Origin of the sequence: Haloarcula halophila (assembly GCF_029278565.1) — an archaeon.
Classification (GTDB): Archaea; Halobacteriota; Halobacteria; order Halobacteriales; family Haloarculaceae; genus Haloarcula; species Haloarcula halophila.
In genome coordinates this window covers 2,899,879-3,008,419 of the sequence record NZ_CP119559.1, presented here as the reverse complement: position 1 = coordinate 3,008,419, position 108,541 = coordinate 2,899,879, and the positions used below count along the sequence as shown (strand labels likewise).

General features: G+C 66.4%; 124 protein-coding genes, 1 tRNA gene and 3 pseudogenes (2 of these 128 running past the window's edge). 50 read left to right on the top strand and 78 right to left on the bottom strand.

The window, feature by feature from the left end; translation table 11 throughout:
- Positions 1-198: the beginning of a phosphoadenosine phosphosulfate reductase family protein gene (locus P0204_RS15880; RefSeq protein ID WP_276220748.1), read on the bottom strand. It extends 780 nt beyond the left edge of the window; 198 of the gene's 978 nt are visible here — the first part of the coding sequence; its start codon is at positions 196-198; the stop codon falls past the left edge of the window.
- A 131-nt stretch (positions 199-329) separates the two neighbouring features.
- Between P0204_RS15880 and P0204_RS15875 the strand changes: the two genes are divergently transcribed.
- Positions 330-947 (top strand): stage II sporulation protein M, encoded by a 618-nt coding sequence (locus P0204_RS15875; protein ID WP_276220747.1) that lies wholly within the window; start codon positions 330-332, stop codon positions 945-947.
- A gap of 93 nt (positions 948-1,040) precedes the next feature.
- Here the strand turns inward: P0204_RS15875 and P0204_RS15870 are convergent, their stop codons facing one another.
- From P0204_RS15870 to glmS, 9 genes and pseudogenes are all read right to left on the bottom strand, one after another.
- Positions 1,041-1,643 (bottom strand): DUF7110 family protein, encoded by a 603-nt coding sequence (locus tag P0204_RS15870; RefSeq protein ID WP_276220744.1) that lies wholly within the window; start codon positions 1,641-1,643, stop codon positions 1,041-1,043.
- 198 nt (positions 1,644-1,841) lie between these two features.
- A complete protein-coding gene (locus P0204_RS15865; protein ID WP_276220743.1) occupies positions 1,842-2,174 on the bottom strand; it encodes a 2Fe-2S iron-sulfur cluster-binding protein in 333 nt (110 codons plus the stop codon).
- 209 nt (positions 2,175-2,383) lie between these two features.
- On the bottom strand, positions 2,384-3,169 hold the full coding sequence (locus tag P0204_RS15860; RefSeq protein ID WP_276220740.1) for an ABC transporter permease: 786 nt from the start codon (positions 3,167-3,169) through the stop codon (positions 2,384-2,386).
- Positions 3,162-4,148: an ABC transporter ATP-binding protein gene (locus P0204_RS15855; RefSeq protein WP_276220739.1), complete on the bottom strand. Its 987-nt coding sequence runs from the start codon at positions 4,146-4,148 to the stop codon at positions 3,162-3,164. The genes P0204_RS15860 and P0204_RS15855 overlap by 8 nt, the downstream gene beginning before the upstream one ends.
- Positions 4,149-4,189: 41 nt before the next feature.
- Positions 4,190-5,235: pseudogene (gene citE / locus P0204_RS15850) on the bottom strand (L-malyl-CoA/beta-methylmalyl-CoA lyase).
- Complete coding sequence (mch, locus tag P0204_RS15845) at positions 5,232-6,332, bottom strand: 2-methylfumaryl-CoA hydratase (protein ID WP_276220737.1); 1,101 nt, start codon at positions 6,330-6,332, stop codon at positions 5,232-5,234. Before mch ends, citE begins: the two are co-directional and overlap by 4 nt.
- Positions 6,329-7,651, bottom strand: a complete 1,323-nt coding sequence (locus tag P0204_RS15840) for a methylaspartate ammonia-lyase (RefSeq protein WP_276220736.1) — start codon at positions 7,649-7,651, stop codon at positions 6,329-6,331. The genes mch and P0204_RS15840 overlap by 4 nt, the downstream gene beginning before the upstream one ends.
- Positions 7,641-9,086, bottom strand: a complete 1,446-nt coding sequence (locus tag P0204_RS15835) for a methylaspartate mutase subunit E (RefSeq protein ID WP_276220733.1) — start codon at positions 9,084-9,086, stop codon at positions 7,641-7,643. The genes P0204_RS15840 and P0204_RS15835 overlap by 11 nt, the downstream gene beginning before the upstream one ends.
- Before the next feature lie 3 nt (positions 9,087-9,089).
- Positions 9,090-9,530, bottom strand: coding sequence for a methylaspartate mutase subunit S (gene glmS / locus P0204_RS15830; protein WP_276220731.1), 441 nt, complete (start codon positions 9,528-9,530; stop codon positions 9,090-9,092).
- Between the two features lie 120 nt (positions 9,531-9,650).
- Between glmS and mct the strand changes: the two are divergent.
- The 4 genes and pseudogenes from mct (at position 9,651) to P0204_RS15805 (ending at position 14,715) form a co-directional block, all read left to right on the top strand.
- Positions 9,651-10,840 (top strand): annotated as a pseudogene (gene mct / locus P0204_RS15820) (succinyl-CoA:mesaconate CoA-transferase).
- Positions 10,841-10,889: 49 nt separating this feature from the next.
- The gene (locus P0204_RS15815; RefSeq protein WP_276220729.1) at positions 10,890-13,325 is read left to right on the top strand and encodes an ATP-dependent DNA helicase; all 2,436 of its coding nucleotides are present in this window, start codon (positions 10,890-10,892) and stop codon (positions 13,323-13,325) included.
- Between the two features lie 86 nt (positions 13,326-13,411).
- The gene (locus P0204_RS15810) at positions 13,412-13,573 is read left to right on the top strand and encodes a DUF7563 family protein (protein WP_276220728.1); all 162 of its coding nucleotides are present in this window, start codon (positions 13,412-13,414) and stop codon (positions 13,571-13,573) included.
- A gap of 50 nt (positions 13,574-13,623) precedes the next feature.
- A complete protein-coding gene (locus tag P0204_RS15805) occupies positions 13,624-14,715 on the top strand; it encodes an ArsA family ATPase (protein ID WP_276220726.1) in 1,092 nt (363 codons plus the stop codon).
- Here the strand turns inward: P0204_RS15805 and P0204_RS15800 are convergent.
- From P0204_RS15800 to P0204_RS15790, 3 genes are read right to left on the bottom strand one after another with little or no spacing between them, the layout of a single operon-like run.
- Positions 14,712-15,527 (bottom strand): SDR family NAD(P)-dependent oxidoreductase, encoded by an 816-nt coding sequence (locus P0204_RS15800; RefSeq protein WP_276220725.1) that lies wholly within the window; start codon positions 15,525-15,527, stop codon positions 14,712-14,714. The genes P0204_RS15805 and P0204_RS15800 overlap by 4 nt on opposite strands.
- 54 nt (positions 15,528-15,581) lie before the next feature.
- Positions 15,582-16,367: an endonuclease V gene (locus P0204_RS15795; protein ID WP_276223294.1), complete on the bottom strand. Its 786-nt coding sequence runs from the start codon at positions 16,365-16,367 to the stop codon at positions 15,582-15,584.
- Positions 16,368-16,369: 2 nt separating this feature from the next.
- Positions 16,370-17,338, bottom strand: coding sequence for a rhomboid family intramembrane serine protease (locus tag P0204_RS15790; RefSeq protein ID WP_276220723.1), 969 nt, complete (start codon positions 17,336-17,338; stop codon positions 16,370-16,372).
- 107 nt (positions 17,339-17,445) lie between these two features.
- Between P0204_RS15790 and P0204_RS15785 the strand changes: the two genes are divergently transcribed.
- Positions 17,446-18,486: a zinc-dependent alcohol dehydrogenase family protein gene (locus P0204_RS15785; protein WP_276220722.1), complete on the top strand. Its 1,041-nt coding sequence runs from the start codon at positions 17,446-17,448 to the stop codon at positions 18,484-18,486.
- A 2-nt stretch (positions 18,487-18,488) separates the two neighbouring features.
- Here the strand turns inward: P0204_RS15785 and P0204_RS15780 are convergent, their stop codons facing one another.
- Positions 18,489-19,397 (bottom strand): response regulator, encoded by a 909-nt coding sequence (locus tag P0204_RS15780; RefSeq protein WP_276220720.1) that lies wholly within the window; start codon positions 19,395-19,397, stop codon positions 18,489-18,491.
- A 391-nt stretch (positions 19,398-19,788) separates the two neighbouring features.
- Between P0204_RS15780 and P0204_RS15775 the strand changes: the two genes are divergently transcribed.
- On the top strand, positions 19,789-19,923 hold the full coding sequence (locus tag P0204_RS15775) for a DUF7503 family protein (protein WP_276220718.1): 135 nt from the start codon (positions 19,789-19,791) through the stop codon (positions 19,921-19,923).
- Positions 19,924-19,992: 69 nt separating this feature from the next.
- Here the strand turns inward: P0204_RS15775 and P0204_RS15770 are convergent, their stop codons facing one another.
- A complete protein-coding gene (locus P0204_RS15770; protein WP_276220716.1) occupies positions 19,993-22,065 on the bottom strand; it encodes a hypothetical protein in 2,073 nt (690 codons plus the stop codon).
- Between the two features lie 108 nt (positions 22,066-22,173).
- Here P0204_RS15770 and P0204_RS15765 point away from each other — a divergent pair, with 108 nt between their 5' ends.
- The 3 genes from P0204_RS15765 to P0204_RS15755 are packed head-to-tail and all read left to right on the top strand — an operon-like array spanning position 22,174 to position 24,818.
- Positions 22,174-22,626, top strand: coding sequence for a DUF5788 family protein (locus P0204_RS15765; protein WP_276220715.1), 453 nt, complete (start codon positions 22,174-22,176; stop codon positions 22,624-22,626).
- A 1-nt stretch (position 22,627) separates the two neighbouring features.
- Positions 22,628-24,364 (top strand): DNA polymerase/3'-5' exonuclease PolX, encoded by a 1,737-nt coding sequence (polX, locus tag P0204_RS15760; protein ID WP_276220713.1) that lies wholly within the window; start codon positions 22,628-22,630, stop codon positions 24,362-24,364.
- Positions 24,357-24,818, top strand: a complete 462-nt coding sequence (locus P0204_RS15755) for a Mut7-C RNAse domain-containing protein (RefSeq protein ID WP_276220711.1) — start codon at positions 24,357-24,359, stop codon at positions 24,816-24,818. Before polX ends, P0204_RS15755 begins: the two co-directional genes overlap by 8 nt.
- Here the strand turns inward: P0204_RS15755 and P0204_RS15750 are convergent.
- From P0204_RS15750 to P0204_RS15740, 3 genes are all read right to left on the bottom strand, one after another.
- On the bottom strand, positions 24,813-25,673 hold the full coding sequence (locus P0204_RS15750; RefSeq protein WP_276220709.1) for a hypothetical protein: 861 nt from the start codon (positions 25,671-25,673) through the stop codon (positions 24,813-24,815). The two genes, P0204_RS15755 and P0204_RS15750, sit on opposite strands and share 6 nt — an antisense overlap.
- Positions 25,674-25,722: 49 nt before the next feature.
- On the bottom strand, positions 25,723-26,559 hold the full coding sequence (locus P0204_RS15745; protein ID WP_276220708.1) for a hypothetical protein: 837 nt from the start codon (positions 26,557-26,559) through the stop codon (positions 25,723-25,725).
- An 84-nt stretch (positions 26,560-26,643) separates the two neighbouring features.
- A complete protein-coding gene (locus P0204_RS15740; RefSeq protein ID WP_276220706.1) occupies positions 26,644-26,814 on the bottom strand; it encodes a hypothetical protein in 171 nt (56 codons plus the stop codon).
- Positions 26,815-26,892: 78 nt separating this feature from the next.
- On the opposite strand from P0204_RS15740, the gene P0204_RS15735 reads away from it, so the two are divergent.
- Positions 26,893-27,372 carry a DUF5797 family protein gene (locus P0204_RS15735; RefSeq protein WP_276220704.1) on the top strand — a complete coding sequence of 160 codons (480 nt, stop codon included), beginning with the start codon at positions 26,893-26,895 and terminating at the stop codon, positions 27,370-27,372.
- 6 nt (positions 27,373-27,378) lie between these two features.
- Here P0204_RS15735 and P0204_RS15730 read toward each other — a convergent pair whose 3' ends face one another.
- Positions 27,379-28,419 (bottom strand): DUF5787 family protein, encoded by a 1,041-nt coding sequence (locus P0204_RS15730; protein ID WP_276220702.1) that lies wholly within the window; start codon positions 28,417-28,419, stop codon positions 27,379-27,381.
- A gap of 153 nt (positions 28,420-28,572) precedes the next feature.
- Between P0204_RS15730 and P0204_RS15725 the strand changes: the two genes are divergently transcribed.
- Positions 28,573-28,923: a hypothetical protein gene (locus P0204_RS15725; protein WP_276220701.1), complete on the top strand. Its 351-nt coding sequence runs from the start codon at positions 28,573-28,575 to the stop codon at positions 28,921-28,923.
- Between the two features lie 80 nt (positions 28,924-29,003).
- Here P0204_RS15725 and P0204_RS15720 read toward each other — a convergent pair whose 3' ends face one another.
- The gene (locus tag P0204_RS15720; protein ID WP_276220699.1) at positions 29,004-29,429 is read right to left on the bottom strand and encodes a bis(5'-nucleosyl)-tetraphosphatase; all 426 of its coding nucleotides are present in this window, start codon (positions 29,427-29,429) and stop codon (positions 29,004-29,006) included.
- 165 nt (positions 29,430-29,594) lie between these two features.
- Here P0204_RS15720 and P0204_RS15715 point away from each other — a divergent pair, with 165 nt between their 5' ends.
- Positions 29,595-29,927, top strand: a complete 333-nt coding sequence (locus tag P0204_RS15715) for an uS10/mL48 family ribosomal protein (RefSeq protein ID WP_276220697.1) — start codon at positions 29,595-29,597, stop codon at positions 29,925-29,927.
- 25 nt (positions 29,928-29,952) lie between these two features.
- Positions 29,953-31,233 carry an amidohydrolase gene (locus tag P0204_RS15710; RefSeq protein WP_276220695.1) on the top strand — a complete coding sequence of 427 codons (1,281 nt, stop codon included), beginning with the start codon at positions 29,953-29,955 and terminating at the stop codon, positions 31,231-31,233.
- A gap of 9 nt (positions 31,234-31,242) precedes the next feature.
- Here P0204_RS15710 and P0204_RS15705 read toward each other — a convergent pair whose 3' ends face one another.
- The 3 genes from P0204_RS15705 to P0204_RS15695 are packed head-to-tail and all read right to left on the bottom strand — an operon-like array spanning position 31,243 to position 34,019.
- The gene (locus P0204_RS15705; protein ID WP_276220693.1) at positions 31,243-32,658 is read right to left on the bottom strand and encodes a geranylgeranyl reductase family protein; all 1,416 of its coding nucleotides are present in this window, start codon (positions 32,656-32,658) and stop codon (positions 31,243-31,245) included.
- Between the two features lie 59 nt (positions 32,659-32,717).
- Complete coding sequence (locus P0204_RS15700) at positions 32,718-33,836, bottom strand: pyridoxal phosphate-dependent aminotransferase (RefSeq protein ID WP_276220692.1); 1,119 nt, start codon at positions 33,834-33,836, stop codon at positions 32,718-32,720.
- Positions 33,837-33,875: 39 nt separating this feature from the next.
- Entirely contained in the window at positions 33,876-34,019 is a 144-nt protein-coding gene (locus tag P0204_RS15695; RefSeq protein WP_276220691.1) for a hypothetical protein, read from the bottom strand.
- 76 nt (positions 34,020-34,095) lie between these two features.
- Between P0204_RS15695 and P0204_RS15690 the strand changes: the two genes are divergently transcribed.
- Both P0204_RS15690 and P0204_RS15685 read left to right on the top strand, forming a co-directional pair.
- Positions 34,096-34,605 (top strand): CinA family protein, encoded by a 510-nt coding sequence (locus tag P0204_RS15690; RefSeq protein ID WP_276220689.1) that lies wholly within the window; start codon positions 34,096-34,098, stop codon positions 34,603-34,605.
- A 35-nt stretch (positions 34,606-34,640) separates the two neighbouring features.
- Complete coding sequence (locus P0204_RS15685) at positions 34,641-35,147, top strand: metal-dependent hydrolase (RefSeq protein ID WP_276220687.1); 507 nt, start codon at positions 34,641-34,643, stop codon at positions 35,145-35,147.
- 6 nt (positions 35,148-35,153) lie between these two features.
- On the opposite strand, the gene P0204_RS15680 is transcribed toward P0204_RS15685, so the two are convergent.
- Positions 35,154-35,915 (bottom strand): PHP-associated domain-containing protein, encoded by a 762-nt coding sequence (locus P0204_RS15680; RefSeq protein WP_276220685.1) that lies wholly within the window; start codon positions 35,913-35,915, stop codon positions 35,154-35,156.
- A gap of 117 nt (positions 35,916-36,032) precedes the next feature.
- Here P0204_RS15680 and P0204_RS15675 point away from each other — a divergent pair, with 117 nt between their 5' ends.
- A complete protein-coding gene (locus P0204_RS15675; protein WP_276220684.1) occupies positions 36,033-36,338 on the top strand; it encodes a DUF7565 family protein in 306 nt (101 codons plus the stop codon).
- Positions 36,339-36,341: 3 nt separating this feature from the next.
- On the opposite strand, the gene P0204_RS15670 is transcribed toward P0204_RS15675, so the two are convergent.
- From P0204_RS15670 to P0204_RS15645, 6 genes are all read right to left on the bottom strand, one after another.
- Positions 36,342-37,010: a DUF4166 domain-containing protein gene (locus P0204_RS15670; protein WP_276220682.1), complete on the bottom strand. Its 669-nt coding sequence runs from the start codon at positions 37,008-37,010 to the stop codon at positions 36,342-36,344.
- A gap of 296 nt (positions 37,011-37,306) precedes the next feature.
- On the bottom strand, positions 37,307-37,744 hold the full coding sequence (locus P0204_RS15665) for a transcription elongation factor Spt5 (RefSeq protein ID WP_276220680.1): 438 nt from the start codon (positions 37,742-37,744) through the stop codon (positions 37,307-37,309).
- A gap of 3 nt (positions 37,745-37,747) precedes the next feature.
- Complete coding sequence (locus P0204_RS15660) at positions 37,748-37,927, bottom strand: protein translocase SEC61 complex subunit gamma (RefSeq protein WP_276220679.1); 180 nt, start codon at positions 37,925-37,927, stop codon at positions 37,748-37,750.
- A 131-nt stretch (positions 37,928-38,058) separates the two neighbouring features.
- Positions 38,059-39,216: a cell division protein FtsZ gene (gene ftsZ, locus P0204_RS15655; protein ID WP_276220677.1), complete on the bottom strand. Its 1,158-nt coding sequence runs from the start codon at positions 39,214-39,216 to the stop codon at positions 38,059-38,061.
- A 92-nt stretch (positions 39,217-39,308) separates the two neighbouring features.
- Positions 39,309-40,661, bottom strand: a complete 1,353-nt coding sequence (locus P0204_RS15650) for a D-aminoacyl-tRNA deacylase (RefSeq protein ID WP_276220675.1) — start codon at positions 40,659-40,661, stop codon at positions 39,309-39,311.
- Positions 40,661-42,046, bottom strand: coding sequence for a sodium:calcium antiporter (locus P0204_RS15645; RefSeq protein WP_276220674.1), 1,386 nt, complete (start codon positions 42,044-42,046; stop codon positions 40,661-40,663). Before P0204_RS15645 ends, P0204_RS15650 begins: the two co-directional genes overlap by 1 nt.
- A gap of 89 nt (positions 42,047-42,135) precedes the next feature.
- Between P0204_RS15645 and aroE the strand changes: the two genes are divergently transcribed.
- From aroE to P0204_RS15615, 6 genes are all read left to right on the top strand, one after another.
- Positions 42,136-42,957, top strand: coding sequence for a shikimate dehydrogenase (gene aroE, locus P0204_RS15640; protein ID WP_276220673.1), 822 nt, complete (start codon positions 42,136-42,138; stop codon positions 42,955-42,957).
- A 24-nt stretch (positions 42,958-42,981) separates the two neighbouring features.
- The gene (locus tag P0204_RS15635; RefSeq protein WP_276220671.1) at positions 42,982-43,419 is read left to right on the top strand and encodes a helix-hairpin-helix domain-containing protein; all 438 of its coding nucleotides are present in this window, start codon (positions 42,982-42,984) and stop codon (positions 43,417-43,419) included.
- 48 nt (positions 43,420-43,467) lie between these two features.
- Positions 43,468-44,940, top strand: coding sequence for an aminodeoxychorismate synthase, component I (gene pabB, locus P0204_RS15630; protein ID WP_276220669.1), 1,473 nt, complete (start codon positions 43,468-43,470; stop codon positions 44,938-44,940).
- Positions 44,937-45,554 carry an anthranilate synthase component II gene (locus P0204_RS15625; RefSeq protein WP_276220667.1) on the top strand — a complete coding sequence of 206 codons (618 nt, stop codon included), beginning with the start codon at positions 44,937-44,939 and terminating at the stop codon, positions 45,552-45,554. Before pabB ends, P0204_RS15625 begins: the two co-directional genes overlap by 4 nt.
- Positions 45,539-46,411 (top strand): aminotransferase class IV, encoded by an 873-nt coding sequence (locus P0204_RS15620; protein WP_276220666.1) that lies wholly within the window; start codon positions 45,539-45,541, stop codon positions 46,409-46,411. The genes P0204_RS15625 and P0204_RS15620 overlap by 16 nt, the downstream gene beginning before the upstream one ends.
- A 72-nt stretch (positions 46,412-46,483) precedes the next feature.
- Entirely contained in the window at positions 46,484-46,900 is a 417-nt protein-coding gene (locus tag P0204_RS15615; protein ID WP_276220664.1) for a Rieske (2Fe-2S) protein, read from the top strand.
- A gap of 21 nt (positions 46,901-46,921) precedes the next feature.
- Here the strand turns inward: P0204_RS15615 and P0204_RS15610 are convergent, their stop codons facing one another.
- Both P0204_RS15610 and P0204_RS15605 read right to left on the bottom strand, forming a co-directional pair.
- A complete protein-coding gene (locus tag P0204_RS15610) occupies positions 46,922-47,212 on the bottom strand; it encodes a transcriptional regulator (RefSeq protein WP_276220663.1) in 291 nt (96 codons plus the stop codon).
- Positions 47,213-47,300: 88 nt separating this feature from the next.
- Complete coding sequence (locus tag P0204_RS15605; protein WP_276220661.1) at positions 47,301-47,930, bottom strand: FAD-dependent oxidoreductase; 630 nt, start codon at positions 47,928-47,930, stop codon at positions 47,301-47,303.
- Positions 47,931-48,074: 144 nt separating this feature from the next.
- On the opposite strand from P0204_RS15605, the gene P0204_RS15600 reads away from it, so the two are divergent.
- The 4 genes from P0204_RS15600 (at position 48,075) to P0204_RS15585 (ending at position 52,410) form a co-directional block, all read left to right on the top strand.
- Positions 48,075-49,850, top strand: a complete 1,776-nt coding sequence (locus P0204_RS15600) for a 2-oxoacid:acceptor oxidoreductase subunit alpha (protein ID WP_276220659.1) — start codon at positions 48,075-48,077, stop codon at positions 49,848-49,850.
- Positions 49,847-50,710, top strand: a complete 864-nt coding sequence (locus tag P0204_RS15595; RefSeq protein WP_276220658.1) for a 2-oxoacid:ferredoxin oxidoreductase subunit beta — start codon at positions 49,847-49,849, stop codon at positions 50,708-50,710. The genes P0204_RS15600 and P0204_RS15595 overlap by 4 nt, the downstream gene beginning before the upstream one ends.
- Before the next feature lie 38 nt (positions 50,711-50,748).
- The gene (locus tag P0204_RS15590; RefSeq protein ID WP_276220657.1) at positions 50,749-50,937 is read left to right on the top strand and encodes a hypothetical protein; all 189 of its coding nucleotides are present in this window, start codon (positions 50,749-50,751) and stop codon (positions 50,935-50,937) included.
- Between the two features lie 102 nt (positions 50,938-51,039).
- Entirely contained in the window at positions 51,040-52,410 is a 1,371-nt protein-coding gene (locus tag P0204_RS15585; RefSeq protein WP_276220656.1) for a cryptochrome/photolyase family protein, read from the top strand.
- Between the two features lie 28 nt (positions 52,411-52,438).
- Here the strand turns inward: P0204_RS15585 and P0204_RS15580 are convergent, their stop codons facing one another.
- Positions 52,439-53,605, bottom strand: coding sequence for a hypothetical protein (locus P0204_RS15580; RefSeq protein WP_276220655.1), 1,167 nt, complete (start codon positions 53,603-53,605; stop codon positions 52,439-52,441).
- 125 nt (positions 53,606-53,730) lie between these two features.
- Between P0204_RS15580 and P0204_RS15575 the strand changes: the two genes are divergently transcribed.
- Genes P0204_RS15575 through P0204_RS15565 form a run of 3 tightly spaced genes read left to right on the top strand, consistent with a single transcriptional unit; the run spans position 53,731 to position 56,253 of the window.
- Positions 53,731-54,966: a digeranylgeranylglycerophospholipid reductase gene (locus P0204_RS15575; protein ID WP_276220653.1), complete on the top strand. Its 1,236-nt coding sequence runs from the start codon at positions 53,731-53,733 to the stop codon at positions 54,964-54,966.
- A gap of 48 nt (positions 54,967-55,014) precedes the next feature.
- Positions 55,015-55,731, top strand: a complete 717-nt coding sequence (locus P0204_RS15570; RefSeq protein WP_276220652.1) for an NAD(+)/NADH kinase — start codon at positions 55,015-55,017, stop codon at positions 55,729-55,731.
- Between the two features lie 60 nt (positions 55,732-55,791).
- Positions 55,792-56,253 carry a DUF7313 family protein gene (locus tag P0204_RS15565; protein WP_276220651.1) on the top strand — a complete coding sequence of 154 codons (462 nt, stop codon included), beginning with the start codon at positions 55,792-55,794 and terminating at the stop codon, positions 56,251-56,253.
- A gap of 236 nt (positions 56,254-56,489) precedes the next feature.
- Here P0204_RS15565 and P0204_RS15560 read toward each other — a convergent pair whose 3' ends face one another.
- The 8 genes from P0204_RS15560 to P0204_RS15525 all read right to left on the bottom strand — a co-directional run bounded on the left by P0204_RS15560 (position 56,490) and on the right by P0204_RS15525 (position 61,609).
- The gene (locus P0204_RS15560; RefSeq protein ID WP_276220649.1) at positions 56,490-56,759 is read right to left on the bottom strand and encodes a DUF7314 family protein; all 270 of its coding nucleotides are present in this window, start codon (positions 56,757-56,759) and stop codon (positions 56,490-56,492) included.
- Entirely contained in the window at positions 56,752-57,057 is a 306-nt protein-coding gene (locus tag P0204_RS15555; RefSeq protein ID WP_276220647.1) for a DUF7315 family membrane protein, read from the bottom strand. The genes P0204_RS15560 and P0204_RS15555 overlap by 8 nt, the downstream gene beginning before the upstream one ends.
- Positions 57,058-57,142: 85 nt before the next feature.
- Positions 57,143-57,919 carry a cytochrome b family protein gene (locus P0204_RS15550; protein ID WP_276220645.1) on the bottom strand — a complete coding sequence of 259 codons (777 nt, stop codon included), beginning with the start codon at positions 57,917-57,919 and terminating at the stop codon, positions 57,143-57,145.
- Positions 57,920-57,923: 4 nt separating this feature from the next.
- A complete protein-coding gene (locus P0204_RS15545; protein WP_276220644.1) occupies positions 57,924-58,727 on the bottom strand; it encodes a cytochrome b in 804 nt (267 codons plus the stop codon).
- A 2-nt stretch (positions 58,728-58,729) separates the two neighbouring features.
- Positions 58,730-59,593, bottom strand: a complete 864-nt coding sequence (locus P0204_RS15540) for a ubiquinol-cytochrome c reductase iron-sulfur subunit (protein ID WP_276220643.1) — start codon at positions 59,591-59,593, stop codon at positions 58,730-58,732.
- Between the two features lies 1 nt (position 59,594).
- Positions 59,595-60,014 (bottom strand): DUF7318 family protein, encoded by a 420-nt coding sequence (locus P0204_RS15535; RefSeq protein ID WP_276220642.1) that lies wholly within the window; start codon positions 60,012-60,014, stop codon positions 59,595-59,597.
- Positions 60,014-60,673 carry a halocyanin domain-containing protein gene (locus P0204_RS15530; RefSeq protein ID WP_276220641.1) on the bottom strand — a complete coding sequence of 220 codons (660 nt, stop codon included), beginning with the start codon at positions 60,671-60,673 and terminating at the stop codon, positions 60,014-60,016. The genes P0204_RS15535 and P0204_RS15530 overlap by 1 nt, the downstream gene beginning before the upstream one ends.
- A gap of 60 nt (positions 60,674-60,733) precedes the next feature.
- On the bottom strand, positions 60,734-61,609 hold the full coding sequence (locus P0204_RS15525; RefSeq protein WP_379801856.1) for a DUF7319 domain-containing protein: 876 nt from the start codon (positions 61,607-61,609) through the stop codon (positions 60,734-60,736).
- Positions 61,610-61,696: 87 nt separating this feature from the next.
- Here P0204_RS15525 and P0204_RS15520 point away from each other — a divergent pair, with 87 nt between their 5' ends.
- Positions 61,697-62,179, top strand: coding sequence for a DUF7321 family protein (locus P0204_RS15520; RefSeq protein ID WP_276220640.1), 483 nt, complete (start codon positions 61,697-61,699; stop codon positions 62,177-62,179).
- Positions 62,180-62,227: 48 nt separating this feature from the next.
- Here P0204_RS15520 and nth read toward each other — a convergent pair whose 3' ends face one another.
- The 4 genes from nth to P0204_RS15500 all read right to left on the bottom strand — a co-directional run bounded on the left by nth (position 62,228) and on the right by P0204_RS15500 (position 64,575).
- Positions 62,228-62,911: an endonuclease III gene (gene nth / locus P0204_RS15515; protein ID WP_276220639.1), complete on the bottom strand. Its 684-nt coding sequence runs from the start codon at positions 62,909-62,911 to the stop codon at positions 62,228-62,230.
- 229 nt (positions 62,912-63,140) lie between these two features.
- Complete coding sequence (locus P0204_RS15510; RefSeq protein ID WP_276220638.1) at positions 63,141-63,596, bottom strand: peroxiredoxin family protein; 456 nt, start codon at positions 63,594-63,596, stop codon at positions 63,141-63,143.
- Positions 63,597-63,706: 110 nt separating this feature from the next.
- Positions 63,707-63,991, bottom strand: coding sequence for a hypothetical protein (locus P0204_RS15505; protein WP_276220637.1), 285 nt, complete (start codon positions 63,989-63,991; stop codon positions 63,707-63,709).
- Between the two features lie 59 nt (positions 63,992-64,050).
- Positions 64,051-64,575, bottom strand: coding sequence for a DoxX family protein (locus P0204_RS15500; RefSeq protein WP_276220636.1), 525 nt, complete (start codon positions 64,573-64,575; stop codon positions 64,051-64,053).
- Between the two features lie 219 nt (positions 64,576-64,794).
- Here P0204_RS15500 and P0204_RS15495 point away from each other — a divergent pair, with 219 nt between their 5' ends.
- A complete protein-coding gene (locus P0204_RS15495) occupies positions 64,795-66,255 on the top strand; it encodes an RtcB family protein (protein WP_276220635.1) in 1,461 nt (486 codons plus the stop codon).
- A 46-nt stretch (positions 66,256-66,301) separates the two neighbouring features.
- The gene (locus tag P0204_RS15490) at positions 66,302-67,114 is read left to right on the top strand and encodes an RIO1 family regulatory kinase/ATPase domain-containing protein (RefSeq protein ID WP_276220634.1); all 813 of its coding nucleotides are present in this window, start codon (positions 66,302-66,304) and stop codon (positions 67,112-67,114) included.
- Positions 67,115-67,118: 4 nt separating this feature from the next.
- On the opposite strand, the gene P0204_RS15485 is transcribed toward P0204_RS15490, so the two are convergent.
- The 5 genes from P0204_RS15485 to P0204_RS15465 form a co-directional block, all read right to left on the bottom strand.
- On the bottom strand, positions 67,119-68,006 hold the full coding sequence (locus tag P0204_RS15485) for a DMT family transporter (RefSeq protein WP_276220633.1): 888 nt from the start codon (positions 68,004-68,006) through the stop codon (positions 67,119-67,121).
- An 84-nt stretch (positions 68,007-68,090) separates the two neighbouring features.
- The gene (locus tag P0204_RS15480; RefSeq protein ID WP_276220632.1) at positions 68,091-68,642 is read right to left on the bottom strand and encodes an NAD(P)/FAD-dependent oxidoreductase; all 552 of its coding nucleotides are present in this window, start codon (positions 68,640-68,642) and stop codon (positions 68,091-68,093) included.
- 98 nt (positions 68,643-68,740) lie between these two features.
- The gene (locus P0204_RS15475) at positions 68,741-69,226 is read right to left on the bottom strand and encodes an SRPBCC family protein (RefSeq protein ID WP_276220631.1); all 486 of its coding nucleotides are present in this window, start codon (positions 69,224-69,226) and stop codon (positions 68,741-68,743) included.
- Between the two features lie 37 nt (positions 69,227-69,263).
- A complete protein-coding gene (locus tag P0204_RS15470; protein ID WP_276220630.1) occupies positions 69,264-70,520 on the bottom strand; it encodes a Glu/Leu/Phe/Val family dehydrogenase in 1,257 nt (418 codons plus the stop codon).
- A 176-nt stretch (positions 70,521-70,696) separates the two neighbouring features.
- Positions 70,697-71,092 (bottom strand): hypothetical protein, encoded by a 396-nt coding sequence (locus P0204_RS15465; RefSeq protein WP_276220629.1) that lies wholly within the window; start codon positions 71,090-71,092, stop codon positions 70,697-70,699.
- 158 nt (positions 71,093-71,250) lie between these two features.
- Here P0204_RS15465 and P0204_RS15460 point away from each other — a divergent pair, with 158 nt between their 5' ends.
- On the top strand, positions 71,251-73,899 hold the full coding sequence (locus tag P0204_RS15460) for a COG1361 family protein (RefSeq protein WP_276220628.1): 2,649 nt from the start codon (positions 71,251-71,253) through the stop codon (positions 73,897-73,899).
- Positions 73,900-74,073: 174 nt separating this feature from the next.
- Here the strand turns inward: P0204_RS15460 and P0204_RS15455 are convergent, their stop codons facing one another.
- Both P0204_RS15455 and P0204_RS15450 read right to left on the bottom strand, forming a co-directional pair.
- Complete coding sequence (locus P0204_RS15455) at positions 74,074-74,946, bottom strand: class 1 fructose-bisphosphatase (RefSeq protein ID WP_276220627.1); 873 nt, start codon at positions 74,944-74,946, stop codon at positions 74,074-74,076.
- A 233-nt stretch (positions 74,947-75,179) separates the two neighbouring features.
- Positions 75,180-75,467, bottom strand: coding sequence for a PadR family transcriptional regulator (locus P0204_RS15450; protein ID WP_276220626.1), 288 nt, complete (start codon positions 75,465-75,467; stop codon positions 75,180-75,182).
- Positions 75,468-75,589: 122 nt separating this feature from the next.
- Between P0204_RS15450 and P0204_RS15445 the strand changes: the two genes are divergently transcribed.
- Genes P0204_RS15445 through P0204_RS15430 form a run of 4 tightly spaced genes read left to right on the top strand, consistent with a single transcriptional unit; the run spans position 75,590 to position 78,346 of the window.
- Positions 75,590-75,865, top strand: a complete 276-nt coding sequence (locus P0204_RS15445) for a DUF7111 family protein (protein ID WP_276220624.1) — start codon at positions 75,590-75,592, stop codon at positions 75,863-75,865.
- Between the two features lie 50 nt (positions 75,866-75,915).
- Positions 75,916-76,338, top strand: a complete 423-nt coding sequence (locus tag P0204_RS15440; RefSeq protein WP_276220622.1) for a cobalamin B12-binding domain-containing protein — start codon at positions 75,916-75,918, stop codon at positions 76,336-76,338.
- Positions 76,335-77,381, top strand: a complete 1,047-nt coding sequence (gene meaB / locus P0204_RS15435; RefSeq protein WP_276220620.1) for a methylmalonyl Co-A mutase-associated GTPase MeaB — start codon at positions 76,335-76,337, stop codon at positions 77,379-77,381. The genes P0204_RS15440 and meaB overlap by 4 nt, the downstream gene beginning before the upstream one ends.
- 26 nt (positions 77,382-77,407) lie before the next feature.
- Positions 77,408-78,346: an alpha/beta fold hydrolase gene (locus tag P0204_RS15430; RefSeq protein ID WP_276220619.1), complete on the top strand. Its 939-nt coding sequence runs from the start codon at positions 77,408-77,410 to the stop codon at positions 78,344-78,346.
- Positions 78,347-78,352: 6 nt separating this feature from the next.
- Here the strand turns inward: P0204_RS15430 and P0204_RS15425 are convergent, their stop codons facing one another.
- From P0204_RS15425 to P0204_RS15415, 3 genes are all read right to left on the bottom strand, one after another.
- Positions 78,353-78,739 carry a Zn-ribbon domain-containing OB-fold protein gene (locus tag P0204_RS15425; RefSeq protein WP_276180850.1) on the bottom strand — a complete coding sequence of 129 codons (387 nt, stop codon included), beginning with the start codon at positions 78,737-78,739 and terminating at the stop codon, positions 78,353-78,355.
- Positions 78,736-79,902: a thiolase domain-containing protein gene (locus P0204_RS15420; RefSeq protein ID WP_276180848.1), complete on the bottom strand. Its 1,167-nt coding sequence runs from the start codon at positions 79,900-79,902 to the stop codon at positions 78,736-78,738. Before P0204_RS15420 ends, P0204_RS15425 begins: the two co-directional genes overlap by 4 nt.
- Before the next feature lie 228 nt (positions 79,903-80,130).
- Positions 80,131-80,328, bottom strand: a complete 198-nt coding sequence (locus P0204_RS15415; protein ID WP_276180846.1) for a DUF5800 family protein — start codon at positions 80,326-80,328, stop codon at positions 80,131-80,133.
- Between the two features lie 82 nt (positions 80,329-80,410).
- On the opposite strand from P0204_RS15415, the gene P0204_RS15410 reads away from it, so the two are divergent.
- The 4 genes from P0204_RS15410 (at position 80,411) to P0204_RS15395 (ending at position 83,554) form a co-directional block, all read left to right on the top strand.
- Positions 80,411-80,728: a hypothetical protein gene (locus P0204_RS15410; RefSeq protein WP_276180844.1), complete on the top strand. Its 318-nt coding sequence runs from the start codon at positions 80,411-80,413 to the stop codon at positions 80,726-80,728.
- A gap of 78 nt (positions 80,729-80,806) precedes the next feature.
- Positions 80,807-81,871, top strand: coding sequence for a polymer-forming cytoskeletal protein (locus P0204_RS15405; RefSeq protein ID WP_276180842.1), 1,065 nt, complete (start codon positions 80,807-80,809; stop codon positions 81,869-81,871).
- Between the two features lie 39 nt (positions 81,872-81,910).
- A complete protein-coding gene (locus P0204_RS15400; RefSeq protein ID WP_276180840.1) occupies positions 81,911-82,312 on the top strand; it encodes a TFIIB-type zinc ribbon-containing protein in 402 nt (133 codons plus the stop codon).
- Between the two features lie 60 nt (positions 82,313-82,372).
- Positions 82,373-83,554: a redox-regulated ATPase YchF gene (locus P0204_RS15395; RefSeq protein ID WP_276180838.1), complete on the top strand. Its 1,182-nt coding sequence runs from the start codon at positions 82,373-82,375 to the stop codon at positions 83,552-83,554.
- An 80-nt stretch (positions 83,555-83,634) separates the two neighbouring features.
- Here the strand turns inward: P0204_RS15395 and P0204_RS15390 are convergent, their stop codons facing one another.
- The 5 genes and pseudogenes from P0204_RS15390 to P0204_RS15370 form a co-directional block, all read right to left on the bottom strand.
- Entirely contained in the window at positions 83,635-84,489 is an 855-nt protein-coding gene (locus P0204_RS15390; RefSeq protein ID WP_276180836.1) for a UbiA family prenyltransferase, read from the bottom strand.
- A gap of 45 nt (positions 84,490-84,534) precedes the next feature.
- The gene (locus P0204_RS15385) at positions 84,535-84,906 is read right to left on the bottom strand and encodes a hypothetical protein (RefSeq protein ID WP_276180834.1); all 372 of its coding nucleotides are present in this window, start codon (positions 84,904-84,906) and stop codon (positions 84,535-84,537) included.
- Between the two features lie 50 nt (positions 84,907-84,956).
- Positions 84,957-85,433: pseudogene (locus tag P0204_RS21130) on the bottom strand (DUF8036 family membrane protein); the annotation flags it as partial.
- Positions 85,327-85,605, bottom strand: coding sequence for an ArsR/SmtB family transcription factor (locus P0204_RS15375; protein ID WP_276180830.1), 279 nt, complete (start codon positions 85,603-85,605; stop codon positions 85,327-85,329). The pseudogene P0204_RS21130 and the gene P0204_RS15375, both read right to left, overlap by 107 nt.
- Before the next feature lie 183 nt (positions 85,606-85,788).
- Positions 85,789-86,910 carry a pyridoxal phosphate-dependent aminotransferase gene (locus P0204_RS15370; RefSeq protein ID WP_276180828.1) on the bottom strand — a complete coding sequence of 374 codons (1,122 nt, stop codon included), beginning with the start codon at positions 86,908-86,910 and terminating at the stop codon, positions 85,789-85,791.
- 143 nt (positions 86,911-87,053) lie between these two features.
- On the opposite strand from P0204_RS15370, the gene P0204_RS15365 reads away from it, so the two are divergent.
- A complete protein-coding gene (locus P0204_RS15365; protein WP_276180826.1) occupies positions 87,054-87,629 on the top strand; it encodes a hypothetical protein in 576 nt (191 codons plus the stop codon).
- 60 nt (positions 87,630-87,689) lie between these two features.
- Here P0204_RS15365 and P0204_RS15360 read toward each other — a convergent pair whose 3' ends face one another.
- Together P0204_RS15360 and P0204_RS15355 are read right to left on the bottom strand one after the other, a co-directional pair.
- Positions 87,690-88,802 (bottom strand): tyrosine-type recombinase/integrase, encoded by a 1,113-nt coding sequence (locus P0204_RS15360; RefSeq protein ID WP_276180824.1) that lies wholly within the window; start codon positions 88,800-88,802, stop codon positions 87,690-87,692.
- Between the two features lie 127 nt (positions 88,803-88,929).
- On the bottom strand, positions 88,930-89,091 hold the full coding sequence (locus P0204_RS15355; RefSeq protein WP_276180822.1) for a hypothetical protein: 162 nt from the start codon (positions 89,089-89,091) through the stop codon (positions 88,930-88,932).
- A gap of 122 nt (positions 89,092-89,213) precedes the next feature.
- On the opposite strand from P0204_RS15355, the gene P0204_RS15350 reads away from it, so the two are divergent.
- Complete coding sequence (locus P0204_RS15350; protein WP_276180820.1) at positions 89,214-89,906, top strand: metallophosphoesterase; 693 nt, start codon at positions 89,214-89,216, stop codon at positions 89,904-89,906.
- A 37-nt stretch (positions 89,907-89,943) separates the two neighbouring features.
- Positions 89,944-90,099 (top strand): hypothetical protein, encoded by a 156-nt coding sequence (locus P0204_RS15345; protein ID WP_276180818.1) that lies wholly within the window; start codon positions 89,944-89,946, stop codon positions 90,097-90,099.
- A 92-nt stretch (positions 90,100-90,191) separates the two neighbouring features.
- Here P0204_RS15345 and P0204_RS15340 read toward each other — a convergent pair whose 3' ends face one another.
- Positions 90,192-91,448 carry an NAD(P)/FAD-dependent oxidoreductase gene (locus P0204_RS15340; RefSeq protein ID WP_276180816.1) on the bottom strand — a complete coding sequence of 419 codons (1,257 nt, stop codon included), beginning with the start codon at positions 91,446-91,448 and terminating at the stop codon, positions 90,192-90,194.
- A gap of 82 nt (positions 91,449-91,530) precedes the next feature.
- Here P0204_RS15340 and P0204_RS15335 point away from each other — a divergent pair, with 82 nt between their 5' ends.
- Positions 91,531-92,685 (top strand): pyridoxal-phosphate dependent enzyme, encoded by a 1,155-nt coding sequence (locus P0204_RS15335; protein ID WP_276180814.1) that lies wholly within the window; start codon positions 91,531-91,533, stop codon positions 92,683-92,685.
- An 11-nt stretch (positions 92,686-92,696) separates the two neighbouring features.
- Here P0204_RS15335 and P0204_RS15330 read toward each other — a convergent pair whose 3' ends face one another.
- The 6 genes from P0204_RS15330 to P0204_RS15305 are packed head-to-tail and all read right to left on the bottom strand — an operon-like array spanning position 92,697 to position 95,554.
- Entirely contained in the window at positions 92,697-93,299 is a 603-nt protein-coding gene (locus P0204_RS15330; protein ID WP_276180812.1) for a J domain-containing protein, read from the bottom strand.
- Between the two features lie 49 nt (positions 93,300-93,348).
- A complete protein-coding gene (locus tag P0204_RS15325) occupies positions 93,349-94,107 on the bottom strand; it encodes a proteasome assembly chaperone family protein (RefSeq protein WP_276180810.1) in 759 nt (252 codons plus the stop codon).
- Between the two features lie 5 nt (positions 94,108-94,112).
- A complete protein-coding gene (locus P0204_RS15320) occupies positions 94,113-94,295 on the bottom strand; it encodes an RNA-protein complex protein Nop10 (RefSeq protein WP_276180808.1) in 183 nt (60 codons plus the stop codon).
- A 2-nt stretch (positions 94,296-94,297) separates the two neighbouring features.
- Entirely contained in the window at positions 94,298-95,098 is an 801-nt protein-coding gene (locus tag P0204_RS15315; RefSeq protein ID WP_276180806.1) for a translation initiation factor IF-2 subunit alpha, read from the bottom strand.
- A gap of 1 nt (position 95,099) precedes the next feature.
- On the bottom strand, positions 95,100-95,273 hold the full coding sequence (locus tag P0204_RS15310) for a 30S ribosomal protein S27e (protein WP_276180804.1): 174 nt from the start codon (positions 95,271-95,273) through the stop codon (positions 95,100-95,102).
- A gap of 2 nt (positions 95,274-95,275) precedes the next feature.
- Positions 95,276-95,554 (bottom strand): 50S ribosomal protein L44e, encoded by a 279-nt coding sequence (locus tag P0204_RS15305; protein ID WP_276180802.1) that lies wholly within the window; start codon positions 95,552-95,554, stop codon positions 95,276-95,278.
- A gap of 330 nt (positions 95,555-95,884) precedes the next feature.
- Between P0204_RS15305 and P0204_RS15300 the strand changes: the two genes are divergently transcribed.
- Positions 95,885-96,157: an HAH_0734 family protein gene (locus P0204_RS15300; RefSeq protein WP_276180800.1), complete on the top strand. Its 273-nt coding sequence runs from the start codon at positions 95,885-95,887 to the stop codon at positions 96,155-96,157.
- On the opposite strand, the gene P0204_RS15295 is transcribed toward P0204_RS15300, so the two are convergent.
- Complete coding sequence (locus P0204_RS15295; protein ID WP_276180798.1) at positions 96,154-98,475, bottom strand: DUF2298 domain-containing protein; 2,322 nt, start codon at positions 98,473-98,475, stop codon at positions 96,154-96,156. The two genes, P0204_RS15300 and P0204_RS15295, sit on opposite strands and share 4 nt — an antisense overlap.
- Positions 98,476-98,569: 94 nt before the next feature.
- Between P0204_RS15295 and P0204_RS15290 the strand changes: the two genes are divergently transcribed.
- The 3 genes from P0204_RS15290 (at position 98,570) to P0204_RS15280 (ending at position 99,956) form a co-directional block, all read left to right on the top strand.
- On the top strand, positions 98,570-99,337 hold the full coding sequence (locus tag P0204_RS15290; RefSeq protein ID WP_276180796.1) for a glycosyltransferase: 768 nt from the start codon (positions 98,570-98,572) through the stop codon (positions 99,335-99,337).
- On the top strand, positions 99,334-99,813 hold the full coding sequence (locus P0204_RS15285) for a GtrA family protein (protein ID WP_276180794.1): 480 nt from the start codon (positions 99,334-99,336) through the stop codon (positions 99,811-99,813). Before P0204_RS15290 ends, P0204_RS15285 begins: the two co-directional genes overlap by 4 nt.
- A gap of 68 nt (positions 99,814-99,881) precedes the next feature.
- A tRNA-Met gene (locus P0204_RS15280) sits at positions 99,882-99,956 on the top strand.
- A 163-nt stretch (positions 99,957-100,119) separates the two neighbouring features.
- On the opposite strand, the gene hpt is transcribed toward P0204_RS15280, so the two are convergent.
- The 8 genes from hpt to P0204_RS15240 all read right to left on the bottom strand — a co-directional run.
- Complete coding sequence (gene hpt / locus P0204_RS15275) at positions 100,120-100,689, bottom strand: hypoxanthine/guanine phosphoribosyltransferase (RefSeq protein ID WP_276180792.1); 570 nt, start codon at positions 100,687-100,689, stop codon at positions 100,120-100,122.
- 44 nt (positions 100,690-100,733) lie between these two features.
- A complete protein-coding gene (locus P0204_RS15270) occupies positions 100,734-102,611 on the bottom strand; it encodes a hypothetical protein (RefSeq protein ID WP_276180790.1) in 1,878 nt (625 codons plus the stop codon).
- Positions 102,608-103,090 carry a hypothetical protein gene (locus tag P0204_RS15265; protein WP_276180788.1) on the bottom strand — a complete coding sequence of 161 codons (483 nt, stop codon included), beginning with the start codon at positions 103,088-103,090 and terminating at the stop codon, positions 102,608-102,610. Before P0204_RS15265 ends, P0204_RS15270 begins: the two co-directional genes overlap by 4 nt.
- 90 nt (positions 103,091-103,180) lie before the next feature.
- On the bottom strand, positions 103,181-103,696 hold the full coding sequence (locus P0204_RS15260; protein WP_276180785.1) for a type IV pilin N-terminal domain-containing protein: 516 nt from the start codon (positions 103,694-103,696) through the stop codon (positions 103,181-103,183).
- Positions 103,697-103,871: 175 nt separating this feature from the next.
- Entirely contained in the window at positions 103,872-104,438 is a 567-nt protein-coding gene (locus P0204_RS15255; protein WP_276180783.1) for a DUF7344 domain-containing protein, read from the bottom strand.
- Between the two features lie 118 nt (positions 104,439-104,556).
- A complete protein-coding gene (locus P0204_RS15250; protein ID WP_276180781.1) occupies positions 104,557-104,991 on the bottom strand; it encodes a type IV pilin N-terminal domain-containing protein in 435 nt (144 codons plus the stop codon).
- Positions 104,992-105,121: 130 nt separating this feature from the next.
- Complete coding sequence (locus tag P0204_RS15245; protein WP_276180779.1) at positions 105,122-106,921, bottom strand: Na(+)/H(+) antiporter subunit D; 1,800 nt, start codon at positions 106,919-106,921, stop codon at positions 105,122-105,124.
- Positions 106,921-108,541, bottom strand: partial view of a cation:proton antiporter gene (locus P0204_RS15240; protein WP_276180777.1) — the 3' portion only. It continues 47 nt past the right edge of the window; only the last 1,621 of its 1,668 coding nucleotides appear in the window; the start codon falls outside the window, past its right edge — the gene reads right to left on this strand; it ends in the stop codon at positions 106,921-106,923. Before P0204_RS15240 ends, P0204_RS15245 begins: the two co-directional genes overlap by 1 nt.

Here is a 108,541-nt window from a genome sequence, read left to right as displayed (position 1 = left end):
GAAGTACAGCGTGAGCGTCGAGTCCTTCCCGCCGGTCCACATCACGACGGGGTTCTCGTACTGTTCGAGGCCCTTTTTGGTGACCTCGATGGCCTTCTCGATCTTGTGGTTGACTGTCGGGTAGTCCGCTGGCGACTCGCCCTCGCCGTCGCTGTAGTCGACGTCGAGATAGTCCGGGAACTCAGTTGTCTTGGACATCGTGTAATGAGATATAATTAGACGTAGTAAGTATTTTTTGTTCCGTCGACAGATGTGTGAGCGGGAGGCACGCGTCGTTGGGCGGTAGACCCCGAAACCTATAGCTGTCTACGACGTATTCCGAGAGCGTAATGTACGGGCCGCAGTCCTCTCCCGGCGAGATCGCTCGGCGGTGGCTGGCGCTGTACGTCCCCGCTGCGGCGTTGATCCTCGGTGGAAGTACGCTGTTGGGGTTAGTGCTTGGTAACGCGATCCCGCTGGATGCGCTCCCTGCCGGGGGCGGGGCCGGGTCGACCCCCTTTCTCCCGTCGGAGATCACCACCGTCTCGATCGCCGTGAACAATCTGACGGCGGTGTTCGTCATGTTGCTCGGGGCCGTCTCGATCGGTATCGTCACGATCCTCGGCCTGGTACTGAACGGGCTTCTCATCGGTGTCGTCGTCGGACTCGCCGGTCAGGAACTGTCGCCGATCGTGATCCTCGCGCTGCTTTTGCCACACGGTATCATCGAGATCCCGGCGTTGCTCGTCGTCGCCGCGATCGGACTCCGCTTCGGTCGCCTGACGGTCCGCTACATTCGCGGGACCGAAGCCGAGTTACTGACCGAACGAGACCTCAGAGAGGCGGGATGGCTCGTCGCCGTTTCCTGTCTGCTCATCGTCGTCGCCGCCTACATCGAGGCGAACGTCACGTTCGCGATCGCCGAGCGTGTCGCCGACGGGTCGCTCTCGGGACTCCCATCGTCGTGATAGCCACGAGTGGACGGGTCTCGATACTGAACGAGAACGTCGCGGAGACCGTCACCGAGCGACAGAGCGAAAAGCCGACCAGAGGAGGGCGTCTCAGTTGATGAACTCGTTGTCGCGCCAGTTGACGCCGTCTTTATCCTCGTCGTCTCGTGGCTCTTCGGCGACGTTGATGACAGCAGGGCGCTCTTCCCCGTCGACGATCCGTACCGCTTCCAGTTCCTCGTCGACGGCGGCGATCGCTGTCAACGTCCCTTTCTCGGCGATCTTGGCGACCTCACAGAGGACCTCGAACATCTCGTACTGGAGCGCGGTGTTCTGGAGCACCGTCTCGCGATCCCCCTTGAAGCAGGCGTACTCGACGAGTTCCGATTCGATCTCTTCCTCTTCCTCTTCGAGAGCTCCCCACTGTGGCCCACCGCCGGTACTTCCGGTGCTTGCCGCGCCGGGCGGCCCCATCTCGTCGGGGTCTTCCTCGTAGACACGGTTTTCGGTGACGCTGGCTTTGAGCTGTGCAGTCGGCGTGTACTTGCTCATGCTGTCGTCGTCCGCGACGGCACTGACGATGAGAGTGTTGTTCCGTCGGGTGATGTCGACGTCAGCGACGCCAGGTGGCAGGTCTGGATCCTCAAAGAAATCGTAGGCGTCTTCGAGTGGCAGTTCGAGTGTCGAATGAAGTCTGTATACGCGGCTGGTCATAGTTGGGAACGTGTGTGGGTGGTCGACGGCCGTCCGCTGACGCTACAGTCAGCATGATATACGAGACACTCGCTTATATCATCTGTCCTTCGCAACTCGACCGACACGAACAGGCAAGAACCGAACGGACACGTCGATCGACCGCCGAAGAGTTGCTACGTACGTGACTTGAAGGGGAGAAACGCGACGTTCAGTCAGTTAATCGTCGGCGGCCACAGTATCGGTATCATCCGCCACACCGGCCTGATCGATGCTCGGCGGATACTCGCCACGATCCAGCACGAGATCGGAAGCCGGGCGGGCCATACACGTGAGCGCGTACGACTCCCGTTCCTGCTCTGTCAGTCCGCGTGCGGCCGGCTGGACGACCTCACCTTCGAGAATCTCGGCTGAACAGGCCAGGCACATTCCGACCCGACAGGAGTACTCCTGTGCGATACCCTCTTCGAGACAGCGCGAGAGGATCGTCTCCTTGTCTGAGACGGTGAGCTCCTCGCCTGTCCCCACGAACTCGACGGTGTAGTCGGTCATAGATGGCCGTTCGGAACCCCGGGACAAAACTCTTTATCGGTCAGTGTCCGTGGAGCGCGACGGACCGCCGTCGTCCCGCTTCGAGCGGCCGACGCGTCGACGACGGGGTCTGGATCGCCCCGAGGAGTTCCCACCCTCTGCACCGCGATCGGGGCGACGCCACTCGACAGCGAGATGCAGCAGTCGAGAGCAGTCCAGGCTCCCGGCGATCAGACCGCCTCGACGCGGCGGAACAGCGCCGCCCCCAGGGCGACCATCATCACGCTGGCGACGAGCATCGCCGCGAAGTCCAGCGACAGGGATCGCTGTGAGACACCGACCAGCGCCCCCCGAAGCCCGTCGACACCGTAGGTCAGCGGGTTGAGGTAGCCGACGACACGCAACGGTGCCGGGAGGTTCCCGAGCGGGTAGAACGCCCCCGAGAGGAATGCAAGCGGGAACAGCGCGAAGTTGACGATGAGATTGTATCCCTGGGTGTCTTTGAACTGTGAAGCGATCGCAAGCCCCAGACCGATGAACGTCGCGGCGATCAACACGAGGAACCCGACGGCGACGGCGACGCCGACTGCCGAGACCGGCCGAAACCCCAGGGGAATCGCCAACACGAGGATGAGCAGCGACTGCAACAGTGTCGTCGTCGCGCCCCCGGCGATACGCCCGACGACGATCCCGGTCCGACTGACGGGCGCGACCAGGATCTCCTTGAGGAAGCCGACCTCCCGGTCCGAGAGGACGGCCAGGCCGGTGAAAGAGGCCGAGAACAGCATCGTGAACCCGAGAATACCCGGGACGAGGTAGTCGAGGTAACTCACGCCGGCCGGGACGGAGCCGAACTGTACGTCACGGAAACCGAAGCCGAAGAACACGAGGATGAAAAACGGGCCGAGCAACAGGCCGACGACGCGGCTCTTCGCTCGCCAGAAGCGAACGAGATCCCGCCGCCAGAGGCCGTAGACGGCGACAGCCTCACGGCGGAGCCAGCTGTCTTCAGTCACTGTCGTCGCCCCCGGATTCCGTCGCCGCTTGCTGCCCGTCCGCCGCCTCTGCCTCCGTGACCGTCCGCCCGGTCAGCGACAGAAAGACCCGTTCCAGCGTCGGTCGATCCACCGAGACCGTCGTCACGTCGGTGACCCCGCTGGCAGCGGTGACCAGTGCCGCGACGCGGCTCGGCCCGTCGTCGACACCGACGTCGAGGCCGTCGTCGCGGCCGGTCAGCGACCGGACCCACGGCGTTCCCCGGACCGCTTCGGCGACCGCGTCGGGCCGGTCAGTTCCCAGTCTGACCACGTCGCCACCGAGGTCGGCTTTGAGCGACGCGGGCGTGTCCAGTGCGACGATACGCCCGTCGTCGACGATCGCAACTCGATCACAGAGGGCGTCCGCCTCCTCCATGTAGTGTGTCGTCAGAACCACGGTAACGCCGGCCTCGCGGTTGAGCCGAGCGACGTACTCACGGACGGTCTTTCGGGTGCCGGCGTCCAGGCCCACCGTGGGTTCGTCCAGAAAGAGGACGGCAGGTTCGTGGAGGAGTCCACGGGCGAGTTCCAGTCGGCGAGCCATCCCCCCGGAGTACTCGCCGACGCGCTTGTCGGCGTCGTCCGCGAGATCGACGAGGCCAAGGACCGTCCGGACACGCTGGCGGCGGTGCTCGCCGCTGACGCCGTACAGCCGAGCGTGAAAACGCAGGTTCTCGACGCCGGTCAGCTCCTCGTCCAGGGCCGGTTCCTGGAAGACGACGCCGATGTTCGAGCGGACGGCGTCGGGGTCGGCCACCACGTCGTAGCCGGCCACGCGGGCGCTGCCCTCGCTGGGCCGGAGGAGCGTACAGAGCGTGTTGACGAGCGTCGACTTCCCGGCTCCGTTGGGTCCGAGCAACCCGAGAATTTCGCCCCCGGAGACGGTCAGGGAGACCTCGTCGACGGCGACGAGGTCCCCGTAGCGTCTGGTCAGCCCGTCGACCTCGATAGCGTTCATACCACCCTCTCGGACCCGGACGGGCTTGAGAGTGGTCCCGGTCAGTTGAACCGGAGTTCGACCGACAGCGCCCGGTCGAGCAGGCGTTCCTCGTAGTACTCGGCAGTCTGTTCGGGATGGGTCTCGTCGACCGCCCGAACCGTCTGGACGGTGTTGGCGAAGTTCCTGTAGGTCGCCTCGTCGACCATCTGTCCGTCGACGACGACGGCTCCGGTCCCCTCGCGTTTCGCCTCGTTGAACGCCTCGACCTTCCGTAGCGCCTCCGTCAGTTCGTCGCTCCGTGGCATGTGGATGCGGTTGGCCTGGGCGGTCTGTTTCGGATGCAGCGACCACGAGCCGTCGATGCCGATCGTCGCCTCGTGTTCGACCTGGTCGGCGTACCCCTCGGCGTTGTAGTAGGTGACGCCGGCCCGCTCGTGGAACAACTGGTCGAACGGGCCGCCGATGGCAGCGACGCCGGCGGCGCTGGTCTCGTTCGAGAGCACCTCCAACAGGCCGTCCCAGCGCGGGCGGTCGCCGTCCAGCGCCCGCCCGCCCAGTTCGGCGGTGTAGTCGACCGGCCCGAATATCAGGGCCTCCAGCCGCGAGTCGGCCGCGAACTGGCAGATCTCTCGAAGGTCAGAACGGGCCGTCGCGGTCTCGAAGATGATCGCCATATCGAGCGCGCCGTCGTCCAGGCCTGCGTCGCGTTCGGCCGCTGCCAGGACGCCGGCAGCGTCGCGCACGTCGTCGATCCGTCCCACTTTCGGGACGACGAACCCGTCGAGGTGGTCGCCGACTTCGGCGGCCAGTCGGCGGACCTGCTCCCGGCCCCGGTCGCGGAACCGCTGGTCGTCGTAGGCCCACTCGACGCGGGGAGGACGTGCCCGGCGAAGTCGGGGGCGTACTCGGGGAGCTGTTCGACCACGTTGTCGACGGCCTCGGCCTTCATCGACGGGGCGGTCCCGTCCTCGATGTCGGGGACGAGCCAGTCCGGCGTCTGGAACCCGTCGCTGGTGAGGCCGGAAGTGAGGAACTTCGCGCTGTCGTCGCGGGGGACGGCAGCGGGTGCGGTCTGGAACGTTCGGCAGAGTCGTGTGGCTGTCATCGGTGGGATCGCTGAAGCAGTGCGGTTCGCCGGCCGGAGTAGACCGGGGTGCGGTGCTGGTTGTACGCGACGTGTTCGAAGGTGACAGCGCCGGCCCGCTCGGGGCCGGCGTCGGCGTCACAGTCGAGGACCCGAGTGAACCCGTAGATCGTATCACCCAGCGTGACGAAGTCGTGGAACCGCTCGGCGTCGTAGCGCCACTCGCGGTAGGTCGCTTCGTCCGACCGGGCGTGTGCCAGCGCGATGGATCGGGTAACGTCGCCGTAGGCGACGATGTCCCCCGACGGCGAGTCGGTCATCACGTCGCGGTTGTGGTGCTGGCGGGCAGTGTTGAGCGTCGAGAGCGGGAGCCCAGAGACCAGCCCATCGTCCATCGTTCGACCGCGTTCGTGGGCGTACGCGACGGCGGCGTCGGTCTCGTCGGCCCGGTTGAGCGCGGCCCGGAACTCCTCGAAGTGACCCCCCTCGGGGGTGACAAGCGTGTCTGGAACGGCTGGACCCGCGGTGCTCTCGTCCTCGCCGTCACCGGAGTCCGTGACGGTCCCGCTCCCGTCGGTGGCGGTCGGTTCGCGCCGCGGGATCATGTTGGTTCGTTCGTAACTGACCAATCGGTCGCCGGTCTCGCGGTTCCGTCCCACCGTCTCCCAGGTGACGATCCCGTACTCGGGCCGCGACGACGACGGGGTCGTCTCGACCACCGTGGAGGAAACTGCCAGTTCTGTCCCGGGTGTCGGGCTCCGGTGGATCGTCACGTCGTCGCGGCCCAGGAAGTAGCCGCCCTTCTCCGAGAGGTCCTCGACGGTCGCTCCCATCACGCAGGCCAGGAGATAGTCCGGGTGGACCGGGACCGCCTCGAACCCCCGGTCGCGGGCGCGGTCGGGCCGCCAGTAGGCCGGGTCGTGGTTGAGCGTCTGTCCCATCCAGTCCTCGCTGCCCGCCTTCGAGAGGACGAGCCCGGGGTCGTGGGTCAGTTCGTCGCCGGGCTCGAAGAACTCGAAGTAGTGGCCCTTCTCGCGTGTCTCGGCGCGGTCCAAGAGCGTCTCGAACGTCTCCTCGTCCGAGAGATCGACAGCGTCGGGGTCAGTCCAGTCGGTCATCGGCGGGTCCCCCCGTCAGAGGCCGTCGGGCGGGTCCCGTCGTATGGTCCGTCAGCGTGTTCGCTGTCTGTGGTCTCTCCGCCTGTCCGGGCCAGCGTCCGGCGCATCTCGTTCGTCACGATCATGAACCCCTCGTCGAACCCCATACCGGGCTTCGCGAGCACTTGGGCCGCATCGGTCGCCAGCGCGACGTTCGCACAGGCACGTGCGGAGGTGGCCGTCTCGTTGCAAGTCCCGCCCAGATACGCCCGAGTGTCGGTCCCGTCACAGTACAGCACGGCCTCGGCCGAGCGGTGGATGCCGCCCAGGTCCGGCGTCTTGATCTGGACCACGTCGGCCGCGCCCGCGTCGACGAACGCCCGCACGTCGTCGAAGGTGTTGCACCACTCGTCGGCGACGATGTCGACGTCGACGCCCGCGTCGGCCAGCCCGTCCCGGAGTTGGGCCATCCGACGGATCTGGTCGGCGCGGTCGCCGGCGTCCATCGGTCCCTCGACCTGGAGCGGGTACGGCCCCGCCGCCTCGGCCAGCGACCGGAAGTAGTCGACGACCTCGTCCCGGTCGTACGGCGGTTCGAACACCTCACCGAGGATGCCGTAGACGTCGAGGTGAAAGCGTGGCGAGTACGTCGCCGGCCCCAGTTCGTCGGTCCGCTCGCGGAGCCAGGCGACGTACTCCCTGAGCCCCTCCCCGTCGGCCCCGACCTTCTCGACGCTGTTGAACAGGCCGTGCGGGAGAACGGGGACACCCTTTATTAGCATCTTCTCTGCGTTGATCCGCCGTTCGTCGCCGGACTGTCCGAACACCGGGACGGGCGATCCGGCCATTTCGGACCGGTAAGCGGCCGAGACCACGCCGGCGGGCGTCTGTCCGGTCGCCCGTGCCGCCGCGTTCAGGAGCGCCTGGGAGACGCCGTACCGGACCGCGGTGTGGAGGCGGTCGCCGTCCGAGCGAGCGGGATCGAGATCCTCGACGACGGTCGCGTTCTGGCGGAACATCGTCGCGTCCCGCCCTCGCAGTTCGTCGGCGACTTTCTCCTCGACCACGGGACGGTACTCGCTGGCCCGGAAGAGCGGGTCGCGTCCACCGGCCCCGGAGTACTGTACCGCGGCGCAGTCGCCGGTGACGACCGTGCCGTCGGCCAGTTCGAGTTCGACGATGAGCGACTCGCCGGCCTCCCGGATGCGGTCGAAGCCCGCCGTCGCGGGCTGGCCGTCGTAGTCGAACCCCTCCCGGGTCGCACCTTGCTTGATCGCGCGCTGGTCGTCGAAGAAGAACCCGGAGAGCCCGGGGACCGCGCGGACGGTATCAATCCGCATCGCCGGCACCCCCCTGGGGCCGCCCGATCAGCCGGCCGTCGCTGATGGCGTCGACGTCGTCGGCGACCATCCGGAACGACTGGTCTCTCCCCTCCGTCTCGGCGCGTTCGCCCAGCCGAGCGGCGTGTAGCTCCCTGATCTCGGCCGACAGCGCCAGGTCGCCGAACTCGAAGATCCGGACCCGGCCGTCGTCGTCACGCGCCGGCAGGACCGCGCCCGCCGCCGCGTCACTCGGGGCGAAGGGCACGTCCAGCGCACCCGAGTCGAAGGCTCTGACGACGCCCTGTGCCACGTCGCCGTCGCCGGCGTCGATGACGGCGTCCATCAGGTCGCGGGTCGCCCGCTCGATGAGCCGCTGTTCGTCGTCGATACCACCCAGGTCGATGTCCTGTTCGATGAGCATGTCGATGAGTTGTCGTGTCGTGCGGAGGCCGGCCGCGTTGGCCTCCTTCGTCGGCACTCCCTGGAACTCCTGAGGAGACTTCGTGATGACCTTGTCCGGTTGTGCGACGGCGGCCGTCGCGCCGCCGAGGCCGATGACGCCGCTGGCGCGGGCCTCGTCGGGCGGGAACCCGCCCATCCACTCGTGGAAGACAGTCGTGACCGTCACGGCGTCGGGGAGATACTCCTCGCCCAGCGAGCGCAACGCTCGCAGCGCGGCCACGTCCTGGACGAGGTTCCCGACCTGGCCGTAGCCCAGCGTCAGCGAGCGAACACCCTGCGTGGCCGCGAGTTTCCCCTCTATCAGCATGACCGCGATAGCGATACAGGGCGGGACCAGGGTCCCGGTCAGCGGGCCGAACGGCTCGCGGTTGATCGTGACGCCGCGCTCGGTGTAGGCCCCACAGAGTCGGTCGACGAACTGCCAGTGTTCGATCGTCGTCGCCAGGTCGTGGCGCTTCGTGTAGGGAATGTTGTAGGAGATCGGGCCACCCTCGAAGCTCTGGAACCCGCCGGCGAGCGTGACCATCGCCAGCAGGCGGGCGTCGGGCGTCCCGTGGCGCACCTCGATGGGGGCGTCAAGGGCCCGGACGAGCCGCCGGCAGTCCTCGACCCCGTGGTTCACTGCCGGGAAGCCGTTTAGTTCGTCGGCCTCGCCGTTTCGGGAGGCCGCGAGTCCCTCTTCCGCTTTCTCGTACTCGTTGTCCCGCGTGTACGAGTCGATCGTCGTCGGCAGGAGGTCCGCGCCGCCATCCTCCTGGAGGTACTCCAGGAGCGAGATCTGATCTTCGAGGCAGGGGACGCCGGCGCGTGGCTGGAGCAGCGGCCGATCCGCGGATTCGAGAACGGGGGCGAACTGCTTGCCGGCGGGTAGCGACTCGTGGAAGGCGACGGCCTCCTCGAAGTCGACTTCCCGGCCGGTGTGCCAGTTGTCCCGCAACTCCGATGCGATGCGCTGTAGCTCGTCGGCGGCGAGCCGGCTGTCTGTGGGCATCGCTCAGCCCTCGACGCTGACACGGTCTGTCTCTGCCGTCGTCAGCTCCAGGTCTTGGCGGAGCGCCGCGATGGCCTCCTCCGGGTCGGTCTCGGCGTCGAAGACCCGGTCGAAACCCATCCCGCGGAACGTTCGGCGGGTCTCCTCGAACTCGTCCTGACCGACCGCGAGGTTGCCGCCGACGTACGTCCAGACGTCGAGTCCGGCCGCTTCGAGGCGGTCGTGGAACCCCTCGCAGTCCTGCCGGGCGTGCCCGTACAGTGAGGAGACCAGTACAGCCTCGGCGTCGTGGGATTTGGCGGCGGCGACGAAGTCGGCCTGTGCGGTCTGGACGCCGAGGTTGACGACCTCGAAGCCAGCGGCCGAGAGCGCCTGCTCAAGAATCGTGATACCGACGACGTGTGCGTCGGAGCCGATCACGCCGAGGATGACGGTCCGGGGCATGTACCCTGTGGTGGTGGAGGGGGAGAGATAAAGTTAATGGTTTATAATGATAAAACCACCTTATACAATCTATAATGATTTATCACCAAGATTTATCAGGAGTACTCTCCTCGCTCCGCTATGGGTGCGCTTGCCGACCTTCGGGTGCTCGACCTGACCCAGGTCCTGGCCGGACCGTACTGTACGATGTTGCTCGCGGATATGGGCGCAGACGTGGTAAAAATCGAGCGCCCCGGGGGGGACCTCATCCGGTCGAACCCGCCCTACGCCGAAGATCCAGAGTCGGAAGCCTACGGCGGCTACTTCCAGAGTGTCAACCGCGGCAAGCGCTCGCTGGAGTTGGATCTGCGGACCGACGAGGACCGCGACGCGTTCCGCTCGCTGGTCGAACGGGCCGACGTGGTCGTCGAGAACTTCAAAATGGGGACGATGGAGCAGTTCGACTGTGGCTACGAGACGCTGCGGGAGCACAACCCACAGTTGATCTACTCCTCGATCCGGGGTTCGGTGATCCGCGCACGGGCGAGACCGAACGACAGGGGCAGCCCTCCTTCGACCTCATCGCCCAGGCGCTCGGCGGCGTCATGGAGATCACCGGCCAAGAGGACGGCCCGCCGACGAAGGTCGGGCCGGGCGTGGGCGACCTCTTCACCGCCGCGCTCAACGCCGTGGGCATCCTCGCGGCTGTCCACCACCGCGAGCGGACCGGCGAGGGCCAGTACGTCGACACCGCGATGTACGACGCGATGATCTCGCTCTGTGAGCGGACGGTGTATCAGTACTCCTGTGACGGGGACTCCCCCACACGGCGGGGCAACTCCCACCCGACACTGTTCCCCTACGACGCCTTCGAGACCGCGGACGGGTACGCCGTCGTCGCGGCGTTCTCCGACGGTCACTGGCAGACCCTCTGTGAGGCGATGGAGCGGCCGGAGTTGGCTGCCGACTACCCCGACGCGGCGTCGCGGCTCGCGAACCGTGACCACCTGCGGGGAGAAATCGCCGACTGGACCCGCCAGCACGAGACCGACGCCGTCGTCGACCTGCTCGACGGTCGTGTCCCGGCTGCACCGATCCAGACGACCGCGGATATCTTCGAAGACCCCCACGTCCACGCCCGCGACATGCTCGCAGACGTCTCCCAGCCCGGTGTCGACGCGGAGATGACTGTCGCGGGCAGCCCGATCAAGATGACCGAGACGATGCCCGAACCGCGTGGTCGCGCTCCCAGGCTGGACGAACACCGGGCGGAACTGCTGGAGGACCAGCAGTCGGGAGGCGACCCGCGCCCGGCCGAGAGCGACGACTGACGGGACCGAACCCGGCGGTTCAAATACCGGGACGCCCAACCCCGTTCCGATGCGAGAGACGGCCTCGACCGGCGACCAGTCCTGGCGCGAGTACTTCGGCTTCGCGGAGCCGTACGAAAACCAGGCAGACGCCGTCGAACGCGCTATCGAGGCCGGGAAGTCCCGGGGCTTTCTCGCCATGGAGGGTCCCTGTGGCACCGGAAAGACGATGGCGGCCCTGACCGCCGGCGCCCACCTCGTCCGCGAGACGGAGCTGTACGACCGGATACTGGTTGTGACACCCGTCAAGCAACAGCTCCAGCAGTTCGTCGACGACCTGCGGACGCTCAACGCCGGTATCGAGGACCCCCTGGACGGCATCGCGCTGGTCGGCAAGCGCGACCTCTGTCCGTACGGCCGCGAGGGGAAGTTCCCCGATGACGCGGGCACACACGAGCGCTGTGAGGACCTGCGGGAAGCGACCGCTCGCCTCGTCGAGGACGACGGCCGCAGCGACGGGACCGCCGTCGCCGAGACCGCGATCGACGCCGAGATCGACGACGAGGACCAGTGGTGGGACCCCAGGAAAGGACAGGACCTCGCCGCTGCGGCCCGCCCGGACGCCGCCACGCAGACGCGCCTCGGGGAGGACACGCTGGCGACTGCGGGGGCCGCTTCCCCGTACCGGCCAAGCCAGCCCAGCGCCCCCGAATCGATGGCCGAAGGCGACGATCCGCCGCTGTACTGTCCGTTCGAGGCCGACTGGTACGCCCGGAACAAAGGGTCGCCCGTCGACTTCTCGGCCGGGCCGGAGAACGTCGTCACTATCGAGGACTACCTGCCGGCGGCCGTCGAGCGGGGCACCTGCCCCCACCGGGTGATGAGTGTGATGCTGGATCAGGCCGACGTGGTCGTCGGGAACTACAACCACCTGTTCGATCCCGGTTCCCGGCCCCTGCTGTCTGGCGTGCTCGACGACTCGACGTTCGTCGTCGTCGACGAAGCCCACCGCCTCGAAGAACGGGTTCGGGACCTGCTGTCGGACCGGCTGGGCAAGCAGACGATCAAACAGGCCCGCAACGACTGCGATCTACTGGTCCAGCGCGCCCAGCAGAGCGCCGACCACAAACGGCAGGTCAGGGACGTTCTCTCGGCACGGGAGGTCCCTCTGGACGCGGTCGACCAGGCCCGGAAATTCTACGACGACCTCCTGCGGTGGCTCGACGACCGGATCGAGTCGTTCCTCGACGCCGAACACGAGGGGTGGCGGGCCGACCCGGCGACGCTCCCCGACCGGGACCGGGAGATTCCCCTCCGGGACCCCGAGGCCGTCGAACGGGACGAACTGACCGAGTGGGCCGAACGGAAGGGCTACGACGGCGGCGTCTGGCGGACGCTTGCCCAGGTCGGCGCGGCCGTCGAGGACGTCATCGACCAGTTGGGACTGACGCGCCAGCCGGTCTGTGCCGCCGTCGGTGCGCTGGCCGGCCAGTGGTGGGAACGGGACCACTCGACGTTCCTCCGGGAGATCGAACTCGAACACTCCCCCGCCGACACCCGACAGACGGACGCCGACTACGAGGCCGTCTACACGCCGGGACTGCTCTGTTACAACTGCATGCCGGCGACGGCGCTGCGGGACGTCTTCGACGATCTAGGCGGCGGTGTCCTGATGAGCGCGACGTTGGAACCGCTTGACGTGTTCACGCGGGTCTCGGGACTGGACGCGCTGGCAGCGGCCGACGGCGATGACGAGGACGCGCGCCCGGTCCGGTCGACGACCTACGACCTGCCGTTCCCGCGGGAGAACCGGGCGTCGTATCTCGTCGACGCGCGGCCCTTCACGGCTCGCAACCGCGGGGACCCCGAAGCGATGGAACCGCTCGGCGAGGAGTGGAACCGGACCCGCGACGAGTACGCCCAGGCTCTGCGGGCACTGGCGCGCTCGCCGGGCAACGTCATGATCGCGATGCCGAACTACCGAGAAGCGGCGTGGGCCGGGGCCTACCTTCGGGAGACCGTCGACAAGGCCGTCCTGGTCGACGAAGCCTCCAGCAACGAAGCAACGGAAGACCGAAAACAACGGTTCTTCCGCGGTGCGGGGAAGGTCCTGGTTACCTCCACTCGCGGGACGCTGACCGAGGGGGTCGACTACGACGGCGAGAAACTGTCGACCTGTGCGGTCGTCGGCGTCCCGCTCGTGAATATCGGCTCTCCCCGCGTCCGGGCGGTCCAGCGGGCCTACGGCGACGCTTTCGGCGAGGACAACGCCTTCGAGTACGCGCTGACCGTCCCCGCGGTTCGTCGCGCTCGACAGGCCATCGGGCGGGTGATCCGGGGGACCGAAGAGGTGGGCGTCCGGGCGTTCGTCGGCCGACGCTACACCCCCGACGCACGACACTCCGTGTTTCCGTATCTGCCCGCCGGCGAGCGCGAGGAGTTCACGCGGATGACCCCGGAGTTCCTCGCGGACCAACTCGACACGTTCTGGCGTGACCGGACGTGAGCCGCTGGATTCGACAGTTGTCGCTGAATCGGAGTATGTCGCGGGCAACAGAAAACATATATTCTTTGAGGAAAGCCTTTCATGAGATGCCCGAGTGTCAGAATTGCGGTGAATTCGTGACGGAGCAGTACGTACGGGTGTTCACACCCGAGGCAACCGAGGCTCACGGGCCACGCGTCTGCCCCAACTGCGAGGACAAACTCCGGGACGGTGCCGAAGTCCGCGAAGCCCGCTCCTCCAGGCAATAACGCGGTCTGTTTTCGGGACATACTCAAGGCCAGCAGTGCCTACCTCGCGCATGGACCACGAACTCGATGTCGAAGCTGTCGATCGTATCGACGCGCCGACCGGCGTCGACGCCGCCGAGTACGTCCTCTACGGCGGCAAGGGCGGCGTCGGGAAGACGACCTGTGCGGCGGCCACGGCACTGGCGTCTGCCCGGGACGACACCGCGACACTCGTCGTCTCGACGGACCCCGCACACTCCCTCTCTGATACGTTAGAGACAGATATCCCGGCGACGCCGACCCGCATCCGCGAGGAGATCCCGCTGTACGCCGCCGAGATCGACCCCGAAGCGGCCGTCGGCGAGGGGCCACTCGGGATGGACGACGACGCGCTGGGTGGCCTCGGCCAGATGCTTGGCGGCGACGGGCCGATGGGTGGTGCCGGCCAGATGGGCGGTGAGGCCGGAGCGGGCGAAGACGTGCTCGGCGACGAGGGCGGCCTACTCGGCGGATCGATGCCCGGAGCCGACGAGGCTGCGGCGATGCGACTGCTGCTCGATTACGTCGACGACGACCGCTTCGATCGGGTGGTCATCGACACCGCACCGACCGGCCACACGCTCCGACTGCTCGAACTCCCCGAGACGATGGACTCGATGGTCGGGAAGATCCTCCAGATGCGCGAGCGGTTCTCGGGCATGCTCGGGAACCTCACCGGGATGTTCGGCGACGACGAGGAGGTCGACGCCGAGCAGGGGATCGAGGACCTCCGGGAACTGAGCGACCGGATCGAACACTTGCGGAGCATCCTCCGTGACCCGACACGGACGGACTTCCGCATCGTGATGGTTCCCGAAGAACTCTCGGTCGTCGAGTCCGAACGGTTGCTCGGTCGGCTCGGTGAGTACGGCGTCCCCGTCAGCACTGTCGTGGTCAACCGCGTGATGCAGGACCCAAGCGAGGTGCTCGGCGAAGCGGTCGACATCCCCGGGCCGAACCACGCGGAGTGTTCGTTCTGTGCGCGCCGCTGGGAGGTCCAACAGCGCGCCCTCGCCCGGTCACAGGAACTGTTCCAGGGCCACGACGTCCGTCGGATCCCGCTGTTCGCCGAGGAGGTCCGCGGCGAACGCCTGTTGAACGTCGTCGGGGCCTGTCTGGACTAACCCATCAACTGCCGGAGCAGACCGAAAGCGGTGTCGCGCCACCGCTCGGGGACGTACTCGGCGAACAAAAGGAGTTTCGCACCCTCGCCGACGGGGTAGCGCGGTTCCGGGTCGCTGTTGTTGGCCGCGTCCCGGACGGCGAGCGCGACGGTTCCGGGAGTGACGCCCAACGCGTCCTGGACGCCGGTCAGTCGGGAGTCCTCGCGTGCCCGGTAGAGCCAGTCGTAGGCGCCGCTCGCGCTCTCGGGTTCCGCTTCGGCCGGTTCCTCGCCGTCCCGGATCGGCCCGGGTTCGACCACGACGACGTCGACGCCGAACGAGTCCGCCTCGACGCGCAGTGCGTCGCTCACCCCTTCGAGCGCGGACTTCGCCGCGGCGTCGGCACCGCGACCGGGCGTCGAGAGCCGGCCCGTGATGCTGGAGACGTTGACGACGGTCCCGTTCTCGCGAGCCCGCATGTGGGGCAACGCTTCCCGAATCAGTCTGTGTGGTCCGTAGACGGCGACGTCGAACTGCTCGTGGAGTTGTTCGGTCGAGATATCCTCGACAGCGCCGAACCGGGAGATCGAAGCCGCGTTGACCAGACAGTCCAGTCGGCCGGTCTCCTCGATCAGGTCCTCGACGACCCGTTCGCACTCGCGGGCGTTCGTCACGTCTAGTTCCGCCGTGGTACAGCCCTGTTCGGCCAGGTCGGCGATCGCCTCCTCGTCGGGGGCAGTCGCCCACACTGTCCAGTCGTCGGCCAGGAACGCCTCGGCTGTCGCCGACCCCACTGCCGCGGACGCACCCGTGATCAGCACCGTCTTCGCCATTGTCTGTCCGAGGGGACACGCCGCGGGCAGTTAAGCACACCCGGTCGCCGTCGGTCACGGGACCTCGGTTTTCGCCTCGTCGGCCGCCCGGTCGGCCAGCCGAGTCGGCTCCGGGAGTTTGTACCCCGCTGCCGTCGCGAGCACCAGATCCGTCGCCGTCTCGGCGCTCACGCGGTGGCCGGGACTGACGATCAGCGGGTTGACGTGGCGGTTCGGCGAGTCGTACTGTCGCGTCTGGACGGCGTCGCCGACGTGGGTCCCTGCTGTCGCCGTTTCGATCGCGTCGTCGGCGTGGATCGGGACGCGGGTTCCCTCGGGAAAGCCGCCGTCGAGCGGTCGCTCGGGCGCGCCACAGAGGAGGTTCTTGGCGACGCCGACCGTCGGCACGTCGACGGTGACGCCGACGTGTGTCGCCAGCCCCGCCTCCCGGAAGTGGATCCGACCGCTGCCGTCGACCAGCAGGACGTCGGGGTCGTGTTCGAGTCGTTCCAGTGCTGCGAGGATCGCACCGCCCTCCCGGAACGAGAGCAAGCCAGGAATGTAGGGGATCTCGGTTCGCTCGACGGCGTGAGCCCGTTCGACGACCGCACCGCCCTGCGTGACGACCACCGCCGAGACAGCCCGGTCGTCGACGAACGCCTGATCGACGCCGGCCACCAGCGGTGCGCTCGCCGCCTCACCCGAGAGTGTCGTCTGCTCGCTGTCGCTGGACGCGGTCTCGGGATCGACCGACAGATCGTCCTCGAAGACGGCCGTCTCGGCTATCTCGCGCTGGAGCGTCTCCATCGCTTCGCGGGACAGCGACGGGTCCGGAACGAACCCGGGACGGACGACCCGCATCGTCACGGCCGCCGGCGTCCAGGCCCGCCGGGACCACCTGGACCGCCCGGGCCGCCGCCACGGCCCACCTGGAGTTGCTGTGGGACGCTCGTCTGGCCCTTGATCCGGTTCCCGTACCAGAGCCCGATCCCGAGGCCGATGAGGTGAGCGGCGTGTGCGATGTTCCCGCCGAGTAACCCGCCGGTCCCCGGTGCGAACGTTCCCAGGACACTGAGCAACAGATAGAAGCCCGTAATCGCCCAGATCGGGACCGGGATCAGGAAATACAGCAGGACACGTAGGTCGGGGTTCAAGACGGTGAGGAAGGCGAGAATCGCCAGTGCAGCGCCGCTTGCCCCGAGGACGCCGTAGCCCCCACCGGACTGGATATACTGGAGCCCGACCTGTCCCAGTCCCGCGAGCGCGCCGGAAGCGAGGAAGAAGACCGTGAACCGTTTCGACCCGAGCTGTCGCTCGACGATGCGGCCGAAGAAGTAGATGATGATACCGTTCCCGAGGATGTGGAAGAAGCCCGAGGGGTCGTGCGAGAAGATCGACGTTACCCACGTCCAGACGTATGCAGGGTTGTCCGGGTGGAGGACGAAGATCGACTGCCACAGCTCCGACCGGGAGTAGAAGAGGGGGTTCGAGATGCCCAGGACGAGCCGCCCGACGATGTGTTCGAGGACGAACGTGATCGCCATCGCCGCGAGGAACACGTAGGTCATGTTCCCGCGGAAGTAGCCGAACACGCCGCCGGGGCCGGTATCGATCCCGAGCCTGTCGGCGAGACCGGCCGATTGCTGGCGGCCGGGGTTGTTCACGCTGTCGTCGAACCCGCTCTCGAAGACCGCCTGCGGATCGTTCCAGTTCTCCAGGCCGGGGCAGTCGTGGGCCTCGGGGAGCCGGTGCTCCGAACAGTAGGTCCCGCCACAGTGCCCACACTGATAGGGCATACTCTCTGACTTGCCACAGGCGTCGCACTCCGACATTACCGGGGGTACGTGCGGACGGGGCAAATGAATTGTGACTGTGCGTCTCCGGACCCTGACCGGCAGGTCGCCGTCGGGCTTTTGTGGGGCGGTTCCCAACGACTGGCATGCGCGCTGCCCGCTATCACGGCCCGGGAGAGATCAGCATCGACGAGGTGCCGGACCCGACCATCGAATCGCCGACCGACGCCGTCGTCCGGGTGACACACACGGCAGTGTGTGGCTCGGACCTGTGGTTCTACCGCGGCGAAAGCGACCGCGAGGAGGGCTCTCGCGTGGGTCACGAGCCCATGGGAATCGTCGAAGAAGTCGGCGAGGAGGTCCGCCACGTCCAGCCCGGCGACCGAGTGTTCGCCCCCTTCTCGATCAGCTGTGGCTCCTGTGAGTACTGCCGGAAGGGGCTACACACCTCCTGTAAGAACGGCGGGTTCTGGGGGAGTACGACCGACGGCGCACAGGGCGAACAGATCCGTGTTCCACAGGCCAACGGGACGCTCGTCCGGGTCCCCGACCGGTACGCCGACGACCAGGACGTGCTGAAGTCGGTCCTCCCGCTGACGGACGTGATGTGTACCGGCCACCACGCGGCGGTCAGCGCCGGCGTCGAGGCCGGCAGCACGTGTGCGGTCGTCGGCGACGGCGCGGTCGGGCTCTGTGCCGTGCTGGCAGCCAGACGACTGGGAGCGAACCGCATCGTCGCGCTGGGCCACCACGAGGACCGCCTGGAGATCGCGGAATCCTTCGGCGCGACGGACACCATCTCCGCTCGGGGCGAGGCTGCCGTCGAGGAACTACGGGCGCTCACCGCCGGCGGCGTCGACCACGCCATAGAGTGTGTCGGCATGGGCGCGGCCATGGAGACCGCGATCGACATCGCCCGGCCGGGCGGGACCGTCGGCTACGTCGGCGTCCCCAACGGGGTCGAGGACGGCGACCTCGTCGATTCGCTGTTCGGAAAGAACGTCACGCTCGCCGGCGGTATCGCCCCGGTTCGCGCCTACGTCGACGACCTGCTGGAGGACGTCCTCCAGGGGACGCTCGATCCCTCACCGGTGTTTACGAAGACCGTCGATCTCGAAGGTGTTCCCGAGGGATACCGCGCGATGGACGAGCGGGAGGCGATCAAGGTGTTCGTCGATCTGACCTGAGGTCAGTCTTCGACGGCCCGGAGGACGCCGATCCAGGCCGGTTCGCCGTCGTACTCGATCGAGCCGCCTGAGACCTCGGCGGTCACTGTCTCCCCGCCCTCGCGGACACCCGTGAACTCGGTGTCGAACGACTGCGGATCGTCGTCCTCGGCGCCACGAACGGCATCAAGGAAGCGTTCGCGGTCCTCCGCGGTCGTCAGCCGCTCGGGACTGGCGCCGATGAGTTCGTCCTGCGTGTAGCCGAACGTCTCCGCGAGTTTCTCGTTGACGTAGACGAACTCCCGGTTCTGTATGATACAGACCCCGGCAAGCTCCTGCTCGACGAGTCGCTGGTACCAGGACAGCGCGTTCCAGAACTGCTGTTCGGTTCGGTACTGCTCAACCGCGTTCTCGACCCGGTTTGCAAGCACCTCGTACTGGTCGGTGCCCATCTCCTTTTGCATGTAGTCGGTGACACCAGCAACGATCGCCTCGCTTGCGATCTCCTCACTTCCTTTCCCGGTAAAGAGGATAAAGGGGAGTTCGGGGTACTGCTCGCGGACGATTTCGAGGAACTCAAGCCCGTCGGTGGTGGGCATCTGGTAGTCGCTGACGATACAGTCGAACTGCTCGTCGCTGAGCCTGTTCAGCGCGGCGACGACGCTGGTCTCGGTCACGACGGTGAAGTCATCGTTGATGCGTTCGAGAAACGTCTCGACGAGGTTCCCGATCTGTGGATCGTCGTCCACGTGAAGGATGCGGGTGGCCTCTCTGTCGTCGATCTTCGCCAGCGGAATCGGGACCTCGGTCCGTGTCGGATCGGGCGAGTCGGACGATTCGGTACGGATCAGCGGGACGGAGCGGTCGCCGGTGGCGGAGCTTCCCCGGAGGACGGACCGGGAGAGGTCGACAGTCGTCTGTCGGTCCGGCATTATCGACCCATCCCCAGCAGCTGATTCAGGGCGTCTCGCCGTCGGAGCTGGCCCCGAACTCCTGTCGGGACCACACCGCGCTCGGAGGTGTGCCGTCTGTTCATCGATGCGTGACTCTACTACCGTACAGAGTTGCTAGTTACAAAACGATACTGGTGGTCGCTATTATATATCGCTCCGCTATCATTCCCGGCAACCCAGCGAGGGGCGGTGACAGTCCGGGCAACAACACGCGTCGGTGACCGCCCTGAAACGCACTCTCAGCGCCGGAGCCGCCCCGTTGATAAATAAGCACGTATCTCAGAGTTGATTAATCGTTAATCTTATCTATAATATGTACGTTCTATTCAAATATTTTTACATATCCTCCCCCTGACAGAGTTCCTGTATCATGTCCGATACCACCATGAAGGAGTACCTGGCTGACCACCCACGAATGATCGGCGCACTGTTCACCATCCTGCTGTTGCTGTCACAGGCTGGGAACGTGGCCGCGAACAACGGTGCGACCATCAGCGGCCCGTAGTAGCATTCATAAAGACGGCGTGAGACGATGCTCCGGTTCGCGGTTCTCGCTCGTCCACCGGATGAAACGCTACAACAACTCCCGCAGTTCTGCTGACGTGCTCCAATATAGTTTATCGGCTATCCGCACAGGTACCTCTTCTAGATTCAGAAAGCGTAGGAGCTCGTCGTGCGATACGTGGAACGTGTCTATCGATCCAGAGCTTAGGAAGTATTTCTGATTGTCGTCAACGAACGGCATGAACACGCTCCCTAGTCCCCTGTCGTCAGTAGCATAGGTAACTATCTCGGCCTCGTAACCAGCGTCGCATTCAGTGATATCGAGTAGGTTCGGTGTCCCGCTCGGAGCCTGTGTCACCGTGATTCCGCCGTCACCGACGACGATGTACTGCCCACCCATCGGACTGACCTCACGGGAGACGGTGAGGGCGGTCCGGAGCGGGAACCCGCTGTTGAGCAGCCGGGCGGTCGAACTCCCGATCTCGATGGCGGCGTCGTTGAGGATCTCGTTGAGGGTGACGATCCCCCCGATCGCGCCGTTCTCTATGAGCGTGAGCCCCTGGTGATAGGAGTTACACGCGTTCAACAGGAACGTATCGACGCCGACGGTGTCGACGGTCGCGGCGTCGAGTTTCCCGTCCTCGCAGGTGAACCCCTCGTGGTCGGTGTGGCCGATGTAGTGGAAGAAGTCCGTCTCGGTGGCCATCACGTCGGCCAGTTCGTCGGTCGTCAAGTTCTCGCGGACGGTCACGTCGAACGGAAGGTCGGCGCGGTTGCCGTACACCTCGTCGGCGACGCGGCGCTCCTGGTCCATCCGGGCGTCGTTCTGGACGACCGTGATCGAGATATCGCCGGCCGTCTCGTCGCGATCGAGGCGGTTGCGGAACGCGTCTGCGGTCAGTTTGCTCGCGCCGATAGGGATGCTATCGCCGATCCAGGCCTGTTCGAGCGTGTCCGCCGACCCCGGTTCGACGTACTCGGCCTCCGTGTCGGTTCCGGTGCTGGTGGATCGGGTGATAACGTCGTCCCGGGTGAACTCCCCGTCGAGTTCCGCGGGCACACTGGGTTCGCTGGGGCCGGTCCCCTGGCGCGTCCGGACGATCGCGAGGTCGTCGACGACGAACGGAAGCTGCTCGGCGTTCGCCGCGACCGGGTCGATATGGGTCGTCAACCGCCACTCGGGAACGTGGTCCGCGACCAGTTCGTAGGGAACGTCGAGATACGCCGCCACCTGTTCGGTGAGCGGACGGTCGTACAGCGTGGCGAAGTCGATATCGACGAGGGGTTCGATCTCCCGGCGCTCGTGTAGATCGAGTTCGTAGTACCCTTCGGTTCTGGTGACACAGTCGAAGAAGAACAGTTGTTTGAGCGTCTGCTCGACCGTGCGTTCGTATCCGTCTGGTCCGGAGAGGGAATACTCGAACCCGTCGTCGGTCGTCAACCGCGGCGTCGGCGCCGGCTCCAAAGAGGCGCCGAGGTAGTACGCGAGCGGTGCGGCGACGAAGGCGGCCGAGAGCGTCGGCGGGAGTTCGAGGGTGATCCCCGTCTCCGGGCGCGTGATCGTCTCGGGGATATCGAGTGAGTCCCCGAGTTCGAGCGCCGGCGGGTGTCCCCGAAGCGTCGGGTACGACCGCTCCGGATCGGTCGTCTTGAGCGCCGAACCGAACGTCTCGATGGCGGCCAGCATATCCATCGGGTCAGTCGTCGTCGTCACCGTGGCGGCCGGCCGCTCGTGGCGCGAACGTGCGCCGACCGCCACGGTCGTCGGCGCGTCGAACTCGATGCGGGTCTGGTCCATGTCGACGCTGACCTCGACGGCCGCTTCGACCCGGACGTAGGTCTTGATCTGCGTACAGAGGTCGATGCTGTAATCACCCGCGGGCACCGACGCCTGTTCGAACTGCTTGACCTCGGCGACCGTCTCGCCGTCGGCGTCGCGGACGTACACGGGAACGACGGTCGGGAGGACCAGTGAATCGGTCTCGAAGGTGACGGCGCGACTGACCGGGAACCGGAACGAGTCGGCGTCGGCCGGCTGTGGTGAGACCGATTCCGCTGTTCGGAGTTGGTAGCGCTGGCGCTCGACGCAGTCGATGACATCGATCCCTGGCCGCTCGGCAAGCGGTTCGAACGTGACGTTCATCTGTCTCCGGAGCGCGTCGCTGCTCGTCTGTACATACCGTGCAAGAAGCGGAAAAAGATATCGTCGCGAGCGAAACGGAGAAAGGTCCCGGTCCCGAACGGTCTGTCAGTGAAGGAGTTCGAGCGCAAACAACTGTTAGAGCGCATCGAACGGGAGGGTGCGACGGTCGGCGCCGACATCCCCGACGAGATCACCGTCCAGGGCGAGGAGATCGAACTGCAGTCGTTCGTCTTCGAGATCAAGCGCCGGGAGACGATCCCGCGGGGCGAGCGCGAGCGGGTCGACCGCGCGAAGAAGAACCTCCGCCGGGAGCGTCTGCAGCGCAAGCAGCGCATCGAAGACGGCGATGTCAGCTACGACCGGGGCGAGGAGCTGGCAAACGCCATCATCGGGATCGATCGAGCGCTGAACGCACTCGAACAGCTCGGTCCGGCCAACATCGAACAGGAACAGCGGGCACAGGAGGCCGCCGACAAGAAGCGATGGATGAAGTTCCTACAGAAGGCACTGGGCCACGAGGACGCCGACTCGGGCACCGGGCGTGCCGGCCGAGGGAGATAACATGAGCCGAAACGACGAGGTCGCGACAGAACTCGAAGCGTTCGCCGACCTGCTGGAGGCCAAGGGTGTCGAGTACAAGCCCCGCGCCTACCGGCGGGCGGCCGAGAACATCCGCGAGTACCCAGGTGCGATCGAGGGGCTGGCCGCCGACGGCGAGGACGCTGTCGGCGAGATCGACGGCGTCGGCGACGCGATCTCCTCGAAGATCGTCGAGTACGTCGAGACCGGCGAGATCGGCGAACTGGCCGAACTGCGCGAGGAGTTACCCGTCGACATGGCGGCGCTGACGGCCGTCGAGGGCGTCGGTCCCAAGACCGTCGGGGACCTCTACGAGGCGCTGGGGATCACGACGCTGGACGAACTCGAATCGGCCGCCGAGGCCGGCGAGATCCAGGAGGTGAGAGGCTTCGGCGCGAAGACCGAGCAGAACATCCTCGACAACATCGATTTCGCACGGGAAGCCCACGAGCGGTCGCTGCTGGGCGAGGCCCGGCCCTACGGCGAGGAGATCCGGGACTACCTGGCGGGCGTCGACGCCGTCGAGCGCTGTGCGCTGGGTGGGTCGATCCGGCGCTGGAAACCGACGATCGGCGACGTCGACGTTCTGGTCGGCAGCGACGACGACGAGGCGGTCGTCGAGGCGTTCACCGACTGGGACGGAACCGACAGCGTCATCGAGGCCGGGGAGACGAAAGCCAGCGTTCGCGCGGGTGGTGTCCGGGTCGACCTGCGCGTGGTCGTCCCCGAGGAGTTCGGTGCCGCGATGCAGTATTTCACCGGAAGCAAGGCGCACAACGTTTCGGTCCGCAACCGGGCGATCGAGCGAGACCTGAAAGTCAACGAGTACGGGGTTTTCGACATCGAGGTTGTCGAAGACGACGACCAGCGGGCGGGCCGCCTGGTCGCGGGCGAGACCGAAGCGGGGGTCTACGAGGCGATCGGGATGGCGTGGGTGCCGCCGGAACTGCGCGAGGACCGCGGCGAGGTCGCGGCCGCGGCGGCCGGGGAGTTACCGGACCTGCTGGCAGAGGGCGACGTGCGTGGGGACCTCCACACCCACAGCAACTGGTCCGACGGCGGCTACTCCATCGCGGAGATGGTCGACGGCGCTACGGAGTTCGGCCACGACTACGTCGCGATCAGCGACCACGCGACCGGTCCGGGGATGGTCGGCGGGGTCGGTGTCCCGGACGAGGACCTCTGGAACGAACTCGACGAGATCGAGGCCGTCGCCGCCGACGCAGAGATCGACGTCTTCGCCGGCGTCGAGGCCAACATCGCGCCCGACGGCTCGATCTCGGTCGACGACGACCTGCTCGCGGCGCTGGACATCGTGGTCGCGTCCCCACACGCCGCGCTCGACGGCGACGGCACCGACCGTCTGGTGACTGCGGCGAAACACCCCGAGGTCGACGTGATCGGGCACCCGACCGGTCGGTTCCTCAACCGTCGGCCCGGGCTCGACGTCGACGTCGAACGGCTGGCGACGGTCGCCGCCGACCACGGGACGGCACTGGAGATCAACGCCAGTCCGGCCCGACTGGACCTGACGGGGAGTGCGGTCAAACAGGCGACCGAAGCCGGGGCGACCGTCGTCATCAACACGGACGCACACGGTCCCGGCGAGTTCGAACAGATCCGCTACGGCGTCCACACGGCCCGCCGTGGCTGGGCCGAGCCGGGAGACGTACTGAACGCACAGTCGGCCGACACGGTCCGTGAGTTCATCAATGAGTGAGCGTGATCGCGACCCCCTGGTCCTGGACGCGATGCTCGGGACGCTTGCGACGTATCTCCGGATGTGTGGGTACGACGCCGCCTACGCGCTGGACCGGGACGCCGAAGCCGACGAGGACCTGCTGGCACTGGCCCACACGGAGGCTCGACGGCTCGTGACACGGGACGCCGACCTCGCCCGGGAAGCGCCCGACAGCGTGTTGCTCACCGAGCGGGCCGTCGACGACCAGCTCCGGGAACTGGCGGACGCCGGGTTCACGCTGGAACTCGCGGACCCGCCGACACACTGCGGGACCTGCAACGGTCGCCTCGAAGCAGTCGACCGGACGGAACCCACCCCGGAGTACGCACCCGACCCGGCCGACGAGCCGCTCTGGCGGTGTCGTGACTGCGGCCAGCACTTCTGGAAGGGGAGCCACTGGGACGACGTTGCGGAGACACTGGCGTCGCTATAGTTCGCGGTACTCGACGCCGTACTCCAGTTGTGTCGCCATCGTCGAGAGCACGTCCTGAAGACGCTCGAACTGCTCGGCGTCGTCCGGACAGAGCCGATCCGGCGGCGCCTCACGGAGCCGGTGTAACGTTCCGAACACCACCCGTCCGAGCGAGGACTTCGCCCGGGATCGATAGGTCCGCCAGTCGAGCGTGATCTCCTCCGTCCGGGTATCGACCAGGACCGTCTCCAGATCAGAGAAGTGATACACTTCCTGTATCAGCTCCTGGTGTGGATACATCTCGATCCGGGTCGCGTCGAGGGAGACGGTCCCCCGATCGGCGGTCTCGACCTCGATCTCACCGGCCGGGAACAACCCCGTCGCCGGGATCGGCGCTAACGCGGCCTCGACGGCGTCCTTGAGGGCACCGTTCGGTTCGTGGAACCACCGGCTGGCGGTCTGCTTCGGTACGGAATCGTACCGCCAGGACCCCTCACGGAGGGTCGTGATCCGTTTGATGCCACGCGCCCGCCAGGAGATGACCCGGTGGACCGGGATCGGCTCTTCGGTGTCCTCGACCGACAGTGCCGACAGCACCGCCTGGCGGTCGTCCTCGTCCGCCCGGAACACGGCCGTATCGGTTCCACCGGCACGGTCGAGCCTGTCGAGCGACCGGAGCGTCTCCAGCGACTCCTCGGCGTGGGCAGCGAGCGTCTCCTCGTCGACAGCCAGGAAGACAGTGTGTCCGTGAGCGAGACACGTCGAGACGACGGCGTTCTCGGCCCGGACCCACGTGGCTCTGTTCACCTGTTCGCTCGACATGTTCGTCACGACGCCGTGTGTCGCATCGTCGGTGTCCGGGTCCGGAGCGTCCACGGACGGGCGTACTGTGTGGACCGGTTAAATTCTGCCGGGACCGACCGACTCACCGGAGCTGGCTGGCGACGCCCGCGCCGGCGTCACGGTCGTGCCGGCGGACCTCGAAGTCGTAACAGAGCCGGTCGCTGATCAGTTCGAAGGCGGTCGCAGCCGTCGACAGCAGCTCCTCGTCCGGGGGATGGAGCAGCCGCGGCGGCGACTCCCGGTGACGGTCGACCAGCCCCCGCACCATCCGGCCCAGCGAGGACTGCGCCTCGTCGCGCCAACTGGGCCAGGAGAGCAACAGCTCACAGTCCCGCTCGTCGACGACGACCCCCTCCAGTTGCTCGTGTGGGTACCAGCGTGTCGTTCCGTCGGCACGCCCGAGCCAGATCCCTTCGACGGTCAGTTCCACGACAACGTCTGCAACGTCCCACCGAGCGAGCGCGCCGTGTGGGAACAACGCCGTACACGGAACGTCGGTAAGCGCCGTACGGAGATCGGACTTGTATGCACCCGGCTCGTCGACCGCACAGACGGCCGGCTTCCGCGGGACGGAGTAGTAGACCCACTGGTCGGCGTCACGGTCGAAGGCGACGATCTCGGCGATCCCGTGCTCGCGCCAGGTCGGGACCGCCTCCCTGCCGGGATCGACAGCGAGGTGTTCGGTCGGCAAGGTCGCGTCCGCGGGGGTGAGCTCCACCGTCGGTTGCGTGGTCGACAGTGGTGAGTAGTCGGGACCGGGACGGCTTCCCAAAGCGTCGTAGACCGCCGGCGCGTTCTGTTCGAGGTACGAGCCGGCCAGCGCCACGTGGACGGTCAGCCCGGCGGAAAGCAGCGTCTCCAGGACAGCGTTCTCCGCGCGGACCCAGGCGTCGGCCGGGGCGACATCGGCGTGTGTCACCACTCGGTGAGTCGCAGTCCCGTAATCGTCTGCGGGCGGCCTCACAGCAGGAGGTGGGGAGTTCCCAGGGCAAAAGCGATCCGGTCAACTCCACAGCGCGTCGACCGTGGGCTCCCAGGCGGCCCGATACGCGGGGTAGATACCGCCCAGGAGCGCGATTGCGATGCCGAACACGAACGCACCCAGCGGGACGATCGCGTTCTCCGGCAGCAGGACCGCCCACAGCGGGAGATCGGTGTGCGAGATCACAGCCACCACGGCCAGGACACCCAGCAGGGCACCGGCTACGTGACTCCAGAACGCTTGTTACACCCCTGGCGTTAGACGGAGGTGATGACCCTCTCGGACGAGGCCCGCCAGCGACTCGCCGACATCGTCGAGCGCCAGCCGACGAAAAACGGCGAACTACAGGAACTGTGGGACATGGACAGCGGGAGCGAGGTCCACCAGTATCTGGAGTCGGAACTGAAGGAGTACTACTACCGCAACGACGACAGCCTCATCTGTGCGACGCCGGAGGCGACCGCACTCATCGACGGTGAAGATTCGGAACGTGTCCAGACGATCACGGTGACACCGCTGCAGCAGGCCGTCGTCGACGTGATCGCGGCCCCGGACGAGGAGAGCCAGAGCGTCGTCGCCGTCCTCCACGCGCTGCGCGAGGCCGGCGAGGACCCCGAGGTCGACGACGTTCGCTCGGCGTTACGCAGTCTCGCCGACAAGGGAATCGTCGAGACGATCCAGAAGACGGTCCCGACGTTCCGGCTCGCGGTCGCCCGGGAGAACCTCGACATCGAACTGGCCGAGGCGTGAGCCGGGTCACCGCTCGCCCGGCAGTGCGGGTCGCTGTCGTCGTCGCCGATCGTCCAGCAGCCGTTTGATCGCCGCGCCCGGCCCGCCCTCGACGGGCCAGCCCTTCGACCGCCAGGCGGGCGGTTCCGGTTCGAAGGCCGGACACGAGCCACGACACTCCCCCTGGGTCGGGCGACACGTTTTCGCGTCACAGTACGGGAAGACGCCGCTCTGGGCTCGATCGAGCCGGAAATGTCGGCAGTCCGGCCGCATCGTCGACGCGTAGGCACGCCAGCCCCGTTCGTAGCCTCGCTCGGCGATGGCCAGCCGCTTCTCCCGTTTCCACTCCGCATCGACGTACTCGAAGCGAGCGCCGCTGGCTCCGTCGTCGGGCCGTTCGAGAATCCGGGTCCCCGGTTCGTCTGGCGAAAGCGTCCGGGGCTGCCAGACCCGCTCGGCCGTTCCGGCGTCGGTGTCGACGGTCAACACGCCGGCCTCGGCGGGCATATCTGTCAACAACACCGGCTCGACGTCGTCGCCGGTCGCCGCCGTGGCGACCCACACCTCGTCGGCCAGTCCCAGCGCCACGTCCCGCTCCAGTTGGGGAACCAGATTCCGGGCCGCGCTGGCGTCGAGGTCCGGCTTGTTCTCGATTGCGACGATCCGGTTTACCCAGTCGGGATAGGGTGCTTTCCGGCGAATCTCGATCCGGTTTCCCCGCTTGCGCGTCTCCAGCGCGTCCCGATCGGCCAGCTCGTGGATCGATTCCCTCACGTACCGCCAGGGGTAGCCGGGGTCCGGCAGGGCGTCCCGGTAGTACGTCCACGCCGCCGGCGCGTTCCGGAGGACGTGCAGGTGATCGGTGTCGAACGCGTCGGGACCGAAGGCCGCCCGTCGGCGGAGGCCAGTCGTATCACATTCCAGAACGATACTGTCCCATCGCCGGCGTTTCGTCCCGAGCTGTCGTGCGACGAGTACCGCATCGCCCTCGTGTGTTGGCTGCCAGTCCCGCTCGGCCCACTGACAGACGGCGAGTTCGAACACGAACTCGGAATCGGGACGGTCCACATCCGCAGTAGGCCGCCGCCGCCTCAAATAGCTGACTGCCTGGCTGCTCGACTGGGGGGCCGCTCGTTTGGTCCCGTGTGCCGTTCCAGTATGTAACCGGGAACACGTATGCAAACTATTATTTGCTCCCCAGAAGGCTTCCAGAGTGAACCCATGTCAGGACAAGGTACCTTCGATCAGTACACAACGATTCAGTGGATCGCGGCAGTGATCGTCGCCATCATCTCCTTCCCGATCGGACTGGCGGTCCCGATCTACTTCTACATCAAGTCGAACAACGGGACGGCCGCCGAGCAGGGTGCCTGGGAGGCGTGGGGCGTCATCCTCGCCGGGATCATCGGGATCATCGCCGTCGAGTTGGGCGGCGAGACGGGCGGGAAGATCGCTATCGCGATCGTCGTCCTCCTCCCGATCCTGCTCATCGTCGCCGCCGTCCTCGGGAGCTTCGCGCTGGGACTCGGCGGCGCCGCCGGTGCAGGGGCTCCTGTCGTCGCGGCGCTGTAGTCACTCACCGGAGTGCTTTTGTTTCCAGTTTACCAGCCACTCTCGAGAGCAGCGCGGCTCTGGCCGGAGTGACTGGCGGGTTACTCCTCTAGTTCCTCGTCGAGGAACTCGTGTGCCTCTTCGAGGATCTCGCGGGGGCCGTCCTGCGTGACCGTGTTGATCGCCTGGTCGTAGTCACGCCACTGCATGTCACGGTGTTCGTTCGACAGTTCCGCGGACGCTTCGTAGGACTTCGCGACGAACAGGTGGACCGTCTTGTGGATGGTGTTACCGTCCGCCTCGAAGACGTAGTCGTAGTCCTCGCGGAACCCGTCGAGCAACCGGAAATCGCTGATCCCGGCTTCCTCCTTGACCTCGCGGATCGCCGTCTGTTGCAGTTCTTCGTCGCCTTCGACACCGCCTTTGGGGAACTCCCAATCACCTGGCCGACTCTTGAGCAGGAGGTACTCACGCCGGCCACGCGTATCGCGAAAGAGGATCGCTCCCGCGCTCGTGGCCTCTATCATTACCCAGATTTACACGACCGATACTTAAGAGAATACCGGAGACAGCGGGGCCTCGGAGGCGATTGGTCTGGTTCCATCCTCGATCTAGTACGTCGCTGGGACAGACGGGCCGGCCAGCCGAAACCACGGGTATTTTGCCGACTGTCGTCAAGAGACGACCAAGAGATGCCTTTCGTCACGACACTCACGCTCACGAGCGGGAATCACGACCAACTCGACGAGACAGTCACGGAGATCAAACAGCGCGCCGAGCGCAAGGGCGTCGAACTGAAAGGACCGCATCCGAAGCCACCGACGGATCTCCGGGTCCCCCAGTCCAAGACGCTCGGTCCCGACGGCGGCCGGTTCGAGTCCTGGCACTACACAGTCTACACCCGGACCATCGAGATCGTCGGCTACGAGGAGTTCGCCCGCTCAGTGGCCCAGCGATCGTTCCCGGGCGGCGTCCGCGTCGAGGCCGGCGTCGAACAGCGCACGCAGGTCGGTAGCGGAGCATAAGACACTGGGGGCCGTCGCCCCCTCTATGGAGCAGTCCAGCCGCGACCGTCTGGTCGAACTGCGACGGGACCTGCATCGCTATCCCGAACCCGCCTGGCGGGAGTATTACACCACCAGCCGCATCGTCGCGGAACTGGAACGGATCGGTGTCGACGACCTGCTCGTCGGCCCGGAGGTTCTGGACGCCGACGCCCGGATGGCGGTCCCCGACGACGACGAACTCGACGCCTGGCACGACCGCGCGAGGGACGCAGGTGCGCGTTCCGACGTGCTGGAACGGACCCGCGGCGGACTCACGGGGGCGATGGCCGTCCTCGACCGCGGCGAGGGACCGACGGTCGGCCTCCGGGTCGACATCGACGCCTTGCCCATCACCGAATCGACGGGCTCTGACCACGCACCCGCCAGCGGCGCGTTCCGCTCGGAGAACGAGGGATACATGCACGCCTGCGGTCACGACGCCCACGCGACTATCGGCGTCGGCGTCCTCGAAGCCGTCGCCGAAAGCGACTTCCAGGGGACGTTGAAAGTCTTCTTCCAGCCCGCCGAGGAAGTCATCGGCGGCGGCCGGGCAGTCGCCGAGGGCGGGCACCTCGACGACCTGGACCACCTGCTGGCGATCCACATCGGGCTGGACCACCCGACGGGCGAAATCGTCGCCGGCGTCGATGGCTTTCTCGCGGTCCGGCAGTTCGAGGCGACCTTCGAAGGCGAGTCGGCGCACGCGGGCGGGCACCCGGCACAGGGACGGGACGCTATCCAGGCGCTGGCGACGGCCGTCCAGAACCTCCACGCGATCCGGCGCCACGGCGACGGCGCTACGCGGGTCAACGCCGGCGTCGTCGAGGGTGGGACGGCGACGAACATCGTGGCCGAACGGGCTCACATGGAGGGGGAGGTCCGGGGCGAGACGACCGAACTGAAAGAGTACATGAGCGAGCGGGCGGATACGGTCATCGAGTCCGCCGCGACGATGCACGACTGCGAGGGAGCCGTCGAGACCACCGCCGAGGCCCCGAGCGCCGAGAGCGACGCCGATCTCGCGGCGGTCGTCTCGGAGGTGGCCGGCGACGTCGCGGGCGTCGATAGCCGACTGGACAGCGACGACCTGGGCGGGAGCGAGGACGCGACCTACCTGATGAACCGGGTCCAGTCACAGGGGGGCCTGGCGTCGTTCGTGGGCATCGGCACCGACCATCCGGGCGGCCACCACACGCCGACGTTCGACGTGGACGAACGGTCGCTGGCGATCGGTGTCGACGTGCTCGCGGGCACGATCGAACGGCTCGGCGAGAATCCGGTGTAGTCGCCGCACTCAGTACTTCGGTTCGGCGCCGGTGACCTCGTAGATGTCGTCCATGATCGCGTCGCGTTCGCGCTGCCACTGCTCGAAGCCGGCGCGGTCCTCGGGGTAGTCCTCGTAGTGGTCCAGCAGGCGGTCGGCCAGTTGCTTGGTCTGGTAGAGGTCGTAGATCGTCCCCCAGTGGCCGACGCTGTTGACCGCCATCTTCAGCTTCAGCCCGAGGCCGACACTCGTCGACCCGCCGTACAGCGCCTCGGCGAGTTTCTCGCCGGGCATCGCGGCCAACAGCGCCATCAGGTCGTCGATGTCGTAGGCGGTCGTGAAGATGTTGTAGACGTCCAGGGCCGCGTACCGCGAACCGAAGTGGTCCATCACGTTGACGTTGTACTCCCAGAGAGCGGCCTCCTCGCCGGTCCGGCCGTCCTCGATCGCCTCGATGGCCTGCTCGGCGGCGTAGGTGCCGGCGTAGGCCGCACCGGCGATCCCCCCGCCGGTCGTGGGGTTGACGTGGCCCGCGGCGTCGCCGACGGCCATGAACCCGGGCGCGACCGCCGAGTCGTACGGCCGTCGGGTCGGGAGTGCGGCGCCGAGTTTGTCGGTGACTTTCGCGCCGTCGAACTCCTCGCGGCGGTCCAGGTCACGTTTGAGGCTGTCGACGAGTTCCATCGGTTCCTCGTTCATCTGGAAGCCCAGGCCGGCGTTGATCTCCGTGTCCGTCCGCGGGAAGTACCAGAGATAGCCCGCCGAGCGCTCGGTGGGTTTGAACACCAGGGCGTCGTCCCACTCGACGGGCTCGTCGACCTCGATGATCTCCCGGTAGGCGGAACAGAACTGCGAGTACTGGACGTTCGTATCGAAGGTGGCGTCTTCGAGGTCGGTCTTGTCCTGGAGGATCGAGAGCGCGCCGGCGGCGTCGACGACCATCTCGGCGTCGTAGGTGACCGGATCGCCCTTCCGGATGCCGGTGACGCCGGTCACACGCCCGTCCTCGTCCTGGCGGACGTTCTGGACGACGGTGTCGTAGTGGAACTCGACGCCGGCCTGCTCGGCGCCCTCGATGAGACAGCGGCCGTACTCCCAGCGGTCGATGACGGCCAGTTCGCCGGGCACGGGGATCTCCAGGACGGTGTCCTCCTGGGGGATCTCGAAGCGGCCGTGGTCGACGCCGGTGTTCGTAAACGCCGGTTCGAGTTGGGACTTCGGGATCGCTTCGGGGAAGTCGCTGGCGCCTTTCAGCGCGTCGCCACAGGCGATGTGGCCCGCCTCCTGCTCGTCCTTGCGCTCGACGATCACCACGTCGTATCCAGCCCGGGCGACTGTCGCCGCGGCGTAACAACCCGAGGTTCCGGCGCCGACGACGACGACGTCGGCAGACACCGACCGTGTGGTAGTCGCGCCCCCGGTGGTGCTGCCATCGTAACTACTCATAACCGCTGATCCTGCCCGGAAGGGCAAAATCGTTCCGACTGGGTACAGCGACCGCCGAGTCAGGCGAAAAAGCGCCGCAACCGTTCGGCCGCCGTCTCGACCCGTGGTGTCACCAGGGCAAAGCGGATCGCGCCCGCACTGGCACTCCCGAACGCCTCGCCGGGCATCCCCGCGACGCCACCCTCGTCGATCAGTTCGTAGACGTTCTCGAAGCTCCCGGGGAACGACGGGAACCGCGCCATCACGTAGAAGCCGCCCTCGGGGCGGTTGTAGTCGGCTCCCACGTCGTCGAGTGCGCTACAGAGCGTCTCCACACGGGTAGCCAGTCGGTCCCGACACCGGGCGTAGTAGTCCGGCGGCGTCGTCGCCAGCGCCCGCTCGACGGCGTACTGGGCGGGCCGACTCGTCGTGATGTTCGTGAGCATGTGTCGCGTTCTGGCCCGCTCCAGCAACTCGCCCGTCGGACCGTCCGCCGGCGGGAAGACGGCGTACCCGACACGGAACCCGGTGATCGCCATCGACTTCGAGAAGCCGTTGGTGGCGACGACGTTGGGCGAACCGGTCGCTAGCCCGGAACTGAACCGCCCGGCGTAGTCGAAGTGGTCGTACACCTCGTCGCTGACCAGGAGCGCGTCGTACTCCTCGGCGATGGCGGCGAACTCGGCCATCGCGTCGGCGCCGTAGACAGCGCCGGTGGGGTTGTTGGGCGTGTTGACGACGATGACCGCCGTCTCCTCGCTGGCGGCCTCGCGGACTGCGGCCGGACGGAGGTGGCCGCTGTCGTCGACTGCCACCAGCGTCGGCGTCGCCCCGAGGAAGTTCGCGCGGCCGGCATAGTAGGGGTAGACCGGGTCGGTCAGGACGACCTCGTCGCCGGGGAAGTGGTCGAGCCCGCCCAGCATCGCGAGGTGGTTCGCCTCGCCGGTCCCGTTGGTGACGACGACCCGGTCGACAGCGACGTCCCGGCGGGCGGCGATCCGCTCGCGCAGGCGGCCCAGCCCCTCGCTGGGCGCGTACTGGAACTGCGACGCGTCGGCTTCGGCGTAATCGCGGAGGCCGTCCCGGATCCCTTCCGGCGGGTCCCAGTCCGGGTTCCCCGAGACCATGTCGACCACGTCGCGGTCGGCCCGTCGGGCGTACTGCATGACCCGAAAGAACTGCGGTTCCTCGTAGTCCATACCCCTCCTCGTCGGGGCGGTGCCGTCTGTCTTTCCTTCTCAGGAGCGAACGACGAGCGTCACGACGCCGGCCAGCAGCAACAACACGCCCCAGAGGAGGTCCGGGCCGGGCAGGACAGCCAGGAACAGGGTCACGACTCCGGAGGAGACGAGCGACCACCCGAGCGTCGTTCGGTATGCCATACCGTCACTTGGTGCTGTAACCTGAAAGACCCTGTCCTGCTCAACGCTTATTCCGGGCGGGGGCCTACCGACGACCATGTCCGACTCGTCGACAGCGGTCGAAGAGCGCGTCGGGGACCGACTGCGCGAGCGTGACGAGACAGTCGCCGTCGCGGAGTCCTGTACCGGCGGGCTCGTCGGATCGCTGGTGACCGACGTTCCCGGCTCCAGCGATTACTTCGACCGATCGGTCGTCACCTACTCCTACGGCGCGAAACAGGACCTCCTGGCGGTCGCCCGCGAGACGCTGGACGAACACGGCGCGGTCTCGGAGCCCGTCGCCACGGAGATGGCGCGTGCGGTCAGAGACACCGCCGGGACCGACTGGGGCGTCGCGACGACTGGCGTGGCCGGCCCGGGCGGGGGGACGCCGGAGACGCCGGTCGGGACGGTCTACATCGCGGTCGCACACGCCGCTGCCTGGGAGACTGGCGAGTCGGGCGTGCGCGCCGCACGCTACGAGTTCGACGGCGACCGGACGACGGTCAAAGAACGGATCGCCAGACAGGCGCTGTCGGATCTCCTCGCGGCTACCGAGGAGCAGTAGGAAGACCTTTCGGCGTCCCCTCCAACGGTTTCCCCGTGAACAAACGCGGCCACGTCCTGAACGCCGTCCTGTTGAGTATCGGGCTGGGGTACGTACTCGATCCGTCGGGCGACATCTCGACCTTTGCGACTATGGCGGAGGTGTTCCTCCCGGTCGTGCTGGGAGCGCTGTTTCCCGACGTGGACACCGCCTTCGGTCGCCACCGGAAGACTCTGCATAACTTGCCCGTCCTCGCGATCTTCCTGGCACACCCGATCTACCACGCCGGCAACCTCCAGTGGGTCTGGCTCGGCGTCCTGACCCACTACGTGCTGGACTACCTGGGATCGAAACGCGGTCTCGCGCTCTTCTATCCGCTCTCCGATCAGGAGTACGCTTTCCCCTGGGGCGTGGCGACGACGAGTGACTGGGCCGAGCGGGTCACCGTCGCTATCACCGTGATCGAACTCCTGATAATCGCGGCGCTGGTCCACGTGCTCCCGCAGTATCTCCCGCCGGAGGTCACACAGGTGCTTGCCGAGAACACCGCGCTCATCGCGTAATACCGTTTAATAGACCTTGCAGTGGTCGAAGCGCCCGTCGTAGGCGACGTGGTCGGGATGGGTCGGCTCGGTTCCCTGGAGCATCAGCCGGTCGAACTTCCCCCAGGAGTTCTCGAAGCCGAGATGTGCGAACTCCAGGGCACGCTGGGCGACGTGGCTCAGCCCGTGCCGGTGAAACAGCCGCCGGGGCGCGTCGGCCCGGAACGCCCTCGCGAGCGCGTCGGCGTCGTCGACCGCCCGATCGAACGACAGCCAGGCCTCGCCGACGGTCCCACGGAGGTGCGCGTACGACGAGGCGAACGTCTGGATACCGGTCTCGCGGGCGATCTCACGCGCCCGCCGGTTGTCGTGCGGGAGGTGTTTGGGGTTGTACACCTCGATCGAGTCGATCGTGTCGGCGTAGGTCCGCACCTCCTCGCGCCCGAGGCTGACGTTCAGGAAGGTCGGATGAGGGATCAACACGGCCGCGTTCTGGCGCTGTAGTTCCTCCATCGTCGCTTCCAGCGTGATGAAGTCCGGCACGGGTTCGTCCAGCCCGATCGCCAGGACGTGGCGGCGGTGCTGCCAGGTTCCGGTGAACAGCTCCCTGCCCGGAATCACTGCCAGTTCGTCGTCGGAGTAGCGAGCCGCTTGCTCACGGATGTCCGACAAGCGCGTGAAGTGTGGTGCGTACACGATCGCGTCCATGCCACGGGCCTTCGCCCGCTCGACGACCCCCTCATCGAGGACCTTGACGTGCACGTCGACGTTGAACCCCTCACTCGTCACGTCGAATACTCCTGTCGTCGGCACATTATGGGTTTCTATTCGTCAGTCGTTTTCGGTCAACCTGCTATCAGGAACGGGCAGTACCCTTATACGAGCGGCTCGCGTCGTCTCCGCCAAATGACGCGGTGGGAGTGTGCGATCGAGGGCGACGACCGACAGTTCGACAACGTCGAAGATCTCATCGTCCACCAGTCGACGGACCACGAACGCATCACCTGCCAGGTGTGTGGCACCGTGATTCCGGACGGCTACTTCGCGATCAAACACGCGTTCGACGAACACTCCCGGGCCGAGTACGTCCGTGCCTACGACGCGTCGGCCGGCGACGTTCGCCGCCGTGAGAGCGTCAAAGAGGCGATCGAGGCCGCGGCCAACATGGGCGAGGTCATCGACCGCCTCGAAGGCGGCGACGGGTCGTACTGAGAATTACCGCGGCGGAAGCGTGGTCAGACCGTGCCGGCGTAACGTCTCCGGCACTGTTTCGCGTGCCTCGACGGTCTGTGTGAACGATCCCCGATAGCTGAGGATGCGCCCGGCCAGCGCGTTCTCGACGACGGCGTCGACGTGGAACCGCTCGTCGCTCTCGTCGTAACGGTCCCGGACCTCGACGCTGGCCGCCAGCGGTCCCGGGAGCGGGACGTACGTCGAACCGAGCCTGGCCCACTGGCGCCCGCCTTCGACGACGAGCGTACCGTCCTCGACCCGTGGCCGTAACTCGGAGGCGACGAGGCCGTGGCCGCCCAAGAAATCGAGCAGGCGTCCGTGCTCGTCGTCCCACACCGTCAGGGAATCGAAGTGACGGGTCGTCCCGTCGAACTCGAAGGTCCGCCGCGTCGTCATCGCCTCGTGACCGCCGTCGGTCCGGAACCCGACGGTCGTCACGGTAAACGGAACGTCGCTTCCCTGTTCGGGGAACAGTAGGTCGTCGACGGTCATCCCGTACAACACCGGAACCATGTGGAGCGCGCGGCTGATCGCCATCTCGCCGCGCCCGATACAGGCGTCATCCTCGGTCCCGACACTGTACCGCTCGCGGACCTTCGGGTGCAGATCCGCCGCCGCGTCACCCAGGGCACGCTCGTAGACGCCCGTCATCCGGATGCCCCTCTGTGACGCGCTCGCCAGCGACTCGTCGCCACGGGTGTCATATCCCGAGTTCGGGACGAGTCCGGATTAATCGTGGGGATGGCACTGGTCAGGTCCCCGCCGTTCTGAAACAGTGTAGGAAAAACCCGGACGGCTCGCTCACTGCTTCGCTCGCGTCCGGAACAAGATCTGCAGGGCGTCAGTTAGCGTTCTCCGCTGTGTTCTCGCGACTCCGTCGCTCGAAGCTGAAGCGCTCCTCACTGTCCGTTTACGGACGCTCCGCGCCCGTTCACGTGGTCCGAGGGCTACCGTTCCTCGCTATCCAGCACTCGGATCTGGTCGCCCCGAACCGTCACCGGAATCGGCACCGTCGCCTCGTACAGTTCGACGGTCACCTGGTCTTTGCCCTCGTCGATGCGCTGGACCTGGGCCTTCTCGCCTTTGAACGGGCCGGCGATGAGTTCGACGATGTCGCCCTCGGCGATCCCCTCGACGTCGGGTTTCGGCGAGAGGAAGTGTTCGACTTCCGCCATCGAGGACTCGCCCTGGACCACGCCGTTGGCGTGGGGAATCTCGTCGAGGATGCGGTCGAACACCGACGCGTCGTCGGCCTCGACCATGACGTAGCTGGTCAGCGAGTCCGGCGCCAGCGCGGCGTGGATGCTCTCTTCCTCGCGGTTGATGATCATGTCGGCCACGGTCCGTTCCTGGCTGGCCGTGGTCTTGACTGCGTAGATCCCCATCTGTTACACCGGCTTGCTACCGGGGACGAAGGTCATCACCGCGAAGATGATGAACCCGATCAGTCCCACCAGCACGATGCCCGCGCCGGCGATCTTCGCGATCTGTGAGAACTCGTCCCACTCCGGTGTACTCGCCAGTTTGAGTACACGGATATAGGAGTTGAGGTCGTACGGAACGTCCATAGCGAGCCGTACCCACTGACGGCTTTTCTATATTGTGGTGTCGGCCGCTCACAGTGATTATCGTAGATCTGTTCCGGATCGACTGCACGAGAGCGTGCGGTCGTCCCGGTACATCGCTACGATAATCACTATCAGTCGACGTAGTCGATGTCCTCGCCGAGTTCCTGGGAGGCCCGTTCCTCCTGGGCCTCGCCCTGACCGTAGATCTGGGGGCTCTCGACGCCGGTGACGACGATCATCGTCTCCATCTTGCCGTCGAACTCGTTGTTGACCGAGGCACCCCAGATGATCCGGGCGTCGGGATCGATCCGGTCGTAGATCTCCTCGACGACGCCCTCGGCCTCCTCGATGGACATGTCTGGACCGCCGACGACGTTGACCAGGGCGGAGTTAGCCCCGTCGAACTCGACGTCCAAGAGCGGCGAGCGCAGCGCCGATCTGATGGAGTCCTGGGCCTTGTTCTCCGAGTCGGACTCGCCCAGTCCGATCATCGCGACGCCGCCGTTCTCCATGATGGTCCGGACGTCGGCGAAGTCGACGTTGACGAGGCCGGGCTTGGTGATGAGTTCGGTCATCCCCTTGACCGAACGCATGAGCACTCGGTCACAGATCTTGAACGCGTCTTGCAGCGGCATGCTGGGCGCGTAGTCCAGCAGGCGGTCGTTCGGGACGACGATGACCGTGTCCGAGACAGAGCGGAGCCGTTCGAGGCCGGCGTCGGCGTTGGCCCGCCGGCGCTCCCCTTCGGCGGTGAAGGGGATCGTCACGATAGAGATGGTGAGCGCGCCGGCTTCCTGTGCGGCCTGTGCGACCACGGGGGCCGCGCCCGTCCCGGTGCCGCCGCCGAGACCCGCGGTGACGAACACCATATCGGAGCCGTCGATGGCCAACTGGATGTCCTCGATGTTCTCCTGGGCGGCCTCCTCGCCGATCTTCGGGACCGACCCCGCACCGCGACCACCGGTGCGTTTCTTCCCGATGAGGATCTTCGTGTCGGCCTCGACCTCGTCCGCGAGGTGCTGGGCGTCCGTGTTTGCGGCGACGAGTTTCGCCCCGTGGATCCCCTCCTCGGTCATCCGTGTGACCGTGTTCCCGCCGGCCCCCCCACAGCCGACGACCGTGATCTTCGTCTCCAGATCTTTGACGACCGACGCCAACTCCTCGTCGGTCATCTGTCCGGCAGTCGACATCTCTTCGGTTGACCCTGCTTGTCCGTCCGTCGTTTCCGACGCCGACGATGACCCCTCGTCCTCGGCCTCGTCGATTGCGTCGTCGATAATCGAATCCATATTTAAATCCCCGTTACAAGCGAACTGTCTTATGTTTTCCCCCTGTGTCGGACGCTCGGCAGACGCAGGCGACGGGCCGTTTCAGCTGGACATTACAGTTCGAACCGGCGTATACGCTCGCGTTGGAACCGCTCCGGGGATATCTGCTCTCCGTCGACCTCCACTGGCTCCCCTGCCGCGAGCCGTCCGAACTTCGGCCCTTCGGGGATACCCGCGGTCTCTGCAAGCGACGGATCGAACGCTGTCTCGCGGGCACGGAGTTCGCCGTCTTCGCGCGTGACGCTGTCGTATTTCCGTTCCAAGATAGCTGTCAGTTCGTCGACGATCGGCCGCCGACCGGCCTCGACGGGGACGGCGAACGGGCCGGTGACGACGGTGCCGTTCTGTTCGGTCACGAAGGCGAGTGTCGACCGTTCGACGCACTGTCTGGTCGCCTCGCGGTCGATCCCGCTGGCCGCCGTCAGGAGGTCCGTCGGCAGGTCGACGACCGACCACTCGTCGGTCTCGCCCGCCCTGTCACCGAACCGGAGTCCATCCTCGACCCTCACCAGTTCGGTTTCGAGCGCGTGGACCCGCTGGAGAGGGACCCCTGTCGTCTCACGGACGAACGTCTCCTCGACGACGCGGACGCCGACCGATTCGAGGTCGGCCGCGATCTCCGGCCGCTCGCCCTCGAACAGTGCGAAGTCCGCCCCGCTTGCCTCGGCCGCGTCCCGGAGGACCGCCCGCCGCTGCTCGTCGTCGTCCGCCCACGCCGCGAGGTCGTCCAGCGACCAGTTGGCGGCGATGTGCCCGACCGTCCAGTCGGTCTCCCGGAGGACGCGTTCGAACCGGGGCGCGTAGTGGCCGCCGCCGATCCCCAGGAGCTGTCGACGGGTCCCGTCCTCGCGTGGCGCGTCGGGGGCGACGCCGGCGAGGTCGAGGATCGCCCGCGCGACGGCGCGCGCTGCCTCGGGATCGCGCCACTGCTGCTCGGCGCTCCCGACCTCGACGAACATCGACGGGACACCGACGTCGGTCGGGCCGTGGTGGGTACACTCCATCCCGACGGCGTACTCCTCGGGCGCGTGTTCGGACAGCGCCTCGACGACTCGGCGGTGTGCGTTCGGACAGGCCCGGGCGAATTCGCCGTCGGCGCCGCCGAACTCCGCGGCCCCGAAGTTGCCGGTGTGGTGGGCCGTCAGGAGTTCGTCGGTCTCGCCGGCGTGCCGGGAGGCGAACACGAGCAGGTCCGGGTCGTCGAACGCGGCGGCGACCCCGTCTAAGTCCAGGTGGAGGGCGTCGAACTCCCGGAGTTCGACCCCGTCGGTCCGGTAGACGGTGCCGCCGCCGTCGGCGTCCGGTCGGTCGTCGTCGATCGCTTCGGTCCAGTCGGCTTGCTCCAGTAGCTGCTCGCCGACGTGTTCGGAGGCTTCGTCGGCCCGAGAGACGACGATAGCGAGCATCAGTCTGCGTTGTCGAGGTGGACCGGGTCGCGACCGACGGCCGTCCGTACGGCGTCGCCGGCTAACCCGAGGAGATAGACGAGCGCCTGCCAGCGCAGGGCGAACAGTACGACGCCGGCGACGATGTAGACGCCGGTGTAGACCAACAGCAGTTCGTAGCTGTCGACGGGCAGGACCACGTAGTCCCGGATCAGCGCGAATTCGAGCAGGACCTGCGAGATGAACAGCACGAACAGCGCCAGCGCCTCGCGGAGACTGATCGTGAAGTTGACCAACAGCGCCAGCGCGAAGAAGGACTGGCCGGCCGTGATCCAGATCTCGGCGGACTGTCGGGCGTCGAACGGGAGGGTTCCGTAGGCACCCAGCGCGATGGAGTAGATGACCGCGATCGTGCCGATCAGTAGCGTCCACTGGTTGAGCTTCGAGGAGATGAGCGCGTTGAACCCCGCCGTCGACCGGGCCTTGTTGACGAGGACGGCGACGACGATGAGTTCGGGCGACTCACTGGCCAGCGGCGCGATCCACTGGATCATGAAAAAGGAGGGGATTCCCAGATCGAGTCCGATCTCTTCGAGCCCGTGAGCGAACGGTTCGACCGCGGTGAAGATCATCAGGCCCGAGTAGCCAAACAGCGCCAGCACGGCCAGCGGCCGCCACGGGAGCGACCACTGCTGGAAGTACTTCGGGACGCCGACGGTGTGGTCGGACTGTTCGATGTCGGATTTCAACACCAGTCCGATGTAGGCGACGTAGAGGCCGACCAGAAACAGCGTATCGAGTCCGCCGATACCGCCGCCGAGCGGGACCAGAAAGGCCCACGCGGTCGCCAGCAGCAGGAAGCTGATCTCGGTCGAGATGTCGGTGTCCAGTTCCACCGCGTCGTTCAGGAACCCGTCGCGGCGCATCACCGCCGAGTCGCGGGTCGTCGTGGCGCGCCAGACCGTAAACAGCGCGATCCCGGACCAGCCCAGGCCGATCAGGATGCGGTTGGCGCCGGTCATGTTCGCGATGGCCAGGTTGGCGTCGTGACAGGCCCGGGCGAGTTCCGTCTCGCCGGCCTCGATCGCCGCCGACGAGAGCTCTCCACAGGCGGCGGCCGTCGCCCCGCCCGCCCCGGCGTTCCAGGCGAACAGTGCGTCGACGGCGTATTCGGGCGCGACAGCCAACACGGCGAGAACTGCGATGGCAAAACCCCTGGGCACGTCTTTCTCCGCGGTCTCGGCGCCCCAGGCCAGGAGGAACGAGGCACCGAGGATCGCCAGCCCCGAGACGGCGACCTCCGCGAGCGTACTCGGGTGGATACCGAGCAGCGAGACGGCGACCCAACCGGCTGTCAGCGCGACCGCGAACGCGACTAAGACCAGGGGATGACGGAGACGACTCACTACCAGTATTCAACAGAGGTCGTCGTGAAAAGGTTGCGAATCCGGGCAGAGAGCGTGACGTTCATGTCCGGCGCGGACGCGGACAGCGTATGGACGTGTACGCGCTCATCGGGAACCCCGTCGGCCACTCGCTCTCCCCGCCGATGCACGAGGCGGGCTACGACGCGGTCGGGCTCGACGCGAAGTACGTCACTTTCGAACCAGCGACGGACGCCGGCGCGGCCGCCGTGGACGCCGCCGACACGCTCGGCGTCGACGGGATCAACGTCACCGCCCCGTTCAAACAGGACGTGCTCGGGGCCGTCGAACCGGCACCGCTCGCCGAGCGGATCGGTGCGGTCAACACCATCGACTTCACCGGCGAGACGCCGACCGGCCACAACACGGACGCCGTCGGGGCCGTCCGCGCGCTGCGACACCACGACGTAACTCTCGACGGGAGCGCGGTCGTCGTCGGCGCCGGCGGGGCCGGTCGCGCGGCCGCGTTCGGGCTGGCCGACGAAGGGATGACCGTCAGGATCGCCAACCGAACCGAAACCCGCGCGCACGACCTCGCCGATGCGGTCCCGGGCGCGAGCGGCCACGGACTCGACGGGCTGGCCGAGTTACTCGCCGACGCCGACGTGCTCGTCAACGCCACCAGCGTCGGGATGGACGAGGACGAGACGCCGGTGCCGGCCGGGGCACTCCACGGCGACCTCGCGGTGCTGGACGCCGTCTACTCGCCGATCGAGACGCGGCTCCTCCAAGACGCGGCCGCGGCCGGCGCCAGGACCGTCGACGGCGCCTGGATGCTACTGTATCAAGGTGTCGAGGCGTTCGAGATCTGGACGGATCGGGACGCACCCGTCAGCGCCATGAACGAGGCGTTGCGGGCGGGCCTGGGGTCGGACGCTCCAGCAAGAGATTAGTGTCGGGCTGTGATAGAGGACGGTATGGGTCTGCTCCAGAAACTGAAATCCGCCCTCGGACTCGACGGGACCGAGTCGGCCACGAGCGCCAGTGGGTCCGGCGACGTGGACGTGACCGTCGAGCGCGAACCCGCAACCGAGTCCGAAGACGCCGTCAAAGGGACCGAGACGATGGTGTCGAACACCGACGGAGACGACGAGGCCGAGACGGCCGCCGAGTCGGCCGAATCGGAGACGGCCACCGGGTCAGCCGACTCCGAACCCACAGCGGAGCCAGAAGGCTCCGACGACGGTGTGACAGCGATCAAAGGGATCGGCCCCGCCTACGCGGAGCGGCTCTCCGGGGTCGGCATCGAGACGGTCGGCGAGTTGGCAGTCGCCGACGCGGCCGACATCGCGGCGGAGACGGACCTCTCCGAGAGCCGCGTCTCGGGGTGGATCGAGCGCGCACGGGAGTACTGATCGGACGAACCGCAAGCGAATTAGTCGCGCCGCTGTTTTGCATCGATGATGCGAACGGTCGAAACTGACCGCGAGACGTTCGAGCGGGTCGCGAGCGACGCGCCCGCCGACGCTCGCGTGCCGGTCGAACTCCGGACTACCGTCGATGACCCGTTCACTGCCTACCGGCGTGCCCGTGAGGGGACCGGCGGCGTCTACCTGGCGACGACCGGCGGCCAGTCCGGCTGGGGGTACTTCGCGACGGCACCCGCCGACTTCCACGAGGTCGGCCCCGACACCGGCGGGAGCCTGGACGCGCTGGCGGCCGTCCTCGACGGCGAGACGCTGGCCCGTGGGCCGTGTGAAATCCCCTATCCCTGTGGAGCCGTCGGCTGGCTCTCCTACGACGTCGCTCGTGAACTGGAGGCCATTCCCGACTCCGCAGTCCCCGACCGCGCGTTGCCACGACTCCAACTCGCGACCTACGACCGGGTCGCCGCCTGGGAGGAGCCCCGCGGCGACGGGCCGGTCGAACTCCGGGTGACCGCCTGTCCGCGGCTGGACGACCATCCGGACGTCGGGGTAGCCTACGAGTTCGGCAAACAACACGCGCTGGAACTGGCCCGCCGGGCCGTCGAGGGCGATCCGTCGGTCGGCGACCCGCCGGTATCGACCGACGAGGCGCGCTTCGAGAGCGACTGCACCCGCGAGACCTTCGCCGACCGCGTGCGGACGGTCAAACAGTACGTTCGGGACGGCGACACCTTCCAGGCGAACGTCTCCCAGCGCCTGACCGCGCCGGCGGCCGTCCACCCGGTCGAAGCGTTCGACGCGCTCCGGACCGTGAACCCGGCACCGTACTCCGCACTCGTGGAGTTCCCCGGGATCGATCTGGTGAGTGCCAGCCCCGAACTGCTGTTGCACCGCGACGGCGAGCGACTGGTCACCGAACCCATCGCCGGGACCCGGCCCCGCGGGGAGACCTCCGACGCCGACGACGAGCTGGAGCGGGACCTGTTGGCCGACGAGAAAGAGCGCGCCGAACACGCGATGCTCGTCGACTTAGAGCGAAACGACCTGGGGAAAGTGAGCCAGTTCGGCTCGGTCGAGGTGACCGACTACCGCCGGGTCGACCGCTACTCGGAGGTGATGCACCTCGTCTCGCTCGTCGAGGGCCGACTACGCGAGCGGTCCTCGCTGCGGGACGCCGTCGCCGCGGTGTTCCCCGGCGGGACGATCACCGGCGCGCCCAAACCCCGGACGATGGCGATCATCGACGAGGTCGAGGGGACCCGGCGTGGCCCCTACACCGGCTCGATCGGCCTCTTTGGCTTCGACGGGCGGGCGACACTGAACATCGTCATCCGCACGCTGGTTCGCTACGGCGAGCAGTACCATCTCCGCGTTGGCGCGGGAATCGTCGCCGATTCGGACCCCGACAGCGAGTACGAGGAGACCCTGGACAAGGGTCGTGCCCTCGTGACCGCGGTCGACGAGGCGCTCGGAGCACGGGCCGACCTCTCCGTGGAGGGACGACGATGACGGGCGGGACGGCGCCGACGGTCCTAGTCGTCGACAACTACGACTCCTTCGCGTACAACCTCGTTCAGTACGTCGGCGAGGTCGTCCTCCGCCTGGGCGGCACCGAAGACGACGTCATCGTGCGGCGCAACGACGCCGTCGACGTCGACGACATTCGTGAGTTGGACCCGGACGGTATCGTCGTCTCGCCCGGCCCGGGAACTCCCCAGGAAGCGGGCGTCTCGATGCCGATCTTCGCCGACCTCTCGTATCCGACGCTGGGGGTCTGTCTGGGCCATCAGGCGCTGTGTGCCGCGGCGGGAGCACCCGTCGGCCACGCCGAGTCGGTCGTCCACGGCAAGTCCTCGGCGGTCACCCACGACGGCGAGGGCGTCTTCGAGGGGGTCCCCGACGGTGTCGAGGTCGGCCGCTACCACTCGCTGGCGGTCGACCGCGACGAGTTGCCGGCCGTCCTCGAAGAGACCGCGTACACCGACGACGAGGCCGGCATCGTGATGGGTGTGCGCCACCGCGAGCGGCCACACGTCGGCGTCCAGTTCCACCCGGAGAGTATCCTGACAGACCACGGCAAGACCATGATCGAGAACTTCTGTCTCACATGCAGTATCACGTAGACGGCCGGCTCGTCCCAGCCGAGGAGGCGACGGTATCGGTCCGCGACCGCGGGTTCATGTACGGCGACGCCGCCTTCGAGACGCTGCGGGTCTACGGCGGCGATCCCTTCCGGTGGGACGCCCACCGCGACCGCCTCCAGCGGACCGCCGAGACGCTGGGGTTCGGGGCGGCCGTTCCCGACGACCTCCGTGAGCGGGTCGACGAAACCCTGGCGGCCAACGACCTCCAGGAGGCGTACGTGAAGCTCTCGGTCACCCGCGGGGTCCAGCCCGGGAAGCTCACCCCCGACCCCGAGGTCGAGCCGACGGTCGTCGTCATCTGCTCGGAGCTCCCGACGGGTGGCCGCGACGGCGACCCGGTCTGGGACGGGCCGGCCGACCTCCAGACGGTCCGGACCCGCCGGATTCCCAGCGAATCGCTGCCCGCCGACGCGAAGACCCACAACTACCTCAACGGAATCCTCGCTCGCCTGGAACTCCAGCGTGCAGCGCCCGACGGCGACGCCGCCGACGAAGCGCTCGTCCGGGACATCGACGGGACCGTCGTCGAGGGCGCGACGAGTAACCTCTTTTTCGTAGCCGACGACGCGTTACGCACGCCCAGCACAGACCTGGACTTGCTCCCCGGGATCACGCGGGACGTCGTCGTCGAGTTGGCCCGCGAGGAGGGGTTCCCGGTCGAGGAGGGCGCGTACACGCTCGACGACGTTCGCGAGGCCGACGAGGCGTTCCTGACCAACTCGACGTGGGAACTCCGTCCGGTCGGGACCGTCGACGGGATCGACGTGGGGACCGGGCCGATGACGAAGCTCCTCCAACGCCTCTACGACGAGCGAATCGAGCGCGAACACTACTGAGCCGGGGGACTGGCGAGCGTGGCTCGGCGGACCGGGGCGTTGAAAACAGTGTCGCCCCTACGTCGGCCAACGATGGACGAGGACAGTCGTATCGCGGCAGTCGACGAGATCCCCGAAGACGGGAGTTTCCTGTTTACCGTCCGGGACGGCTTCGACACCGAGGAGGCGATCCTGGTCCGTCTCAGCGACGGTGTCGTGGCCTTCGAGAACTACTGCCCACACTGGCGGGACATCCGCCTCGACAAGGGCAGCGGCGCGCCCCGCCGTGACGGCGAACTGGTGTGTGAGAAACACGGTGCCACCTTCGAGTGTGACACCGGCCACTGTACGTACGGTCCGTGTGAGGGGGCCGTCTTGGAGGAGATCGACGTGACGACGGCCGACGGGTCGGTCTACCTGGCGGACGACCGCTACGAGTTCGAGAAGCGGGGGTCGTCCGGCGACCACGATCTGTCCTCCCGCGGCCGGATCGGGTTCTCCGGGCAGTGAGGTGGTCCGGTCGGGAACACGCTATCCGATCCGGTAGGCCGGTTCGGTGATACTCTCGCACTTGCACTCGGGACACCGACTGGGGCGGTTCGTCAGGTCGTCGAAGTCGCTGAACCCACACTCCTCGCATTCGGGCGGAGCGACGAGCAACTGCTCGTCGGTCGGCTCCAGCGATTTCGCGATGTGTTCGACGTGTGTGAGCGCGTCGCTGGTCTGTATCTCGAAGGTAGTCGCGATAGCGCCCGCGGCCATCGCTTCCTCGCGTAACCGATCAGCGATGCGCTGGCGCGTCGTTCGACTTGCCTCGCGCATGGACGGAGTTGGGACGATCGGGTTATAGGTTTTGTTGCGCTCCCGTGTATCCCGCTTCGATCGGCACGGGTGTCGTCGGACACACCGGTCAGCCGAAGTTCTCGACTTTCGCGTCGTCGGCGTCGACACCGGCCGCACCGAGTGCCGCCGTCGCCGCGTCGAGGAAGTCGGCGAAGCCGTAGATGAACACCTGTCCGCCGTCGGCGACGGCGTCGGCGACGGCCTCGGTCAGTTCCTCGTCGTCTCCCAGCAGGTGGACCACCGCACCGGCCTCCCGCAGGGCGTCGAGACGATCGACGTGGATCGGGTCGTCGTCCTGGTAGACGACAGCGGCCTCGTTGCCGTCCGCCAGTGCTCGTTCGGCGATCCCGACGGCCGGGCCGACGCCGGGGCCACCGGCGATGACGACCGCCCGGGACTCACCCTCGTAGTAGTCCGAGCCGAACGGTCCGGCCACCAACAGGTCGTCACCGGCAGCCAGCTCGGCGAGCCGTGGGGCGACCTCGCCGTCGGGATCGATGCCGACGGTCATCTCGAAGGTTCCCTCGACGTCCGGCGAGGAGATCGTATAGAAGCGCGACTCGTCCTCACCGGGGAGCGTGACCTTGACGAACTGGCCCGGTTGTGCGTCGAACTCGGCGGGCGTCTCGATGTCGATAGCGATGGCGTCGGGCCCGACCGACCGAACCGCTGTGACGGGCAGTGAACGTTCGTCCATATCGGCGAGGAAGGTCGGCCCCGACAAGGTGGTTTCGGTCGATTCTACCGGCAATCCCATCGATTGTTTCACATCCGAGTACCCTCGCGCGTGCGGGCGCACACAGAAGCCTTTTCTTCCCCCGCAGGCTACCCGTGCGGTAGTATGCCAGAGGACCTCAACTGGGCCATCGGCGGGGAAGCCGGCGATGGGATCGACTCTACCGGGAAGATCTTCGCGCAGGCGCTCTCCCGGGCCGGTCGACACGTCTTCACCTCAAAGGACTTCGCCTCCCGGATCCGCGGAGGCTACACCGCGTACAAAGTGCGGACCTCGGTCGACCGCGTAGAGAGCGTCGTCGACCGTCTCGACATCCTCATCGCGCTGACCGAGCGGACGATCCACGAGAACGAGGACGAGCTCCACGAGGACTCGGTCATCATCTACGACGGCGAACGCTCGACGATGCAAGACGTCGAGGTTCCCCACGGCGCCACTGCCCTTGAGGTCCCGCTCAAGCGGCTCGCCGAGGACGCCGGCGGTGCGATCATGCTCAACGTCGTCGCGCTGGGCGCGGCGTGTGAGGTGACGAGTTTCCCGATCGAGAACTTAGACGAGAGTCTCCAGAAACGCTTCGGCGACAAGGGCGAAGCGATCGTCGAGAACAACAAACAGGCCGCCCGGATGGGCCAGGAGTACGTCCAGGAGGAGTACGACCAGAGCTTCGACTACTCGATGGAGACCACCGACGCGGACTACGTCCTGCTCAACGGCGACGAGGCTATCGGGATGGGCGCGATCGCTGCCGGCTGTCGGTTCTACTCCGGCTATCCGATCACGCCCGCCACCGACGTCATGGAGTACATGACCGGCCGGGTCGATCAGTACGGCGGCAAGGTGGTCCAGGCGGAGGACGAACTCTCCGCGATCAACATGGCACTGGGCGCGGCCCGTGCCGGCGCTCGCGCGATGACCGCGACGTCCGGACCCGGTATCGACCTGATGACGGAGACGTTCGGGCTGGTCGCGACCAGCGAGACGCCGCTGGTCATCTGTGACGTGATGCGGTCCGGCCCCTCGACGGGGATGCCAACCAAGCAGGAACAGGGCGATCTGAACATGACGCTGTACGGCGGCCACGGCGAGATCCCCCGGTTCGTCGTCGCACCGACGACCGTCTCTGAGTGTTTCTGGAAGACCGTCGAGGCGTTCAACCTCGCCGAGAAGTACCAGACGCCGGTCTTCCTGGTCTCGGACCTGGCGATGGCCGTCACCGAACAGACGTTCTCCCCCGAGACGTTCGACATGGACGAGGTCGAGATCGACCGCGGGAAAGTCGTCGACGAGGACGAGATCGACGCTTGGCTCGACGAGCAGGGCCGCTTCCAGGCCCACTTCCCGGCCGCCGACGGCGTCTCGCCGCGCGCGTTCCCGGGGACGGCCGACGGCGCACACATGACCACCGGCCTCGAACACGACGAACTCGGGCGCCGGACCGAGGACACCGACGTGCGCATCGAACAGGTCGACAAGCGCCAGCGGAAAGTCGAGACCGCTCGCGAACAGGAGAACTTCGACTACCGCGAGTTCGGCGACCCCGACGCCGACACGCTGGTGCTCTCGTGGGGGTCGAACGAGGGGGCGATGCGTGAAGGGCTGGAACTGCTCGACGAGGAAGGGTACGACGTCCGGTTCGTCTCGGTGCCGTACATCTTCCCGCGGCCGGACCTGACCGACGAGGTCGCGGCCGCCGAGAAGGTCATCGTCGTCGAGTGTAACGCGACCGGGCAGTTCGCCGACATCGTCGAACACGACGTGTTAGAACGCGTCGAGCGAATCAACAAGTACAACGGCGTCCGGTTCAAAGCGGACGAACTCGCAACAGAGGTCAAGCAGACGATCGATTCAGACAGCGGTACACAGGAGGTTGAAGCAGAATGAGCTCAGACGTTCGATTCACAGATTTCAAGTCCGACAAGCAACCGACGTGGTGTCCCGGCTGTGGCGACTTCGGGACGATGAACGGCATGATGAAGGCCCTGGCCGAGACGGGCAACGATCCCGACAACACGTTCGTCGTCGCCGGGATCGGCTGTTCCGGGAAGATCGGGACCTACATGCACAGCTACGCCCTCCACGGCGTCCACGGCCGCGCCCTGCCGGTGGGCATCGGCGTGAAGATGGCCAACCCCAACCTGGAAGTGATGGTCGCCGGCGGCGACGGCGACGGCTACTCCATCGGTGCCGGCCACTTCATCCATGCCGTCCGCCGGAACGTCGACATGTCCTACGTCGTCATGGACAACCGCATCTACGGGCTGACGAAGGGTCAGGCCTCCCCGACCTCGCGTGAGGACTTCGAGACGGGGACGACTCCCGACGGACCGAAACAGCCCCCGGTCAACCCGAAGGCCCTGGCGCTGTCGGCCGGCGCGACGTTCATCGCACAGTCGTTCTCCTCGGACGCCCAGCGCCACGCCGAGATCATCCAGCAGGCCATCGAACACGACGGCTTCGGTTTCGTCAACGTCTACTCGCCGTGCGTGACGTTCAACGACGTCGACACCTACGACTACTTCCGGGACGCCATCGTGGACCTCGACGAGACGGACCACGACCCGAACAACCGCGACCAGGCCAAGGACAAGATCCTCGAATCCGACAAGGAGTACATGGGCGTGCTCTACCAGAACGAGGACTCCGTCCCCTTCGAACAGCGTGAGGGTATCGACTCCTCGATGGCCGAGATCCCCGACGGTGCTCCCGAGGGCGCGATGGACCTAGTGCGGGAGTTCTACTAGACTACCGTTTTCCGGTTCGGGTGCGCTTCGCGCACCGCGTGGCGGCTTCGCCGCCACGCTATTCGGTCGCGGCCGCCGGCCGCGACCCACTCACCGACAAAAAGGCCGGAATCTCGGCCTGTGGCCTCGATTCCGGGGTCCTGCGGGAGTACCGCAAGCAGGACGCGAAGGACGAGCGGCGCGGGTTCTGTGGACCGGCCCGCTTCGCTCGTCGGACGCTCGGCTAGCCGCTATCGGGACGCCTGTGAGACCACGAGTTGGCTGTGTCGACGACCCACACCCAACAGCGTTGGTGGCGGTGACTTACGTCGGGGAACCCTCGACCCTGCATGAACGTCTTCTGGCACCAGCGGGACCTCAGAGTCCCGGACAACCGCGGGCTCGCACTGGCCGCGAACGACGGGCCTGTCGTCCCCGTCTACGTCGTCGACACGGATGTCCTGAAGAAGGTCGGGAAGCGCCAGCGAGCGTTCTTCTTGCAGGGCGTACAGGCGTTGAAGCGGGCCTACCGGGAGCGGGGAAGCGACCTGCTCGTGCGATCAGGCGATCCCCCCGACGTTCTCTCTGAGGTTGTTACGGAGTACGACGCCGACCGGGTGGTCTACAACGAACACTACCGCCCGGCCCGACGGAACCGACAGCGCCGCGTCGACGGGGCGGTGCCCGCTAAGTCCGTGACCGACCTCCTGTTGGTCGACCCCGAACGGCTGGCCCCCCGCTACGGGAACCACAGCCGGTTCTACGACGACTGGCAGGCCGAGCACAAACTGCCTCCGGCCGAGGCCCCGACGGAGGCCGAACTCGCCGACTGCTCCGACGGGACGACTGTCCCCGACCTCACAGCGGACATCGAGTTGCCGACCGCGGGGTACGAGGCCGCACGCGAACGGTACGACCAGTTCCTCGACGACGGCATCGAGACGTACAACGACACCCGCGACGACATGACGGCCGCCGTCGAGCGCCCGGTCGGTGCCGTCTCGCGACTGTCGCCGTACCTCGCGGCGGGGATGATCGGGATTCGGGAGGTCTGGCGTGACGCCAGCGACCGAAAGGCCGCGGTCACCGGCAGCGCACAGCGCAACGTCCAGAAGTACCGGTACGAACTCTCCTGGCGCGAGCAGAACTACCACCTGCTGTACTACAACCCCGACCTGCTGTCGGCGAACTACAAGTCCTTCCCCAACGAGATCGCCTGGGAGGACGACCCCGACCACCTCGACGCCTGGAAGCGCGGCGAGACGGGCTATCCGCTGGTCGACGCCGGGATGCGACAGCTAAACGAGGAGGGGTACGTCCATAACCGGCCCCGGCAGAACGTCGCCTCGTTCCTGACGAAACACCTCCTGACCGACTGGCGAGAGGGGCTTCGGTACTTCACGAAGCAACTGATCGACCACGATCCGGCGACCAACGCCGGCAACTGGCAGTGGATCGCCTCGACGGGCACCGACTCCGTCGACGTCCGCATCTTCGATCCGGTCGCACAGATGAGCAAGTACGACGACGCGGCGACCTACGTCACCGAGTACGTCCCCGAGTTGCGGGACGTGCCGGCGGCGAAGATCGTCGACTGGCCGACCCTCTCCGAGGGTGAGCGCGAGCGGCTGGCACCGGAGTACCCGCACCCGATCGTCGACCGAAACGCAGCCTACGACCGCGCACAGCGGGTGTTCGAGGAAGCGCTCGGGAAGGGATAGCTGCGAGACCCGCGGGCTGCCGTCCCGCTCAGAGCGAACCGGGCAACACGTCGGGGTCGCCCGAGCGATAGATGTACTCGGCGGCGATCCCCGTCAGCGGCGAGTCCGCGTCCGTGGCGTGCTCCCCGGCCAGGTCGAGGTACTGCTCGGTGATATCGAGGACGTGCCGGTAGCCCGCCTCCGCGTCGGGCGCGAGCAGGTACTCCGCGGTCACCGGCGTCAACTGTCCCTCCCGGCGGTCGTCGTCGTAGTCGTCGACGTCGTCGAGCCAGATCTGTGCGCCGATGATCGCCAACACGATCGACTTCGCGAACGCCGGCTCGATGTCCAGCCCCGCGAGCCGATAGAGGTCGAGCATCCCGTCGTAGAGGACACCCACGCGGGCGTACTGGGTCTTGCTGTAGGGGAGCGCTTTCTCCCGATCGGCGAACGTCGGCGGGTCTTCCTCGTAGTCGGCGAACTTGTACTCCGAGCGGATCGCCGAGATTGCGTCCTCGTCGCCGGCTTCGGCGTCGGTCATCAGGTCCCGGAAGTAGTCGTCGCGGTCCTGGTGAGCCTCGCTGTAGTCGACGGCCCACTGGTAAGCCTCTTCGACCACCGGCGGCATCGACTCCAGCAAGCCGTCGAGATGGGACTGCAGGGCACCCTGGGCCGTCTCGGCGACGCGGCGCAGGTCGTCCTCGTCGGCGTCGAAGTCGACCTCGAAGTCCTCGAACTCGTCGTCGTTGATCGCGTCCCGCATGTCCCCGTCGATCAGCGCCTCGATGGAGAGGCGGGTCATCTGCTCGGCGCGGACGACCATCTCCCTGGGCGAGAGGGGCTGTGCCGGGCCGTGCTCTAGCGCTGCCTCGTCTACGTCGGGGACGCCGTCGGCGATACTGTCGGTCACGGGGTCGCCCGGTGCCTGCCGACGGGCGCTCCGGTAGACGTACCCCAGCGTCAACTGTGCGGGCAGGATGAGCTTCGTGTCGTAGTCGAACGAGACGGGATGCCCGAACTCCTCGGCCAGTGCCTCCTCGAGACGGGCGTTCACGTCGGCGACCATGGCTTCGGTCCGGTCGTCGACCTCGGACTTCAGCGAGAGGCTGCCGTAGTCGAAGATCCCGGTATCGGCGTAGTACCCCAGTACCGCACGGAGGGCAGTCGGGAGGCGGCGGCGATCCGCGAGCGCGCCGGCCACAGAAGTACGTATCATGATTCGTCTCCCCGCGTTGGCCAGTCGTGTGGCTGGTGGCGTCTTTACCCTTTCGAGAACGCCCGGACCCACAGTATCTCGGTGGATTCAGCAAGGTTGATTACCGCGAGGTGTAACCACCGGTTATGAGCGAGCGCTTTGACGTGGTGATCGCGGGGGCAGGGCCTGCGGGGGCACAGTGTGCCCGGGACCTGGCGCAGCGAGAGTACGACGTGCTGGTTCTGGAGACGGAATCCGAAGACGAGTTCCCACGTCAGAGCAACAAGTCCACAGCCGGAACGTTCCCTTCGGCGATGACGGCGTTCAACATTCCGGACGACGTCGTGATGAACTACACGGACGACGTCGTCCTGGAGTCACCGAACGACCACTACGTCCGCACACAGACCGGCGCCGTACTGGAGTTCGCCGACTTCAAGCGGTGGCTGGTCGCGGAAGGCCGCGAACACGGGGCGACCTACCGGTTCGATTCACGCGTCTCGGCGCCGATCATGGAAGGCGGGGAAATCGCCGGTGTACGATACGCCGGCGACGAGGAGGTGTACGCGGATATCGTCGTCGACGCGACGGGACCGGCAGCGCCGCTTGCCAAGAAACTCGGCGTCTGTGATCTCGAGCGGGACCACCAGGCCATCGGCATCGAGTACGAGTTCGAGAACATCCAGGTCGATCACCCCCAACACGCCGATCTGACCGACTCGATGATGTTGCGCCTCGATCACGACCTGGCACCGGGTGGCTACTCCTGGATCTTCCACACCGGCGCGGACACCGCCAAGGTCGGCCTCTGTTACATCCAGAACGAGGCCCACCGCGAGAACGCCCGCGACGGGTGGGCCATCGACGACTACCTGGAGTACTGGCTCGATACCGATCCCCGTTTCGAGGACGCAACGCGCATCGAGGGGACCCAGGCCCACCGCGGATCGGCCCACATCCAGCCGCCGTCGTCGGTGAGTACGGACAACTTCATGGCCATCGGCGACACCGTCCCGACGATCGATCCGCTGTGGGGCGAAGGCATCCACAAGGGGATGAAATCCGCCCGGGCGGCGGCGGCGACCGCCGACGCGGCGTTGACACCGAACACGCCCGATACGTCGGCGGATTCACTGGCCGTCTACGACCGCCTCTGGCACAGCGACGTGGCCCCGAATCAGCGGAAACGCCTGCTGATGACGGAGTTGCTGTATCTGGCGCCCAACGATCGATACGACCAGTTGATGCGTGACCTCCACAGGAACGACTCGGACACGCTGACGGAGGTCAACAACGGGAACTTCCGGGCGATGACGAAGCTGTTTCACCTCTCGGACGTGCCGCTGCTGTGGGAGTACGCTCAGCAGAAGCTCCCGGTCTGAGCACACGAGGGCGGCAGGCTTTTTTTCCGGCTGACCGAACAGCCGGTGATGAGCACCCGTTCCGTCGGCGTTGTCGGTGACGAGTCCGTCGCCGAACTGCTCAGAGACGACGATTGGACAGTCGAGTGTCGGACCGACGGGTCGGTCCCCGGGACCGATTTCGTCCTCGCTGTCGGCCAACGGGCGTTCGCGTCGGTCGCCCGGGCGGTCACCGACTCCGTGGTTCTCCCGATCGACGCCGGACGTGGTGTACGGAGTGTCCCGCGGGACTCGGTCCGGAAAGCGGTGGGTTCCCTGGCGGACGCCAGGACCGAGCGACACCACACGCTGTCTGTCGTTCGCGGCGACGAGCGCGTCGGCGAGGCCGTCTGGGACGTGACACTCGTCACCGAAGACGCGGCGCGTATCTCCGAGTTCGGCGTCGAGACCCCGACGGATACGATCGACGCGTTCCGTGCGGACGGAACCGTCGTCGCGACCACCGCCGGCTCGTCGGGATACGCGCGACGGGCCGGCGCCCCGGTCCTCTCCCCGTCGCCCATCGTCGCCGTCGCTCCGATCGCACCGTTTGCGACGAACCCCGACCACTGGGTCGTCCCGATCGAGGAACTGACGCTGACGGTCGAACGGGACGAAGCCACCGTCACGCTGTTGATCGACGACACGCCGACCGGAACTGTCGACAGAGGGGAACCCGTGACACTGTCACCAGCCGGGACCGTTCGGGTCGCCGTCGTCGACGAGAGCCGCCCGCGGTTCACCTGAGTCCGGTCTCGCCGGCGCCGAGTGGAAAGACACTAATGGGATTCGGACTGAGAATCACGTATGCAGCCATCCGTCACGCTCTTCGGGCCACTCGACACCATCATGGGGAGTACAGCCCCCGGTGGCGTGCTCGTGATCGAGTACGTTATCATGGGACTGGTGATCGCAAACCTCGTGACGCGGCAACTGGCCCACAGACGACACACCAAGCAGTACGAGGACGGCGGCGCGGACGCGCTCGGCCGCCATCCCGCCCACACCGCGAGCAACGTCATCCTCATCCTCACCTCGTTTTACTACATGACCCTGGCACACCACGGTGGGATGGTCATGTCGATGCTCGTCCTCGGTGCGATCATCACCGACTTCTTCGAGTTCGAGGCACGGAGAGTCGAAGCACGCCGGGATATGCCGCTCGAACGGCCGAAAGGATCGATCTTCGCGGCGATGCTCGTCCTGCTGTACGCCAGCTACCAGAGCCTGTTCTGGGTTATCGCCGGCCCCTGGGACTCCGTCGTCTGAGCACGAACGCGGTTTTTCTCGCACTTTCGCCGCCGAGCGATAGGCTCGGCGGCTTGTACCCGAAACTGTAACACGTCGACGTACAGACGCCGCCGCCGGTGGCAGAGAACGGTACGTGGTGTGCTCACGACGGTTCCCCAAATGAGGCTCGCGTCGTCCCGCCGCTTTTCGGTATCGAAGAGCGAAACTGGCCTGTGGCCGGAGACGGATCGATTCGGAAAAAGTTGTGACGGCGATCAGGCCGATCGTTCGTCGAGATACTCGCGGAGTTCGTCGAAGGCAGGGATGAGAACCCAGAAAGTGAGCGCCCCGAGGATCGCGAACCAGAAGAACACGTCGCCCAACATGAGCGCCGCCTGGTCGAAGACGGTCGGGTTCTCCAGAGTGACCTCGCCGGTGAGCTGTGCCCCTTCGAAACTCGGCGTCCGGTACCAGCCCGCGACGGTCATCCAGCCGAGGCCGCCGGTCATGAGGATAGCGAAGCCCTTGATGAATTCGTCAGCCATTATCAGATGGTTCGGCAGCGTCGTCTTTAGACTTTCCCATCTCCTCGGTCCGAAAACGCGTCGAGAACGCGTAGACGACAGTCCCGGCGAGGATGAGGCCGATCCCGGCGATGGCGACCGGGGCGTCGATCTCGGAGACCGGTGCCGACGCCCTGTTGGTCGCGACGTCGACGAGGATGAACCCACCGACGACCGAGAGGATCGCAAACAGCGTCGAGAACACCGTGACCGTCTTGTAGACACGTACCGGGACGACGACGTCCCGTCGGCCGCTATCGCCGGACTGGTCGTTCGTCATCGATCTGTCTAGGGACGGGAGTTACTTTACTGCGGCGAGACGGGAGCGGCCGTCGGCGACCCGACGGAACCGAGCGAATCCGGAGTTACTTCGGCGGCCGCAACCGGTAGTACCGGCGGTTGAGGTCGAACATGTACCCCTCCCGCATCGTCTTCAACACCGCGTAGGTGATCGTCGCACTGACGAACGGGAGCAGGAACGTCAGGTCGAACAGCAGGTGCGAGTCGATCGGGAGCAGGTTCTTGATCGACAGCGCCGCGATGGTCAGGCTGAACACGACGCCGGACATACCGACGGCGGCCCAGAACGGCTGCTCGACCGGCCGACGTGCGGACCCCTTGTTGAGGAAGGGGACGATCGCGACGAACCCGACCACGGCGACGTTCGCCAGCACACCGTAGGTCCGGTCGGCCATGAGCTTCGACCCGCCGAGGATCGAGAGGTCGGGGTTCAGCGGCCCGAGTTTCAACAGCCCGAACGACCAGTAGAGATACCAGTCCGGCAGGATCGGCTGGGGCGTCACCCCGGAGTTCGCCGGGTTGGGCATCTCCGGCGGGAGCGCCGCCGAGACGAACAGGATCATCCCGACGAAGAAACTCGTCAGCGCGAGGTTGCGCATCATCTCGTGGGGCCAGGCCGGGAACGCGAGCACGTCACGCTCGACGTAGTCCGACTCCTGGCGCAGGTCCTGGTCCTCGCGTCGTGCCCGCTCGAAGTACTCGTAAGTCAGCCGAGAGAGCCCCTGGGTCCGGGTCTTCCGTTCGGACCACGTCGGGGTCTCGTCGTCCGGCGCGACGATGCCACCGCCCGAGCCGTCCGTGCGGACGTCCTCGGATTCCGTGTCTGTGTCGTTGTCGCTCATAGTATCAGTGTGGTTCCGCGATGCCTTGCATCCAGACGATGCCGATGTGGACGGCGATCACCGCAGTCGTGATGAACGGCAGGAAGAACACGTGCAGGATGTACATCCGTTGCAGTGTCGCCTGCGAGAGCGTGAACCCGCCGAACATCAGCTGTGCGACCCACTCGCCGATCAGCGGGATCGACAGCGACATCTCGACGCCGATCTGGCCGGCCCAGTAGGACAGCTGGCTCCACGGGAGCAGGTACCCGGTGTACCCGAACACCAGCGTCAGCGAGATCAGCACGATCCCGATGAGCCAGTTCAGCTCACGCGGTTCCTTGTACGCGCCCGTGAAGTAGACACGGAGCATGTGCAGGAACACGGCGGCGACCATCACCTGTGCGGCCCAGCGGTGGACCGACCGCAGGAAGTAGCCGAGGTTGAGCTGGCCCATGATGAGCATCACCGAGTCGTACGCCACCGTCGGCGAGCCGTCCGCGGCGGCGGCCGCCGGCGCGTAGTAGAACCCGAGCAACGCGCCCGAGATCGCCGCGACGATGTACGCGACCGTCGAGAACGACCCCAACGCGTACAACGGGTACCAGTACCAGAACTTGTTGTCGAGGTTGTACTGCTCGGTGTGGCTCTTGGGCATCTGCATGTTGACCTTGTAGTAGAGATCCTCCAGGATCTCCAGGTAGTCAACGACCCGGAGCCGTTTGTCGAGCCAGATGAGTGCGGTCAGATACACCGTCTCGATGGGCGAGAGGTCCCGCTTTTTCATCCAGCCTTTGTGGTCGTGTTCGTCTTTGCGTTCTAGACTCATGGTTACTCAGTCTGTGGGGGCCGTGGTAGCGCCACGAACGTCGTCTGAACCGGGCTGAACGGGTCGTAGACGGACTGGTGGCAGCCACAGTAGATCTGGTCTGCGGCACCGAAGTTCGCACTCCCCGCGTTCTTCTTGAACCCGGGCACGCAACAGAAGTGCGTACACTTGTTCAGCCACGCGATGAATCCCTGATCGGTAGCCGCCGAGATGAACGACTGGACGCTGCTCGGGAGCTCAGCGTACTCCCCCTCGCCGTTGGCCATCCGTTCGACCTCGACCGACCGGAGTATCTGGACCGGGATCGACGTCACGTCACCGTCAGAGCGCCAGGTCACACTGGCCGGTTTCCCGACGCCCGCGCGACCGATCCCGTTGCCCCACTCCTGGTAGTCCGAGAACATGTCGACGGTCAGCGCGGTACCGGCTTCGTACTCGCCCTGCCAGGAGAACGTCCCGGGGCTGTGCCGGAAGGCGTTGTCCTGGTCTGCCTGTGGGTAGATCCCTTCCGCGGTCTGCATCCCGCAGTACTGGAACCACGCCGAGGAGTAGTCGATCCCGCTGCCGCCGAAATCACGATTGATGGCGGCACCAGCGTCCTCATCGTATTCGGGCCAGACGCCGTTGATCTGGCCACCGTCGATCTCGATCGGAATGATCGGCATCCCACGTGGTGCGGGGCCGTCCGTGTTCTCGACTCCGACGAACTGTGTCGTCCCACCGCCTTCACCGGCCGCGTCCGTGGTCGCGTCGACGGCGGCGAGCCCACCAGCACCGACGCTGGAGAGGGCCGCGCTGCCGACGACGCCTTTCACGAACCGACGACGACCGGTTTCGGCGGGGTATTTGTCTTCGTCTAGTGGCATGTTACTTCTTGTAGTATGGATAGACTGCGCGTTTGATCGTGTCGACGAGCTGTTCCTCGTCGAGGGCCGTCGTCCCGTCGACGTCTTCCTGGCGGATGTAGAGGTCTTCCCACTTGCGGCGGCGTTTCTTGACGATCATCACGTCGGGGAGGAACTCCTTCCGGTACAACAGCATGATAAACGCCAGATCCAGGAAGATGACCGTCAGGACGCCACCGAGGAACATGTTGGCCTCGATGAGCCTGACCGTCAGCGTCGTCCCGATACCGGAGGCCCATCCGGCCAGCATTCCGTAGGTGAACAGCCCGACGAAAAACACCTGGATGACTGTCAGGAGGACGATCCCGACGGCCGCTGCGGTGCTCTCCCGAGGCGGTTCGTAACGGTGGATGTCACCGTAGGTGGAGCCTTCCGAGGCCATCAGTTGTTCCCTCCGCTGGTGTGTGGCGATTCACCGTATTTCAGCGTGAAGAAGGTGAACACGAGCGGGAGGAAGATGGCGAGACCGGCACCGATCCCGACGAAGTGTGGCTGGATCGGGACGCCAGCGTAGTGGGGGTCGACTTCGACCGGACCGCCCCCACCGATCGTCTGTGTCGGGTAGTCGGACCCGACGGCGATGGCACCTTTCATCTGGAGCCCCTCGTGTGGGACACAGTAGTACGTGTAGATGCCGTCTTCCTCGAACGTGTGTTCGTAGTTGACGCCGCTCGAAGAGACGGCGCTCCCGGAATCGAGCGTCTCACCGTTGTCCTGGACGACGTTGTGACCGCCGCCTTCACCGGTCCACTCCCACTGAACGGTCGCGCCGTTGTCGACGTGGACCGCCGGCGGACCGAACCCGTACGCGCCGCCGTTGGCTTGGACACCAACCTCGACTGTTACCGTATCTTGCCCGGTTGCGTCGACGGTACTCGTCGGTCCGTCGAAGTTCCCGACTTGGCCGAGGTAGCCGCCGTAGTCCGGGACCGTCTGGCCACCGCCGCCGTCCTCTTGGGCGGCTGCCGAACCGGTGGCACTGAGGGCAGCCGCTGTCCCGGCGGCACCCCCTGCGGTCCGGACGAACTCCCGTCTGTTCATGTACACGTGTGGCTCGGGACTGAGTTTGTATAAACCCACCGAATACACCCGCTTGCGGTGTCACGTCCCCGCTTCGTCGCTCGAATCCGTGTCGGCTCGATCCCCGTCATATTCGGGTTCGATCTCGGGAACGAACTCCGGGCGCTCCCCGTCCTCCAGGCCGATCGCTCGCAACCGGTCGCGGTACTCCTCTGCACGGAACTTATCGGAAAGTCTGGCGTTGGCGACGGTGAAAAACAGGACGAGCGAGACGCCGACGAAGGCAAACCCCGCGACGAACAGCAACGCGATGCTGGTCCCGGCGTCGCCGATGATACCGGCCGTCGCCAAGCCACCGCCCACGATGAGTGCGAGGCCGGCAAGCAGTTGCGCACCGGCGATGGCCTGGAGCATCCAGTTGCCCAGTTCGCCGCCGCCCTCCGGAACGGTTTCGGGTTCGGGCAACGGGTTCCGCGGAACCTCCTCGGGGACCTCGTAGGAGTCCATCGAGCACAGCGCGACGGTCGGTTTGACGTCCCGGAGTACCGTCCCCTCGCCCTCGATACTGCCGTCGGGGTAGACGACAGCGTACCCCTCGTCGGAGTAGGCGAGGACGTGTGGCGGTTCGTGGTGGCGCTCGATACGGGCGAAGACGTCCCTGTTTGCGACCCGCGTGAGCAGGTCGCGTTCGACCCGGTCCAACAGTTCCTCGTCGGTGATCCAGGTCTCGGCGTCGAAGACGGCCTCCCACTCCTCGGCGGACATCTCGGCCATGTCGGCCGGGCCGAAGTCGTCGAAGTCGTACTTCTGTTCGACCTGTTCGCGGAGTTCGTCCATCTCCGCGTCCGTGGTGTCGGCGTCGGGGTCCGGATCGGACTCGTCTGCGGACTCGTCCGGAACGGAAACCGGCTCACCCACGCCAGTGTCGTTGGAAGCGGTCGAATCCGGATCGGCCATTACACACAGGTAGGGTCCGCACGGTCTTACACTTTCTGACCTTCGCCATCCGGCACGTTTTAGCACACGCTGTTCTAACGCCCGATCATGGTCTCTGACGGGGTCATCGCCACGGTCGCCCTAGTGTCGGTGACACTGAGCTTCCCCTGTTTCGTCTACGGCGCCTACTACATCATCGAGACCGAGCCGGTCACCTGGGACGTGCTGATGCATCACCTGAAGTTCGTCGTCACCGGACTGGTGTTGACGACGGTCCCGATGCTCGGCTGGATGCTCCCCCGGCTTCCCGACCAACTCGGCGGGTTGTCGGCGGTCCACGCCTACCTCGGGCTCCAGGCCTACGCGCTGTTGGCCTTCGGCGGGACCGGGATCGTCCGCATCTTCCGGGCAAAACAGCGACACGACCTCTACAACGACTACGACGAGGACCTCCTGTTGGACGAAATCGGCGGCGATACGATGAGCCACTGGCGCTCTCGGCTCCGGATCGGCGTCTTCGGCTACGTCATCTTCTGGATGCTGGCCTACGTCGTCGGCTTCGCTCGGTACGTGCTCCGGTACGCGGTTTGAGCCGATCCGAACGACCGTTCCTTCGCACCGTCTCTCGCCGACCCCCGATCACCAGGCCTCGCCGCTTGCCAGATCGATCTCGCTGTCGCCTTGCTCGGAGGGACAGATGTCCGCGAGCACGCAGCCCACACACGCCGCGCTGCGAGCGCCACAGACCGCCCGGCCGTGATCGATCAGCAGGTGGGTGAACTGCTGCCACTCGGATTCGGGGACGATCTCCAGCAGGTCCTGTTCGATAGCCTCTGGCCGTTCGTTCTCGGTCAGTCCGAGACGGCGTGAGAGCCGCTGAACGTGGGTGTCGACGACGATCCCCTCGACGATGTCGTGGCCGTGCTGGAGGACGACGTTGGCCGTCTTGCGGCCCACACCGGGGAGGTCGGTCAACGCCGACATCGTGTCGGGGACCTCGCCGTCGTGTTCGTCGACGATCCTCTCGCCGATCCCCTTGAGATAGCCGCCCTTGTTGTTGTGGAACGTGATCCCGTAGATGTCCTCGGCCAGTTGCTCCTCGCTGGCCTCGGCGTAGTCCTGTGGCGTCCGGTAACTCTCGAAGAGGTCCGCGGTCACCTCGTTGACCCGTTCGTCGGTACATTGTGCCGAGAGGACGACCGCGACCAGCAGTTCCAGCCGGTTCGAGTAGTTCAGCGAGATGGTCGAGTCGGGGTACTCCTCGTGGAGCCGGTCGACGACTGCTTCGGCCTGTTCCTGGCGGCTCTCCAGCGGTGTTCCCATACACGCGTTCCGGGACCGGTCCGACTTTGGCCTGTCGTTCGGCTCCCCACGAGCGAGCGTCGAGCCGGTCGGTATCACGTACCACAACAGGACAACGGTCATCCAACTGTCGCCCGTCCGGCCGATCGTGCCCGGTCCCATCTTCCTCGACGGCAGCGACGTGTCACTCGTGGTCTTCGGGGACGGGTTCCACGTCGACGGCCCGGTGTCGACCGACTGAGAACGGGGGTTACAGCGTCGAGACGGCATCGAAGAGCGGATCGAGATCGGGGACCGTCCCCGTCCCGTCGTCGGCCCACGCGAACTGGACGCGACAGCGCCCGTCGACGAGAAACGCCGCTCGTCGCGTCGTCCCATCGGGGCGCTGGACGCCGAACTGTGCGTCGACGCCGGCGTGATCGACCAACAGCGGAAAGGGGAGATCGAGGTCCGCCGCGAACTCGCGGTGTGTCTCCATCCCGCCCGAGGCCACACCGAAGACCGCGATCCCGTCGGTGAGCGTGTCCCAGTCCGCGTCCCGGAGCGCAGCCAGGTATCGCCGGCATCTGGGTGTGAAATCCTCTGCGTAGAACGCGACGACGACGGGCGCCTGTCCGGCAGCAGCGGAGAGTCGGTAGGCACCCGTCTGTCCACCAGCGGTCCCCCGGAGGTCGAAGTCGGGCGCCGCGTCACCAGCGTCGAGCATGGACGGGAGGAGACACCCCTGGGAGAAGAACCTGGCCGTCGTGACGGCCCTCCCGCTCGTCGGTGTCGGCGGAACGGGGAAAATCAGGTTGGGTCAGTCTCCGACACGGTTCAGTCGGCGGTGACTTCGCGGCCGGCCGTGGTTTCTTCGGGGACAGGCGTGACGAGTTTGTAGGCGGCGTAGACGCCCAGGACCGCGATGGCGGCCAGGACGAGCCCGGTTCGGATCGTCGGGTCGACCATCGGGGTCGCCACGACTTCGCCGGCGTCGTTGGTCATGGGTGCCGCTCCGTAGGGTTGACCGGCGAGGATCTCGACGATCCCCAATCCGACCACGCCCAGCAGCATCAGTCCGCCGCTCAGTGCCATTGCCGCTTTGTCGATGATGTCAGTCATGTTGGGTCACCGTTGTTGGAATGTCTCGTGATGTGGGTTCGTGTCGTGTGTCCTGTGGGTCAGCCCAGCAGGTATTTGAGCCGGGGGCGTCGTTGGACGAACTGGAGTTTCTCGATGATGGCGTCGAGGCCGTAGTAGCGGCCGGTGCCCAGGACGATCATGGTGATGAACAGCAGCAGTCCCATGAAGTCGCTGTTGACCAGACCGTGGCCGAAGCTGGCGTTGCCGATCCAGAACAGGGTCATGAAGATGACCCCGCCGAAGGAGGCGAACCGCGTCAACACGCCGGCCATCAGCGCCAGCCCGATCAGCGTCTCGAAGAGGGGCACGCCCGGCGCGATCAACCACGCCAGGTTGTTCCCCATCCAGACCGGGATCGGCCCCAGTGCAGTGCCGGTCATCTGCTGCATGTACGCCGGGCCGTAGCTGTAAGCCAGCCCGTCCTCGATGAGCTTGGTCACACCTGCGTGGAAGAACCACCAGCCCGTCAACACGCGCAGCGTCGCCAGCCAGTAGGCCGTCCACGGGCCGTCGAGCTTCAACTCGAACGCCTCGTCCAGGGGGTTGCTTGCTTGGTAGGACATCAGTGTTCCCTCACATGTGCATGTCCGCTGTGGAGGGACATATAAACAGACGGGCGTTCCCATCGACTGAAAACCCTTCTGAGCGGCTGGAAATGAAGATTTCTGTACTTTCGGTCGTTGCACCGTGTTCGGGAGGGGCTTTTTCCGTCCAGCGGAGGCGTGGGACTCGGTCACGGACGACCGTGACCTTCAACACCGCCAGTAGGCTAGCAGTCGATAATGACCCTCGAACTCGAAGGTGCCCACACCACGGCACGCGTGATGGTCGACGACGACTCCCTCGTCGAGGAAGGGTGTCTCGACCAGATCAAGACACTCATCGATCACCCGGCCTTCACCGAACCGGTCCGGGTGATGCCCGACACGCACTGGGGTGCCGGTGCACCGATCGGATTCACGATGCCGCTGGCCGACCGCGTCGTCCCGAATATCGTCGGTGTCGACGTGGGCTGTGGGATGTGTGCGACGAACCTGGGGCCGGAACTCCCCCTGGACGACGCCGAGCGCGAGCGCCGCGTACGTGAGGCAGTTCCTATGGGCCGGAACGTCCACGGCTACGACGACGCCGTCCACTTCGTCGAGGAGTTTCCCTTCGACCGGGCCAACGACGTCTTCGAGCAGTTCGACGAAGCCTTCGCCGAGCGGTTCGGCGAACACGTCGCCCCCATCGAGTTCGAGTTCGACGGCTACGACGGCGACTACTTCGAGGGGCTGTGTGACCGCGTGCTCGCGGCCCAGCGCCAGGGGATGGACCACATCATCAAGAGCGCCGGGACGCTCGGTGGCGGGAACCACTTCGTCGAGTTCGCCCGTGCCCGCCAGTCGGGCGACTACTGGCTCGTCATCCACAGCGGGTCACGGTACCTCGGGAAGTCCGTCGCGGAGTACTGGCAGTCGACGGCGACCGACCGCCGGACCATCGGCGCACTCCGGGAGGAGATCCCCGAGGAGTACACCCAGTTCCTGAAGTTCGACCCCGACACCGTCGAGTCCCGCGACCTCTACGAGTGGGTCACCGGCGGCAAGGGCGAGTCATACCTGGAGAAGGAGCGCCTCCGGCGCGAACTCGACGGCGCTGAGATCGAGGAGGCTTTCGACAGGCTCGGACGGCTCCAGGACGCGATCCACAGCGACGACGGCGACCGGAACACCGATCTCGACTGGCTCGAAGGCCGGGAGGCCCACGGCTACTACGTCGACATGCTGTTCGCCCAGCAGTACGCCCGCTGGAACCGCGAACTGATGAGCGACGCCATCTGTGCGGCCATCGGCGTCGACCCCGTCGACCGCTTCCAGAGCGTGCACAACTACATCGATTTCAGGGACCTGACGATCCGGAAGGGGGCGACGCCGGCCCGCGAGGGCCAGCGGCTGGTCATCCCGTTCAACATGGCCGAGGGGTCGGTCATCGCCCGCGGGAAGGGCAACGACGACTACCACCGGACCGCGCCCCACGGCGCTGGCCGCGTGATGAGCCGCACGCAGGCCCACGACGTCGTCGACATGGACGAGTTCGCCGAGGCGATGGACGGCATCTACTCGGAGTCGGTCGTCGAGGCGGTCCGGGACGAGGCCCCGATGGCCTACAAGGACGTCGACACCCTCCTGTCGGCGATCGAACCGACCGCCGAGATCGTCGAGTGGCTGGACGTCGTCCACAATCTCAAGGCGACGTCGTAGGCCGGGGGCACAAGCCCTATCCCCGGCCCAGACCTCTGTGCGGTCAATGGCGTTCCGGCGGTTCCTCCGGGGGACAGTCCCCTGGGACCAACTCGAAGGCGTGGTTCGGGCGGTGATGGACCGGTACGAGGAGTCGTCGGCCCGCGTCGAGTTTCTGGAGGCGGACAACTGGCTCTCGACGCCGCTGGTCGTCAACGACCACTGGTTCGTGAAGGTGATCACCCAGCAGAACTCGCTGGTCCACGCGCTGTTGACGACGGGGCGGAACCTGGGGGCGTTCTCCTCGGGGACCGAGGGGTTCTTCGAGCACTTCGGGACCCCCTACGAGATGGCCGAGCACGAACTTGCGGCGACCGAGCGGATGCGCGAACTGGGCATCAACGCGCCGGAACCGGTCGAGGCCTTCGAGTACGAGGAGATGGGTGTCGTCGTCCTGGAGTATCTCGCGGAGTTCGAGACGTTCGACGACCTCAGTTCCGAGACAGTTGCGGACCACGCCCCGACGGTGTTCGAATTCCTCCACCGGATGCACGAGGACGGGCTCGCACACGGGGACTTTCGGTGTGAGAACGTCCTGCTGGCCGACGGAGAGGTGTACTTCATCGACGCGACGAGCGTCCGCGAGGACGCTATCGCCGACGCGCGGGCCTACGATCTGGCGTGTGCCCTGGGCGCGCTCGAACCGATCGTCGGCGCCGACACGGCCGTCGACGCCGCGGCACAGTACTACGATACGGAGGCGTTGCTCGCCGCCGAGGAGTTCCTCGACTTCGTCAACATCCGCCCGGATCACGATTTCGACGCCGGGAACCTCCGGGGCGCGGTCGAGAAGCTCGCGAGCGGCGGTCCCCCCGAGTGAGCGGTCACTCCGGGGCCGACCGTGCTCGTGCGGTGGTCGCAACACCGCCCAGGACGACTGCGCCGCCGACGAGCGTCGCCGTGCCCGGCGCTTCTGTAAGCACGACGAACGCGAGCAGCGCGCTCCCGAGGGGTTCACCCAGTAGCGAGACGCTGACCAGACTGGACTCGACGTGTTCGAGCGCCCAGTTGAGGACCGTATGCCCGAAGACGCCCGGCCCGACGGCCATCGCCAGGAACAACAGCCACTCGTGGGTCGGGTAGCCACGGATCGGTGTCCCGCTGGCGACCGTAATCGTGAGGAGACACCCAGCGGCGACGCCGTAGACGACCGTCACGTACGGCAACAGAGGGAGCCGCTGGCGTAGCGACCGACCCGCGAGCAGGTAGCCGGCGGTCATCAGGCCCCCCAACGCGGCGAGGGCGTTCCCGTACAGCGGGGCCGGTCCGACGCCACCGCCCAGCAGGTCCCCGATCGACATCACGGCCATCCCGGCGACGGAGACGAGGACGCCGACGGCCGTTTTCCGGCCGACCCGCTCGTCGAGGACCAGCCACGCCCCGACCGCGACGAACAGCGGGTGGGACTGGACCAGCGTCACCGACGCCGCGACGCTGGTCCAGGAGAGGCTCTCGAACCACGCGGCGAAGTGGACCGCCAGCGCGACGCCGGTCGCCGCCGCTGCCAGGAGGTCCCGCCGGGACAGAGCCGACAGGTCCTCGGCGTGCCGTCCGAGCGCGACCGGGGCGACAAGCGCCGTCGTGAACAGGACCCGGTAGAACGCCGCGACGACGGGCGGGGCGTCGCTCCACCGGATCAGGATCGCGCTGGTACTGACCGCGAGGACGGCGACGACGAGCCCGGCCCGGGGATCGAGTCGGCGCGTCGACACACCGTCCGGGACGGCCCAGCGGGACAAGAAAGTGATCGGGTGCGGTTCGGGTCCGGAAGTCGTCGAGTCCGGAGCGAATCTCGGTTACTCGGCGTCTTCAGGCACGTCGAAGTCGTGGAAGTGCTCGCCCTCTTCTTTCGAGAGGATGTCAAGCGCCGCGGCCCCGCCGTCACCGGCGGAGATGATCGCCTGCCACTCCTGGTCGCGGACCATCGCGCCGGTCGCGTACGCGCCTTCGACGCTCGTGGCCATCGAGACGTCCACGTCGACGAGGTCGCCGTCGAAGGCACAGCCCAGCGACTCCGCCAGCGAGCGATCGGCACCGGTCGCCAGCACGAGGTACGTCGCCTCGACGGTCTCGTCGCCGACCGTCGCGGCGAACCCGTCGTCGGTCTCTTCGACCGATTCGACCTCGCCGTCCCGGATGTCGGCGCCGAAGCCGGCGACCTGTTCGCGGGCGTCTTCCTGGAACGCCGAACCGTCCTTCGAGTCGATCCCGAGGTAGTTGAACAGGTGGGCCTTGTGCATCCACGTCTCGTCCGTGTCGTAGACGACCGTGTCGAGGCCGTTTTTCGCGGTGAACAACGCTGCGCTGAGGCCGGCGGGACCGCCGCCGACGACGAGTACGTCAGTCATGCAGGTACTCATGGGAGCGGGACGGCAGAAAACCCTGTGGGTGTGTGCGACCGTTACATGACCGCCGTCGCTACAACCGCCGTTCGTCCGATCTGAACCTACGCCTCCAGCAACTCCTTGGTCGTCCGATGCCGGTATCGGAACATCGGTTCGAAGCCGACGACACCCAGCGGGCCGACCGCACGCCCGAGCGGGCCGCCCGGCAGTTCGTACTCGACGCTATCCTCGACGATGGTCGCGTCCGGACCGTCGGCGACGAACCGGTGGGTGTGTTCCCAGTGGGGGAACGGCCCCTCACGCATCACGTCGCGGAACATCGCCTCGCCGTCGCCCTCCTCTCGGGCGACGATGTCCGAGACCCAGCGCTGGCGCGGGCCGACGCCGAAGGGCTGTACCGTCGAGACGACCGTCGATCCGACCTCCAGTACGTCGGGGTCGAGTTCCCCGTCGGGTCCGCGTGCTTCCTCGATACGGAGGTGCATCCAGTCGGGGGTCAGCGCCACGAGACCGTCACCTGCGGAGTGGAACTCCCAGACCCGTTCCAGCGGCGCGTTCACACGGACCTGTCGGTCGTAGGTATCCATATCCACAGTTGGGTCGGGACGCGCAAAACGTCGGCGGTTACGGCCAGATGCCGCCCTGTTCGGCGGCGTCGACGACGCGTTTGATGGCGACGACGTACATCGCGGTCCGGAGGCTCGGCGCGTCGGTATTCTCGTAGGTCTCGATCAGATCCCCGAAGGCCTCGGTGATGACCCGTTCGAGTTCCTCGTTGACCCGCTGTTCGGTCCAGGAGAAGCGCTGTCGGTTCTGGACCCACTCGAAGTATGACACCGTCACCCCGCCAGCGTTCGCCAGGATGTCCGGGAAGACGGAGACGTCACGCTTCGTCAGGATGTCGTCGGCGTCCGGCGTCAGCGGTCCGTTCGCGGCCTCGACGACGATGTCTGCCTGGACGTCCGGTGCGATCTCCCGATCGATGGCGTTTTCGAGTGCCGCGGGGACGAGCACGTCGACGTCCATCGTCAGCAGCTCCTCGTTGGTCAGCGTCCCCGTCGCACCCTCGAAGCCCGACAGCGAGCCGGTCTCGTCCTTGTGATCCTTGGCCGCTCGCGTGTCCAGGCCGTCCGGGTCGTAGACGGCACCGGAGGAGTCCGAAACCGCGACGACGCTGGCACCGAGGTCCTCGATGAGTTTCGCCGCGACGGAGCCGGCGTTGCCGTACCCCTGGACGGCGACGGTCGCGTCCGTGATGTCCTTCCCGAGATAGTCGAAGGCCTCCCGGGTCGTAAGCATCACCGAGCGGCCGGTGGCCTCGACCCGGCCCGCGCTCCCGCCGGAGTCGGGTGCCTTCCCGGTGATGACGCCCGGTTCAGTCGTGTTTTCCAGGGTCTCGTAGGTGTCCTTGATCCAGTTCATCTCCCGCTGGCCGGTGTTGACATCCGGCGCAGGGATGTCCCGGTCGGCCCCGATGAACGGGCGCAGTTCCTTCGCGAACGACCGGGTGATCCGTTCGAGTTCGGCGTCGGAGTAGTCGTCGGGATCGATCTCGACCCCCCCTTTGCCGCCGCCGTAGGGGACGTTGACGGCGGCACACTTGTACACCATCCACCCAGAGAGGGCCTTGACCTCGTCACGGGAGACCTGCGGGTGATAGCGAATTCCGCCCTTGTAGGGACCCCGGTCGCCGTTGAACTGTGACCGGTAGGCTCGGAACACCTCGACGGATCCGTCGTCCATCTCGACGGAGAGGTTGGTCTCGACCACCCGTTCCGGATGTTTCAACCGTTCGAGTACGTCGGTCGAGTAGGGGAGATACTCGGCCGCGTCGTCGATCTGCTCTTGCAGACTTTCGAACGGATTGACATCGCTGGCCATGTCGGAGGTTGAGGGAGTGACCGCAAAAGCGTACCGCCGTTGCGCGCCAGTCCATCGGTTCCGCCGGCCGGTTCACCCGACGACGAGTCCGCCGTCGACGGGAACCGCCCTGGGTTGCCATTCAGGCGGGACCGTTCTCCCTGCCTCTCGGAGCGTCGGTACCCTGCCCCGTCCCGTCAGAGGAACTGCCAGGCAGCGACGCCGGCCGCCACGAAGACGGCGAAGAGGGGCGCTCTAACGCGGATACCGGTAGAGAGTCCGACGATGCGACCGAGGATGCGCCCGACCGGCGGGAGGATCGAGACCCCGGCGAGGACGAACAGCACCGTCGGGAGGTCGGCGGTGATCGCGAAACCGGCGACGATAGTGACGTAGCCGACGATGTAGCTGGCCCGGTCGGCGAGAGCGGTCCGGTCGTCCGTTCGAGTGTCAGTCCCGGCGTCGCGGGCCGCCTGTCGCTCGACGTAGTCGTCGAGGCGTTTGGCGGCCGCCTCGTTCTGTGGTTGGCCACACCGCGGGCAGAAGTTGACCGAACCGTTCAGCGAGAGCCCACACGCATCACAGTCCGGCATACGCCAGTACCGTCTCGGCACGCGATTATGAACATTGTGATGAACTGAGTCGGTTCGTCGATTATTGCTGGTGAGAATCCGTCCCACAAGCATAAGAGCGCCGAGCGTCGATATACCGGCCAGCACCGCCTTCGATAGCGGTCCCAAGTTCCCGATCGATGACTCCGACACCTCACTCTCTCGCTTCGACTGATCGACGCGCCCGCCGGCGTCTCGGCGTCGCCTTGGTCGTCGCGCTGGTCGTCGTCGGCCTGTGTCTTCCCGGTATCGCCGCCGGGCAAGCGGACCAGCCGACGCCCAGTGAGGGGACGAAGAGCGACACCCAGGACCGCCCCCGACCCGAGGTGAATTTCGTCGACGAGGACGGCGACAACAAGACCACAGTCAACACGAACGGGAGCAACACCGACGCGCGACTCTCGATCACGACCAGACACCCACATACGCCGGTGACGGTCAGGTCGGACCAACTCACCGCGCCCCAGTTGTTCCGGATCTTCGCCGGCCGGTCCCCCTCGGGTGTCCCCCGTGATGCGGTTCCGGGGAACATCGAGGACGCGACGACCGTCAACGGAGTGGCGATGTTCGACAGCTCTGTCGACGGCGCCGAGGCGAAGATCGTCATCGTCGACCCCGCGGCCTACGATGGGTCGACGGTCACCTTCGAGGAAACCAGCGCGGCCGACTACACGTTCGAGTTTGCCACGCTCGGGGCAACCGACGGTGTCGCCGCGACCGAACGTATCTCCGTGGTCGAAGATCCCAGCTCGGCGACCTTCGGGGACCAGCTCTACGAGACGACTGCGGGCGATCTCGTGACGGTGACAGTGTCCTTCGAGAACACGGACGCCGGCTACGTCATGATCGGTGGCGACGAGCGGACCAGCGGGACCGGGCTTCGGAACTACATAGACGTGTTGTACGTCGAGAACGGCGCAACGTTTACCATCAACACCCGTCTCGTCGGGACCGACATGCCGTCGGAAGCCGTCTACCGGCCGGAGAGCGGGACGGTCGTCAGCTACGCACAGACGTACGGTGCGACGACCGATCCCGACGCTACCACGGAGTTTCAGGACCTCTCGTTCGAGAGCCAGAACGGCTCGGAGGTCGCCGGAACGCTCGCGGAGTTCCGGGAACACGTCGGTATCGGCGAGATTCCACGGCCGCTCCAGCCCGCTCGATATCGACTGGTCGCCGGTGCCGGCGGTGACATCGTCGTCAGGGACGACGGCGTGCCCGACTTCCGGTACTCGTTGGCACGGTCGAACCTCCGTCTGACCCAGCCGGAGATGGGGACGGCGACGACCTACGTCGCCCCGAGCCAGAACGCCGACGAAGTCGCCGGGACGGGGACGCTCCCGAGCAGCGCCGTCGAAGCGTCGAACGTCACCATGGGCGACCGTCTCGTCGTGGAGTTCGGCGGGAACGGGACGATGGGCGCGTTGACGCACGTCGCGGGCGACCAGGAGACGGCGACCGCCGCCGAACTGGAACACCTCCTCGGGGTCCGTCGGCTACAGGAGGGTGTCAATCTCACCATCACCGAGGTCGACCCCGGCGTGAACGAGGAGCCGAACCGGGTGGACTTCCAGACTGCTGCACCACAGGACGTGGTCCTGCTGACCGAGGCCGGCCCCGAGAACAAACGGATCGACCGGTTCTACCTGGTCATCGATACACGCTATCGCCGCCCGTTCCGTGAGCAGCCCGAACCCGGCGACCGGTTCCGCGTGGAGTTCACGTACGAACTCCCGCCCGGCGAGCGCTACCGCTTCGCCGAGACCGGCCCGGGCACCCGACCGCCGGCGTTCGACCCGGCGAACGAACCCGCCGATGACGGGACCGAGCACTTCCCGTACGTCACTGAGGAAGCGACCGCCACGACGACGTTCACCTTCCAGAAACCCCGTGTTCGGTACGACCAAGTGAGCAGACAGGGCCGGCTCGTCCTGGAGCCACAGGGGGGCACACAGCTCACGGGGACGACGAACCTCGCGCCGGGAACGCCCTACTGGATACGTGTCGTCGCGGGCGAGCAACGACCGGCCAGGACAATCTCGGTCACGCAGGGAACCGTCGGGTCCGACGGGGCCTTCGGGACGACGGTCGACCTCGCGACGCTCGACGCGGGCGAGACGATCGACGTAGAGTTCTACACGACCAAACCCACCGCTTCCGATGCGGACCAGCGCCTTCTCGACGAACGCCGGGGCGTGACCGTCGCGGACAGCTCGGCGCCCGCTGACTTCGAGATCACGAGCATGACCACCGAGGCGACAGTGACGGAGGGCGAGTCACTGTCGAATTTCACCGCGACGATCCGGAACAACGGCAGCGTCGAGGGGCAACAGAACGTGACGCTCTCGATCGAGAACGAGACGGTCGCCAGCCAGGTCGAACTGCTGCGGACCGACGAGTCGGTGACATACACCTACGGGACGGTGTATCCGGACCGCGAGCCGGGGAGCTACAACGTGACCCTCAGGACCGGGACCGACAGCGCGGAGGGCGCACTGCTCGTCGAGAGCGCGCAGACACCGACCTCAACGCCCGTACCCGACCCGACTCCGACGCCCACCGCCGACGCGACAGCGACATCCACACCGTCGACGACACAGGACCAGACGGTGACGCCGACCCCCGTCCCGACGACGGGAACACCGACGACCAGTGGCGAACCACCGTCAAACGAGTCCGACCAGAACGCGCTCCCGGTCCCGCCGCTCGGCCCACAGCGGACCCGGGACGCGCTGAGCGCGACGGCGATCGTCGGCGGGGCCTACCTCGTCGACTACTTCCTGTAAGGGCGTGCCAGAGTCCCTAGCGGGTCGATTCTCCCCACGGAGAAACTGAAACGGCCGCTCAGCCGGCGTACCTCTCTTTCACCGGACCAGTTCCGGAGTTGGACGAGCGATAGCGATCGTCAGAACGAGACGGTTGATTCGTCGGGTTCGGTTCCGGCCACCGACGCGCCGCCCCTAGAGGCGCGTTTCCAGTCGATCGATCAACTCGGGGTTGCCCAGGTACAGCGGCGTCCGCTGGTGGAGGTCGTCGGGGTTCGTCTCCAAGATCGACCGTGTCCCGTCCAACGAGCGCCCGCCGGCAGTCTCGACGACGTAGGCCATCGGCTGCCCCTCGAACTGGAGGCGGAGCTTCCCCTCCGGTCGGGACTGGAGCGCCGGATAGGAGAACACCCCGCCGTAGGAGAGAACCTGGTTGATGTCGGCGATCATCGCGCCGCCGTACCGAAGCTTCAACTCGCGGCGGATCTCTTCGGCGAATCCCTCGAAGGAGTCCGTCCAGGAGTCGACGCCGCCGCCGAACCCGAAGACGGTCGGGTCGGCGGGGATGGTCACGTCGTCGTCGATGAGTCGGTAGTCGTCGTCCTTGACGATGTACTCCCGGACGCGGCCGTTCCGGGCGACCACCATCGAAGTCACCGGACCGTAGATGACGAACCCGGCGGCCAGCAGATTCCGGCCGTGTGTCGGTGGCTGCTCGCTGTAGATACCGAAGATCGTTCCCATCCCGCTGTTGGGTTCGAGGTTCGACGAACCGTCCAACGGATCCATCGCGACGTGGAGGCGGCCGTCGGCCGTCGCGAGTTCGTCGCGCTCCTCGCTGGCGTAGGTCGCGATACCGTCAATGGCGAGCAACCGTCGCTCGAACAGTTCGTCGGCCCGAACGTCGGCGGCCAGTTGCTCGTCGCCGCTGGGGTTGACGCTGCCGGACTGCTCCCGATATGTCGAGATCGCGGTCCGGACCGCCGGCGCGGTGTCGGCGATCGTCGAGATGGTCTTGTCGACGGTGCTGTCGGTCGTCGCGGTGGCGCTGTCGAGTGACTTACTCATTGGTTCGGAGACAGGGGTGAACAGCAGTCGCAGGGTGATCGGCTGGGTCGGCCGGACGGGGTGGCGTCGGTGGAACGCATCGAATGATACCTCTCTCGGGAGGGTTAAGTATCTTATCTCTGACAATTACTACGCTTCGAGTAAATCGTTCGGTTTCCGCCGTATAATCTCGGTGAGCGCCTGTGAACTTCTACCAGAGCGAGTGAAAACTGTACATACCAGATACCGAATTATTATTCATCACGGAGTTGCGCGCCCATCCACTCGTACTGCTCCCGGAGTCGGCGTCGGCCCGCCTCGGTCAGCGAGTACTTGTCGGTGATGCCGTCAGCCCGGTGGGTGACAAAGCCGGCGTCTTCGAGCGCCTCTAACGCGCCGTAGAAACTCTGTGGTTCGATGCGCGTATCGTACCGGGATTCGAGGCGGGTCTTGAGCCGTTGGCCGCCGAGTTCGCCGTCCTCGGCGCCGGCCAGCAGGACGCACATGTCTCGCCGTCGGCCACTCTGGAGCCACTTGGGCATGTGTGGATGGAAGCCATCGGGGGGTTCGGCTCTTTCGACTTCGACTGCCGACCGGGGCCAGCGACCGGCCGACGGTACGTGGAACCGGTAGTTTCGACTGTCTGGAGTCCAACCCCAGCGTGATGACCGACACCGAAGCGGTCGCGGACGGCATCACGGCGACGTACCGCGAAACCGACACCGAGCGCTTGCTCACCTTCGAACGCGACGGACGGACCGCCGCCATCGCCCAGAACGTCGAGGGGTACGCGATGCTGAAGGTCCGGCCCTCGGCCGACGGCGACGAACTGGAGCGGTACTACGGGTTCGACATGGCCCTGGACCACGCAGCCGAACTACTCGGGACGGAGGCTCACTCGCTGCCGGTTCCCGACGCCGCTAGTGACATGGGGATGTAGGCACGGTCAGCGGGCAAAGAATGAAACCGGATGACGTGGTACGGACTGGTATGAGCGTCGAGCAGGAACAGGAGGAGCGAACCATCCGGTGTCTGGTGGCGAAAGTGGGACTCGACGGCCACGACCGGGGCGCCCACGTCATCTCACGAGCACTCCGTGACGCCGGCTTCGAAGTGATCTATTCCGGGCTGCACCGATCGCCGGATGAAGTCGTCCAGGCTGCCGTCCAAGAGGACGTCGACGTAGTCGGCATCTCCATTCTCTCGGGGGCACACAATACACTGGTCCCGAAGATCCTCGACGGCCTCAAGCAGTACGACGCCTTCGACGATCGGTTGATTCTGGTCGGGGGTATCGTCCCCGAGGACGACCAGGCGGAGCTACACGAGCGGGGCGTCGACGAGATCTTCGGTCCCGGCGCGTCGATGGACGAGATGATCGCGTACATTCGGGAGCACGCCCCCGAGCGATGAGCGACCTCGTCTCGGACGTACTCGCGGGGAAACACAGCGCCCTGGCCCGCGTGATCACCAACATCGAGAACCGTGCGCCGGGCTACCGCGAGCAGGTCTCCGCGCTCCACCGCCACGCCGGCGACGCGGACGTGATCGGCGTCACCGGCAGCCCCGGTGCCGGCAAGTCGACGCTCGTGGACAAGGTGGCGGCCGCCTACCGCGAGCAGGGACTCACGGTCGGGGTCATCGCGATCGACCCCTCGTCGCCGTTTACTGGTGGCGCCGTCCTGGGCGACCGCATCCGGATGGCCTCGAACGCCGGCGACATGGACATGTTCTTCCGGTCGATGTCCGCCCGCGGATCGCTGGGCGGGCTCTCGACGGCGACGACCGACGCCGTCACCGCCCTGGACGCGTTCGGGAAGGACAAGATCATCGTCGAGACGGTCGGTGCCGGGCAGAACGAAGTCGACATCGTCCGGACTGCCGACACCGTCGCGGTCCTCGTCCCGCCGGGCAGCGGCGACGACGTCCAGATGCTCAAGGCCGGCATCCTCGAAATCGCCGACGTTTTCGTCGTCAACAAGGCCGATCTGGAGGGCGCCGACAGGACCGTCCAGCAGCTTAAGGAGATGCTCCAGGGCCGAAGCGGCCGACCCGACACCGGCCACCACGGAACCATCACGGGGGCGGACAACGAAGGCGGGGCCGTCTCGACGACCGAAGCGGTCGACTGGAAGCCGCGAATCGTCGAGACCGTCGCGAACCGCGGCGAGGGCGTCGAGGACTTCCTCGAAGCGCTAGGCTCACACGCCGAGTATCTCGACCGGACCGGCCGCCGGGAGAAACAGGCCCGCGAGCGGTACGCTGCCGAGATCCGGACGCTCCTGCGCGAGGACGCCAACGGCTTGCTGTCGGCCGAGCTAGAGCGTCGCGGTGGCCTGGAGTCGTTCCTCGACGAGGTCGTCGCGCGCGAGACAGATCCCTACAGCATCGTCGACGAGTTGCTGGCGCCGTTACGGGACTGTCTGGCCGAAGAGAGGGATTCCCACCACGGTTAAGCCGGTTCCGGCCCTCGTCTCGACGTATGAAACTCCGAAAGGCCCTGGGCGTCGCCGCCGGGACCGTCGGCGCGACGGCGCTCGCGAACCGTCTCCTCCGGTCCCGCGCTGGTGAGTTCGAACCGTTCCTCGACGGGAGCCAGCGGAGCTACCGCTGGCGCGGCTTCGACATCGCCTACACGGAAGCCGGTGACCCGGACGATCCCGATCTGGTCCTCTTTCACGGGATCAACGCCGCGGGCAGCAGCCACGAGTTCCACACGGTCTTCGACCGCCTGGCAGAGGACTACCACGTCCTGGCGCCGGACCTCCCCGGGTTCGGCCACTCTGACCGCCCGCCGCTCCTGTACTCGGGATCGCTACTGACGACGTTTGTTCGGGACTTCCTCGACGACAACGCCGAGGACGCGACCGTCGTCGCCTCCTCGCTGACGGGAGCGTACGCCGCGGCCGCGGCCCGTGAAGTCGCGGTCGAGAAACTGGTGTTGATCTGTCCGACCGACACCTCGATGGGGGACCGCAACGTCTGGCGGCGCTCGCTGCTGCGCTCGCCGCTCGTGGGGCAGGCGGTCTACAACCTCATCGTCTCGAAACCCTCGATCAGACACTTCCACGAGGACCACGGCTACTACGATATGGCCAACCTCACCGAGGAGGTCGTCGACTACGAGTGGCTGTCGGGCCACCAGCCCGGCGCCCGGTTCGCCCCGGCGTCGTTCGTCTCCGGCTTCCTCGATCCCGAGGAGAACTTGGGCGACGTTCTCGCGGACCTCGACGTGCCTGTGACGCTGGTCTGGGGGACTGAGGCGGAGATCACGCCGCTCTCGGAGGGGCGTGAACTGGCCGACCGAGCGGACGTGAAACTCGTCTCGCTCGACCAGTCGCTGTTGCTCCCACACGTCGAACACCCCGCGGCGTTCGTCGATATCGTCCGCGGTGAGGCGACCGTTCCGGTCGAAGAATAGGCGGTGTCAGCGCGGACGGAAGACGACCAGTCGATCCCCTGTCGTCACCCGGTCCCCGACGTCGATCCCGACCATCGTCCCGATCTCGACGGCGTCTGGGTCGACACCACGGACGATCCCCGTGACCGAGACCGGACCGAACTCCGCCACCGCGGTGACGTAGGGCGCGTCGTCCTCGAACTGGGGCGTCGGGACGGTGATCGTCGTATGCGTGGCGATCTCGCCGGCCTCCGGAAGTCGCTGGTCGGAGAGGTCCCGGGAGCCACAGGTCGGACAGACACGCCGGGGCGGCAGCCAACCGTGGCCGTTGGCACACTCGACGTAGTAGGCCTCGCCGTCCGCGATGGCGTCGAGCCACTCGTCGTACTCACCGTCGGGAGCCTGCTCGCTCATTCTGCCACCTCCAGGACGTGGACCGTCGTCGAGGCGACCGTCCCGCCCGCGTTGTGTGCGACGCCGACCGTTCCGTCGGGGACGGCGTCGGCCCGCGGGTGGGAACCGTCGAGGAGCCAGGTGATCGTCGCCAGTTGTGCGACGCCGGTCGCGCCGACGGGGTGACCCTTCGCTTTCAGCCCTCCCGAGAGGTTCACCGGCTGGTCGCCGTGCCGGTCGGTCTCGCCGTCCGTCGCGGCCGAGATCCCCTCGCCGCGTTCGTAGAGCCCAAGCGACTCGATAGCGAACACTTCGGCGATAGTGAAACAGTCGTGGACTTCCGCGACATCGATGTCCTCGGGACCGACGTCGGCGTCGGCGTAGGCCTCCTCGGCGGCCTTGTCGGCCGCTGGTGTCTGCGCGAGGTGGGACCGGTCCTGTAGCGCGAGGTTGTCCCCGCCCTGTCCGGTGCCGCTGATCGCGACCGGTGCGTCGAGCCCGTGGTCCTCGGCGTAGGACTCGGTGGTCAGCACCGCCGCGGCGGCCCCGTCGGTGATCGGACAGGAGTCGTACAGCCCGAGCGGACTGGCGATCGTCGGTGCCTCCAGGGCATCCTCGACGGTGATCTCCTTTTGGATCTGCGCGTGGTCGTTGACCATCGCGTGTTCGTGGTTCTTGACCGCGACGTGGGCCAGGTCCTCGTGTGAACCGCCGTACTGATCGAAGTATGCGCGTGTCATCAGTGCGTACGCTCCGGGGAAGGTCATCCCGGCCCGGACCTCGTAGAGGTCGTCGGCGGCGATCGCGAGCGCGTCGGTCGCCCCGGCCGTCCCGATGTTCGTCATCCGTTCGGCGCCGCCGACGACGATGACATCTGCCTCACCGTTCCGGAGCGCCTGGACTGCACCCCGAACAGCGACGCCGGCGGAGGCACAGGCGGCCTCGAACCGTGTGGCCGGCGCGTCCAGTCCGATCGCTTCCGCCATCAGCGGCCCCTGGTGGCCCTGATGCTCGGCCAGTTCGCCCATGAAGTTACCGTAGTAGAGACTATCGACATCGTCGGGATCGACGCCGGCGTCGTCGAGTGCTTCCAGGCCTGCCTCGGCGAACAGATCGCGACCGGTCCGTTCGGGGTGTTTCCCGAACTTCGTGACACCGGCCCCGGCTACACGTGGGTCTGACATTATCTATCAGTGTGTTCCAATTGTTTAAATACCTGCCGAATATGCGGGAACATATCATCGAATTTGACCGTCGAGACCGCAATAGGGCGATCGATTGTCCTGTTTTCCAATATATTCTCACGAGGGATCTATATCCCACGTAGGTATCGAATGAGGGCGGGACTCTTCGCCGACCGAGTGGTTCGAGGGTGTAAAAACGCAGGACTGTGAGAACGCGCGGAGACCCGGTCAGTCGACGATCTCGGCGACCCGCTGGGGCTCACCGGAGAGTGACGGGTCGGACTCGACGATCTGCAACACTTCGTGATCGGTCACGTCCGGGTAGGACTTCTGGATCGCGTCCTCGATGAGCGCTTTCTCCAGGCGGAACTCGGTCCCCTGGTACACGACATCGACGCCCTGTTCGTCAAACGAGAGAGCCGTCATGTGATTCGATAGGGGTGGTGCGGATAAAAGTGTAGCTTCTCGGCCCCACAAGACAGTTACTCCCGACACCGGAACCGTCAGTATGGCGAAGACTGTCGACCTCTCGGTGTCGACACGGAGCCGGCAGTATCTCGTCCTCGGCGTGTTCACTGGCTGGCTCTTTCTGGCGATAGCGGCCGCGTTACTTCGGGTAGGAGTTCCGTCACTGGTCGTCGTCCCTACAGTGTTCGGGGTCTGGCTCGGAGCCGTCGTCGTGTCGGTCCGGTATCTGGGTGGGCCGGCCGAGGGATCAACCTGGGACGCGATCCCGGAGTGGCAGTACGACGGCCGCTTTGCTGGCGCGGGCGGACTCGTCCGTAGCGAGCAGGAGGACGCGCTCCGGGAAGCAGACGAGGAGTGACGGAAGCGTCCGACGTGCGTCAGACGCACGTCGTGCGCACCCTGAGGCTTTAATACGAGTGGAACCGCTTGTTGACACGTGCCATTCGGTTCTGACCCGCTCTCGGAACTCTCGATCCCCGACGGAACGACCGTCGAGGAACACGACCTGGTGACAGAGGGCGACGTCATCGTCGGCGGGCAGAGCACGATCGAGTTCGGCGTCCGCGGTCAGTCGGTCATCGCCGACGAGCGCGTCCGATTCGGCGGCCACATCGAGGCCGAAGGCGACTGTCGGCTGGACATGTGGTGTGACGTCGCCGAGAACGTCCTGGTCGGCGAGGACGCCTACATCGGCGAACGCGTCCACATCGGCGGCCAGTTGCGCGTCGCCGGCGACCTCGACATCGGCGACGACGTCGATATCGAGGAGGGGTTCGAGGCCAACGGCTGGATCGTCATCCGCAACCCCATGCCGACGATCGTCTTCCTGTTCGTCTACCTCTCGCAACTGCTACGGATCGGAGAGGACGAGGCCGCACAGGACCTGGTCGACGAGCTGCTCGGCGACGACCACGACCACGAACCGGTGTTGATACCACGAGGCGCGACCGTCTCCGACGACACCTGGCAGGTCTCGACGCCCGCAACGGTCGGCGACGACTGTCGGCTCCACGGCAACATCCGCGCAGAATCCTTAGAGATGGGCCGTGACACCACGGTCTTCGGGAGCCTTCGCGCTCGGGAAGATATCGCCGTCGGCCGCGGAACCGAGATCAAGGGCGACGTGACCACCCGCAGCGGGGACGTCCGCGTCGGCCCCGGCGTGAAGGTGTGGGGCGATATCTCGGCGGACAACGTCGACCTCCACGAGAACGCGACCGTCGACGGGACGATCCGTGCCCGCGGCGAGATGCGGATGCACACCGACGAGGTGATCGAACGGCCCGACGAATCGGCCGCGGCGATGGCCGAGATGGCCGAGGAACTGGAAGACGACGAGTCGAGCACCGATACAGACGACGATACTCAGGGAGAGACGGTCCCGACGGCAGCGGACGACACGTCCGGGGATGTCGATCCCTCCGACGCCGACAGTGTCGAAGCCGACGACAAGGCCGACGACCGCGACGCCGACGACGAGCGGGCAGAACCGGCCGAGTGACGCCCCCACGTTTTAGTGGCCCGACTTCTTTTCACCCGTATGGACTCGAATGGAGAGCTAGCGTGTCCACAGTGTGATACACCGTTCGAGCAACGCAAGGTCCAGGGTGTCGTCGTCGACTTCTGTCTCACGTGTGGCGGGGTCTGGCTCGACCCCGGCGAACTCCAGGAGTTGACCGGCTACAAACGCCACGCCACGCACAGCACACACGACGACATCGACGAGCACGATCACGAGCACGAGCACGAGGACGACGACTACCGGTTCGACGTCGAGGACGGCGAAGTCGAGGATCGTCAGGACGACTCCGACGGCGGGCTGCTGGGGTTCGTCGCGGACGCGATCGACGGCGCTGGCGACAGTGACGGCGACGGCGGCGGTGGCGGCGGCTGGGGCGGTGGTGGCGACGGTGGCGGTGGCGGTGGCGGCGGTGGCGAGTGAGTCACACGGACGGCTCACGGAACCGAAACCCCCTTTTCCGCGACTGCGGTAGCCCGTCGCATGCTCTCGATCGCGCTTGCCGGCAAACCCAACGCCGGGAAGTCGACGTTCTACAAGGCGGCGACGATGGCCGACGTAGACGTCGGGAACTACCCGTTCACGACTATCGACGCCAACCGCGGGGTCAGCCACGTCCGGACGGACTGTCCCTGTCTCGCTCTCGACGAACGCTGTGGCGACGAGCACTGCCACGACGGCAAACGCTACGTTCCGGTCGAACTCATCGACGTGGCCGGCCTCGTCCCGGGTGCCCACGAAGGGCGAGGGCTTGGCAACCAGTTCCTCGACGAACTCACCAACGCCGACGTCATCCTCAACGTCGTCGACGCCTCCGGGGGGACCAACGAGGAGGGTGAACCCGTCGAGGTCGGCGAACACGACCCCGTCGAGGACGTCGACTTCGTCGAACGGGAGATGGATCTCTGGCTGGCCAGCATCGTCGACCGCAACTGGGAGTCCGTCGAGCGCGCGTCCCGTTCGCCCGATTTCGACATCGACGAAGCGCTGACCGAGATGCTCGCCGGCGTCGGCGCGACCGAACTCGACGTGGCCCGGACGCTGCGGGGGATGGACTACCCCGAGGACCCCATCGCCTGGACCGACGACCACCGGGAGACGCTGGCGAGTGACGTCCGTCGCCGGACCAAGCCGATCGCCGTCGTCGCCAACAAGGCCGACATCGCCCCCGATGACAACGTCGACCGTCTCCGGGACGCGGCCGAGGTCGTCGTCCCCGCGACGGCCGACGGCGAACTCGCGCTCCGAAAAGCCGCCGACGCCGGTGTGATCGACTACGATCCGGGCGACCCGGATTTCGAGGTCGTCGGCGACATCAGCGACCAGCAGCGTGAGGGCCTCGACCGCATCCGCCAGGTGATGCACCAGTGGGGTGATACCGGCGTCCAGCGGGCGCTGGACACGGCGGTCTACGATCTCCTCGATCACTTCACGGCCTATCCCGTCCAGAACGACACGAACTGGACCGACGGCCAGGGGAACGTCCTCCCCGACGCGTTCCTGCTCCCGCAGGGATCGACGCCAACGGACCTGGCCTACGCCGTCCACTCGGACATCGGCGACGGCTACATCCACGCGGTCGACGCCCGCAAGGAGATGCGCATCTCCGACAGCGAGGAACTCGAAGAGGGTTCGGTTATCAAGATCGTCAGCGACGCGAACTGATGCTGGTGGTTATGCGTTCGGAACGATACCACCCCGGAATGGCGAACTCCGTCAGTTCGGTACAGCCGCCGGTATGAGCGTCACGAGAGCGGGCGGAACCACACCGCGGCGACCAGGACGGCCAGGAAGAGATACGATCCGCGGATGAGCAGCATCGTCGCCAACTCCGAGTCGGCACGGTGGGCCACGGCCGTGACGGCACCGAACGCGATCGCAGCGCCGGCGGCGGTCGGCGGGACCGTCGGGAGCGCCACCGTCAGCACGACGACCCCGGCCATCGCGGCCACCAGGAGGCCGACCGCCGTGCGCCGCGCCCGGACCGGCCCCAGCAGGACGGCGACCGTCCGCTTGTCGATACCCCTGTCGTAGTCGTAATCCTGCTCGTCGTCGATGATCTTGATCCCGGTCAGCAACGTCAGAAACACCGTCGCCAGCCCGAGAACCCGTGGCGAGAACGCCGTCGCCTGCGCGTAGTACCCGCCCAGCAGCGCCAGCGCGATGCCCGTCGGGTAGCCCATCGTCGCCCCGGCAGGATGCATGTCCAGTTGCGGGGCGTGTGCGTACCCGACGACCCACGTCGGCACGGTGACGGCGGCCGCGAGCGGCCCGACGAGGAGCCAGAGTCCGACGGTGCAGGCCGCGAACCCGACGGCAGCACCCACCAGCGCGCCCCGGCAGGCGCTGCTTGTCAACGGGTGGTCGTCGTCCTCGCCCCGGATATAGAAGTCGACGTAGCCGTCCTTGACGTGGGCGGTGTAGACGGCGAAGAACATCGCACCAGCGTGAATCCCAGCCACCAGGAGGTCGACGCTGCCGGCCAAGAGTGCGCCGAACAGCGACGTGGCAAGCGGTGGGAGCATGAACACAGGATGGACCTGTGACAGCAGCGCTCGACCCGCTGCCGAGACCCCCCTGTCGTGTCGGGAAATTGCCATACGGTCCCAATGGAGCGAGACGGGAAAAAGTCTCGTCCGCCCCGGTTACCGCCAGTTGTCCCGGGTCAACACGAACGGCGAGATGTGCGACGCGAGCCGGCGACCGCTGTTCTCCGTGGACGCGTGGAGTTCACCGGCGACCGGACCCGCCTCACCGCCGATCCCCTCCGTCTCCGAGACCGGGTCGGTTCCGGTCGGGTACGGGCGACGGGATCGGACACGGTTTCGGAGTTTCTGGACCGTCTCCGTCGTGAGTTCGGCGTCGAGATGCTGAAGGTCGTACCGGACGATGTAGCCGCGTTCGCCGATCCGGACCGCCACCACCGGTTGTCCCCTGTCGGCACACCGCTGCCAGATATCCCGTTGTTCGTCGGCGGTATCGTAGATCGGCACGTTCGACGGGGCGAGGTGTTCCATCGGCCCTGGATACGGACTGAATCGGTATCCGCTCTTCGACTCCTGTCCGGTCAGCGGAGCGTCGTGTAGCTCAGCCCCGCGATCGCGACGAACTGCAACGACCGCAACACCAGGACGGCCTCCTGGACGTGTGGGTCGCCGGCGTAGAAGCTCTGCATCGAGAAGAAGAAGTAGACCGCGATGGCGTTCTCCGCGAGCATCGCGACGGCGAACGCGAGCAGGCCGGCGACCAGTCCGGTCCGGAACGTCGCGTAGTTGCGCGCCCACACCCCGACCAGTGGGAGCAACAATGCGACGTTGATGCCCGCGAGCACTGCCGCGGCGGTGATGAGCGGTCCCATCGCCATCAGCGGGACACCTCTCGGTCGTCGGTCGCTGCCAGTGGTGTGCCGGTCGGGCGTCGGTGTGTCGTGTCCTCGGTCATGTGTCCATCTGCTCGACGATCTCGTCGAACGTGTCCCGGTACTTGTCGAACCGATCAGTGAGGAAGTAGAGTTTCGCGTAGTCCTCGTCGCCGGACTCGACGACGCCGTGGTCTTCGAGTTGCTCCATGTGGTGGCGGATCGTCTTGTACCCCACGTCGAGTTCGTCGGCGAGTTCGTTCGCGTTCATCGGTCGGTCCGAGAGGGTGTCGATGATGCGCGCTCGGTTGGCTCCCCCGCGTGTCGCCGTCAGCAGGTACCAGAGCGCTTTCTCCATCGCACTGTCTTGGGGAGTTGTGTTCCTGCCCCGTGTAAAACGTTGTCTCTCTTCGATCGGCTCTCCCTCGGGCCGTCCGTCCTGTCGGTATGACACACCGGATTCGTCCGAAAGGGCGACCGCTGCCGACATAACGGTTGTTCGAACTCCGTTCCGAGACTCTTCCAATTTCGGCGACGGGAGTTACCGGACGGCCTCGGTGGCGGCCGCCATGATGTCGATCGCTTCTTCGAGCGTATCCATGTCCGTGGCGTAGGAGATCCGTGCGTAGCCCTCGCCGCCGGCACCGAAGGCCTCGCCCGGGACGACGACGACACCGCGGTCGATGACGGCGTCGACCCAGCCGTCGGGGACCTTCGGCATCGCGTAGAAGGCCCCCTTCGGCGTCGGACACTCCAGCCCCATCTCGGTCAGCCCCTCCAACAGCACGTCACGGCGGCGTTCGAAGGCCTCGCGCATCTCGACGACGGGGTCCTGTGGCCCGGACAGGGCGGCCTCGGCGGCGTACTGGGCCGGGGCCGACGCACAGGCCTGTGCGTACTGGTGGACGCGAAGCATCCGCTCGATCCGGTCGCTGGCTCCGGTGACCCAGCCGAGTCGCCACCCGGTCATCGAGTAGGCCTTCGAGCAGGCGTTGACGACGACGACGTTGCCCGAGTCGGTGAACTCCGCGGGCGAGCGGTGCTCGCCCTCGAAGACCTGGTGTTCGTACACCTCGTCGGAGAGACAGAGCACGTCGTGCTCCTCGGCGATACGGGCGAATTCGCGCATGTCCGCGGGCGACTGGACCGCGCCGGTCGGGTTCGCCGGCGAGTTGACGATAAACGCCGCGGTGTCGTCGGTGATCGCCTCCTCGACGGCCTCCGGGGGGAGCGTGAGGTCCTCGCGGAGTCCAACAGGCTTGGGCGTCCCGCCGGCCAGGTTCGTCAGGGCGTCGTAGGAGACGAATCCCGGGTCCGGGAAGATCACTTCCTGACCCGCGTCGACGTGAGCCTCCAGAGCGATGTGCAGCGCCTCGCTCCCGCCGGAGGTGGCGATCACGTCCGCAGGATCGACGTCGAGGTCGTTGTCCCGGGCGTGTTTCTCGGCGATGGCCTCGCGTAGTTCCTGAGTGCCCTTGTTCGAGGTGTAGGCGTCCGCCTTGCCGGCGCGGATGGCGTCGACCGCTGCTTCGCGGGCGTGGTCCGGCGTCGGGAAGTCCGGCTGACCGAGCCCGAGGTTGATCGCGTCCTCGCCGGCGGCCTCGAACACTTCGCGGATGCCCGAGATCGAGACCGCTTCGACACGGCGTGAGAATTCTGTCATACTCGTTCCGGGGGCGCCCGTCCCGATAATTCTTCCCGATTGCGCCGTCGGTCTCCCTTCGACGGCCGGCGACTGGTCCGCTCGGAACAGTAGTATTCCTGTCAGGACCGAACCATAATGTCGTTCGGAAGACAGTATCCGGCATGGACCCACCAAGACACACCCGTCGGGAGCTGGTCACAACAGTCGGTACCGGGCTTTCGATCGCCGTCACCGGATGCCTCGGAGGGGGCAACGATGCGACACCGACGCCTGATCTCCCCTTCGAGCGCCAGATCGACCCGTCTCGGACCTATCTCCGGACCCAGTCCGACGACGCGGGTGACGCCCGACCGATCGACCTGTCGGCGCTGGGGGTGAACGCCGGTCAGTCGGTCCGCCTGGAGCGACTGGGGTCGTTCGCCGGAAGTTCGGGTGGGACCGGGCTGACCGCCGTCTTCAGCGGCAGCGATCGACTGGAGTCCGCGGACGTCACCGAGCGAGTGCCCGACGCGATCGACGCGGGCGAGGACTACGAGACCAGTCCGACCTACAACGGGGAGGCGCCGACAGATATCCCCGAAGATTTCCTCGTCGCCGACAACGAGGGCGACCGGACGAGTGTCACGGTGACGGTCCCCGACGGCGCGACACACCTGTTCGTCGCGGCGATCGACAACTTCTACGAGGACAACGACCAGGGCGATCCGCCCCTGGCTGTCCGGATCACCTCGGCGTGACACCCCGACCGATCACCGGATCGACCGCGATCACAGACCGTGTCGAACGGGCTCAGACGATCACTCTTCGTCGAAGATGTCGGTGTTGTCCTCGGCCAGCTCGCTCGCCTCGATGTGTGAGTACATCTGACTCGTCGTCGACGGATCTGCGTGTCGGAGCGTCCGCTGGGCGGCCGCAGCCCCGCGTTCGCGGTAGAGCTTCTCGCCGACGCCACGGCGGGCACCGTGGAGGGTCAGGTACTCCCCGTCCTCGACGTCGAGCCCGGGGATATCGGCGTCCCGACTCCAGCGTTTCAGGAGCGATCTGACGCCGGAGGTCGTCAGCGACGGCGGTTCGATCCCGTTGTCGAGGACGAACGTCCAGGGATCGGCGTCCGGCCGGTCGTAGCCGGCGGCGTCGATGACTTCGTACAGCGTCGGCGTGTGTCGCGACGGGAAGACGGGCCAGTCGTCGTCCGGTGGCGAGAGGAGTGTTCGGAGGCGGGCGAGCGGTCTGGACGCCTGCTCGGGCAGCGGTGTCGGCTCGACCTCCTGGTTCTTGCCGAGGACGGTGATCGTCCCCGCTTCGAGGTCGACATCGCTCCAGGTGATCCCCGTCCGGCGGGGGTCGTGACGGTCCGCGAGGACTTCGGCACCACGGACGCCGGTGTACGCGAGGACGGCCGCGATCGCCCGGTCACGGACCGGTTCGACGGCGTCGAGTCCCGCTTCGTCGACGGCCTCGCGGGCGCGCTCGTCGAGGTACGTCAGCAGCGCCTGTCGCTGCTCGGGTTGCCAGAACTGCCGGTCGGCGTCGTTTCCGGAGGGTTTCGGCGGCAGTTGGTCTTTCGCGCGGCCCTTGTCGGCCGGGTTCTCGGGGATGTACTCCCACTTGGTCGCCCACGAGAGAAACGCCGAGATCTGGCTGTAGTAGGTCCAGGCCGAGGACGCGGCGATCCCGTCGTCGGCGTCGGCCTGCCCGGCTCGAACGCGACGGGTGAGGTGATCGGCGTAGCGGGCCATCGTCTTGACCTCGACGTCTTCGAGCGTGTGGACGTCGCGGTCGGCACACCAGTCGATCCAGGTCCCGACGACGCGTTCGAGATTTGCAGCGTAGTTGGGGCTCTTGCCGTCGACGAACTCCGCGAGAGCGTCCGAGAGGCACGGGGAACCACCGGTGTCGTCGACTGTCATCGGATCGGGCGGTAAGAGGGGGCCGTGGCTCGTAAATCCACCGCACAGGCGGGCAGTTCGGCGTGAGCGTCGGGCATCGAGCACGCGATCGTCTGGCCGGAGGTCCGAGCCAGCGGTCCGAGAGCGACTACTCCTCGACGGCCGTGCGGAGGTCGTCGATCGCACTCTCCAGTTGTCGCAGGGTCGCGTCGGCGTCGGCGTAGCCCTTTTCGTAGTCCTCGTATGCCGTGTCCGCGGCCGTCAGAAACTCGGTCACTGCCGTTTCGGCGTCGGTCTCCTTTTCGTTCATATCCCGAGCAACGTCCGGACGACTGAAAAAGCGTTCACTGTGTGACGCCGGCGGCGCGGGCGATCGCTTCCGAGCCGCCGGGTGCGTCACGGCTTTGTACGCCCGTCTCCGATGGCGACTGTATGCCCACAGCAGGCTCGATCACGTTCGACGACCGGGCCGTGATCCTCGACGGGACACTCGTGGTCGCCGACCTCCACGTCGGCCGGGGAACGGGCGGGTCCCTGGAACTCCCGGTCGGGTCGAACGCGGAGATGGTCGAGCGGTTCGGATCGCTGATCGACCGCCACGACCCCGAGGAAGTCGTCGTCGCCGGCGATCTGTTACACTCGTTTCAGACGGTTCCACGGACCGTCGACGACACGGTGGCCGGGTTCGAGCAAGCGTGTCGGGACGCCGGTGCCAGCCTGGTCGTCGTCCCCGGAAACCACGACACGATGCTCGATGCAGTCTGGGACGGGCCGGCCGAGTCGACCACCCGAATCGGTGAGACCGTCGTCTGTCACGGCCACGAGGAGCCCGCCACACGGGGCGAGCGGTACGTGATCGGCCACGACCACCCGACCATCGAGATCGAGGGCCAGCGCCGGCCCTGTTATCTGGTAGGGACCGACCAGTACCACGGCAGCGAGGTGGTGATGCTCCCTTCGTTCAACGCGCTCAACGCCGGGGTCGTCGTCAACGAGATGCGCGCCGCCGACTTCCAGTCCCCGTTGGTGACCGACGCCGACAACCTGGAGCCGATCGTCTGGGACGGGCAGGGCCGCGAGACCCTCTCGTTCCCGCGGCTCGGGGAGTTCCGTCGGATGCTGTAACGGTAGGTATTTGAGGAACGGCGGTGGACAGCCGAACATGGTTCAGACAGGTGCTGCACTCGCGCTCATCGCGCTTACGCTGCTCTCGCTGCTGGCGCTGTACTTCGCGACGATCAAGTACGTCTCGGACGTGTTGACCCCGGAGGAGAACGAACACGAGGGAAACACGAATAGCGGCGGCCCGGCCGCGTAGGCTGCCGCTATCGACGAGTTCGGGACGAGAACACCCCGTGGCGGCGTCGTCAACGACCACCGTGGGCGAACCTGGCGCCCAGGACCCGCAGCTTACTCAGTGAGGAGCCCGGCAGCCACGCGGCCGCTCTCTAAGGCCCCCTGGATCGACGACCAGCGGGTGTAATCCCCGGCCAGAACGACCGGTCCCGGCGGATCTTCGGGGTCGGGCACGCCGGCGCGGAACCCGGGCGGCTGGGCGAACTGTGCCAGCGGGACCCGGTCGGTCCGGAGCAGTTCCAGGTCCTCGAAGTTCGCCGCCGGATACCACGAGCCCAGCGCCTCGCGGACCACAGCCGAAAGCGCCTCGTCGTCGTCCTGGGGTGATCCCAGGAACGTCGCGCTGTACAGTTCCATCCCTTCGGGTGCGTACTCGGGGGCGACCGCCGACATCGGTGCGACGGTGTTGGGCCGGTCGTCGGCGGCGTTGAGGACGATCCGTTTCCCCATATCCGGCGCCCGGTTGGTCGGCAGCGTGAAGTACTGGGTGACACAGCCGACGATCTCCGTCGTGATGCCGGCCACGCCCGTCAGATCGGCGGCCGTTCCGGGATCGGTCGCGACCACGACGCCGTCGGGGGTCAGCGTCTCCGCACCGACCTCAACGGTAGCCGCGTCACCCTCGCCGGAGACGTCGGTGACAGTGCGCTCGGTCTCGATGGTGGCACCGGCGGCCCGGGCGCTGTCGGCCAGTTGTTCGGGCATCGCCTGCATCCCCTCGGCCGGGACGAAGATCTCGCCCTCGCTCAGCATCTTGTAGGTGTACTCGAAGACGAGGCTGTCGGTTCCCAGCGAACGGTCGAGCGTGATACCGCCGTAGAACGGCGCCGCGAACCGGTCGACGAACCGCTGTGAGAACCCCCGCTCCCGGAGGTACTCCGAGATCGTCTTGCCGCCGCCGCTGAGGAGCGAGTCGGGATCACGGCCGGCCAGTTCCCGCTGGAGCGTGAACAGGCGGAGTTTGTCCGCGAAACCGATCTCCCGGTTGAACGCCGTCTCGACCGCCGCCGTCGGGTTCCGCAACGGGTCCGACAGCACCGATCGGTGGTTCGGCCGCGCGATGGTCGCGCCCGGCGTGAACGGCCGCGGCGACAGCGCCTCCACGTCGAGTTCCCGCTGGACCGCCGGATACGCCGAGAACAGCACCTGGAATCCCTGGTCGAAGGTGTAGCCGCCCTCGTGAACGGTCGTGACCCGCCCGCCGACCTGTTCGCTGTCCTCGAACACCGTCACGTCCTGTCCGGCTTCGGCGAGGTGGCGCGCGGCGACCAGCCCCGCCAGTCCGCCACCGGCGACGACGACGTCTGTCATTGTCGGTCGTTGTGCTGCCCCGACCAAGAGCGTGCTGGAGTGTGACCGACAGTATTTGTGGCTCCCAGCCACAGTGGGGAGTATGGAGACGACAGCGACGTTCCGTGGCCTCGCCTGTACCGTGTGTGGCACGACGACGGCCGCCGACGCGGCCCGGTGCCCGGACTGTGGTGGGACGCTCGCCGGCGACTACGACGCCCGCGCGCTAGCTCCCGAAGACCTCGCGGGTCGAGCGGCGCAGGCAGCCGCCGTGTTGCCCTTCGAGACGGACACGCTGGTCAGTCTCGACGAGGGTGGGACCCCGCTGGTCGCGGTTCCCCCGTTGGCGGCCGAACTCGGGGTCGAGGCCGTCTACGTCAAAGACGAGGGCCGGAACACGACCGGCTCGCTCGCCGACCGCAAGCTCTCGGTCGCCGTCACCGAGGCCGTCCAATCGGGTGCCGACGCCGTGGCAGCGCCCTCGACGGGCAACGGCGCACAGGCCGCTGCGGCCTACGCCGCCCGCGCCGACATCGACTCGAAGGGGTACGTCCCCTCGCGGTGTCCGTTCCTCAACAAGGCGATGGTCAACGTCCACGGCGGCGACATGCGCGTCGTCGAGGGCCGCTACGACGACGCCGTCGAGGCCTTCGAGGAGGGTGCGGGCGACCGCTACAGCGTCGAACCCGGCCACCCGTTCCGCGTCGAGGGAGTCAAGCCGGTCGCCGTCGAGACGGTCGCCGACCTCGACTGGACCGCCCCGGATGCCGTGATCCACCCCACCGGCCACGGCGAGAGCCTGGTCGGCCTCGAACGCGGGTTCGCGGCCGCCGCGGCGTCCGGCCTCGTCGACCGCGAGCCGGAGCTGTACGCCGTCCAGCCCGACGGGTGTGCGCCCGTGGCCGACGCCTGGATCGAGGACAGTGGGACGCCCGCTTCCGTCGAACACCCCGACACCATCGTCGGTCCGCTTGAGGTGCCCGACCCTGCGGCGGGAACCGCCGCGCTCGCCGCCGTCGAATCCTCCGGTGGGGGCGCTGCCGCCGTCGACGACAAGGCGGTGCTCCAGGGAGCCGTCGACGGCTGCGAACTCGGCCCGGAGATCGGTGCGACCGGCGGGACTGCCGTCGCCGGCGCTCGCGAACTCGCGGACAGCGGCGCCTTCGCCAGCGACGACGTAGTCGTCCTCGTCAACCCGGTCGCGGGGAGCAAGGAGGCCGACCTCCTGCGGAGTCACCTGATGAGTCAGGGGATCTGATCGACGAGGGGTCAGGAGGCCACGTGCTGTTTGGCCATGGTGTAGGCCTCCCGGACGCGCTTGAACTCGTCCTCGTCGCCGCCGTGGTCGGGATGGACCTCCTTGACCCGCTCGCGGTAGGCCGACCTGACCTCGGCAGCGGTCGCACCGTAGTCCAACCCCAGTTCCTCGAAGGCGTGCATCGCCGGGTCCTCGGACTCCTCCGGGTCGGGACCGAGTGTCACCTCGGGGACCTCGAACGGGAGCCGCGTCCCCAGGTGGATGCCGGGCATCTCGTGTTCGACCAGGACGGGGTACGTCGGCGACCGTTCGATCCGGTAGTAGGCCCGCGCGTCGAACGTGATCGCCACGTCCCGTTTCGGGAGATAGAAGGCGACGTGTTGGCCCTCGACGAAGTGGTTCTCGGCGTACTGCTCGTCGATAGCCGTCAGATACTCCCGGAGTTCGGTCCGCCGTCGTCGTTCACCGCCGTCGCTCATCCGGCGCGCCTGCTGTTTGGCTGGAAAGAACCGGTTCGCAGCCAGGAACAACCCGGCGACGAGGACGCTCCCGGCAACGCCGAGGGCCAGGCCGAAGACGAGCCAGTCCGGGAGCGTACTCAGTTGTGACTGCACGGCTCCGTATTGGGTGTGAACGGTAAAGAAATTCTCGCTCCCGTATCGTCTACCCGATGTAGCGCAGGTCTTCGTCGGAGGGGGCGGGTGCGTTCTGTTGCTCCATCTCCTGGATCTTCCGGACGACTTCCTCCATCTCGTCGGCTCGCTCTTCAAGCGTCGCGAAGTCGACCTCGAAGCCGACCACTGTCTGGAGGACTTCGAGGACTGCCTGTGCGCTCTTTGGATCGACCAGATAGCCGGAGGTTTCGCCCATCAGACAGGCGGCCGGGAACCCGCGGCGCTTGCCGAGACCCAACAGGAGCCCCGAGACGCCGACGATCCCGCCGGCCGGTTCGTCGTCTCTGAACTCGACGCCGGCCTCGGAGAGCGTCTCGGCGAACTCGTCGGTCGTGGTCGCACCCAACACGTCGTACTCCTCGATGAGTTCGCCCGTCGGAACGCCCCCGAGCGCGAACACCTCGTCGACACCGAACTCGTCGGCGACGTCGAGGAACGTGTCGGTCAGTCCGTAGTGACCCTCGGTATCCTGTGCCTGGTGGTTCCCCGAGAGGACGAGCATGTCCCGGCCGTCCTCTGGCGTGACCGCGTAGAACTCCGCAGCGGCCAGTTCGGCACGGCCCTCGTCGATGCTGACCTGTGGCGGGAAGTGTGTCGAGTAGACTTTCCGCACGAGTTCGCTTTCGAGTTCTTCCAGCAGGTGTTCTGCAGCGAGTTTGCCCACGTGGCCGACACCGGGGAGCCCCTCGACCAGTACCGGCTCCGACAGGTCGGGGTCGGCGACGGTCTCGACGTCGTATTCGTCCATACCGCCTATTCTCGGTTGCGGCGCTTAAGAGAACGTCGATACGAGCCATGCGGGTCCGCCGGGTCGAACGGTGCGGGGGCGCTGTTGACAGCGTTCCCCCCGCAGTCGGGACACGTGTCGCCGAGCGTGTACACTGGGCGGTCGTGCTCGTCCTCCCAGTCCGCACAGACGTGGATGTCGGATTTCACGCCTACTCGTCGTCTTCGTGGCGCTCGCGGTGGAACAGCGCAGTCCCGCCGTGGTCCTCGACGAGTTCGCTGGCACGAGCGGCGCTGTCTTCGAGCGCGCCCTCGGCGGTCTTGTAGTCGGGCGCCTGGACCTGGATGCGGTACTCGGGCGAGCCGACGTAGGTGACTTCCAGTTCGATCTCCTCTGGCACCTCGCCGTTACCCTCGGCGGCCTGCAGTGCCTCCTTGATGACGTCGACGCCGTCGTGATCGGGTACCTCCAGATCGACGTAGCCGGTGACGTTGACGTAGGGCACCGAGACGTTGTCCCGAGCGGTCTCGACGATGGCCTCGATCTCGTCCTCGTCGAGGTCAGTCTCTTCGAGGGCTTCTACGCCGTGGATCGCAGCGGCCTCGAAGCCGTCGTATAGCGATCCGAACTCGGCGAGCAACGCGTTGGCGACGGCGCTGTAGCGCTCGTCGTCGATCTCCTCGCCGAAGGCCAGTTCCATCCAGTTGTCGGCCTTCTGTTCGTTTTTCCACTCCTGGATCTTCTCCTTGCGCTGGTGGTCGTTGACGTCCTTGATCGAGAGGTCGATCTGCTGGGCGCTCTCGTCGACGTCCAACACTTTGGCGACGACAGTTTGGCCCTCGTTGACGTGGTCACGGACGTTCTTGATCCAGCCGCTGGCGACCTCGGAGATGTGACAGAGACCGCGCTTGCCCTCGTACTCTTCGAGGTCGACGAACACGCCGAAGTCCTCGATCTCGTCGACCTTGCCGACGACGAGTTCGCTCGGTTCGGGCCAGCCGCTGTACTTCATCCTATCGGGCCTCGACGACGGCGGTCACTTCACCTTCGATCTCGGCCTTCCCACCGGTGGGGTGAGCGAGGGTGTGGCCACAGACGGCACAGGAGACCTCGGAGGCAGCCTTCTCGAAGATGGTCTGTTCGTTCTCGCAGTCCGGACAGGCGACGGTGACGAAGCTTCCAGCCATGGTTACTCCTGGAACTCCAGTCGGCCGGCGCGCCATCCCTCGCGGAGGTGAGCGCTGCCACAGTCCGAGCAGCGGTACTTCAGGTCCGTCTTCTTGGTGGGTTTGTCCCCACCGGGGACCTTCGAGAACTTCCCGTCGTTCCCGATGCCGGAGTTGCGCTCGCGCTGGCGGTCGATCCACTTCATCCCGGTCTCGCGACCGGAACGGACCTTCTCGACCTCGTGTTCGTGATGCTCGTTACAGTGCGGACAGTACGTGTTGAATCGACGCGGCATCTCCATAGATATCGACCTTACAGGTCGGTTCGATATGCCCGCTTAAAACCCCGACGGTTCCGATCTTTCCCGTCCCGGATGAATGCCCGCCCGCAGTCCGCCTCCGTCTCTCCGGACGGCGTGGCAGCCGCTCGGGGATTGTAGAGAGACGGGGTAGGTCAGTCAGCGGTGGCCCACGTTTTGACACGTGGACTGAAAGGCGCTGTCGGACCGTGCCGTCCACGTACTCCTCTCGCCTCCTGGCGTAAAGCCTCTCCGGTCCGTACGGCACTGACCCTCGCGGACGACAGGGGCTCCTTCGAAGTCACTAAGTGCGCCGTTTGCCAAGGGCCGGGTATGAAGAAACTCATCGTCCACGGGGACGCCGGCTTCCGGAAGGGCGGTCGTATCGAGTACGACGGCGAGGAGTACGAGGTGTTCGCCGTTGCCCGCCAGGGCGAGTGGCACGGCCCCGACCGCCCGCAGCTGTGGTGTACGGTCGGCAAGGCCCGCGAGGAGGAGACGTTCAACAAACAGGACTACATCCCGATGCACCTGGATACCGAGGACATCGACGCCGAGGCGATCACCGTCATCCGGGAGAAGGCACCGCCCAGCGCCGAGAGCTAGTTCTCCGCGACCCGATAGATCGTTACGCCGCCGGCTTCTTTCGCGACCGTCACGTCCGGGAGGTCGCCGATCGTCACCGTCCCGTAGCGGTTGCGCTCGGCCGGCCCGACGTAGACGTAGATGACGTCGTACGTCGAGAGGAGGCGGCGCTGGGCACTCCGGTTGCCGGTGTAGATCGTCTCCACGTCGCCGACACGCCGTTGGTAGACCGTGTCGTTCCGGTACTGTGCCTCGTGGTACCACCCAGCGACCGTCGGGAGACCCGTCAGGCTCGCCGGGGCGCTGGCTCCCTTCCCATCGCTGGGGACCCACTGGTAGCCCGCGGGTGCGGCAGTGACGATCGTCGGCTGGCCCTCCCGGTCGTCCAGCCACCGGATCGCTTCGGCTTCCTGGGGGTGTGCGTCGTCGAGGTACGCCTGGCCGTCGAGCGTCAGGTCGCCGGCCCGGTCGGCGTGGTTCGACAGCGCGAACACGCCGTACAGCGAGGTCGAGACGACGAGGACGGCGACGAACACCCGCATGCCGACTGCCGTCGCGGCCCGGGCTCGGTCCGCGGACGGCCACGCGGGTCGCCAGCGGGCCACGAGCCAGCCAAGCACCGGCCCGACCGCGACGGCCCAGAGGATCCACACCTGCATGTAGGTCTTGAACACGGTGTTCATCCGGCCGATGTTCTCCCGGACGAAGACGAACTCCACGAGCACGACGAGGCCGGCGCCGGCCAGGATCAGGACCGCCTCGAAGCCGACGGGGCGGTCCCCGCCGTCGGCAACCGCGGGGACGCCGTCGAACCGATCCGAGAGCGTCGGCCCGCGGGCCAACAGCCAGGCACCCACGAGAATCGGGCCGAGCAGGCCGACTGCGGCGATATCGAGGGCCGCCCCGATCGCGACGAAACCGACCACAGCAGCGCCCGTCGCCAGCCGCGACCGGGCGTCGGAAAGCGTCCCTGCGACGCGAGCGGAGAGATACATCCCGAACGGAACCACGAACGGCCCGTGGACCGCCAGCAGTTCCACGAGGGAACTCCGGTCGGGTAACACCGCCAGTTCACGGCCGCTCGCCGGGCCGAGCCAGAACGGGAGCGACCAGACCAACCCGAGCGCGAGGACGACGACAGCGACAGCCAGCGCCGCCCCGATCCGGACGAGTTCGCCGCCGAGTCCGTCGACGCGGAGCCGGCCCCCAAAGCGGTCGGGCAACAGCGTCGTCGGTGCCGCCGGCGCGACAGCGACGGTCAGCATCGTGAGGCCGGCCACCGACGGGAACGACCAGGTGTTGGTGACCGCGATGACTCCGCCAACGGCCGGGAGCGCCCCGAACAGGAGCGCGACCCGACGCCGTCGCTCGTCGGCCGGCGTCTGGTAGTAGCTGAAACACAGCGCGGCCGCGAGCAACAGGAAGCCCGTACTCATCATGTGGGCGTGCATGTCGCCGTTGAGCCAGGCGAACAGCGGGAACTCGTCGATGACGGGCGCGGCAGCGGGTTCGTAGGTCCCGAAGTCGGCGGGGTCGTCCTGGATCACGCGGCTGGCGTCCCAGTAGCTGAACGACTGTGGACCAGTCGCCAACCCGCTCAGTTCGTACCCGGCCGCGGCCGCCAGCGGCCCGGAGAGCGACTCGGGCAGGAGCCAGACGAGGAACTTCGCCGGCGTCGAGAGGTTGCTGGCGATGCCGACGAAGAAAGCCGCGAAGCCGGCCGAGAGCCGGCGCGGGAGGTCACGGTCGGCGGCGACGGCCCCGGCCAGCCCGTAGGCGGCGGTCACCAGCGTCGCGTAGAAGCCCGCCAACGCGAGGTTGTAGGCGTACTGGCCCGCCGTCCCCGTCAGTCGAGCGAGTGTCGCGGCCAAGAGATGGCCGCCGTAGTAGTACGCGACGGGTTCGCCGGCGAACCACATGTCCTCCGGTGGGATCGTCTCGGCTCGCAAGAGCGACTGCAAGAGGCCGAAGTCCAGGAACTTCTCGCCGCCCACGGGGACGATGGCCGGATCGACCGCTCGAATCCAGACCACCAGCAGGAACGCCAGCGAGAAGACGGCCGCCGCCTCGGCGTAGGCCCGGCCGTCGACAGACCGGCCCCGAGACGCCACGACGACGGTTACCGCCAGAAGGACGGCCAGCGCGAGCCAGACCCCGACGCTCAGGGAGAGTCGGCCCACGCCGTAGACGACGAGCCACAGGATCGAGAGCGCAACTGGGACCCCGAACGCGACCCCCTCGTCGGCAAAGCGCGGAAAGAGGGCCGTCGCGGCTGTCGCCCCCGCGTACAGCAAGAGGAGATACAGGGCGAGCCACGTAGCGACGAGCGCAAACTCCATCAGTGGTGTGGCCGCGACCCTGGAGTATACGTCTTTTGCACGAGGCCGGAGAGCTTCGAACCGTTTTTACTCACCGCCGGCACACGGTAGCACAATGTCGCCGACCGTCGGTGTCGTCGTCCCCGCCTACCGGCCCGACGTAGCCCAACTCCGGCGCTACGTCCAGGCCATCGACGACACGCTCTCCCCGACGACCATCCTCGTCGAACTCGACGCCCCGAAAAGCGGCGTCCTCGAAACACTCACAGACCTCCCCGCCCGAGTCGAGTCGGTCCCCTACCGCCGTGGCAAGGGTGCGGCGATCACCGCGGGCTTCGAGCGCTTAGAGACCGACGTGCTCGCCTTCGCCGACGCCGACGGCTCGACGCCGGCCGAATCCCTCCAGGCAGTCGTCGATCCGGTCGTCGAGGGAGCGGCCGACCTCTCGGTCGGGTCGCGACGCCATCCCGACGCGACCGTCGCCAGCCACCAGACCCGCGCCCGGCGGTTCCTCGGTGACGGGTTCGCCTGGCTGGCCGGCCAGTTGCTCAGCGTCCGGCTATACGACTACCAGTGTGGCGCGAAAGCCATCGACGCCGAGGCCTGGGAGCGCGTCCGTATCCACCTCTACGAACCGGGCTTCGCCTGGGACGTCGAACTGGTGGCGATGGCCGGGGCGCTGGATCTGCGCGTAACCGAGGTCCCCATCGAGTGGGAGGACCAGCCCGGGTCGACGGTCTCGCCGATCCGGACCTCGATCGCGCTGTTTCGCGCGCTGCTCGCGTCCAGACACCGCGCGAAACAGCTCCGTGATAGCACGCTCCACACGGCCATCGCCGCCCGCCGTGACGAACCGACCGCGCTCGTCAAACGGGACCGATGAGTTCCCCGAGCGACCGCTTGCGCCGTGTCGTTCCCGACCGGTTCGACTCGCTGGTCTCCGGCGTGCGGTTCGGCCAGTTCGTCTCCGTCGGCGTGATCGGTGCGATCTGTGATACCACGGTCTTGCTCGTTCTGACCGAGGTGTTTGGCGTCTTGGCCGAGCTGGCGACGCTCGCGGGGATCGAAACCGCGATCCTGGTCATGTTCGCGATCAACGAGCGCTGGACCTTCGCCGAGGAGGGCGATCCGGAGTCGCTGCCCCGGCGTCTGCTACGCTCGCACGTCGTCCGGGCCGGCGGTTCGACCACCCAGTTTCTCGTCTTCGTCGTCATCTACCGGCTGCTGTTCGTGCCGCTGACCGTCGCCGGGATCGACCTCTGGATACTCGTCGCCAAGGGGGGCGGGATCGGCCTCGGGATGCTCGTCAACTACGTCTTCGAGAGTCTCTTCACCTGGCAGGTCCATCAGGGGGAGTAGCGCGTCACGAACTCACGGACGGCAGGTGAATCACAACCCTTAATGAGGGGCCTCGGTTACGAAGAGGTAGCGGGATGGGATAGCCAGGAGATTCCGGCGGGCTCATAACCCGCAGATCGGTAGTTCAAATCTACCTCCCGCTATATTCTGTCGCTCACGAAACCATGAGTGACGGATCGGTCTGGAGAAGATTTGAACCCTGCCAGACAGAGCAAGCGAAGCGAGCGGTCGTCTGGCTTCGGTTCAAATCTACCTCCCGCTCTACTTTTGCTGTGAACGAACCCGTGAGCGGCGAGAATCCGTCCGTCAGCCGTCGCCGTTCTCGTCGACGACGACGACCTCGCCGTCGTCGACGGTGACGTTGATGAGCGTCTTCGCGTCGTAGCCGGCCTCGTCGAGTTTGTTTGGGCCGTCGGCTTTCTTGATGACACAGACGATATCACGGATGTCGGCACCGATCTCCTCCAGGGCGCCGGTCAGCGCGGCCAGCGTGCCGCCGGTCGAGAGGACGTCGTCGAGCACGAGGACCCGATCGCCCTCGTAGACGTCGTTGACGTACATCTCGCTCTCGGAGTAGCCGGTCACCTGCGAGAGCGAAACCTCGCCGTCCAGCCCGTACTGTCGCTTGCGGACGACGACGAGCGGGATGTCGGTCATCAGCGAGACGGCCGTCGAGAGGTGGATTCCCATCGCCGCCGGCGTGACGATCTTGTCGACGCCGTCGAGTTCGGCCTTCCGGATGATCTTGATGACGATCTCACGGAGGAGTTCGGGACGCAGCATCGGGACTCCGTCGCTGATCGGGTGGACGAAGTAGTGGTAGCCGTCTTTCTCGATGATCGGGGCCTCGAGGAGTGACGCTTTCAGCTTGTCCATGTCGTCGGTACTTCGAGGCCCTACAAAAGTTCTCCGTCAGCGACTCAGAACAGTTCCAGCAGTTGTCCGATATACCGAACGATCGGGAGGGCGTGGGCGTTCCCGAGTGCGTAGTACTCGACGACGGTCAACCAGGCGAAGATCGTCGTGAGACCCGTCGCGACGCCGAACAGCCCTGCGCCCACGCGACCGAACCAGCCGTCGCTTCGCCCGAACAGCCCCCAGGCCGCCAGCAAGGCGGCACTGCCGAGGGCGAGCAGCGCGTGGAACTGGAACGCTTCGCCGATCCCGTTGACCGAGAGCGCGACGAAGACGACGATCAACTGTCCACCGAGCAGGACTGTCACCGCGAGTGCCCAGGCGAACAAACGGAGATACTGGTCGAGCGCGTCCCGAACCGACGGGGTACGGAAGAGGAGGTAGATCCCCAGTGGGTAGAGGACGAACAGATACCGGACCGTCACCTGTGCGTGCAGCGGGAGCCGCGAGAGATAGAGGCCACACACGCCGAGAGCCGCCAACACGGTGAAGCTGTCGACGACTCGTGTCGGCGAAAGCACCCGACGGGGCAATGCCAGCGCTCCCCGACGGCGCCAGACGGCCGGGAGAACCCCGACGGTTGCAGCGAGTATCGGAGCGGACTCCAGAACTGCGAGGTTGACGGCCTCCGTGTTGTCGTTGTTCAGCGTCCCGGATGCGTGGCCGGACCGAAGAAACGTCAGGAACACGTCGTCGGGCCGGGAGAACGCTGTCCTGAAGCCGAGGAGTAGTTCGCCGCCGAGCAGGGTGAACGGACGAAGGACCGATAGAAACAGGTCGGGTATCGGGATACCACTGGACCGTCCAGAAGCGCTCTGCCCCGCCGAGGCCGCGGTCGACTCTACCGCCGGACCCGTACTCGACAGTAGCCGGGGCGGAGTCACCACGGACCCGGTCAGCACCGCGTTCGTGACGAGGAACGGACCGAGTGCGAGTGCCGAGACGCCGGCGATCGTGGCCAACGCCCGCGGACTGTTGTCGGCCGCCGTCGGGAGATCGACAGCCGCCAAGACGACACAGAGCAGGAGCGCTTCGGGAGCGTGGACCCAGGCGTAGAGCATCACCAGTGCGTACGCGAACGCGCGGAACACGGCCGGGCGGCGGATCGGGCCGTCCGTCTCAGCGGTTCGGCTCCGGTAGAGACAGTACATGATTCCTACTGCTACGGTCGCCGTGAGGACGTGGCGCTTCGGGACCGTCGCCCAGATCACCAGCGGCGACCCGAGGACGTACACCGTCGCTCCGAGGACCCCCATTCGAGGACCGTCGATACGACGGAGCAACCGGTACAGCACGACCGGGCCGAACGCGGCAACCGTCATGTGGAACAGTTGGAGCGCGGAGAGATGTGCTGCCCCGTCGTCGAGCGGGGTCGCGAACACGACGTTCGAGGCGAAGACGACGAGCACGAGGGCGCTACCGGCCCAGACGATCGCGTCACTGTCGAGTAACCTCCGTGTCTGGACGACGACACCGAGCGCCAGAAGCGACCACAGCGCGGCGATCCCGATTCGCAGCGAGGTGATCGCGTCGAGGGACTCGACCAATACCAGAAACGGGAGCGAGAGGACGATCGCACCGTAGTTACGGGCGATCGTCCGACCACCAGCGGCGGTCATGCCGGGCGTGTCGAGGTGTCCCCCGTAGACGGCTTCCGTGATCCCGATCTGGCCGTTCGAAAGGGCATACAGTCCGTTCGCGATAGCGTACGTGTCCGTGATGAAGACGGTAGTTCGCCACGCGAGCATGAACAGACAGAGCGACCCCAGGAAGATCGTCAATCCGATCCGATCGCCGAACAAGACGGTCCTGAGCCGTGACCAGATCGACAGTTCGGTCCCGGCGTCGGTCCGACGGAGCGATGCGAACTCGATACTGCTCATTCGACGACCTCGATCGTTGTGTTCTGTGTGGCAACGCGCTCCCGGCCGTCGGAATCTTCGAGCCAGATCGAGAGCGTCGCGTCGAACTCGGTGGTCTGGCTCGGAACACCTGTTAGTGAGTCAGACTGGAGTGTCGCGTCGTAGCGGGTCCCAGTCTCGGGAGCCAGGAAGTGTGTCGTCCCGCGGGAGTAGTTCAGTTCGGGCACCGCAATCTTGTACGTGAGGACCGGCGCACCCTCGAACGTCTCGAACCGAACGGTCGCCGGCGGAACGACGAGATAGTCACTCTCGGAGCCAAAGCCACCCCGCTCGATCGTCGTTCGTTCGGGGAACTCGACGCTGTCGACGGTTGCAGTTCCCTCGCCGTATGTAGGCTGTGTGTTCGTGAACGTGATTCCGGGAACGAGCGGCCCGGAGACGAGGGCTGTAACCACGATGAGTGTCCCGACGGCGACGGCGGTCCCACGCGTGGCGTCCATCATTACAGTCCATCGCATGGACGGAAATAAACCCATCGCGGGACCGGGACAGTTGCTAGCCGGACGAAAAGACGAGAAGGCGCGGGTCGGTTACGCTTCGGGGCCTGCGTCCTGTCCGAGGGTGGCTGACGTGTCACCCTCCGGAGGTTCGTAGACGACACGGATGTTGTAGGCGTCGTTCACGCCGACGTTGATGGAGTTGCCGGCGGCGACTTCGGTCTTCCCACCGACGGCAGTGTCCCAGCTCTCGTCCTCGTTCGTGTCGTCGATGTCGACCGAGCCAGTTGCTGGGGTGGTCCACGAGGTACTCCCGCTTGTCGCATCCACCCATCCGCTCCCGCGGAGGTAGAGACTCCCGCCCTGGATAGTGTCTCCACCGTCGTGGGTGATCGTCAGGATACCTTCGTCCGCATCACTCCCCGAGACACTTTCCTCGAAATCGAACGTGAAACTCGCCTGTGGCGTCGTTCGTTGCGTTTGGTCCCCCAACCCGAGGACGAACGAGGCGGTAACCGCCGCGAGGATGACGGTGATCGCGACCATCAGGATGACCCCGATGACCGGCGAGACCGCGTCGTCGTCGGTGAACAGTTGTTTCAGATCCATAGTTGTGTCTGCGCACGGCCACCTGTTACGAGCACCGCCCCACCCTATTGAGGCCGGTCTCACACCCGTCGGTGGCGTGCTGCTAGCGACTACGTTCGAGAGGATACTTATATCCAACTATAAAGAGAGAAATTTACCCACAGCGTGTCGAATGTATCGTCGGCCTCGGGGGGTGCTATTCGCGCTGGTTCGACATGTACTCGCTGAGAGTCATCTCCTGACCGGCGTAGGTGTGGTAGACGGACGAGAGAGCAAACACGACAGTGATCAGCGTCGCCCAGACGAGCGGCGAGATGAGGGTGAACGGATAGACGCCGACCCAGAGGACGGCCACGATTGCGAGACTCACCGCACTCAGAGAGAGGTAATACTCCCGCCAGGGGAACTCCCCGGCCGAGACGATCTCCAGATACACCGTTAGCTCCTGTGTCTGTGGGGTCGTCGAGATTAGGTTGTCGTCGCTGTCGTACTCGACGATCCCGGCCTCGTCCAGTCGGGGAAGATGTGTCTGCTGGAGCGTGGTGTAGACCCGTTTTCGCTGTGCGCTGGAGACGTCTGTCGAGTCACAGTCGTACTCCATCGCCGCGACGTGGGATGCCAGATTACCGAGATCAACAGGGTCGCCGTGTTCCCGGAGGTACTCCAGAGCATACCGTCGGCGCTCGTTCTGGAGCACTTCGAATATCTCGCCTTTCGAGAGCGAGTCGTCGGCGTCCCGGACCTGCATCGCTTGGTTGCTCATTTGTGTGCCTCCCCATCGCCATATCCCAATGCACCCATCGTAGAAAGAAAATGATGAGCGGATACTATTAACGATACGGTTGGCCCGCGCGGAAGACGGTTCCGCGGGTCAGTGCCGGTTACGCGTTCGGACCGGTCCACCGACCGAGCGTCGCGGAGTTGCCGCCGTCGTTGGATTGGTAGACGACGCGAACCGTGGCGGAGTCACTCACGCTGGAGATGGACCAACTGTTACCAGCTCTGACTTCGCTGCTTGAACCGACGCTACCGGACCACTGACCACCGGCACCGCCTGCACCACGAACGTACAGTTCGGTTTCTGAGATGGAGTCGCCACCGTCGTGAGTGATCGTCAAGTCACCGGAGCCACCACCGGTTGCCTCGTAATCGAAGCTAAAGGTGGCCTGCGGCGCTGTGTTACTAACCTGGTCACCGAGACCGAGGACGAACGTTGCGATGACTGCGGCGAGGATGACGGTGATCGCGACCATCAGGATGACACCGATGACCGGCGAGACAGCGTCGTCGTCGTCGAATAGTTGTTGGAGTTTCATATATTATCGTTGTCCAACACGCCCAGGAGGTCCGGGTTGGAACCGTACCAACCCCTCTCGCAGGACGCGCTTACCAGAAAGATGGTATCACCGCATATAAATGTACAGGAGTAACTATCGGGATTGAGAATCACCCGAGTGCCAACAGCGCGAGAGCGACGAAAACGACGAGAACGAGGATGCTGAAACCGATTCCCGCACGGAGCGGTCGTCCGCTTAGCTCGGCTTCACCCCGTCCCTCGCGGAGATTCCGGAGCGATCCGTTCGGTTCCCTGACAATAGTTCCGAGGGCACTGGTTCCACGGACGACCGCCCGGTCGACACCAGCGTAGAGTTCGGTCACGCCGACGACCAGGGCTCTCGTCCCGTAGAAGACGCCGGGGTTGTACAGCGAATCGACGTCGGGGACACGTCCGAGCCGTTTCAGCGGTCGCTTTGTGACGGCAAAGCCGATCAGGCCAGCGACCGCCAGTGCGAAGCCCTCGACGAGATGGTCGACGGTGTAGGTCGTATAGACGTGTGAGACGACGTCGCCGTCGGTCACGTCGAACGGGAGGATAGCGAACAGCGCGCTGTCGAAGACGCCGTACGCGACACAGAGCGCGGCGACCGACAGCATCGCGACGGTCTGACCGCGGTTCGCGTCGGCCACGCTGCCGTCGTACTCCCCGTGGAAGAAGGCGTAGTAGCCGAACTTGATGAACGACATGAACGTCCCGACACCACCGAGCAAGAGTAGCCACTCCAGGGTCGTCCGGCCGCCAGCGTACAGCGGCCCGTGGGCGAAGTCGTAGTGGCTCCCGGCGATGACGATCCCCTTCGAGACGAAGCCGTTGAAGCCGGGGAAGCCCGCGATCGACAGCGCCGCTACCGTGAACGCGACCGCAGTGACGGGCATCTCGCGTGCGAGTCCGCCGAGTTTCTTCAGGCTCTCCTCGCCGGTCCGGTAGACGACGACGCCGGCGGTCATGAACAGCAGGCCCTTGTAGAGGATGTGGTTGAAGACGTGGGCGAACGCGCCGGCCTGGGAGAGGGCCGTCCCGATGCCGACGCCGGCGACCATGTAGCCGACCTGGGACTGGATGTGATAGGAGAGCAGGCGGCGCATGTCGTTCTGGAACAGCGCGAACGTCGCGCCGAAGACGGCCATCCCGCCACCCATGTACGCGATGGCCTCGTTGCCCGCGGGGAACGCCCGGTACATCCCGTAGACGCCGGTCTTCGTCGTGAACACGCAGAGGAAGACGCTGGCGGCGATGTGCGGGCGCGGGTACGTGTCGGGCAGCCAGGCGTGGAGCCCGATGAACCCGACGTTGACCCCGATACCGACGGCGGCGAGCGCCGCCGGGAGCCCCGGGACGATCCCGACCGTCTCGGGACCGCCGGGGACGGACCCGAACAGGAACGTATCTCTGACGACGTAGGTCTGGAGGATCGCGGCCATCAACAGCGTCCCGCCGATCCCGTGTAGCAGTGCGTACCGGAAGCCCGCGCGGACCGCCTTGCCGCCGTAGTGCCAGACGAGCAGCGTGCTCGTGACCGCCATCAGTTCCCAGAAGAAGAGGAGCGTGAGCCAGTCGCCGGCGAAGACCGCCCCGTAGCTCGTCGCCACGTACGAGAGCGCGAAGCCGGTCTGGATCCCCTCGGCCTCGCTCGCGTAGGAGTACAGCACGGCCGCGACGCCGATGATCCCGAATATCAGCCCCATCAGCCGGGAGAACTCGTCGACGTTGAACAACACCGCCTCGAAGCCCAGGAACGGCGTCCGGACGTGTGCACCCGCCGGGACCAGCCAGACCCAGGCGATGGCCACGCCCGAGGCTACCACGCCAAGCGCGTGGCCGCTCCGGCGAGGCAGGAGCGCGACCAGGATCGCGACCGGGAGCAACACGGCCACCGGCGGGATGGCCGTCAGCAGCGAGGTCGCCATCAGGCGACCACCCCCGGGAGGTTCCCGACGACAGTGGTGACGACCCTGAGGAAGACCGCCTGGTTCGGGACGATGCCCAGCAGGAGCGACAGCGTCGCGGCGGTGAGGATCGGCCCGAGCATGAACCAGGTGCTCTCACCGCCGTGCCAGTTCCGTTGGTCCCAGCCGCCTTCCGGCGGACCGCCGTGGTGTTCCACGTCCTCGTGGCGCTTCCCGAGGTGGTCGACGTGTTCCGGTTCCGGGACGCTCTCGTCGGTGTGGTGCTCTCCGCCGCCGTCTGTCCGGATCGCCGTTCCGCCCAGCGCCCGCTCGACGAGCGGTTTCTCGTCGTTTGCCTCGGGCGACTCGAAGAAGGCCTGGTAGACGATGGGCCAGAAGTACGCGATGTTGAGCACCCCGGAGACGAGCAACGCGGCGGCGAAGACCGTCCCACCGCCGTCCAAGGCCCCGATGACGAGGTACCACTTGCTGACGAAGCCAGCGACCAGCGGGATACCGGCCATCCCCGCCGCGGCGACGCCGAAGGCAGTCATCGTCAACGGCATCCGCTTCCCGATGCCGGCCATATCGCTGATGTCGTCGGTATGGGTCTCGACGTGGATCGCGCCCGCACAGAAGAACAGCGTGAGCTTCATGAACGCGTGAGCGGGGATGTGCAACAGGCCGCCGATCAGCGCGTCCCCCTCCAGTAGCGCCAGGCCCAACACGATATACGAGAGCTGGCTGATCGTCGAGTACGCCAGCCGGCGCTTGAGGTTGTCCTGGCGCAGGGCGATGACACTCGCCGTCAGCAGTGTGAACGCCGCGATCGCGGCCAGGGGCAGATGCATCCCGAGATCCCGGAGCACGTCGGGACCGAACACGTCCAGGACGACCCGTGCGACGCCGAAGACGCCGCTCTTGACGACTGCGACGGCGTGGAGCAGGCCCGACACGGGCGTCGGCGCGACCATCGCGTCGGGGAGCCAGGAGTGGGCCGGCATCAGCGCCGCCTTCACGCCGAATCCGGCCGCCAGCAGCGCGAACGCGGCGCGGGCGAGCGTCGGGTCGGCTGTGGCGAGCCCCTCGATGCCGCCCGCCGCGAACGCCGTCGTCCCGGTCAGGAAGAAGACGAGGATCGTCCCGCCCAGGACGGCGACGCCGCCACCGAACGTATACGCGAGGTACTTGCGGCCGGCACGCCGGGCCTCGTCGGTCTCGTCGTGGGTGACCAGCGGGTACGTCGAGACCGTCAACAGTTCGTAGAAGACGAACAGCGTCACGAGGTTCGCGGCGAAGGCGACCCCGATCGCGGAGGCGAGACTCGCGGCGAAGGAGGCGAAGTACCGCGTCTGTGCGTGCTCGGCCAGTCCGCGCATGTAACCGATGCTGTAGAAACTCGTGACGATCCACAGCAGGCTCGCGAGCAAGCCAAAGAGGATCGCGAGCGCGTCGACTCTGAGCGCGAGCGTGATCCCCGGGCCGAACTGGCCGATCGTGAGGGAGAACTGGTCGCCGGCCAGCACCGCCGGGACCATGCTCGCGACGAGACCGAACTTCGCGAGCGCGACGGTGATCGTGACGCCCTCCCGAACGTTCGGACGGTTCTTCAACGAGAGGATCACCGGGATAGCCAGCGCC

Coding starts and splice junctions, on each gene's coding strand:
- P0204_RS15875 (WP_276220747.1), top strand. CDS start 330: ATGTACGGGCCGCAGTCCTCTCCCGGCGAGATCGCTCGGCGGTGGCTG.
- P0204_RS15870 (WP_276220744.1), bottom strand. CDS start 1,643: ATGACCAGCCGCGTATACAGACTTCATTCGACACTCGAACTGCCACTC.
- P0204_RS15865 (WP_276220743.1), bottom strand. CDS start 2,174: ATGACCGACTACACCGTCGAGTTCGTGGGGACAGGCGAGGAGCTCACC.
- P0204_RS15855 (WP_276220739.1), bottom strand. CDS start 4,148: ATGAACGCTATCGAGGTCGACGGGCTGACCAGACGCTACGGGGACCTC.
- mch (WP_276220737.1), bottom strand. CDS start 6,332: ATGACCGACTGGACTGACCCCGACGCTGTCGATCTCTCGGACGAGGAG.
- P0204_RS15840 (WP_276220736.1), bottom strand. CDS start 7,651: ATGCGGATTGATACCGTCCGCGCGGTCCCCGGGCTCTCCGGGTTCTTC.
- P0204_RS15835 (WP_276220733.1), bottom strand. CDS start 9,086: ATGCCCACAGACAGCCGGCTCGCCGCCGACGAGCTACAGCGCATCGCA.
- glmS (WP_276220731.1), bottom strand. CDS start 9,530: ATGCCCCGGACCGTCATCCTCGGCGTGATCGGCTCCGACGCACACGTC.
- P0204_RS15815 (WP_276220729.1), top strand. CDS start 10,890: ATGCGAGAGACGGCCTCGACCGGCGACCAGTCCTGGCGCGAGTACTTC.
- P0204_RS15810 (WP_276220728.1), top strand. CDS start 13,412: ATGCCCGAGTGTCAGAATTGCGGTGAATTCGTGACGGAGCAGTACGTA.
- P0204_RS15805 (WP_276220726.1), top strand. CDS start 13,624: ATGGACCACGAACTCGATGTCGAAGCTGTCGATCGTATCGACGCGCCG.
- P0204_RS15800 (WP_276220725.1), bottom strand. CDS start 15,527: ATGGCGAAGACGGTGCTGATCACGGGTGCGTCCGCGGCAGTGGGGTCG.
- P0204_RS15795 (WP_276223294.1), bottom strand. CDS start 16,367: ATGCGGGTCGTCCGTCCCGGGTTCGTTCCGGACCCGTCGCTGTCCCGC.
- P0204_RS15790 (WP_276220723.1), bottom strand. CDS start 17,338: ATGTCGGAGTGCGACGCCTGTGGCAAGTCAGAGAGTATGCCCTATCAG.
- P0204_RS15785 (WP_276220722.1), top strand. CDS start 17,446: ATGCGCGCTGCCCGCTATCACGGCCCGGGAGAGATCAGCATCGACGAG.
- P0204_RS15780 (WP_276220720.1), bottom strand. CDS start 19,397: ATGCCGGACCGACAGACGACTGTCGACCTCTCCCGGTCCGTCCTCCGG.
- P0204_RS15775 (WP_276220718.1), top strand. CDS start 19,789: ATGTCCGATACCACCATGAAGGAGTACCTGGCTGACCACCCACGAATG.
- P0204_RS15770 (WP_276220716.1), bottom strand. CDS start 22,065: ATGAACGTCACGTTCGAACCGCTTGCCGAGCGGCCAGGGATCGATGTC.
- polX (WP_276220713.1), top strand. CDS start 22,628: ATGAGCCGAAACGACGAGGTCGCGACAGAACTCGAAGCGTTCGCCGAC.
- P0204_RS15755 (WP_276220711.1), top strand. CDS start 24,357: ATGAGTGAGCGTGATCGCGACCCCCTGGTCCTGGACGCGATGCTCGGG.
- P0204_RS15735 (WP_276220704.1), top strand. CDS start 26,893: ATGACCCTCTCGGACGAGGCCCGCCAGCGACTCGCCGACATCGTCGAG.
- P0204_RS15725 (WP_276220701.1), top strand. CDS start 28,573: ATGTCAGGACAAGGTACCTTCGATCAGTACACAACGATTCAGTGGATC.
- P0204_RS15720 (WP_276220699.1), bottom strand. CDS start 29,429: ATGATAGAGGCCACGAGCGCGGGAGCGATCCTCTTTCGCGATACGCGT.
- P0204_RS15715 (WP_276220697.1), top strand. CDS start 29,595: ATGCCTTTCGTCACGACACTCACGCTCACGAGCGGGAATCACGACCAA.
- P0204_RS15710 (WP_276220695.1), top strand. CDS start 29,953: ATGGAGCAGTCCAGCCGCGACCGTCTGGTCGAACTGCGACGGGACCTG.
- P0204_RS15705 (WP_276220693.1), bottom strand. CDS start 32,658: ATGAGTAGTTACGATGGCAGCACCACCGGGGGCGCGACTACCACACGG.
- P0204_RS15700 (WP_276220692.1), bottom strand. CDS start 33,836: ATGGACTACGAGGAACCGCAGTTCTTTCGGGTCATGCAGTACGCCCGA.
- P0204_RS15695 (WP_276220691.1), bottom strand. CDS start 34,019: ATGGCATACCGAACGACGCTCGGGTGGTCGCTCGTCTCCTCCGGAGTC.
- P0204_RS15690 (WP_276220689.1), top strand. CDS start 34,096: ATGTCCGACTCGTCGACAGCGGTCGAAGAGCGCGTCGGGGACCGACTG.
- P0204_RS15675 (WP_276220684.1), top strand. CDS start 36,033: ATGACGCGGTGGGAGTGTGCGATCGAGGGCGACGACCGACAGTTCGAC.
- P0204_RS15670 (WP_276220682.1), bottom strand. CDS start 37,010: ATGACGGGCGTCTACGAGCGTGCCCTGGGTGACGCGGCGGCGGATCTG.
- P0204_RS15665 (WP_276220680.1), bottom strand. CDS start 37,744: ATGGGGATCTACGCAGTCAAGACCACGGCCAGCCAGGAACGGACCGTG.
- P0204_RS15660 (WP_276220679.1), bottom strand. CDS start 37,927: ATGGACGTTCCGTACGACCTCAACTCCTATATCCGTGTACTCAAACTG.
- ftsZ (WP_276220677.1), bottom strand. CDS start 39,216: ATGGATTCGATTATCGACGACGCAATCGACGAGGCCGAGGACGAGGGG.
- P0204_RS15650 (WP_276220675.1), bottom strand. CDS start 40,661: ATGCTCGCTATCGTCGTCTCTCGGGCCGACGAAGCCTCCGAACACGTC.
- aroE (WP_276220673.1), top strand. CDS start 42,136: ATGGACGTGTACGCGCTCATCGGGAACCCCGTCGGCCACTCGCTCTCC.
- P0204_RS15635 (WP_276220671.1), top strand. CDS start 42,982: ATGGGTCTGCTCCAGAAACTGAAATCCGCCCTCGGACTCGACGGGACC.
- pabB (WP_276220669.1), top strand. CDS start 43,468: ATGCGAACGGTCGAAACTGACCGCGAGACGTTCGAGCGGGTCGCGAGC.
- P0204_RS15625 (WP_276220667.1), top strand. CDS start 44,937: ATGACGGGCGGGACGGCGCCGACGGTCCTAGTCGTCGACAACTACGAC.
- P0204_RS15620 (WP_276220666.1), top strand. CDS start 45,539: ATGCAGTATCACGTAGACGGCCGGCTCGTCCCAGCCGAGGAGGCGACG.
- P0204_RS15615 (WP_276220664.1), top strand. CDS start 46,484: ATGGACGAGGACAGTCGTATCGCGGCAGTCGACGAGATCCCCGAAGAC.
- P0204_RS15610 (WP_276220663.1), bottom strand. CDS start 47,212: ATGCGCGAGGCAAGTCGAACGACGCGCCAGCGCATCGCTGATCGGTTA.
- P0204_RS15605 (WP_276220661.1), bottom strand. CDS start 47,930: ATGGACGAACGTTCACTGCCCGTCACAGCGGTTCGGTCGGTCGGGCCC.
- P0204_RS15600 (WP_276220659.1), top strand. CDS start 48,075: ATGCCAGAGGACCTCAACTGGGCCATCGGCGGGGAAGCCGGCGATGGG.
- P0204_RS15595 (WP_276220658.1), top strand. CDS start 49,847: ATGAGCTCAGACGTTCGATTCACAGATTTCAAGTCCGACAAGCAACCG.
- P0204_RS15585 (WP_276220656.1), top strand. CDS start 51,040: ATGAACGTCTTCTGGCACCAGCGGGACCTCAGAGTCCCGGACAACCGC.
- P0204_RS15580 (WP_276220655.1), bottom strand. CDS start 53,605: ATGATACGTACTTCTGTGGCCGGCGCGCTCGCGGATCGCCGCCGCCTC.
- P0204_RS15575 (WP_276220653.1), top strand. CDS start 53,731: ATGAGCGAGCGCTTTGACGTGGTGATCGCGGGGGCAGGGCCTGCGGGG.
- P0204_RS15570 (WP_276220652.1), top strand. CDS start 55,015: ATGAGCACCCGTTCCGTCGGCGTTGTCGGTGACGAGTCCGTCGCCGAA.
- P0204_RS15565 (WP_276220651.1), top strand. CDS start 55,792: ATGCAGCCATCCGTCACGCTCTTCGGGCCACTCGACACCATCATGGGG.
- P0204_RS15560 (WP_276220649.1), bottom strand. CDS start 56,759: ATGGCTGACGAATTCATCAAGGGCTTCGCTATCCTCATGACCGGCGGC.
- P0204_RS15555 (WP_276220647.1), bottom strand. CDS start 57,057: ATGACGAACGACCAGTCCGGCGATAGCGGCCGACGGGACGTCGTCGTC.
- P0204_RS15550 (WP_276220645.1), bottom strand. CDS start 57,919: ATGAGCGACAACGACACAGACACGGAATCCGAGGACGTCCGCACGGAC.
- P0204_RS15545 (WP_276220644.1), bottom strand. CDS start 58,727: ATGAGTCTAGAACGCAAAGACGAACACGACCACAAAGGCTGGATGAAA.
- P0204_RS15540 (WP_276220643.1), bottom strand. CDS start 59,593: ATGCCACTAGACGAAGACAAATACCCCGCCGAAACCGGTCGTCGTCGG.
- P0204_RS15535 (WP_276220642.1), bottom strand. CDS start 60,014: ATGGCCTCGGAAGGCTCCACCTACGGTGACATCCACCGTTACGAACCG.
- P0204_RS15530 (WP_276220641.1), bottom strand. CDS start 60,673: ATGAACAGACGGGAGTTCGTCCGGACCGCAGGGGGTGCCGCCGGGACA.
- P0204_RS15525 (WP_379801856.1), bottom strand. CDS start 61,609: ATGGCCGATCCGGATTCGACCGCTTCCAACGACACTGGCGTGGGTGAG.
- P0204_RS15520 (WP_276220640.1), top strand. CDS start 61,697: ATGGTCTCTGACGGGGTCATCGCCACGGTCGCCCTAGTGTCGGTGACA.
- nth (WP_276220639.1), bottom strand. CDS start 62,911: ATGGGAACACCGCTGGAGAGCCGCCAGGAACAGGCCGAAGCAGTCGTC.
- P0204_RS15510 (WP_276220638.1), bottom strand. CDS start 63,596: ATGCTCGACGCTGGTGACGCGGCGCCCGACTTCGACCTCCGGGGGACC.
- P0204_RS15505 (WP_276220637.1), bottom strand. CDS start 63,991: ATGACTGACATCATCGACAAAGCGGCAATGGCACTGAGCGGCGGACTG.
- P0204_RS15500 (WP_276220636.1), bottom strand. CDS start 64,575: ATGTCCTACCAAGCAAGCAACCCCCTGGACGAGGCGTTCGAGTTGAAG.
- P0204_RS15495 (WP_276220635.1), top strand. CDS start 64,795: ATGACCCTCGAACTCGAAGGTGCCCACACCACGGCACGCGTGATGGTC.
- P0204_RS15490 (WP_276220634.1), top strand. CDS start 66,302: ATGGCGTTCCGGCGGTTCCTCCGGGGGACAGTCCCCTGGGACCAACTC.
- P0204_RS15480 (WP_276220632.1), bottom strand. CDS start 68,642: ATGACTGACGTACTCGTCGTCGGCGGCGGTCCCGCCGGCCTCAGCGCA.
- P0204_RS15475 (WP_276220631.1), bottom strand. CDS start 69,226: ATGGATACCTACGACCGACAGGTCCGTGTGAACGCGCCGCTGGAACGG.
- P0204_RS15470 (WP_276220630.1), bottom strand. CDS start 70,520: ATGGCCAGCGATGTCAATCCGTTCGAAAGTCTGCAAGAGCAGATCGAC.
- P0204_RS15465 (WP_276220629.1), bottom strand. CDS start 71,092: ATGCCGGACTGTGATGCGTGTGGGCTCTCGCTGAACGGTTCGGTCAAC.
- P0204_RS15460 (WP_276220628.1), top strand. CDS start 71,251: ATGACTCCGACACCTCACTCTCTCGCTTCGACTGATCGACGCGCCCGC.
- P0204_RS15455 (WP_276220627.1), bottom strand. CDS start 74,946: ATGAGTAAGTCACTCGACAGCGCCACCGCGACGACCGACAGCACCGTC.
- P0204_RS15450 (WP_276220626.1), bottom strand. CDS start 75,467: ATGCCCAAGTGGCTCCAGAGTGGCCGACGGCGAGACATGTGCGTCCTG.
- P0204_RS15445 (WP_276220624.1), top strand. CDS start 75,590: ATGACCGACACCGAAGCGGTCGCGGACGGCATCACGGCGACGTACCGC.
- P0204_RS15440 (WP_276220622.1), top strand. CDS start 75,916: ATGAGCGTCGAGCAGGAACAGGAGGAGCGAACCATCCGGTGTCTGGTG.
- meaB (WP_276220620.1), top strand. CDS start 76,335: ATGAGCGACCTCGTCTCGGACGTACTCGCGGGGAAACACAGCGCCCTG.
- P0204_RS15430 (WP_276220619.1), top strand. CDS start 77,408: ATGAAACTCCGAAAGGCCCTGGGCGTCGCCGCCGGGACCGTCGGCGCG.
- P0204_RS15425 (WP_276180850.1), bottom strand. CDS start 78,739: ATGAGCGAGCAGGCTCCCGACGGTGAGTACGACGAGTGGCTCGACGCC.
- P0204_RS15420 (WP_276180848.1), bottom strand. CDS start 79,902: ATGTCAGACCCACGTGTAGCCGGGGCCGGTGTCACGAAGTTCGGGAAA.
- P0204_RS15415 (WP_276180846.1), bottom strand. CDS start 80,328: ATGACGGCTCTCTCGTTTGACGAACAGGGCGTCGATGTCGTGTACCAG.
- P0204_RS15410 (WP_276180844.1), top strand. CDS start 80,411: ATGGCGAAGACTGTCGACCTCTCGGTGTCGACACGGAGCCGGCAGTAT.
- P0204_RS15400 (WP_276180840.1), top strand. CDS start 81,911: ATGGACTCGAATGGAGAGCTAGCGTGTCCACAGTGTGATACACCGTTC.
- P0204_RS15395 (WP_276180838.1), top strand. CDS start 82,373: ATGCTCTCGATCGCGCTTGCCGGCAAACCCAACGCCGGGAAGTCGACG.
- P0204_RS15390 (WP_276180836.1), bottom strand. CDS start 84,489: ATGGCAATTTCCCGACACGACAGGGGGGTCTCGGCAGCGGGTCGAGCG.
- P0204_RS15385 (WP_276180834.1), bottom strand. CDS start 84,906: ATGGAACACCTCGCCCCGTCGAACGTGCCGATCTACGATACCGCCGAC.
- P0204_RS15375 (WP_276180830.1), bottom strand. CDS start 85,605: ATGGAGAAAGCGCTCTGGTACCTGCTGACGGCGACACGCGGGGGAGCC.
- P0204_RS15370 (WP_276180828.1), bottom strand. CDS start 86,910: ATGACAGAATTCTCACGCCGTGTCGAAGCGGTCTCGATCTCGGGCATC.
- P0204_RS15365 (WP_276180826.1), top strand. CDS start 87,054: ATGGACCCACCAAGACACACCCGTCGGGAGCTGGTCACAACAGTCGGT.
- P0204_RS15360 (WP_276180824.1), bottom strand. CDS start 88,802: ATGACAGTCGACGACACCGGTGGTTCCCCGTGCCTCTCGGACGCTCTC.
- P0204_RS15355 (WP_276180822.1), bottom strand. CDS start 89,091: ATGAACGAAAAGGAGACCGACGCCGAAACGGCAGTGACCGAGTTTCTG.
- P0204_RS15350 (WP_276180820.1), top strand. CDS start 89,214: ATGCCCACAGCAGGCTCGATCACGTTCGACGACCGGGCCGTGATCCTC.
- P0204_RS15345 (WP_276180818.1), top strand. CDS start 89,944: ATGGTTCAGACAGGTGCTGCACTCGCGCTCATCGCGCTTACGCTGCTC.
- P0204_RS15340 (WP_276180816.1), bottom strand. CDS start 91,448: ATGACAGACGTCGTCGTCGCCGGTGGCGGACTGGCGGGGCTGGTCGCC.
- P0204_RS15335 (WP_276180814.1), top strand. CDS start 91,531: ATGGAGACGACAGCGACGTTCCGTGGCCTCGCCTGTACCGTGTGTGGC.
- P0204_RS15325 (WP_276180810.1), bottom strand. CDS start 94,107: ATGGACGAATACGACGTCGAGACCGTCGCCGACCCCGACCTGTCGGAG.
- P0204_RS15315 (WP_276180806.1), bottom strand. CDS start 95,098: ATGAAGTACAGCGGCTGGCCCGAACCGAGCGAACTCGTCGTCGGCAAG.
- P0204_RS15310 (WP_276180804.1), bottom strand. CDS start 95,273: ATGGCTGGAAGCTTCGTCACCGTCGCCTGTCCGGACTGCGAGAACGAA.
- P0204_RS15305 (WP_276180802.1), bottom strand. CDS start 95,554: ATGGAGATGCCGCGTCGATTCAACACGTACTGTCCGCACTGTAACGAG.
- P0204_RS15300 (WP_276180800.1), top strand. CDS start 95,885: ATGAAGAAACTCATCGTCCACGGGGACGCCGGCTTCCGGAAGGGCGGT.
- P0204_RS15295 (WP_276180798.1), bottom strand. CDS start 98,475: ATGGAGTTTGCGCTCGTCGCTACGTGGCTCGCCCTGTATCTCCTCTTG.
- P0204_RS15290 (WP_276180796.1), top strand. CDS start 98,570: ATGTCGCCGACCGTCGGTGTCGTCGTCCCCGCCTACCGGCCCGACGTA.
- P0204_RS15285 (WP_276180794.1), top strand. CDS start 99,334: ATGAGTTCCCCGAGCGACCGCTTGCGCCGTGTCGTTCCCGACCGGTTC.
- hpt (WP_276180792.1), bottom strand. CDS start 100,689: ATGGACAAGCTGAAAGCGTCACTCCTCGAGGCCCCGATCATCGAGAAA.
- P0204_RS15270 (WP_276180790.1), bottom strand. CDS start 102,611: ATGAGCAGTATCGAGTTCGCATCGCTCCGTCGGACCGACGCCGGGACC.
- P0204_RS15265 (WP_276180788.1), bottom strand. CDS start 103,090: ATGGACGCCACGCGTGGGACCGCCGTCGCCGTCGGGACACTCATCGTG.
- P0204_RS15260 (WP_276180785.1), bottom strand. CDS start 103,696: ATGGATCTGAAACAACTGTTCACCGACGACGACGCGGTCTCGCCGGTC.
- P0204_RS15255 (WP_276180783.1), bottom strand. CDS start 104,438: ATGAGCAACCAAGCGATGCAGGTCCGGGACGCCGACGACTCGCTCTCG.
- P0204_RS15250 (WP_276180781.1), bottom strand. CDS start 104,991: ATGAAACTCCAACAACTATTCGACGACGACGACGCTGTCTCGCCGGTC.
- P0204_RS15245 (WP_276180779.1), bottom strand. CDS start 106,921: ATGGCGACCTCGCTGCTGACGGCCATCCCGCCGGTGGCCGTGTTGCTC.